Annotated in this window: 113 protein-coding genes and 1 riboswitch (1 of these 114 only partly in view); of the genes, 48 read left to right on the top strand and 65 right to left on the bottom strand. The window is 75.6% G+C overall.

Annotated elements, in window-relative coordinates; translation table 11 throughout:
- The 4 genes from Cpa01nite_RS00565 to Cpa01nite_RS00550 all read right to left on the bottom strand — a co-directional run.
- Window positions 1-199, bottom strand: the 5' portion of a protein-coding gene (locus Cpa01nite_RS00565; protein WP_203666782.1) for a DUF6221 family protein. Its footprint begins 155 nt before the window's first position; only the first 199 of its 354 coding nucleotides appear in the window; its start codon is at window positions 197-199; its stop codon lies off the left edge, out of view.
- Between the two features lie 46 nt (window positions 200-245).
- Window positions 246-638, bottom strand: a complete 393-nt coding sequence (locus Cpa01nite_RS00560; RefSeq protein ID WP_203666781.1) for a hypothetical protein — start codon at window positions 636-638, stop codon at window positions 246-248.
- A gap of 832 nt (window positions 639-1,470) precedes the next feature.
- The gene (locus Cpa01nite_RS00555; RefSeq protein ID WP_203666780.1) at window positions 1,471-1,653 is read right to left on the bottom strand and encodes an ANTAR domain-containing protein; all 183 of its coding nucleotides are present in this window, start codon (window positions 1,651-1,653) and stop codon (window positions 1,471-1,473) included.
- A gap of 44 nt (window positions 1,654-1,697) precedes the next feature.
- A complete protein-coding gene (locus Cpa01nite_RS00550; RefSeq protein ID WP_203666779.1) occupies window positions 1,698-2,126 on the bottom strand; it encodes a GAF domain-containing protein in 429 nt (142 codons plus the stop codon).
- A gap of 247 nt (window positions 2,127-2,373) precedes the next feature.
- On the opposite strand from Cpa01nite_RS00550, the gene Cpa01nite_RS00545 reads away from it, so the two are divergent.
- Entirely contained in the window at window positions 2,374-2,850 is a 477-nt protein-coding gene (locus tag Cpa01nite_RS00545) for an ATP-binding protein (protein ID WP_203666778.1), read from the top strand.
- Between the two features lie 86 nt (window positions 2,851-2,936).
- On the opposite strand, the gene Cpa01nite_RS00540 is transcribed toward Cpa01nite_RS00545, so the two are convergent.
- Both Cpa01nite_RS00540 and Cpa01nite_RS00535 read right to left on the bottom strand, forming a co-directional pair.
- The gene (locus tag Cpa01nite_RS00540; RefSeq protein ID WP_203666777.1) at window positions 2,937-3,185 is read right to left on the bottom strand and encodes an STAS domain-containing protein; all 249 of its coding nucleotides are present in this window, start codon (window positions 3,183-3,185) and stop codon (window positions 2,937-2,939) included.
- Window positions 3,186-3,723: 538 nt separating this feature from the next.
- Window positions 3,724-4,713: a substrate-binding domain-containing protein gene (locus Cpa01nite_RS00535; RefSeq protein ID WP_275406177.1), complete on the bottom strand. Its 990-nt coding sequence runs from the start codon at window positions 4,711-4,713 to the stop codon at window positions 3,724-3,726.
- Between the two features lie 241 nt (window positions 4,714-4,954).
- On the opposite strand from Cpa01nite_RS00535, the gene Cpa01nite_RS00530 reads away from it, so the two are divergent.
- From Cpa01nite_RS00530 to Cpa01nite_RS00510, 5 genes are all read left to right on the top strand, one after another.
- On the top strand, window positions 4,955-6,196 hold the full coding sequence (locus Cpa01nite_RS00530; RefSeq protein WP_203666775.1) for an MFS transporter: 1,242 nt from the start codon (window positions 4,955-4,957) through the stop codon (window positions 6,194-6,196).
- Window positions 6,197-6,254: 58 nt separating this feature from the next.
- Window positions 6,255-8,684, top strand: coding sequence for a glycoside hydrolase family 2 protein (locus Cpa01nite_RS00525; protein ID WP_203666774.1), 2,430 nt, complete (start codon window positions 6,255-6,257; stop codon window positions 8,682-8,684).
- Window positions 8,685-8,897: 213 nt separating this feature from the next.
- Window positions 8,898-9,326, top strand: coding sequence for a GbsR/MarR family transcriptional regulator (locus Cpa01nite_RS00520; protein ID WP_203666773.1), 429 nt, complete (start codon window positions 8,898-8,900; stop codon window positions 9,324-9,326).
- Between the two features lie 105 nt (window positions 9,327-9,431).
- Window positions 9,432-10,649, top strand: coding sequence for a family 1 glycosylhydrolase (locus Cpa01nite_RS00515; protein ID WP_203666772.1), 1,218 nt, complete (start codon window positions 9,432-9,434; stop codon window positions 10,647-10,649).
- A gap of 214 nt (window positions 10,650-10,863) precedes the next feature.
- Window positions 10,864-12,057: a LacI family DNA-binding transcriptional regulator gene (locus Cpa01nite_RS00510; protein ID WP_203666771.1), complete on the top strand. Its 1,194-nt coding sequence runs from the start codon at window positions 10,864-10,866 to the stop codon at window positions 12,055-12,057.
- 84 nt (window positions 12,058-12,141) lie between these two features.
- Here Cpa01nite_RS00510 and Cpa01nite_RS00505 read toward each other — a convergent pair whose 3' ends face one another.
- The 3 genes from Cpa01nite_RS00505 to Cpa01nite_RS00495 all read right to left on the bottom strand — a co-directional run bounded on the left by Cpa01nite_RS00505 (window position 12,142) and on the right by Cpa01nite_RS00495 (window position 13,794).
- Window positions 12,142-12,720: a hypothetical protein gene (locus tag Cpa01nite_RS00505; protein ID WP_203666770.1), complete on the bottom strand. Its 579-nt coding sequence runs from the start codon at window positions 12,718-12,720 to the stop codon at window positions 12,142-12,144.
- A 413-nt stretch (window positions 12,721-13,133) separates the two neighbouring features.
- Window positions 13,134-13,370 carry a hypothetical protein gene (locus tag Cpa01nite_RS00500; protein WP_203666769.1) on the bottom strand — a complete coding sequence of 79 codons (237 nt, stop codon included), beginning with the start codon at window positions 13,368-13,370 and terminating at the stop codon, window positions 13,134-13,136.
- A gap of 43 nt (window positions 13,371-13,413) precedes the next feature.
- Window positions 13,414-13,794: a winged helix-turn-helix transcriptional regulator gene (locus Cpa01nite_RS00495; RefSeq protein WP_239068417.1), complete on the bottom strand. Its 381-nt coding sequence runs from the start codon at window positions 13,792-13,794 to the stop codon at window positions 13,414-13,416.
- 78 nt (window positions 13,795-13,872) lie between these two features.
- Here Cpa01nite_RS00495 and Cpa01nite_RS00490 point away from each other — a divergent pair, with 78 nt between their 5' ends.
- Entirely contained in the window at window positions 13,873-14,277 is a 405-nt protein-coding gene (locus Cpa01nite_RS00490; protein WP_203666768.1) for a RidA family protein, read from the top strand.
- A gap of 28 nt (window positions 14,278-14,305) precedes the next feature.
- On the opposite strand, the gene Cpa01nite_RS00485 is transcribed toward Cpa01nite_RS00490, so the two are convergent.
- Window positions 14,306-15,283, bottom strand: coding sequence for a LysR family transcriptional regulator (locus tag Cpa01nite_RS00485; protein WP_203666767.1), 978 nt, complete (start codon window positions 15,281-15,283; stop codon window positions 14,306-14,308).
- Between the two features lie 81 nt (window positions 15,284-15,364).
- Between Cpa01nite_RS00485 and Cpa01nite_RS00480 the strand changes: the two genes are divergently transcribed.
- Window positions 15,365-16,441, top strand: coding sequence for an aminotransferase class V-fold PLP-dependent enzyme (locus tag Cpa01nite_RS00480; protein WP_239068416.1), 1,077 nt, complete (start codon window positions 15,365-15,367; stop codon window positions 16,439-16,441).
- A 108-nt stretch (window positions 16,442-16,549) separates the two neighbouring features.
- Here the strand turns inward: Cpa01nite_RS00480 and Cpa01nite_RS00475 are convergent, their stop codons facing one another.
- Window positions 16,550-17,914, bottom strand: a complete 1,365-nt coding sequence (locus Cpa01nite_RS00475) for a glycoside hydrolase family 30 protein (RefSeq protein ID WP_203666765.1) — start codon at window positions 17,912-17,914, stop codon at window positions 16,550-16,552.
- A 261-nt stretch (window positions 17,915-18,175) separates the two neighbouring features.
- Between Cpa01nite_RS00475 and Cpa01nite_RS00470 the strand changes: the two genes are divergently transcribed.
- Complete coding sequence (locus Cpa01nite_RS00470; RefSeq protein WP_203666764.1) at window positions 18,176-18,427, top strand: DUF1272 domain-containing protein; 252 nt, start codon at window positions 18,176-18,178, stop codon at window positions 18,425-18,427.
- On the opposite strand, the gene Cpa01nite_RS00465 is transcribed toward Cpa01nite_RS00470, so the two are convergent.
- Window positions 18,424-18,933 (bottom strand): MarR family winged helix-turn-helix transcriptional regulator, encoded by a 510-nt coding sequence (locus tag Cpa01nite_RS00465; protein WP_203666763.1) that lies wholly within the window; start codon window positions 18,931-18,933, stop codon window positions 18,424-18,426. The genes Cpa01nite_RS00470 and Cpa01nite_RS00465 overlap by 4 nt on opposite strands.
- 89 nt (window positions 18,934-19,022) lie before the next feature.
- Here Cpa01nite_RS00465 and Cpa01nite_RS00460 point away from each other — a divergent pair, with 89 nt between their 5' ends.
- Together Cpa01nite_RS00460 and Cpa01nite_RS00455 are read left to right on the top strand one after the other, a co-directional pair.
- Window positions 19,023-20,015 (top strand): SDR family oxidoreductase, encoded by a 993-nt coding sequence (locus Cpa01nite_RS00460; RefSeq protein WP_203666762.1) that lies wholly within the window; start codon window positions 19,023-19,025, stop codon window positions 20,013-20,015.
- 147 nt (window positions 20,016-20,162) lie between these two features.
- Entirely contained in the window at window positions 20,163-21,056 is an 894-nt protein-coding gene (locus Cpa01nite_RS00455; protein ID WP_203666761.1) for an aldo/keto reductase, read from the top strand.
- 68 nt (window positions 21,057-21,124) lie between these two features.
- Here the strand turns inward: Cpa01nite_RS00455 and Cpa01nite_RS00450 are convergent, their stop codons facing one another.
- Window positions 21,125-22,030, bottom strand: coding sequence for a DMT family transporter (locus Cpa01nite_RS00450; RefSeq protein ID WP_239068415.1), 906 nt, complete (start codon window positions 22,028-22,030; stop codon window positions 21,125-21,127).
- Window positions 22,031-22,069: 39 nt separating this feature from the next.
- Here Cpa01nite_RS00450 and Cpa01nite_RS00445 point away from each other — a divergent pair, with 39 nt between their 5' ends.
- From Cpa01nite_RS00445 to Cpa01nite_RS00425, 5 genes are all read left to right on the top strand, one after another.
- On the top strand, window positions 22,070-22,570 hold the full coding sequence (locus Cpa01nite_RS00445; RefSeq protein WP_203666760.1) for a MarR family winged helix-turn-helix transcriptional regulator: 501 nt from the start codon (window positions 22,070-22,072) through the stop codon (window positions 22,568-22,570).
- Window positions 22,571-22,653: 83 nt separating this feature from the next.
- On the top strand, window positions 22,654-23,211 hold the full coding sequence (locus tag Cpa01nite_RS00440; protein WP_203666759.1) for a hypothetical protein: 558 nt from the start codon (window positions 22,654-22,656) through the stop codon (window positions 23,209-23,211).
- Between the two features lies 1 nt (window position 23,212).
- Window positions 23,213-24,316 (top strand): amidoligase family protein, encoded by a 1,104-nt coding sequence (locus Cpa01nite_RS00435; protein ID WP_203666758.1) that lies wholly within the window; start codon window positions 23,213-23,215, stop codon window positions 24,314-24,316.
- A 14-nt stretch (window positions 24,317-24,330) separates the two neighbouring features.
- The gene (locus tag Cpa01nite_RS00430; protein ID WP_239068414.1) at window positions 24,331-24,906 is read left to right on the top strand and encodes an RNA polymerase sigma factor; all 576 of its coding nucleotides are present in this window, start codon (window positions 24,331-24,333) and stop codon (window positions 24,904-24,906) included.
- A complete protein-coding gene (locus tag Cpa01nite_RS00425) occupies window positions 24,903-25,634 on the top strand; it encodes a hypothetical protein (RefSeq protein ID WP_203666756.1) in 732 nt (243 codons plus the stop codon). The genes Cpa01nite_RS00430 and Cpa01nite_RS00425 overlap by 4 nt, the downstream gene beginning before the upstream one ends.
- 13 nt (window positions 25,635-25,647) lie before the next feature.
- Here Cpa01nite_RS00425 and Cpa01nite_RS00420 read toward each other — a convergent pair whose 3' ends face one another.
- Genes Cpa01nite_RS00420 through Cpa01nite_RS00410 form a run of 3 tightly spaced genes read right to left on the bottom strand, consistent with a single transcriptional unit; the run spans window position 25,648 to window position 28,762 of the window.
- Window positions 25,648-26,340: a glycosyltransferase gene (locus Cpa01nite_RS00420; RefSeq protein WP_239068413.1), complete on the bottom strand. Its 693-nt coding sequence runs from the start codon at window positions 26,338-26,340 to the stop codon at window positions 25,648-25,650.
- Window positions 26,337-27,695 carry a PIG-L family deacetylase gene (locus Cpa01nite_RS00415; RefSeq protein WP_203666755.1) on the bottom strand — a complete coding sequence of 453 codons (1,359 nt, stop codon included), beginning with the start codon at window positions 27,693-27,695 and terminating at the stop codon, window positions 26,337-26,339. Before Cpa01nite_RS00415 ends, Cpa01nite_RS00420 begins: the two co-directional genes overlap by 4 nt.
- Entirely contained in the window at window positions 27,689-28,762 is a 1,074-nt protein-coding gene (locus Cpa01nite_RS00410; protein ID WP_239068412.1) for an acyl-CoA dehydrogenase family protein, read from the bottom strand. Before Cpa01nite_RS00410 ends, Cpa01nite_RS00415 begins: the two co-directional genes overlap by 7 nt.
- A gap of 227 nt (window positions 28,763-28,989) precedes the next feature.
- Between Cpa01nite_RS00410 and Cpa01nite_RS00405 the strand changes: the two genes are divergently transcribed.
- A complete protein-coding gene (locus Cpa01nite_RS00405; protein WP_203666754.1) occupies window positions 28,990-29,469 on the top strand; it encodes a hypothetical protein in 480 nt (159 codons plus the stop codon).
- Between the two features lie 18 nt (window positions 29,470-29,487).
- On the opposite strand, the gene Cpa01nite_RS00400 is transcribed toward Cpa01nite_RS00405, so the two are convergent.
- Together Cpa01nite_RS00400 and Cpa01nite_RS00395 are read right to left on the bottom strand one after the other, a co-directional pair.
- Complete coding sequence (locus Cpa01nite_RS00400) at window positions 29,488-30,474, bottom strand: aldo/keto reductase (RefSeq protein ID WP_203666753.1); 987 nt, start codon at window positions 30,472-30,474, stop codon at window positions 29,488-29,490.
- A 61-nt stretch (window positions 30,475-30,535) separates the two neighbouring features.
- Window positions 30,536-31,435 (bottom strand): helix-turn-helix transcriptional regulator, encoded by a 900-nt coding sequence (locus tag Cpa01nite_RS00395; RefSeq protein ID WP_203666752.1) that lies wholly within the window; start codon window positions 31,433-31,435, stop codon window positions 30,536-30,538.
- A gap of 59 nt (window positions 31,436-31,494) precedes the next feature.
- Here Cpa01nite_RS00395 and Cpa01nite_RS00390 point away from each other — a divergent pair, with 59 nt between their 5' ends.
- Entirely contained in the window at window positions 31,495-31,758 is a 264-nt protein-coding gene (locus Cpa01nite_RS00390) for a cupin domain-containing protein (protein WP_203666751.1), read from the top strand.
- Between the two features lie 19 nt (window positions 31,759-31,777).
- On the opposite strand, the gene Cpa01nite_RS00385 is transcribed toward Cpa01nite_RS00390, so the two are convergent.
- On the bottom strand, window positions 31,778-32,170 hold the full coding sequence (locus Cpa01nite_RS00385) for a type II toxin-antitoxin system VapC family toxin (RefSeq protein ID WP_239068411.1): 393 nt from the start codon (window positions 32,168-32,170) through the stop codon (window positions 31,778-31,780).
- Window positions 32,167-32,400 (bottom strand): type II toxin-antitoxin system Phd/YefM family antitoxin, encoded by a 234-nt coding sequence (locus Cpa01nite_RS00380; RefSeq protein ID WP_203666749.1) that lies wholly within the window; start codon window positions 32,398-32,400, stop codon window positions 32,167-32,169. Before Cpa01nite_RS00380 ends, Cpa01nite_RS00385 begins: the two co-directional genes overlap by 4 nt.
- Before the next feature lie 114 nt (window positions 32,401-32,514).
- Between Cpa01nite_RS00380 and Cpa01nite_RS00375 the strand changes: the two genes are divergently transcribed.
- The 3 genes from Cpa01nite_RS00375 to Cpa01nite_RS00365 all read left to right on the top strand — a co-directional run bounded on the left by Cpa01nite_RS00375 (window position 32,515) and on the right by Cpa01nite_RS00365 (window position 35,202).
- Window positions 32,515-33,999 carry an amidase gene (locus Cpa01nite_RS00375; protein WP_203666748.1) on the top strand — a complete coding sequence of 495 codons (1,485 nt, stop codon included), beginning with the start codon at window positions 32,515-32,517 and terminating at the stop codon, window positions 33,997-33,999.
- A gap of 76 nt (window positions 34,000-34,075) precedes the next feature.
- Window positions 34,076-34,663 carry a sugar O-acetyltransferase gene (locus Cpa01nite_RS00370; RefSeq protein WP_203666747.1) on the top strand — a complete coding sequence of 196 codons (588 nt, stop codon included), beginning with the start codon at window positions 34,076-34,078 and terminating at the stop codon, window positions 34,661-34,663.
- Window positions 34,660-35,202, top strand: a complete 543-nt coding sequence (locus tag Cpa01nite_RS00365) for a TetR/AcrR family transcriptional regulator (protein WP_203666746.1) — start codon at window positions 34,660-34,662, stop codon at window positions 35,200-35,202. The genes Cpa01nite_RS00370 and Cpa01nite_RS00365 overlap by 4 nt, the downstream gene beginning before the upstream one ends.
- Window positions 35,203-35,248: 46 nt before the next feature.
- Here the strand turns inward: Cpa01nite_RS00365 and Cpa01nite_RS00360 are convergent, their stop codons facing one another.
- The 6 genes from Cpa01nite_RS00360 to Cpa01nite_RS00335 form a co-directional block, all read right to left on the bottom strand.
- Window positions 35,249-35,446, bottom strand: a complete 198-nt coding sequence (locus Cpa01nite_RS00360; protein WP_203666745.1) for a hypothetical protein — start codon at window positions 35,444-35,446, stop codon at window positions 35,249-35,251.
- Between the two features lie 57 nt (window positions 35,447-35,503).
- Window positions 35,504-35,983, bottom strand: coding sequence for an NUDIX hydrolase (locus Cpa01nite_RS00355; RefSeq protein ID WP_203666744.1), 480 nt, complete (start codon window positions 35,981-35,983; stop codon window positions 35,504-35,506).
- 19 nt (window positions 35,984-36,002) lie between these two features.
- Window positions 36,003-36,722 (bottom strand): hypothetical protein, encoded by a 720-nt coding sequence (locus Cpa01nite_RS00350; protein WP_203666743.1) that lies wholly within the window; start codon window positions 36,720-36,722, stop codon window positions 36,003-36,005.
- A 67-nt stretch (window positions 36,723-36,789) separates the two neighbouring features.
- Window positions 36,790-37,641, bottom strand: coding sequence for a PhzF family phenazine biosynthesis protein (locus Cpa01nite_RS00345; RefSeq protein ID WP_203666742.1), 852 nt, complete (start codon window positions 37,639-37,641; stop codon window positions 36,790-36,792).
- A gap of 106 nt (window positions 37,642-37,747) precedes the next feature.
- Complete coding sequence (locus Cpa01nite_RS00340; protein WP_203666741.1) at window positions 37,748-38,590, bottom strand: LppM family (lipo)protein; 843 nt, start codon at window positions 38,588-38,590, stop codon at window positions 37,748-37,750.
- A gap of 101 nt (window positions 38,591-38,691) precedes the next feature.
- Entirely contained in the window at window positions 38,692-39,513 is an 822-nt protein-coding gene (locus Cpa01nite_RS00335; protein ID WP_203666740.1) for an alpha/beta fold hydrolase, read from the bottom strand.
- Window positions 39,514-39,672: 159 nt separating this feature from the next.
- Here Cpa01nite_RS00335 and Cpa01nite_RS00330 point away from each other — a divergent pair, with 159 nt between their 5' ends.
- Both Cpa01nite_RS00330 and Cpa01nite_RS00325 read left to right on the top strand, forming a co-directional pair.
- Complete coding sequence (locus tag Cpa01nite_RS00330; RefSeq protein WP_203666739.1) at window positions 39,673-41,952, top strand: ATP-binding protein; 2,280 nt, start codon at window positions 39,673-39,675, stop codon at window positions 41,950-41,952.
- Between the two features lie 10 nt (window positions 41,953-41,962).
- Window positions 41,963-42,955 carry a Gfo/Idh/MocA family protein gene (locus tag Cpa01nite_RS00325; protein ID WP_203666738.1) on the top strand — a complete coding sequence of 331 codons (993 nt, stop codon included), beginning with the start codon at window positions 41,963-41,965 and terminating at the stop codon, window positions 42,953-42,955.
- 26 nt (window positions 42,956-42,981) lie between these two features.
- On the opposite strand, the gene Cpa01nite_RS00320 is transcribed toward Cpa01nite_RS00325, so the two are convergent.
- The 6 genes from Cpa01nite_RS00320 to Cpa01nite_RS00295 form a co-directional block, all read right to left on the bottom strand.
- Window positions 42,982-43,593: a DinB family protein gene (locus Cpa01nite_RS00320; protein ID WP_203666737.1), complete on the bottom strand. Its 612-nt coding sequence runs from the start codon at window positions 43,591-43,593 to the stop codon at window positions 42,982-42,984.
- A gap of 49 nt (window positions 43,594-43,642) precedes the next feature.
- Window positions 43,643-44,905, bottom strand: a complete 1,263-nt coding sequence (locus tag Cpa01nite_RS00315) for an APC family permease (protein WP_203666736.1) — start codon at window positions 44,903-44,905, stop codon at window positions 43,643-43,645.
- Window positions 44,906-45,080: 175 nt separating this feature from the next.
- Window positions 45,081-46,376, bottom strand: a complete 1,296-nt coding sequence (locus Cpa01nite_RS00310) for an MFS transporter (protein ID WP_203666735.1) — start codon at window positions 46,374-46,376, stop codon at window positions 45,081-45,083.
- 140 nt (window positions 46,377-46,516) lie between these two features.
- Complete coding sequence (locus Cpa01nite_RS00305) at window positions 46,517-47,455, bottom strand: cation efflux transmembrane domain-containing protein (RefSeq protein WP_203666734.1); 939 nt, start codon at window positions 47,453-47,455, stop codon at window positions 46,517-46,519.
- A gap of 27 nt (window positions 47,456-47,482) precedes the next feature.
- Window positions 47,483-48,862: a UTP--glucose-1-phosphate uridylyltransferase gene (locus Cpa01nite_RS00300; protein WP_203666733.1), complete on the bottom strand. Its 1,380-nt coding sequence runs from the start codon at window positions 48,860-48,862 to the stop codon at window positions 47,483-47,485.
- A gap of 180 nt (window positions 48,863-49,042) precedes the next feature.
- Window positions 49,043-49,633 (bottom strand): TetR/AcrR family transcriptional regulator, encoded by a 591-nt coding sequence (locus Cpa01nite_RS00295; RefSeq protein ID WP_203666732.1) that lies wholly within the window; start codon window positions 49,631-49,633, stop codon window positions 49,043-49,045.
- 144 nt (window positions 49,634-49,777) lie between these two features.
- On the opposite strand from Cpa01nite_RS00295, the gene Cpa01nite_RS00290 reads away from it, so the two are divergent.
- From Cpa01nite_RS00290 to nikE, 4 genes are read left to right on the top strand one after another with little or no spacing between them, the layout of a single operon-like run.
- On the top strand, window positions 49,778-51,430 hold the full coding sequence (locus tag Cpa01nite_RS00290; RefSeq protein WP_239068410.1) for an ABC transporter substrate-binding protein: 1,653 nt from the start codon (window positions 49,778-49,780) through the stop codon (window positions 51,428-51,430).
- Window positions 51,431-51,435: 5 nt separating this feature from the next.
- Entirely contained in the window at window positions 51,436-52,488 is a 1,053-nt protein-coding gene (locus tag Cpa01nite_RS00285; protein ID WP_239068409.1) for an ABC transporter permease, read from the top strand.
- Entirely contained in the window at window positions 52,485-53,384 is a 900-nt protein-coding gene (locus tag Cpa01nite_RS00280; RefSeq protein ID WP_203666730.1) for an ABC transporter permease, read from the top strand. The genes Cpa01nite_RS00285 and Cpa01nite_RS00280 overlap by 4 nt, the downstream gene beginning before the upstream one ends.
- Window positions 53,381-54,997 carry a nickel ABC transporter ATP-binding protein NikE gene (gene nikE / locus Cpa01nite_RS00275; protein WP_203666729.1) on the top strand — a complete coding sequence of 539 codons (1,617 nt, stop codon included), beginning with the start codon at window positions 53,381-53,383 and terminating at the stop codon, window positions 54,995-54,997. The genes Cpa01nite_RS00280 and nikE overlap by 4 nt, the downstream gene beginning before the upstream one ends.
- An 18-nt stretch (window positions 54,998-55,015) precedes the next feature.
- Here nikE and Cpa01nite_RS00270 read toward each other — a convergent pair whose 3' ends face one another.
- Window positions 55,016-55,939: an NADP-dependent oxidoreductase gene (locus Cpa01nite_RS00270; protein ID WP_203666728.1), complete on the bottom strand. Its 924-nt coding sequence runs from the start codon at window positions 55,937-55,939 to the stop codon at window positions 55,016-55,018.
- Window positions 55,940-56,108: 169 nt separating this feature from the next.
- On the opposite strand from Cpa01nite_RS00270, the gene Cpa01nite_RS18435 reads away from it, so the two are divergent.
- Window positions 56,109-56,555, top strand: a complete 447-nt coding sequence (locus Cpa01nite_RS18435) for an SHOCT domain-containing protein (protein WP_239068408.1) — start codon at window positions 56,109-56,111, stop codon at window positions 56,553-56,555.
- Between the two features lie 12 nt (window positions 56,556-56,567).
- On the opposite strand, the gene Cpa01nite_RS00260 is transcribed toward Cpa01nite_RS18435, so the two are convergent.
- The 3 genes from Cpa01nite_RS00260 to Cpa01nite_RS00250 form a co-directional block, all read right to left on the bottom strand.
- On the bottom strand, window positions 56,568-57,122 hold the full coding sequence (locus tag Cpa01nite_RS00260) for a potassium channel family protein (RefSeq protein ID WP_203666726.1): 555 nt from the start codon (window positions 57,120-57,122) through the stop codon (window positions 56,568-56,570).
- A gap of 83 nt (window positions 57,123-57,205) precedes the next feature.
- A complete protein-coding gene (locus Cpa01nite_RS00255) occupies window positions 57,206-57,619 on the bottom strand; it encodes an ATP-binding protein (protein WP_203666725.1) in 414 nt (137 codons plus the stop codon).
- 89 nt (window positions 57,620-57,708) lie between these two features.
- Entirely contained in the window at window positions 57,709-59,034 is a 1,326-nt protein-coding gene (locus Cpa01nite_RS00250; protein WP_203666724.1) for a hemolysin family protein, read from the bottom strand.
- A gap of 298 nt (window positions 59,035-59,332) precedes the next feature.
- Between Cpa01nite_RS00250 and Cpa01nite_RS00245 the strand changes: the two genes are divergently transcribed.
- Entirely contained in the window at window positions 59,333-61,300 is a 1,968-nt protein-coding gene (locus Cpa01nite_RS00245) for a penicillin-binding transpeptidase domain-containing protein (RefSeq protein ID WP_239068407.1), read from the top strand.
- Between the two features lie 209 nt (window positions 61,301-61,509).
- A riboswitch (cyclic di-GMP riboswitch) is annotated at window positions 61,510-61,585 on the top strand.
- Between the two features lie 13 nt (window positions 61,586-61,598).
- On the top strand, window positions 61,599-61,769 hold the full coding sequence (locus Cpa01nite_RS00240) for a hypothetical protein (RefSeq protein ID WP_203666723.1): 171 nt from the start codon (window positions 61,599-61,601) through the stop codon (window positions 61,767-61,769).
- Window positions 61,770-61,864: 95 nt separating this feature from the next.
- Here the strand turns inward: Cpa01nite_RS00240 and Cpa01nite_RS00235 are convergent, their stop codons facing one another.
- Complete coding sequence (locus Cpa01nite_RS00235; RefSeq protein ID WP_203666722.1) at window positions 61,865-64,399, bottom strand: flippase-like domain-containing protein; 2,535 nt, start codon at window positions 64,397-64,399, stop codon at window positions 61,865-61,867.
- 189 nt (window positions 64,400-64,588) lie between these two features.
- Between Cpa01nite_RS00235 and Cpa01nite_RS00230 the strand changes: the two genes are divergently transcribed.
- Window positions 64,589-65,236 (top strand): HdeD family acid-resistance protein, encoded by a 648-nt coding sequence (locus tag Cpa01nite_RS00230; RefSeq protein WP_239068406.1) that lies wholly within the window; start codon window positions 64,589-64,591, stop codon window positions 65,234-65,236.
- 12 nt (window positions 65,237-65,248) lie between these two features.
- Here the strand turns inward: Cpa01nite_RS00230 and Cpa01nite_RS00225 are convergent, their stop codons facing one another.
- The gene (locus tag Cpa01nite_RS00225; RefSeq protein WP_203666913.1) at window positions 65,249-66,073 is read right to left on the bottom strand and encodes a CPBP family intramembrane glutamic endopeptidase; all 825 of its coding nucleotides are present in this window, start codon (window positions 66,071-66,073) and stop codon (window positions 65,249-65,251) included.
- 256 nt (window positions 66,074-66,329) lie between these two features.
- On the opposite strand from Cpa01nite_RS00225, the gene Cpa01nite_RS00220 reads away from it, so the two are divergent.
- Together Cpa01nite_RS00220 and Cpa01nite_RS00215 are read left to right on the top strand one after the other, a co-directional pair.
- Window positions 66,330-67,289, top strand: coding sequence for an ABC transporter ATP-binding protein (locus Cpa01nite_RS00220; protein WP_203666721.1), 960 nt, complete (start codon window positions 66,330-66,332; stop codon window positions 67,287-67,289).
- The gene (locus tag Cpa01nite_RS00215; RefSeq protein WP_203666720.1) at window positions 67,286-68,086 is read left to right on the top strand and encodes an ABC transporter permease; all 801 of its coding nucleotides are present in this window, start codon (window positions 67,286-67,288) and stop codon (window positions 68,084-68,086) included. The genes Cpa01nite_RS00220 and Cpa01nite_RS00215 overlap by 4 nt, the downstream gene beginning before the upstream one ends.
- 127 nt (window positions 68,087-68,213) lie before the next feature.
- Here the strand turns inward: Cpa01nite_RS00215 and Cpa01nite_RS00210 are convergent, their stop codons facing one another.
- The 11 genes from Cpa01nite_RS00210 to Cpa01nite_RS00160 all read right to left on the bottom strand — a co-directional run bounded on the left by Cpa01nite_RS00210 (window position 68,214) and on the right by Cpa01nite_RS00160 (window position 78,984).
- Window positions 68,214-68,969, bottom strand: a complete 756-nt coding sequence (locus Cpa01nite_RS00210) for a copper homeostasis protein CutC (RefSeq protein ID WP_203666719.1) — start codon at window positions 68,967-68,969, stop codon at window positions 68,214-68,216.
- A gap of 92 nt (window positions 68,970-69,061) precedes the next feature.
- A complete protein-coding gene (locus tag Cpa01nite_RS00205; RefSeq protein WP_203666912.1) occupies window positions 69,062-71,593 on the bottom strand; it encodes a heavy metal translocating P-type ATPase in 2,532 nt (843 codons plus the stop codon).
- A gap of 74 nt (window positions 71,594-71,667) precedes the next feature.
- Complete coding sequence (locus Cpa01nite_RS00200) at window positions 71,668-71,901, bottom strand: heavy-metal-associated domain-containing protein (protein ID WP_203666718.1); 234 nt, start codon at window positions 71,899-71,901, stop codon at window positions 71,668-71,670.
- A 31-nt stretch (window positions 71,902-71,932) separates the two neighbouring features.
- Window positions 71,933-72,214, bottom strand: a complete 282-nt coding sequence (locus tag Cpa01nite_RS00195; RefSeq protein WP_203666717.1) for a metal-sensitive transcriptional regulator — start codon at window positions 72,212-72,214, stop codon at window positions 71,933-71,935.
- A 111-nt stretch (window positions 72,215-72,325) separates the two neighbouring features.
- Window positions 72,326-72,568, bottom strand: a complete 243-nt coding sequence (locus Cpa01nite_RS00190; protein WP_203666716.1) for a type II toxin-antitoxin system Phd/YefM family antitoxin — start codon at window positions 72,566-72,568, stop codon at window positions 72,326-72,328.
- Window positions 72,569-72,982: 414 nt separating this feature from the next.
- Window positions 72,983-74,146, bottom strand: a complete 1,164-nt coding sequence (gene fni, locus Cpa01nite_RS00185) for a type 2 isopentenyl-diphosphate Delta-isomerase (RefSeq protein WP_239068405.1) — start codon at window positions 74,144-74,146, stop codon at window positions 72,983-72,985.
- Entirely contained in the window at window positions 74,143-75,291 is a 1,149-nt protein-coding gene (locus Cpa01nite_RS00180; RefSeq protein WP_203666715.1) for a phosphomevalonate kinase, read from the bottom strand. Before Cpa01nite_RS00180 ends, fni begins: the two co-directional genes overlap by 4 nt.
- Window positions 75,288-76,283: a diphosphomevalonate decarboxylase gene (mvaD, locus tag Cpa01nite_RS00175; RefSeq protein ID WP_203666714.1), complete on the bottom strand. Its 996-nt coding sequence runs from the start codon at window positions 76,281-76,283 to the stop codon at window positions 75,288-75,290. The genes Cpa01nite_RS00180 and mvaD overlap by 4 nt, the downstream gene beginning before the upstream one ends.
- Complete coding sequence (mvk, locus tag Cpa01nite_RS00170; RefSeq protein WP_203666713.1) at window positions 76,280-77,302, bottom strand: mevalonate kinase; 1,023 nt, start codon at window positions 77,300-77,302, stop codon at window positions 76,280-76,282. The genes mvaD and mvk overlap by 4 nt, the downstream gene beginning before the upstream one ends.
- Complete coding sequence (locus Cpa01nite_RS00165; RefSeq protein WP_203666712.1) at window positions 77,299-78,651, bottom strand: tripartite tricarboxylate transporter permease; 1,353 nt, start codon at window positions 78,649-78,651, stop codon at window positions 77,299-77,301. Before Cpa01nite_RS00165 ends, mvk begins: the two co-directional genes overlap by 4 nt.
- 72 nt (window positions 78,652-78,723) lie before the next feature.
- Entirely contained in the window at window positions 78,724-78,984 is a 261-nt protein-coding gene (locus tag Cpa01nite_RS00160) for a hypothetical protein (protein WP_203666711.1), read from the bottom strand.
- Window positions 78,985-79,211: 227 nt separating this feature from the next.
- Between Cpa01nite_RS00160 and Cpa01nite_RS00155 the strand changes: the two genes are divergently transcribed.
- Window positions 79,212-80,105, top strand: a complete 894-nt coding sequence (locus tag Cpa01nite_RS00155; RefSeq protein ID WP_203666710.1) for an SDR family oxidoreductase — start codon at window positions 79,212-79,214, stop codon at window positions 80,103-80,105.
- 138 nt (window positions 80,106-80,243) lie between these two features.
- Here Cpa01nite_RS00155 and Cpa01nite_RS00150 read toward each other — a convergent pair whose 3' ends face one another.
- The 3 genes from Cpa01nite_RS00150 to Cpa01nite_RS00140 all read right to left on the bottom strand — a co-directional run bounded on the left by Cpa01nite_RS00150 (window position 80,244) and on the right by Cpa01nite_RS00140 (window position 82,407).
- Window positions 80,244-80,987 (bottom strand): uracil-DNA glycosylase, encoded by a 744-nt coding sequence (locus tag Cpa01nite_RS00150; protein ID WP_275406174.1) that lies wholly within the window; start codon window positions 80,985-80,987, stop codon window positions 80,244-80,246.
- A gap of 118 nt (window positions 80,988-81,105) precedes the next feature.
- Window positions 81,106-81,726 (bottom strand): L-threonylcarbamoyladenylate synthase, encoded by a 621-nt coding sequence (locus Cpa01nite_RS00145; RefSeq protein WP_203666709.1) that lies wholly within the window; start codon window positions 81,724-81,726, stop codon window positions 81,106-81,108.
- Window positions 81,727-81,942: 216 nt separating this feature from the next.
- Entirely contained in the window at window positions 81,943-82,407 is a 465-nt protein-coding gene (locus tag Cpa01nite_RS00140) for a DoxX family membrane protein (protein ID WP_203666708.1), read from the bottom strand.
- A 113-nt stretch (window positions 82,408-82,520) separates the two neighbouring features.
- Here Cpa01nite_RS00140 and Cpa01nite_RS00135 point away from each other — a divergent pair, with 113 nt between their 5' ends.
- Window positions 82,521-82,931, top strand: coding sequence for a MerR family transcriptional regulator (locus tag Cpa01nite_RS00135; RefSeq protein WP_203666707.1), 411 nt, complete (start codon window positions 82,521-82,523; stop codon window positions 82,929-82,931).
- A gap of 16 nt (window positions 82,932-82,947) precedes the next feature.
- On the opposite strand, the gene Cpa01nite_RS00130 is transcribed toward Cpa01nite_RS00135, so the two are convergent.
- The 3 genes from Cpa01nite_RS00130 to Cpa01nite_RS00120 form a co-directional block, all read right to left on the bottom strand.
- Complete coding sequence (locus Cpa01nite_RS00130) at window positions 82,948-85,029, bottom strand: elongation factor G (protein WP_203666706.1); 2,082 nt, start codon at window positions 85,027-85,029, stop codon at window positions 82,948-82,950.
- Window positions 85,030-85,164: 135 nt separating this feature from the next.
- A complete protein-coding gene (locus Cpa01nite_RS00125) occupies window positions 85,165-86,091 on the bottom strand; it encodes an FKBP-type peptidyl-prolyl cis-trans isomerase (protein WP_203666705.1) in 927 nt (308 codons plus the stop codon).
- Between the two features lie 88 nt (window positions 86,092-86,179).
- The gene (locus Cpa01nite_RS00120; RefSeq protein ID WP_203666704.1) at window positions 86,180-86,575 is read right to left on the bottom strand and encodes a winged helix-turn-helix transcriptional regulator; all 396 of its coding nucleotides are present in this window, start codon (window positions 86,573-86,575) and stop codon (window positions 86,180-86,182) included.
- Between the two features lie 120 nt (window positions 86,576-86,695).
- Between Cpa01nite_RS00120 and Cpa01nite_RS00115 the strand changes: the two genes are divergently transcribed.
- From Cpa01nite_RS00115 to Cpa01nite_RS00095, 5 genes are all read left to right on the top strand, one after another.
- On the top strand, window positions 86,696-87,559 hold the full coding sequence (locus Cpa01nite_RS00115) for an SDR family oxidoreductase (RefSeq protein WP_203666703.1): 864 nt from the start codon (window positions 86,696-86,698) through the stop codon (window positions 87,557-87,559).
- Between the two features lie 58 nt (window positions 87,560-87,617).
- Window positions 87,618-88,628 carry a TIGR03557 family F420-dependent LLM class oxidoreductase gene (locus Cpa01nite_RS00110; RefSeq protein WP_203666702.1) on the top strand — a complete coding sequence of 337 codons (1,011 nt, stop codon included), beginning with the start codon at window positions 87,618-87,620 and terminating at the stop codon, window positions 88,626-88,628.
- A 61-nt stretch (window positions 88,629-88,689) separates the two neighbouring features.
- Window positions 88,690-89,055: a hypothetical protein gene (locus Cpa01nite_RS00105; protein ID WP_203666701.1), complete on the top strand. Its 366-nt coding sequence runs from the start codon at window positions 88,690-88,692 to the stop codon at window positions 89,053-89,055.
- 160 nt (window positions 89,056-89,215) lie between these two features.
- Complete coding sequence (locus tag Cpa01nite_RS00100; RefSeq protein WP_203666700.1) at window positions 89,216-90,355, top strand: VIT1/CCC1 transporter family protein; 1,140 nt, start codon at window positions 89,216-89,218, stop codon at window positions 90,353-90,355.
- A 101-nt stretch (window positions 90,356-90,456) separates the two neighbouring features.
- Window positions 90,457-91,398 carry a siderophore-interacting protein gene (locus Cpa01nite_RS00095; RefSeq protein ID WP_203666699.1) on the top strand — a complete coding sequence of 314 codons (942 nt, stop codon included), beginning with the start codon at window positions 90,457-90,459 and terminating at the stop codon, window positions 91,396-91,398.
- Window positions 91,399-91,406: 8 nt separating this feature from the next.
- Here Cpa01nite_RS00095 and bsh read toward each other — a convergent pair whose 3' ends face one another.
- Together bsh and Cpa01nite_RS00085 are read right to left on the bottom strand one after the other, a co-directional pair.
- Entirely contained in the window at window positions 91,407-92,354 is a 948-nt protein-coding gene (gene bsh, locus Cpa01nite_RS00090; protein ID WP_203666698.1) for a choloylglycine hydrolase, read from the bottom strand.
- 180 nt (window positions 92,355-92,534) lie between these two features.
- Entirely contained in the window at window positions 92,535-93,638 is a 1,104-nt protein-coding gene (locus Cpa01nite_RS00085) for a DNA glycosylase AlkZ-like family protein (RefSeq protein ID WP_203666697.1), read from the bottom strand.
- A 195-nt stretch (window positions 93,639-93,833) separates the two neighbouring features.
- Between Cpa01nite_RS00085 and Cpa01nite_RS00080 the strand changes: the two genes are divergently transcribed.
- Together Cpa01nite_RS00080 and Cpa01nite_RS00075 are read left to right on the top strand one after the other, a co-directional pair.
- Window positions 93,834-95,315 (top strand): gluconokinase, encoded by a 1,482-nt coding sequence (locus tag Cpa01nite_RS00080; RefSeq protein ID WP_203666696.1) that lies wholly within the window; start codon window positions 93,834-93,836, stop codon window positions 95,313-95,315.
- 2 nt (window positions 95,316-95,317) lie between these two features.
- Window positions 95,318-95,881, top strand: coding sequence for a putative glycolipid-binding domain-containing protein (locus Cpa01nite_RS00075; RefSeq protein WP_203666695.1), 564 nt, complete (start codon window positions 95,318-95,320; stop codon window positions 95,879-95,881).
- A 13-nt stretch (window positions 95,882-95,894) separates the two neighbouring features.
- On the opposite strand, the gene Cpa01nite_RS00070 is transcribed toward Cpa01nite_RS00075, so the two are convergent.
- Complete coding sequence (locus Cpa01nite_RS00070) at window positions 95,895-96,320, bottom strand: pyridoxamine 5'-phosphate oxidase family protein (RefSeq protein ID WP_203666694.1); 426 nt, start codon at window positions 96,318-96,320, stop codon at window positions 95,895-95,897.
- A gap of 165 nt (window positions 96,321-96,485) precedes the next feature.
- On the opposite strand from Cpa01nite_RS00070, the gene Cpa01nite_RS00065 reads away from it, so the two are divergent.
- The 5 genes from Cpa01nite_RS00065 to Cpa01nite_RS00045 all read left to right on the top strand — a co-directional run bounded on the left by Cpa01nite_RS00065 (window position 96,486) and on the right by Cpa01nite_RS00045 (window position 100,867).
- Window positions 96,486-97,052 carry a pyridoxamine 5'-phosphate oxidase family protein gene (locus Cpa01nite_RS00065; protein ID WP_203666693.1) on the top strand — a complete coding sequence of 189 codons (567 nt, stop codon included), beginning with the start codon at window positions 96,486-96,488 and terminating at the stop codon, window positions 97,050-97,052.
- Between the two features lie 51 nt (window positions 97,053-97,103).
- Window positions 97,104-97,664 carry a dienelactone hydrolase family protein gene (locus tag Cpa01nite_RS00060; RefSeq protein ID WP_203666692.1) on the top strand — a complete coding sequence of 187 codons (561 nt, stop codon included), beginning with the start codon at window positions 97,104-97,106 and terminating at the stop codon, window positions 97,662-97,664.
- 34 nt (window positions 97,665-97,698) lie between these two features.
- Complete coding sequence (locus Cpa01nite_RS00055) at window positions 97,699-98,625, top strand: pseudouridine synthase (protein ID WP_203666691.1); 927 nt, start codon at window positions 97,699-97,701, stop codon at window positions 98,623-98,625.
- Between the two features lie 91 nt (window positions 98,626-98,716).
- Entirely contained in the window at window positions 98,717-99,082 is a 366-nt protein-coding gene (locus tag Cpa01nite_RS00050; protein ID WP_203666690.1) for a DUF3817 domain-containing protein, read from the top strand.
- 138 nt (window positions 99,083-99,220) lie between these two features.
- The gene (locus Cpa01nite_RS00045) at window positions 99,221-100,867 is read left to right on the top strand and encodes an ABC-F family ATP-binding cassette domain-containing protein (RefSeq protein ID WP_203666689.1); all 1,647 of its coding nucleotides are present in this window, start codon (window positions 99,221-99,223) and stop codon (window positions 100,865-100,867) included.
- Window positions 100,868-100,921: 54 nt separating this feature from the next.
- Here Cpa01nite_RS00045 and Cpa01nite_RS00040 read toward each other — a convergent pair whose 3' ends face one another.
- The 3 genes from Cpa01nite_RS00040 to Cpa01nite_RS00030 all read right to left on the bottom strand — a co-directional run bounded on the left by Cpa01nite_RS00040 (window position 100,922) and on the right by Cpa01nite_RS00030 (window position 104,751).
- Window positions 100,922-101,311: a hypothetical protein gene (locus Cpa01nite_RS00040; protein WP_203666688.1), complete on the bottom strand. Its 390-nt coding sequence runs from the start codon at window positions 101,309-101,311 to the stop codon at window positions 100,922-100,924.
- Between the two features lie 298 nt (window positions 101,312-101,609).
- Entirely contained in the window at window positions 101,610-104,072 is a 2,463-nt protein-coding gene (locus Cpa01nite_RS18795) for a glycosyl hydrolase 53 family protein (protein ID WP_203666687.1), read from the bottom strand.
- A 193-nt stretch (window positions 104,073-104,265) separates the two neighbouring features.
- Window positions 104,266-104,751 (bottom strand): ATP-binding protein, encoded by a 486-nt coding sequence (locus Cpa01nite_RS00030; RefSeq protein ID WP_203666686.1) that lies wholly within the window; start codon window positions 104,749-104,751, stop codon window positions 104,266-104,268.
- A 142-nt stretch (window positions 104,752-104,893) separates the two neighbouring features.
- Here Cpa01nite_RS00030 and Cpa01nite_RS18790 point away from each other — a divergent pair, with 142 nt between their 5' ends.
- The gene (locus Cpa01nite_RS18790; protein WP_203666685.1) at window positions 104,894-105,517 is read left to right on the top strand and encodes a sugar O-acetyltransferase; all 624 of its coding nucleotides are present in this window, start codon (window positions 104,894-104,896) and stop codon (window positions 105,515-105,517) included.
- Between the two features lie 82 nt (window positions 105,518-105,599).
- Here Cpa01nite_RS18790 and Cpa01nite_RS00020 read toward each other — a convergent pair whose 3' ends face one another.
- Genes Cpa01nite_RS00020 through Cpa01nite_RS00005 form a run of 4 tightly spaced genes read right to left on the bottom strand, consistent with a single transcriptional unit; the run spans window position 105,600 to window position 109,150 of the window.
- The gene (locus Cpa01nite_RS00020; RefSeq protein ID WP_203666684.1) at window positions 105,600-106,082 is read right to left on the bottom strand and encodes a GNAT family N-acetyltransferase; all 483 of its coding nucleotides are present in this window, start codon (window positions 106,080-106,082) and stop codon (window positions 105,600-105,602) included.
- A 36-nt stretch (window positions 106,083-106,118) separates the two neighbouring features.
- Window positions 106,119-106,937 (bottom strand): polyphosphate kinase 2, encoded by an 819-nt coding sequence (ppk2, locus tag Cpa01nite_RS00015; RefSeq protein WP_203666683.1) that lies wholly within the window; start codon window positions 106,935-106,937, stop codon window positions 106,119-106,121.
- A gap of 46 nt (window positions 106,938-106,983) precedes the next feature.
- Window positions 106,984-107,724 carry a nucleotidyltransferase domain-containing protein gene (locus Cpa01nite_RS00010; RefSeq protein WP_239068404.1) on the bottom strand — a complete coding sequence of 247 codons (741 nt, stop codon included), beginning with the start codon at window positions 107,722-107,724 and terminating at the stop codon, window positions 106,984-106,986.
- 31 nt (window positions 107,725-107,755) lie between these two features.
- A complete protein-coding gene (locus tag Cpa01nite_RS00005; RefSeq protein WP_203666682.1) occupies window positions 107,756-109,150 on the bottom strand; it encodes an APC family permease in 1,395 nt (464 codons plus the stop codon).
- Window positions 109,151-109,251 lie beyond the last annotated feature (101 nt).

The following is a 109,251-nucleotide window of genomic DNA, read 5'->3' as shown; positions in this document are numbered from 1 at the left end:
ACGCGAGGACGATCAGCTCCCGGCGGACGCGGCACTCGGCAAGGAGGCGCACCGGGTCCGCGGGATCCCTGCGGTAGACGGCGTCGTCCGCTCGCGCCGCCTGACCGTGCGGTCCGCCGTGGCCGCCGCCCGGCAGCTGACGACGGGCGGCAGCCTCGCTCTCGGCGATGCGCTCGAGGAGGAACGTGGCGAGCGTCATCGAAGGGCCGTCCTCGGATCGGGATCCCTCCGGCACCCGGTCGTCCTCATCCGCCTGCGCGTGCCCGTTCCTGCCAGGCGTCGCGCTGGCCGCCCGCGTGCCGCAGCGCCGCGATCAGCAGCTCCATTCGGCGCGGCCCGACGCGGGTCAAGTCGCCCAGCCGCACGGCCGGGGCCGCGTCGACATCGGACAGCGACGCGGCGAACAGCAGAACCCGCCGCTCGGGAGGCGACATCGGACCCACGTAGGCGGAGACGGCCGCGAAGTCGATCCACGCGACGCCCCGGCCGCCGGCGGGCTCTGGCGCCCGGCACACCCACGGGTGCGTCGGCCCGGCGAGGCCCGCCCGGATCAGCAGCTCCGTGGCGGCCTCGAGCGCACAGATCCCGCGTGCCCATGCGCGGAGCAGGTCGTGCAGCTGCCCGCCCTGCTCAGGCACCGATCCTGCAGGTCGGCGGTCCTCTCCAGATGGGACCGTGGTCACGAGAACGCGATCGCGTCAGCGAGGGGTCCGGCGCCGGCGGCGGGCGTGAGCCCCAGGCGCCGGTCCATGGTCGCGGGATGGGTGGGCAATGCGGACGGGACGGGCATGACGCCCTCCGAACGAACGATCCGGGACGAGGCGCACCAAGGGAGATGAGATCGCTGCCGGGCTGCTCCCCAGGCTACGCCTCAGACCGCCCGATCGACCCGCCCCCGGATGCGTACGGCTCCGGATCAGCCCGGGCCCGTGTCATCACGCGGCGTCGCGGGCCCCATCACGCCGTGAGCAGAACAGCTGCGAGGGCGCGACCGCTGGCTCGAGACCGGCGCTCTGGTCGAACGCACCCCGGCTCGCGTGCTTCACGTCTCGATCGTGAACCACCCGGTCTTGCCCTGCGCGCCCGGTCGTTCACCTCCGCGCTCGAGAACTTCCGCAGTGTGGTCGGCCGGACGCGACGATCGACGAGATCCGCCAGGCGCGAGCGCAGGTGGCTGACGCCGTGAACCGGCTCACCGAAGGCGCCGATGACGTGGCCGAGGACCGCGCCGACGCGGTGGACCAGGCATGGTCGGACCTGGACGCGGCGGTCGACGACCTCGACGGCGACGACACCGTGCCCGAGGCGGTCGACTCCCTGCGCGACGAGGCGTCGCAGGTCGCCACAGCGCGCGAGGGATTTCGTCGCAGACCTCGACTGCTGACCGGACGGCTCGCGGATCCGCGCTCCATGCTGGTGCGTCCATCGCTTCGCGTCGCGATGCGTTGCCGAAGTTCAGGGCGCAGACCGTCACACCGTCCCAGCGAGCGCCTGCGTGGCGGCCTCGTGGATGGTGATGTGGCGATGAAGGCAGTGCTCCACCAGGATGAGGAGCGCGTCGTCGACGTCGCACCCGCGTCGGGCCATGAGGCAGCCGATGGCCTGGTTGACGGTGGCGTGGCGTTCCATCTGCGCCTCGAGCAATACCCACATCTCCCGGTCGTCACCGCGGTCGTCTGCACCAGGGCCGGGTGTTGTCATCGTGTGCCCTGCTCGCGCAGCGCCGTCGCCAGTTCCTGGACGCACAGGTCGATCCGGATGACCTCGTCGCGCGTCCACGCGGCGGGCAGACCGCTGTAGGCGTTCAGCGCGACGGTCGTGATCTCGTCGACGAAGCCCGGCAGGGCGACGAACGAGCGGTAGCCGTGGCCCCGCGCCAGCCGGTTCCACCGGGGCCAGCGCGCGTCGACGTCGAGATCGTCCACGACCACGCTGCGCAGCTCGCGGATCGCCTCCAGGCAGGGGCCCGAGCCGTCGTCCACCTCGAGCTGATCGCACGCGGCGGCAGCCGGATCGCTGCTCGCCACCTGGTCGAACCGGCCACCGCTGCGGACGATGACGCTGCAGGCAGGCACTCCGGTCCGCGCGGGTGCGGCATCGGCGAACGCATCGAGAATCTTCTGCACGATCTCACCGGCTCTCGGGCGCTACCGGCGCCACGGCCGGCGAGGGAACGCCCTCGTGAGCGCCTGGTCGACTCCGACCTGGCCAGTGTGGCACGGCACGGCCCGAAACCGGTCACCTCCAGATCAGGACAGATCGGACGGGACGTGCCACTGTGGATGCGTACCGTCGTCAGCCTCGACGACTCCCGGCGGTCGCGCCTCGGTCCGGATCGGGCATCGCAGGGCGCGCCAACGCTAGGGGTCACCGTTGAGCAGCGACGCACACGAGGTGCACGTCCTACTGCAGGACCTCGACGGCGCACGCCCTCAGTGGTGGTGCGAGCGTTCCGGGGCCGGCCCGCCGAGGACGGTCCTGGAGCTGCACGTCCCCCCGGCCCGCGGTGCGGTCTGGATCGCCCGGCACTGGGCGAGCGACCGCGCGCGCGAGTCGGGGGTCCCTGAGGACAGCCTGCCCGACATCGAGTTGCTGACGAGCGAGCTCGCCGCCAACGCGGTCGTCCACGGTGCCGGCGGCGAGGTCGAGGTGCGGTTCTGGTACGACAGCGGCTGCGTCAGGGTCGAGGTCTCGGACACCAGCGCCGGCCGGCCGCGGGTCCGGCACCCGAACCCGGAGACGCCCGGTGGGCAAGGGCTGCGTCTGGTGTCGATGCTCGCGACCGAGTGGGGCCACGGGCGCCGATCCGGCGGGACCGGCAACACCGTGTGGTTCACCATCTCGATCTGACCACCGAGGGGTGGGCTCGCGCACCGGTCAGCCGTCGCTGGGCTGCAGGTCGAACAGAGGCGCGACCCCGGTCATCTGCAGAACCGCTAACGGGCTGCCTCCGGCCCCGCGCACCCGAAGGCGTCCGGGGGCAGGTGAGGGGCGATCGCGACCAGCACCGCCACCATCGCGGAGTCGACGAAAGTCGCCCGCGTGAGGTCCACTTCCCGCACGCCCGGTCTCGCCAGGGTGCGGCCGAGTTCCCAGTCGGCGACCCCGAGCTCGAGCGCGAGCTCCTGGGCGACGACGACGTCGACCTCGCCGTGAACGCGAAGCACGTCGCGGCGCCCCGGCATCCTGACCGCAGTCCGGACACGGTTGCCTGAGCAAGCGCGCGCTCCCGCAGCGTCCACACTCCTTGGGCGCGAACCCTGCTCAAGAACGCCGCGCTTCACCGGCCGCCGCATCGCTCCCACGGGTTGCCAGCCACGGTTGGCAAAGCAGGAGCCCACACGAGCGGTCTGACATCGGTCACAGCGAGAGCTTGCCAGTGGTGACCGACACGCCATCGTGGGTGACGCGCCCATCAGGGCCCTCGTTCGGGCTCTTCCAAGTCGCAGTGCCGCAGAACGAGCGCCCGATCCTCCACCTCGAAGCGACCCGTGTCACCTGCCGCACCACGAGGTGTGCGTCGACGCCTCGACGGCGTGCTGGAGGAACTCGAGGCGGTCATCCGGTGGTCTCTCCCGCTTGCAGGGTGCGTGATTTCTTCGATCTCGACGCGGGTGCCACTTGCCAGGAAGGCTGCGGCACGGTCCGCGAGGTCGAGGGCGAGCTCGGCCGGTAACCCACTGGACCACTGGCGTTGCCGTGACGGTGGCCGCCTGTCCGGAGCTAGGAGGTGCCGCCGCGTACCAGGGTGAGAATGGGTCCCGCCGCTGCGTTCACGGCGCTCGCGCCGGCACCGCGGAGGTCACCGAGCTCTGCGACAGCGTGGTCGACCACCTGGTTCATGTCGATGCTGATCGTCGACAACCGCGGTTCGACGAGTTGGCCGTACGGCGTGTGGTCGACCCCCACGATCGAGAGCTCGTCGGGGACCGCTCGGCCGAGTCGGCGCGCTGCGGCGAGCACCGCCAGTGCGACGACGTCGTTGTACGCGCACACCGCGAGCGGGGTGCTTGCCAGAAGCGGTGCGAGGGTCTGCGTGGCGGCATCCGACTCGGGTGGGACCGCCACGGCCACCGGGGGCTCTAGACCGCGCTGGGCGGTCGCCCGCGTGAGCGCCGCTAGACGCCGTGGGCTCCACGGGTCGGGCTGCTCGTCGAGCAGGGACGCGTAGACGACCTGACGTTGACCTCGACGGGTGGACTCCGCGACCTGCAACTCGGCGATGCCGTCCTCGATGTCTGCGGTGTCATCGGCGTCGCCGCGCGGGCGGGGCACGGTGGGCACGCCCTGGCGCTCGAGCCGATCATGCGTGGCCGGCGTCAGCGCCCCGAGGTCGACGACGGCCAACGGGCGGAGGCGCAGCACGGCGGTGGCGGTGCTGTCCGGGTCGCTGTCCGCGAAGCGGAGCACGGCGTTGGCACCGATGGCCGTCGCGTACCCCGTCAGCCGCTCCATCGCCCTCTGCTGGTTCTGGCCGATGGTCGACCGGGGCACGAGGAGCACGATCGTGTCTCCTCGGCCGCGCACGAGGTTGCGGCCGGCCGGAGAGGGGCGGTAGTCGAGGTCTTCCGCTGCCTGCAGGACGCGGGTACGCGTCTCCGGCAAGAAGTTCTCCTGCCGTCCGTTCAGGATGTGGCTCACCGTCGCGCGCGAGACGCCGGCTCTCGCCGCGACGTCTGCGGCTGTCGCGGGTCGCCTCGTCAATGCCGTCACTCGCTGATCGTGCCACGAGCGCGCAGCGCGTAGGTCACTTGCCACCGCGTTATCACGTGTGCATACTCCGTTATCACGTGCTAACGGACGCAGGTGTCCGAGCCCTCAACGACGGAGTTGCTTCATGTCCACCTCAGACGCCCCCGCGCCCTCGGTTGCGCCGGGCATGCCCGCGGCCGAGCAGGCTTCCGCTGCTGAGCTCGTGAGCGAGAACGCCGGGCACGACCGTGCGCGGCCGCCCATGACCCCGCTGAAGCCCGGTTACCTCGCGGTCCTGGTGCTGTCGTACTTCGCGCTCTACGTGGCATGGATCGCTCCCACCGCGTTCTCGCTCGCGGTCAGGGTCGAACAGCTCGACCCGGCCGGGAAGAACACCGCTGTGGCCCTGGCAGTCGGTCTGCCCTCTCTGCTGGCCCTGGTCTCCGGTCCCGTCGTCGGTGTGCTGAGCGACCGGACCACCCTGCGCCTCGGCAAGCGGCGCACCTGGATGCTGGCCGGGCTCCTGCTCGGCCTCGTCGGAGCGGCCGTCGTGGGTCTGGCAGGGAGCATCCCGGTGCTCGTGGCGGGATGGGTCGTGGCGTTCATCGGCTACACGACCACCGGCGGCATGTTCGTCACGCACCTGGGTGACCGGGTCCCGGACGAGCAGCAGGGTCGGGTCGCGGGCTTCACCGGTTCGGTCACGCAGATCGCCCCGATCCTCGGCGTCGCGATCGCGGGCGCGTTCAGTGCCAACGCCGTGCCGATGTTCGTGGTCCCCGCCGTGTTCGCGTTCGTCCTCGGCCTGGTCTTCGTCGTCGTCATGAAGGACACCCCCGCGGAGCGGGCGACGAGCCGCCTCAACTGGAAGGCGCTGCTGCAGGGGTACTGGTTCAACCCCCGTCGGCACCCGGACTTCGCGTGGGTGTGGATCAGCCGGTGCCTGATCTTCCTGGCGCTCTCCGTCATGTCGATCTACAACGTGTACCTCCTGCGCGACCGCCTGGACCTGGACACCTCGACCGTCGCCGCTCTGGTCTCCACCTCCGGCATGCTCGGCATCGTCGCGGCCGTCGCCGGCGCCATGGGCAGCGGCGCGCTGTCCGACCGGCTCGGCACGCGGAAGCCGTTCATCGTCGGAGCCGGGCTGCTGATGGCGGTCGGTCTCGTCATCACCGCGACGCTGCAGTCCATCCCGCAGTACTTCATCGGCTCGGTCGTGACGGTGTTCGGCGTCGGCATCTTCGGGGCGATCGACCAGGCCATCGGCCTGAACACGCTGCCCAAGGAGGAGGGCCAGAACGGGCGATTCATCGGCATCTTCAACCTCGCCAACCAGCTGGCGCAGGGCGTCGGCCCCTTCTTCGCCTCGCTCGTCGTGCTGCTCGCCGCGGGTGACTACGCCTGGGTGTACCTCGTGGCCGCGGCGCTGGCCGTCGTCGGCGCCCTCCTCATCCTGCCGGTCCGGGCCGGCCGCACCTCGGCCGCCGCGGTCGACGGCTGACGCGACCTGTTACCCGCGCGCCGGCCACGGCGCGCACGATTCCTTGGAGCACTCTGCGATGACCACGACGTCCTTCAACTCGGGCTGGACCGTCCGTCCCAAGACGAGCATCTTCGAGCAGATCGGGCAGGCGCCGTCGTCCGAGACGCGGGTGACCGTCCCGCACGACGCGCTGATCACCCAGGAGCGGGGGGAAGGTCACTCCGGCAAGACCGCGTACTTCCCGCCGACCGCCACGTTCGAGTACATCAAGTCGTTCCCCGTGCACAAGGAGATGCGGGACCGGGCGGTCTGGCTCGAGTTCCAGGGCGCGTACCGCGACGCCGTGGTCTACGTGAACGACGAGTTCGCGGGTCACCGACCGTACGGCTACTCGATCTTCCACATCCCGCTGCACGACCACCTGCGGTTCGGTCAGGACAACACCGTCCGTGTCGAGGTGCGGGGGCACGAGGACTCGCGCTGGTACACCGGCGTCGGTCTGCTGCGGGACGTGCTGCTGCACGACACCGACCCGCTGCACCTGGTGCCGTACGGCGTCCACGTCACGCATCCCGACGTCGACGAGGAGCGGGCTGTGCTCGAGGTGGCGGCCGCCGTGGTCAACGAGCGCCGGCATCGTGGCACGGTGCGCGTCCGCACAGAGGTCCGGGACGCAGACGGTGTGGTCGTCACGAGCCAGGAGAGCCCTGTGACGGTGCCGTCTGGCGAGGAGGCCGTCGCCAGGCAGCGGCTGTACCTCCCCGCGCCGCGTTTGTGGTCGGTCGACGACCCGTATCTGTACTCCGTCGAGGTCCAGCTCGTCGACGACGGGGTGGCCCTGGACTCGGTCACGGTGCCGCTGGGCATCAGGACGATCCGGCTCGACCCGCAGCACGGTCTGCGCATCAACGGTCACACGGTCAAGCTCCGGGGAGCGTGCGTTCACCACGACAACGGCGCGCTGGGCGGTGCGTCGGTGCCCGAGGCCGAAGAGCGCCGTGTACGGCTGCTCAAGGACGCCGGGTTCAACGCCATCCGAGCCGCGCACACCCCGCTCAGCATCGCCGCCCTCGACGCCTGCGACCGGCTCGGGATGCTTGTCATGGACGAGTCCTTCGACGTGTGGACCGTCGGCAAGTCTTCGTTCGACTACTCCCTCGACTTCCCGGAGTGGTGGGCGCGAGACATCGAGTCCATGGTGCTCAAGGACCGCAACCACCCGAGCGTGATCTTCTACTCCATCGGGAACGAGATCCCCGAGACGGGCAACCCCGGCGGGGCGGTGTGGAGCCGCCGGCTGGCGGACGAGGTGCGGCGGCATGACAGCACCCGTCTCGTGACGAACGGTGTCAACGGGTTCGTCGCGGCGCTCACCGACGTCATGGGCATGATGTCGCAGGCGACGTCCGCCGGGGAGTCGGGCGGCGTGAACGACGCCATGGGCAGCGCCGGCGACATGATGAACCAGATCAGCGCGTCCGAGCTGGTCACGGCCAAGACCGAGGAGGCTTTCGCCGCGCTGGACGTCGCCGGGGTCAACTACGGCGAGGCGCGATACGCCGTCGACCGCGAGCTCTTCCCGCACCGGCTCGTGGTTGGCACCGAGACGTTCCCCGGTCACATCGATGTGCTGTGGCCGCTGGTCGAGGCCAACCCGCACGTGCTCGGTGACTTCACGTGGGCGGGGTGGGACTACCTGGGAGAGGTCGGCGTCGGCCGCCCGCGCTACCTCGGCGAGGAGGACCAGCAGTTCGAAGCGCCGTATCCCTGGATCAGCGCCTGGGTGGGAGACCTGGACATGACGGGGTGGCGACGCGCGATCTCCTTCTACCGCGAGACGGTCTTCGGGCTCCGCCACGAGCCGTACGTCGCCGTCCACCGTCCGGCGACGTACGGCCGCACGCCCAGCTCCAGCGGTTGGGCCTGGCCGGACGCGATCGCGAGCTGGAGCTGGGACGTGAACGCCGGAACTCCTATCCGCGTCGACGTGTACAGCGACGCCGAGGAGGTCGAGCTGATCCTCAACGGGCGCAAGCTCGGCCGCGCACCGGTCGGCGCCAGCAAGGCATGCATCGCGGAGTTCGACCTGGCGTATGAGCCCGGAGAGCTCATCGCCGTCGCTTTGGTCGAGGGTGCCGAGCAGTCACGTACGACGTTGCTGACGTCTGGGGAGGCCCGGGCCATCGCCCTCGCGCCCGAGACGACGTCGCTCAAGGTCGACGGGGTCGCCTTCGTCGAGCTGAAGCTGGTCGACGAGGACGGGCGGACGGTGACGAACGGTGACCGCGCCGTCACCGCGTCCATCTCGGGGCCTGGAGAGCTCGTCGGGGTGGTGAGCGGCAGGCCGGACCCCGAGCACCCGTTCACCGACGCGACGTGCCGGACCTTCGACGGACGTGCGCTCGTCATCGTGCGCGCGACCGGGATCGGGCAGATCGCCGTCTCGGTCGACGCCGGTCCGATGAACGCGGAGACGGTGATCAGCGCCGGCTCGGCCAACGGCTGACCTCCCCGGCACGCGTCAGCCACGGCGTGATGACCGCGGTCGACTGCAGCATGCAGTCGACCGCGGCGTCCCCGAGCCACCGACAGTGCTGGGCCCCGCGCTCCGCAGGAGAGGTCGTACTGGCTCGAAGGACGAGGGGACGCGATGCCACCTGGCCAACGGAACCATCCGATCGGACCCCCGGGCGGAACCGATCCGACGGTGATCCGGCTCGTGGACCAGATCGGGAGTCTCTGGGCACAGCACGGCCGCCCTCGTCAGGTGGGTCGAGTCCTGGGGTACCTGCTGTTCTGCGGGCGCTCCGCCGTGTCCTCGGACGAGCTGAAGGAAGCGCTGCGAGCCAGCGCCGGCGGCGTGTCGGCCGCTGTGCGGAACCTGATGTCCATCGGCTACGTGCACGCCGTCGCCGGACCTGAGCGACGGAAGAACTACCACGCCGTGGTCGACGATCCCTGGACCGTCCAGCTCCGCGACGCCCGGACGCACGTCCTGGCATGGGTGGCCACGGCCGAGACGGCGCGGGATCAACTCGCTGACGTCTCGGCGGACGGGGCTCGCAGGGCGGAGCAGCTCCTCGCCCACGCCCGACTGATGGACGTGCTCTATCTCGTGTCTATCGACAGACGCGACCCCGAGCGGTGAGAGCACTGCGGGCGCGGCGTCGTGGGCCGGTCCGCCCGCTGCCGCCGAGGCCCCCACCGCCCTGATCGCCGCCTTCTCGACCCGAACCTCGAACAAGGAGAGACCGTGACCCAGTTCCCCTCGACCTTCCTGTGGGGCGCGTCCTCCGCCCCGCACCAGATCGAAGGCAACAACGTCGCCAGCGACTGGTGGCGGAACGAGAGCACGATGCCCGGCATGGAGGCCAGCGGGGACGCTCTGGACAGCTACCACCGCTTCCGCGAGGACATGCAGCTCCTCGCGGACGCCGGTCTCGACACCTACCGCTTCGGGGTCGAGTGGGCGCGCATCGAGCCGCGGCCGGGGCTCTTCTCCAACGCCCAGCTGGCGCACTACCGGCGCATGATCGACACCGCCCTCGAACTCGGCCTGACCCCCGTGATCACCCTGAACCACTTCACCGTTCCGGCGTGGTTCACCGACGAGGGCGGGTGGACCGGCGAGACCGCGATGGACCGCTGGACCGCTTACGTCCGGGCCGTTATCCCGATCCTTAGCGGCGTTGAGTGGATCGTCACGATCAACGAGCCGAACATGCTCGCGATGATGCTCAAGGCGTACCAGATGGCGCAGTCCGGCGAGCTGGGTGACTGGCAGAGCCCGACCATGGAGGACCAGCCCGACACCGGGCGCGTCGCCAAGCTTCCGGACCCGGACCTGGAGATCGGGTACCGGCTCGTCGAGATGCACCGCGCGGTCAGCGGCGAGCTGCGAGACCGCACCGGCGCCAAGGTCGGGTGGGCCATCGCCTGCCAGGCGTTCACCGCCACGCCGGGCAACGAGGACAAGCTCACCGAGGTGCGCTACCTCTGGGAGGACCTCTACTTGGAGGCGTCGCGTGACGACGACTTCGTCGGCGTGCAGTCGTACTCCTCGCAGGCCGTCGACGAGAACGGGGTCGTCGCGCACCCGCCGCACCCCGACAACACCATGACGGGTGCCGCCTATCGTCCTGACGCGCTCGAGCTCGCGGTGCGGCACGCCCGAGAGGTCGCGCAGGTGCCGGTCCTGGTCACCGAGAACGGCATCGCCACCGCCGACGACGCCCGCCGCATCGCCTTCACGACCGAGGCGCTCTCCGGTCTGGCCGCTGCGATGGAGGACGGCGTGGACGTGCGGGGGTACCTGCACTGGGCGCTGCTCGACAACTACGAGTGGGGCCACTGGGAGCCGACGTTCGGTCTGATCGCCGTTGATCGCCAGACCTTCATCCGGACCCCGAAGCCAAGCCTGGCCTGGCTCGGCGACGTCGCCCGGACCAACGGGGCATCGCTCGACGCGTAGCAGACCGGAGAGGCCGCACCTGGAGCGGGGCTGGTCGCGGGACACGCCGCGGCCGGTCCCGCTTCGTCGTACCAGGCCCTCTGGGCGAGCCTGCGCTTCACGCGGGGTTGCACCGGCCATGATGAGCCACCGGAACGGGCCGACGCAGGAGCGACAGCGCCGCCGTCTGATGGCGCGAGCGGCGTGGCCTCCGCCGACCACAGGAGGACCCCCGATGGTCGCGACCAGCGACGACGTCGCTAGGGCGGCTGGCGTGTCGCGAGCGACGGTCAGTCAGATCCTCAATGGCAAGGGCTCGCGGTTCGCAGCCCGCACCCGCGACCGGGTCTCGCGTGTCGCCGAGGAACTCGGGTACGCGCCGTCGATCGCGGGACGCACGCTCGCGAACGGGTCGAGTGACATCGTCATCGCATTGGTCCCGCAGGCTCGGCTGCTCCACGACCTGCACCGGCTCTACGAGCTGGCGACTCACGAGCTCGCCGTTCGCGGCCTGACCCTGATGCTCCGCGTGACGTCAGCCGATCCTCGTGAGCTGGAACGTGTGCTCGACACCGTGCGGCCTCGCGCGGTGGTGTCCTTCGTCGCCTTGAGCGCGCGCGAGCACGACCAGCTGGCCGCGCGAGGAGTCCTGTCGCTCGACCCGAGCACAGCCGGGGGGTGGCTGGAACCCGATCACGAGCTCGGGCGATTCCAGGCGGAGACCCTCGCGGACCGCGGGTACCGGCGACTGGCGTACGCCCTGCTCGACGACGCTCGCCAGGACGTGTTCGGGTCCGCCCGACGACGGGGCCTCGACGACGTCGCCGGCGCCTGCGGGCTGCCCCGACTCGAGACGCTCCGGCTCGGCATCGACCGAGGCGAGGCGAGCGCGTGCCTGAGGTCTCTCCCCGAGACGCACGTCGGGATCGCCTGCTACGACGACGAGGTGGCGACCGCGCTCCTGAGCGCAGCGGCCGACGTCGGACGTCGCGTTCCGGACGACCTCGGCATCATCGGGATGGGTGACACCCCGCTCGAACGCTCACCACCCCAGCGCTGTCGACGGTTCGGGTGGACGTCGAGATGGCGGCCCACCTCTCGGTCGCGCACATCCTCCGGGGCCTCGGCCTGGAAGACATGGACGACCCCGGTGCCCTCCCGCGGATCACCCTGGTCGACAGAGGGACGCTGCGCCCCCGCGCTGACCTCCCACACGGGCCGCAGCCACCGTTCCGTCGGCCCGCTGCAGATCGCGGTTCTCCCGTTCCAGCTCCGCGAGCCGCTGCGGTGCAGCCATAACTCTCATCCGTCGGGCGCGGTCACCCGGAGGTTTCGCAGTCGGCTCCCGCCTTGCGCGAGGCGGCATAGGCCGAGACGGACCACTCAATCCATTGCCCGAGCGGGCGCGAGCACACCGAACGCTCGGTGATGCTCTCGGCTTCTAGCCAATGCAGATCGCGTTTCTGGTCCAAGACGAGGACAAAACCGGTCTGCTCGCCCATAACGCGGCCGACTAGGGGCTCGTGCCCTTGAGATGAGATACGTTCAAGTCCTTGCCATGGCGAAGACACGGCGAGCAGGAGCAGAAATCCAGTGAACGTCGCCCAGAGCCAGGGGACCTCTTGCATCCATCTGGGGGGCGGTCGAGGGCCTCGCCTTCTACTTCCAGGAATTCGTGCGCCTCGGCGCCACCGATATTTTTGATCGTGGACGCCAACACCAGTCCTGCGCACAATCCGATGACCGCACCGAGCGTGATTACCGAAAACAGCGCGACGGATACGATCCCCCACACGGTCGCGGTTCGAAGTTGCGTCCACACGTCCGCGCCGCTCGTGTTCCCGGCGAGCATCCACCGGCGAGTCCTCGAGGAGACGAGTAGCAGCGGGCCGAGCGATCCGAAAACATACAGGACCGTCGAGAAAAGGATTGTTGTGCGGTCGGCAACCGAGAGGATCGTCAGTGCTGCGGGTGCATCGAATCCGGAAACAAAAAACACCCTTAGTCCAGCGAAGAGCACTACCGCGGCGGATGCGATGACCGCGAGATGGCGGTCTACGAAAGCTCGATCCACCCGGGCACGATCTTCCACGCGTTCAGGATGGCGGGTGGCACGCTGATTTGCCAGCCGCGACCGACGAGGCGCCGCGCCCGGCGTCAAGGCCGGACCCGTCTTTGTACAGGATGGGGTGCGCCCGGACGTGCCCGCGTATCTCCCACGCGGTGCGAAGTCGTCCCGACCCGTGACCGCAGGGCGGTGGTCCGGTCGCAAGGGGCTGCGTCGCCGACCGGTTGTACTTGGCGTGATCGTCTCAAGGCGGGCTCCGCTGGCTGGCGCCTCGACGCCACCGACCGGGGCCGTAGTTCGGACACAAACCGCAGCGGAAGCGTGGAACGCCCGCCGCAACGCTTCATGGAACGACGAGGTTCTCGCTGGCTGCGCGGATGAGCACCGCAGTGGCTAGGGAGGACCTACAAGCGGCGACGCTCGCACGGGCGTGCTGCTCAGGCGAGCGTGCCCGTCAGCCCCGCGACCAGCACACCCGCACCCGCGACGACGAGGAACGCCCCGCCCGCGGCCATGAGACCGGGGGACTGGGTACGGGGACCGACGCGCCCGCCGCGCCGTGCCCGCACCTCGCGGGCCGCCCGGGAGATGCGCTCGCGCTGCAGGACGAAGAAGACGCCGAACACGACGGCGAAGGAACCCCACACGACGGCCACGACCTGACCTGTTGTCATGCCGGACAGCATGGACGGGGCGCGGTGCTCCCGCGCGCCGGAGTCAGACGTCGTCGAGCCGGTCGAACGCGTCCCGCGCCGCCTCGACCGCGGCCATGTTGGCCGTCGTCCTCGCGAGCAGTGCGTCGACCGGCTCGCGCAGCGTCTTCCCGAGCGGCGTGATGCGGTACTCGACCGCGACCGGCCGCGTGCCCGTCACCACCCGCTCGACGATCCCGTTGCGCTCCAGCCGGCGCAGCGTGGCGGTGAGCGACTTGGCGGTGACCGCCGGGATGGCGCGCCGCAGCTCGTTGAACCGCGAGGGGCGCTCGCAGAGCTCCTCGAGAACCAGGAGCGACCAGGTGTCGAGCACCTGGTCGAGGAGCTCGCGGTGCGTCATGCCGACGCGCAGCGGGGTCGTCGGGGCCGGGGTGGTTGCCTGCACGACACCTAGTCTCGTTGAAGTGCCCTGCGCGCACCAGGTATCCACGAGCAACCACCCGTTCGACCCCGGAGGAACCCCATGGCCGTCCAGCTGCTCGACCCCGTCGGACTCGGCACCGAGGTGCCCTACCGCCACGTCGCCGTCAGTCGCGGCACGCGCCAGGTGCACGTGGCCGGCCAGATCGGCGCCGGCTCGCCCGAGGCGCCCGGCGACCTCGCCGACCAGGTGGCCGAGGCGCTCCGCAACGTCGGCCGCGGGCTCGCCGGCGCCGGGGCTACGTTCGCCGACGTCGTCCGCCTGACCTTCTACGTCACCGAGTGGGAGGGGTCGCACCAGCTCCCGGAGTTCCTGGCCGGGGTGGACCGCGTGCGCGCCGAGCTGGGGATCGCCGAGTCGCTCCCGCCGGCGTCGCTGATCGGCGTGCAGATCCTGTTCGAGCCGCACGTGCGCGTCGAGGTCGAGGCGACCGCCGTCCTCGACTGACCGGCTCGCCGCGGCTGCGGGCGGGCGGCTACCTGCCCGCAGCCGCGTCGCGCGCTGCCCGCCCCGCGCGCGGGACCGACCGGACGTGCGCGGCCGACAGCCGCTCCGCCGCGGCGCGCAGCGCGTCGAGCGCGGCCGACACGGCCGGCACGCGGGCGGTGCTCGGCCCGGTCACCGCCTCGACCAGCCGCGTCGCGCCGGGCCGCGTCGGGTGCGCGGTCACCCCGGGGTGCGGCACCGCCGCGAGCGCCAGACCCGGCAGCGCGGCGACGCCCAGCCCGGCGCGCACCAGGCCGAGCGCGGCGACGTAGTCGTCGGTCGCGAAGTCGACCCGCGGTGCGAACCCCGCCCGGGCGCAGGTCCCGACGAGCTGCTCACGGCACTGCGGGCAGCCCGCGATCCACGGCCGGTCCGCGAGCCCGCCGAGGTCGACGGGCCCGTCCGCCCGGCCGTCGGCGCCCGGCAGGACGACGACCACCTCGTCCTCGAGCAGCGGCACCCGCAGCCGCCGCGGCCCGTCGCCGTCGGGGTCGCCCGGCGCGGCGTCGCGGAACACGATGGCGAGGTCGACCCGCCCGGCGTCGACCTCGGCGAGCGCCTCCGGCGGCTCGGCCTCGGCGAACGTCGGCACGAGCCCCGGGTGCCGCACCCGCAGCGCGGCCAGCGCCGCCGGCAGCAGCGTCGCCGCGGCGGACGGGAACGCCGCGATCCGCACGCGGCCCGCCCGGAGGCTCGCCACGGCGGCCACCTCCTCCAGGGTCGCGTCGAGCGCCGACTGCACCGCCACGGCGTTGCGCGCCAGCACGAGGCCCGCCTCGGTCAACCGGACCCCGCGCCCGGCGCGGACGACGACCGCCGTGCCGACGGCGCGTTCGATGCCGCGCAGCTGCTGGCTCGCCGCGGGCTGGGTCAGGCCGAGCTCGCGCGCGGCGGCGGTGACGCTGCCGGTCTCGTGGACGGCGCGCACCAGCCGGAGGGCCGCGGCGTCGAGCGGTCGGGGGCTCATGGTCGCGAGCATAAGCAGCGCGCATGCGTCGGACCAGAAGTGCCCGTTGATCGTATGCCGGCGCGACCCGAGGCTGAAGAGGTGCTGACCTTCGACGCGCTCCGCGACCAGTTCCGCCCGGGCCCCGGGCACCTCGACGCCGCCACCGCGGGCGTGGCCCCGACGCGGATGCTGGCGGTGCTCCGCGACGACCTCGACCGCTGGGGCGGCGGCGGCCTGGACGTGGCCCGCTACGAGGACGCCGTGCGACGGTCCCGGGCCGGGTTCGCCTCGCTCGTCGGGGTGGACGCGTCGCGGGTGGCGATCGGCGCGCAGGTGTCCGCGATGGCCGGGACGGTCGCCGCCTCGCTGCCCGACGGCGCGGAGGTGCTGTGCGTGGAGGGCGACTTCTCCTCGGTGGTGTTCCCGTTCCTGGCGCAGGGCGACCGCCTCCGGGTGTGGCACGTCCCGGCGGACGACCTGGCGTCGGCGATCCGCCCCGGGACCGACTGGGTGGCGTTCTCGCTCGCGCAGTCGGCGACCGGGCACGTCCTCGACGGCGAGGCCGTGGCGACCGCCGCCGCGGCCGCCGGGGCCCGGACGCTCTGCGACCTGACCCAGGCGGCCGGGTGGCTGCGGGTCGACGCGGGCCGGTACGACGTGACGGTCACGGCCGCGTACAAGTGGCTGTGCGCGCCGCGCGGCACCGGCTTCCTGACCGTCCGCGCCGATGCCCAGGACCTGCTGCGGCCGGTGCACGCCGGGTGGTACGCGGGCGACGACCCGTGGGCGTCCTGCTACGGGCCGGAGATGTGGCTGGCGGCCGACGCGCGGCGGTTCGACGTGTCGCCGGCGTGGCAGGCCTGGCTGGGCGCGGCCGAGTCGGTCGGGCTGTTCGCGGCGGCCGACGCCGGGGCGGTCGAGCGGCACGCGCTCGGGCTGGCGGACGCGCTGCGGACCGGGCTCGGGCTGCCCGGCCCGACGCGGAGCGCGATCGTCACGCTGCCCGACCCCGACGGCGGGCGGCGTGCGGCGCTGGCGCGCGCCGGGTGCCGCGTCGCCGGGCGCGCCGGCCGGGTGCGGCTGGCGTTCCACGTGTGGAACGACCGCGCCGACGTCGACCGCGCGCTCGACGCGCTCGCGTCGTCGCGGGCTGCCGCCGTCGCCGAGACCCACTGATCCGGTCGAGACCGACGCGCGGGACGGTGGGTCTCGTGCGGATCAGTGGGTCTCGGCGCGCGGGCGGCGCGCCGGGAGCGCGGGCGGCGCGCCGGGCACCGGGCGGCGTCAGACCTCGATGACGAACGTGCTCAGCGAGTCGGCCGGCAGCACCGGCGTGACGACCTGGTCGCCGACCAGGATCGACACCGGCATCTTCTCCGAGGTGTCGTTCTGCATGACGACGACGAGCGAGCCGTCCGGGTTCCGGAACGCCAGCTGGTTCTCGTACCCGGCGTAGCTGAGCGTCGGCACCAGCCGGGCGCCCGGTCGCACGAAGTGGCTGACGTGCTTGAGCACGTGGTACTCGTGGGTGTACTCGAACGTGCCGGCCTCGGGGTCGACCACGACCAGCGAGTTCTGCGACCAGCCCCAGCGGCTGACGCCCCCGCGCTCGAGCGACAGGTTCCAGTACTGGTACGCGCTGGCGCCGTCGTTGAGGAAGTCGCGCATCAGACGCCACGCGTACCGGGCGTACCGCCAGTCGTTCCTGCCGTCGCCGCACTCCTGCTCGGTCTGGTAGACCCGCAGCTCCGGGTGGTCCTTCCGCAGGAACGGGACGATCGACTTGCCGTGCCACTGCACGCCGATGCCCGACACGGCCTCGGCGGCGGCCGGGTCGGCGAGCACCGCGTCGACCAGCGCCTCGTCCGGCCGCTCGACGGTGCCGAGGAAGACCTCGACGCCGCGCTCGCGCATCTGCGGGCCGAGGTGTCGCAGGAAGGCCGCGAGGCCGGCCGGGGTCCAGGTGCAGCTCGGGTACGGCTGGGCCGAGTTGAACTCGTTCTGCGGCATGACCATGCCGACCTCGATGCCGAGCTCGCGGTACGCGTCGACGAACTTGCCGAAGTACGCCGCGTACGTCGCGAGGTGGCGCTCGTCCTGGATGAACGAGTCGGAGCCCTCGGCCTGGACCTGGTCCGCCCGCAGGCCGTTCTCGACGCCGTTGATCCACGGCTGCGCGGACGCGTAGTGGCCGTTCGTCTTCATCCACTGGGGCGGGACCCACGGCGAAGCCCACAGGCGCAGCGCGCCCTGGTGCTCCAGGGCGGACCGGATGTAGGGCACGAGGGTCTCGTGGTCGTTCGCGATGCTGAAGTGCTCGAGGTCGAAGTCGCCCGGCACGTCCGCGTAGGAGTAGTAGTCGCGGGCGAAGTCGTTCGCGGCGATCGGCATCCGGCCGATCGTGAAGCTCCCCCCGACCCCCGGGGCGTACAGCTCGCGGAAGATCTCGGCGCGCTGGTCCGCCGTGAGGTGCGCCAGCGAGGTCCAGCCCAGCTCGTTGAACGTCGCGCCGAAGCCCTCGATCTCCTGCCGCTCGTCGTCGAGCCGGACGAACACGTCCGGGATCCGGTCGACCGCGCCGGGCTCCACGGCGCCGAGGTCGCGCCAGCGCTCGGTCTCGGTGGTGCTGGTCCAGCTGGTGATCCTCATCGAGCACTCCCACGTCGTCGTCAGGCCGGGGCGTCCTGCTACCTACCGATCACTAGGTAAGGCGCCGTCGGCAGGCTACCGCCGATCCCGACCATGTGGAAACCATCGCGGAGCCGGGTGCCGGCGGTCCCGGGCACATCCAGGCGTCGACCGCCGGATCCCCGCCACCGTGCCGCGCGGGTCTTCCGTCCCGGCGCCTGCGCCCGCCAGGGTGGCCGCGCGGCCGGCCCGCGGCCGGACCGACGACCCCGGAGGCCTGACGTGCTGGAGATCCGCCCCACCTGCGAGAGCTGCGACCGGGCCCTGCCGCCGGACGCGACCGACGCGCTGATCTGCAGCTTCGAGTGCACGTGGTGCGCCGACTGCGCCGCCGGGTTCGCGGGTGGGGCGTGCCCCAACTGCGGCGGCGGCCTGGAGCGGCGGCCCGTCCGGCCGGCGCACCTGCTCGCCGCGCACCCGGCGGGCGAGCGCCGGGTCGACGCGGGTGCCGGCGGGGCGGCCGAGGTCGGCTAGGCCCGGCCGCGCGCCTTCCGCCGCGGCGCCGCCGACCGTGGCGGGTTCGCCCGGAGGTGGTCCCGGACGGTGCCGAGGACGCGCGCGAGCGACTCGACGTCCGCCCGGTCCAGCGGGTCGACGAGGAGGTCGCGCACCACGCCGATGTGCCCGGGGAACACCCGGGCGAGCACGTCGCGCCCCGCGTCCGTGAGCGTCACGGTGACCCCGCGCTCGTCGTCGGGGGAGGGGGCGCGGGTGACGTACCCCGCCTTCTCGAGCAGCCCCGCCTGGTAGGTCAGCCCGCTGCGGCTGTAGACGACGCCGTCGGCGAGGTCGGTCATCCGCCGGCTGCCGTCCGGGGCGTCGCCGAGCGTCGCGAGCAGCTGGAACTGCACGTAGCTGAGGCCGCCGACCTCCTGCAGCTGCTGCTCGACGGTGTGCCGCAGCAGGCTGCTCACCTCGATCAGGGCGAAGTACGCGCCGAGCTCGACGGGGTCCAGGGACGGGGCGGCGTCGGTGGTCATCCCGACATCGTAGGTGCTGCGAAGTCGAACCAGCCCGCACGGTCATGGGCGACGCGCGGCTCGCCGCGCCCCGGGCTAGCGTGCGCGGCATGGCAGCACTGAAGCTCCTCGTCATCGGCGGCACCGGCGTCATCAGCTCGGCCGTCACCCGGCTCGCGGTCGAGCGGGGGCTCGACGTCACGGTCCTGAACCGCGGGTCGAGCGCCACCCGGCCTGTCCCGGGGGGCGCGGAGCTCGTCCAGGCCGACGTCCGCGACCCGGCGTCCGTCCGCGCGGCGCTCGGGGACCGGGAGTTCGACGCCGTCGTCGACTGGGTGGCGTTCACCCCGGAGCACGTGCAGACGGACGTCGACCTGTTCGCCGGTCGCACCGGGCAGTACGTGTTCATCTCGTCGGCGTCGGCCTACCAGACCCCGCCCGAGCGGCTGCCGGTCACCGAGTCGACGCCCCTGCGCAACCCGTTCTGGCAGTACTCCCGGGACAAGATCGCCTGCGAGGACCTGCTCGTGCGGGCGTACCGGGACCGCGGCTTCCCGGCCACGGTCATCCGCCCGTCGCACACCTACGACCGCACGCTCGTCCCGCTCGACGGCGGCTGGACGGCGATGGAGCGGATGCGCCGGGGTCGCGAGGTCGTCGTGCACGGCGACGGCACCTCGCTGTGGACGCTCACGCACCACGAGGACTTCGCCCGCGGCCTCGTCCCGCTGCTCGGCCACCCGCGCACGGTGGGCGAGGCGTTCCACATCACCTCGGACGACGTCCTGACCTGGGACCAGGTCGTGCGGGCGCTCGCGGCCGCCCTCGGCGTCGAGCCGCGGATCGTGCACGTGCCGTCGGACGCGATCGCGGCGGCCGACCCGGAGTGGGGTGCGGGGCTGCTCGGCGACAAGGCGCACTCGATGGTCTTCGACACCACCAAGCTCCGCCGGCTCGTCCCGGACTTCGCGGCGACGATCCCGTTCGAGCAGGGGGCGCGGGAGATCGTCGACTGGCACGACGCGGACCCGGCACGCCGGACGGTGGACGCGCGGCTCGACGGGCTGATGGACGACCTGGTGGCGCGGTTCCGCGTGGGGTGAGGCGGCGCGGGTGTCAGGATCCTGGCACCGCGGCAGGAATCTGACAGCCGCGGCCGCCCGATGGCCCGCTGCCGCCCGCGGCGCGATGCTGGACCCGGCCCCGCCGCAGCCCGCCGCGGGGAACCGCCACCCGCGTGAGGAGCACCCGTGCAGCAGCGCACCATCGGCCCGTACACCGTCTCCGCGATCGGCCTCGGCGCGATGCCGATGTCGATGAACAACGACAAGGTCTACCCCGAGCACGACGAGGCGATCGCGACGGTGCACGCCGCGCTCGACGCCGGCGTCACGCTGATCGACACCGCCGACATCTACGCGCCGTCCTGGGACCAGATGGGGCACAACGAGCGGATCGTCGCCGAGGCCGTCCGCACCTGGGGCGGCGACACCGACGGGCTGCTCATCACCACGAAGGGCGGCATCACCCGCAGCGAGGGCGAGCAGTGGGGCCGCGACGGCTCGCTCGAGTACCTGCGCTCCGCGGTCGAGAAGTCGCTGCGCGAGCTCCAGGTCGAGGCGATCGACCTCTACCAGTACCACCGACCCGACCGGTGGCTCGTGTACGGCGAGGTCATGGAGAACCTCGCGACGCTGAAGCGCGAGGGCAAGATCCGCGAGATCGGCATCTCCAACGCGAGCGTCGAGGAGATCGAGATCGCGCAGCAGGTGCTGGGCGAGGGCGGGCTGGTCAGCGTCCAGAACGAGTTCTCGCCGCGGCACCCCGGCAGCTACGACGAGCTGCGCTACTGCGAGCAGCACGGCATCGCGTTCCTGCCCTGGAGCCCGCTCGGCGGCACCGGCGGCGGCGGGCGGAGCGTGGGGGACCGGTTCTCGGTGTTCCGCGAGGTCGGCGACGCCCACGGGGTCAGCCCGCAGCAGGCGGTGCTCGCGTGGGAGCTCGCGCTGAGCGACGCGCTCGTCGCGATCCCCGGCGCGCGCCGGCCGGCGTCGATCACGGACTCCGCCGCCGCGGCGGACCTGACGCTGACCGCGGACGAGGTCGAGCGCTGCTCGCGGGCGGTGGGGATCGAGGTCGGCTGACGCGCCCGGCGCTCCGCCGGGCCCCGGGCGGGCCGCGTGATCGAGGGCTCCGACCGAGGTCGACGCTCCTAGCGTTCGATGTCGACCGGATCGTTCGATCCCGCGGCGAGCCCGGGCCGGCGACCCGCGCGCGTGGCCCCCAGCGCCATCGCGCCCAGCACCACCGCGATGCCCGCCGCCTGCCGCCACGTCAGCACCTCGGCCGCGAGCACCGTCCCGAGCAGCACCCCGGTGACCGGGTTGAGCAGCCCGACCAGCCCGACGGTCGACGGCCCGAGGTGCCGCAGCGCCGCGAACCACGCCACGTTCGCCACCGCCGTCGCGACCAGCGACACGTAGGCGAACCCGAGCAGCGCGGTGCCGTCCACCGCGGGCGGCGCGCCCTCGACCGCGACGGCCACCGGCAGCAGCACGAGCGCGCCCGCGACCAGCTGCCAGGCCGTGAGCGGGAGGACCTCGACCTCGCCCTGCCACCGGTTCGCCAGGACGTAGCCGACGGACGACATGAGCATCGCGGCCACCGACGCCAGGATCCCGCGCGGGTCGAGCCCGGCGCCCTCGCCGCCGCCGAGCAGCATGATCGCCACCCCGGCGACGCCCAGCACGCCGCCGACCACCGCGCGCACGCGGGGCCGCTGCCCGAGCAGCACCCATGCGGCGAGCATCATCGCGACGGGCCCGACCGCCATCACCGTGGACGCGATGCTGCTGGGCAGCGCCTGCGCCGCGACGTACACGAGGGCGAAGAACGCGCCGGTGGTGAGCGTGCCCAGCACGGCCGACCGCCACCACCACGACCCGCGCGGCAGCCGCCGCGCCAGCGCCAGCAGCACGAGGCCCGCCGGGAGCGCGCGCAGCACCCCGCCCCACAGCGGGCTGTCCGCGGGCAGGGCGTGGCGGGTGACGTAGTAGGTGCTGCCCCACAGGACCGGGGCGATCGCGGCGACCGGCAGCCACCGGCGGGTGTCTTCCACGGAAGGGACTATACCTTCCGCGGAAGATATGATCCCGGCATGACTCCGGACCACGTCGACCGCATCCAGCAGGAGTGGGCCCGCGCGCGGCCCGACGTCGACGTGCGGCCGCAGGGCGTCATCGGCCGGCTGCACCGCCTCGCCCTGGCGCTGGCCGCGGAGATCAGCGAGGTCTACCGCGCCCACGGGCTCGGCGAGGGCGAGTTCGACGTGCTCGCGGCGCTGCGCCGGGCGGGGGAGCCGTTCGAGCGGGCGCCGGGCGACCTCGCGGCGCACACGATGGTGACGACCGGGGCGATGACCAAGCGGGTCGACCGGCTGGTGGCCGCGGGACTGGTCACCCGGCGGCCGAGCGCGGAGGACGGCCGCGGGCGGGTCGTCGCGCTGACGCCCCGGGGCCGCGAGGTGATCGACGCGGCGTTCACCGACCACATGGCGAACGAGCGCCGGCTGCTGGACCTGCTCGGGCCGGAGGCCGACGCCGAGGCGCTGGAGGAGCTGCTGCGGCGCTGGCTGGCCGCGCTGGACCGCGGCGCCTGAACTCACCCCGCCCGCGACTCCACATCCGGGGCCCGGGGCGCGTCTTCAGGGGGCACGCACGTCCCACCCACCTGGAGGTCCTCGTGACCAGCAGCACCCGCCCCACCCGACCGCGGACGATCCGCCTCGTGACCATCGGCGTCGCCGCGTCCGGCCTGTGCCTCGCCGGCGCCGGCCTGGCCGCCGCCACCAACGCCTTCACCGTCGAGCCGCGCCCCGACCTGGTCGCGGAGTACGAGGCGACGACCGAGGGCAGCGACTTCAGCGAGATGCCCGCGGACTACACCGAGGAGCAGTACCGGGCGTTCTGGACCTCGGGCTACACGCTCGAGGACCTGGCCGCGCTGCAGGAGCTGTGGTCCGTGGACGAGATGGAGGCCAAGGCACGCGCCGGCCGGGCCGTCCTCGACGGGGCGGCGCTGCCGTTCGCCCCCGGCACCCACCAGTACGAGGAGCCGTCGGCCGAGACGGTCGCGGCGATCGACGCCGTGTTCGCCGCCGGGTACACCGGCGAGGACCTGGCGGAGCTGGCCGAGCTCTGGAGCACCGACGTCGTGGAGACCAAGGCGCGGGCCGGCCAGCTGCTCCTCGACGGGCAGACTGTGCCCGTCGCGCCGTCCGGGGCCCCGGCGGGCGCCTGACGTGACCCCGGCACCGCGGACGGCCCAGGAGACGACCATCGCCACGCTGACCCTGCGCACCGGGTTCGAGATCGAGCTGCTCGCGCCCACCGGCTCCGACCGGCGGGTGCTCGCGGACGACCTCGCTGACCGCTGCGGGGGGTCGGTGCGCCGGTCGTTCCACACGGACAGCGAGCCGTCGGCGGTGCCGGGCGTCGGGGTGTTCCGGCACCTGTCCCCGGCGTTCGAGGTCGTGGGACGCGACGGCGCACCCGTCGCCCGGCTGGTCGACGACATCACGATCGAGTCCGACGTGGCGGCGGCGCCGCGCACGCCGCCCGGGCACCGGGGCTGGTACCGGGTGCTGTGCGACGACGCCCGGCTGCTGCGGCTGGTCGAGCGGCACGTCGACCCCGACGCGGCCCTGCCGGACGTGCTGGAGCCGGTCGCCGCGCTGTTCGGCACCCGGGTCGAGCTGCTCGGCGCCTCCGCGCGCGTGAACGACCCGACCGGGGCGACGGTGGCCGTGGCGATGCCGCTGCCGGGCGGCCGGGAGCGCCCGTGCGAGGTCGTCACCCCGCCGCTCGCGCGGGACCACGGCGCGGCCCTCGACGCCCTGCTCGCCCCGGCCCGCGCGCTCGGGTTCACCGTGCCCGCCGAGGCCGCGGTGCACCTGCACGTCGACGGCGCGCCGTTCCGGCGGACGGCCGCGTTCGCCAACCTGGTCCGGCTGTTCGGGCGCTGGCGGGAGCCGCTGTGGGCCGCGCTCGGGACCAACCCCGCCTGTCGCCGCCTGGCGCCGCTGCCGGCCGATCTCGTGGCGCTCGTCGACCGCGACGCCGGCCTGCCGTGGCCGGACCTGGCCGCCGCTGCCCGGGGGGCCGGCCTCACCAAGTACGCCGACGTGAACCTCACGCAGCTGGTCGCGGCGCGTCCGCTCCGGGACACGGTCGAGGTGCGGATCCTGCCGGGGTCGCTCGACGCGGCGGAGGTGCTCGGGCGCGCGGCGCTCGTCGAGCGGCTGCTGCTCCGGTGCCTCGACGACCGGCCGCTGCCGGCGCCGGGCGCCGACGCCGCGGGCGACCCCGCCGGGGCGCTCGCCGCGCTCGCCGGGGGCGCCTCGTGACGGCGTTCCTCCCGGTGACCGGTCCCGAGAGCGTCCCGACGCCGCGGGTCGTGCCGTTGCCGACCCGTGCGGTCGACGGGGACGGCCCTGCCGCGTCGCTCGACGAGCTGGTCCGCGCCCACCTGCCCGGGCTGCTCCGGTACGCGACCGTCCTGGTCGGCGACCAGCACACCGCCGCCGACCTGGTGCAGGAGGTGCTGCTGCGCGCGCACGTGCGCTGGCACCGGATCGCGCTCGTCGACCGGCCCGACCTGTACCTGCGCCGCATGGTGACCAACGAGCACCTGTCCTGGCGGCGGCGCTGGCACGTCCGCACCATCCGCCCGGCCGCGGACGAGGTGCTCGCCGCGCACGCGGAGCGCGCCGGCGACCACGCGCACGGGCTCGCCGAGGAGGACGCCATGTGGCGCCGCCTCGCCGACCTGCCGCCCCGGCAGCGCACCGTCCTGGTGCTGCGCTACTACGAGGGGCTGCCGGACGCGGAGATCGCGACCGTCCTGGGCACCTCCGCCGCCACCGTCCGCTCCCACGCCTCCCGCGCCCTGGTCGCCCTGCGGCGCACCGACCCCACCACCTCGGAGCCGTCATGACCGAGCACCGTCCCACCGGGCCCACCACCGGGCCCGCCGCCGGGCCGTCCGCCGAGCGCGCCGCCGCGCCGGACGACGACCTCGCCGCCCGCGTCACCGCGGCCCTCCGCTCCCGCGAGCCCGCGCCCGCCGCGACCTCCGCCGCCGCCGACCGGATCGCCGCATGCGTCGCCGCCTCCGCCGCCGAGGACCGGCCCCGTGCCGTGGTCCGGGCGCTGCCCGCGTCCCGGGTCGGCCGGATCGCCGCCGCCGGCGTCGTCACGTCGACCCTCGCGGTCGTCGGAGCCGGTGCCGCGGCCGCGGCGAACCCGTACTCCGGCTTCGCCGTCGCGGTCGAGGGGGCCGCCCGCGCCGTCGGCGTCGACTGGTCGGCCATGCCCGCCGGCTACACCCGGGACCAGTACGAGACGTTCTGGGACGCCGGCTACACGACGGACGACGTCGCGGCGCTCGAGGACCTCTGGCAGACCGACGCGACGACGGCGAAGGCGCGCGCCGGGCAGCTCCTGCTCGACGGCGGCACCGTGCCGGTCGCGCCGGGCGAGGCCGGCCCGGGCGACGGCTCCGCACCGGACCCGTACACGGCGTTCTTCGACGCGGGGTTCGGCTACGCCGACGCGGAGCGGCTCGCGGAGCTGTGGCGGGTCGACCCCGCCGAGGCGAAGGCGCGCGCGGGTCAGCTCGTGATCGACGGGCAGCCGGTGCCGGGCGCGCCGAGCGAGGGGTGACGGCACGGCGCGGTCACGCCGGGAAGGCCTCGCGGAGGTAGCCGGCGTAGCCGCCGGGCGTGCGGCCGACCAGGCGGCCGGAGGTGACGACGTCGACCTCGTCGGACGCGCGGACGACGACGGCGGGGTCCGCGCGCAGCCGCGCCACGAGGTCGACGTCCTCGTGCTCGACCAGCCCTGCGAACCCGCCCGCGCGCAGGTAGGCGTCGGCGCGGACGCCCAGGTTGGCGCCGTGCACGTGCCCGTTGGGCCGCCCGGGCACCCGGGTCGCGCGCCAGGCGGCGAGCTGCCGCGGCGTCAGGTCGCGGGGGTCCGGGCGCACGGTCCCGACCACGACGTCGGCTCCGCCGTCGGCGAGCGCCCGGTGCCCGCGCAGCCAGTGCGCCGGGACCACGGTGTCCGCGTCGGTGCAGGCGAGCCACAGGGCGCGCGGGTCGTCGGCGTGGCGGGCGAGGCCGGCGGTGATCCCCGCGGCCCGGGCCGCACCGACCGCGCCGGCGCGCACCGCGACGGTCCGCACGCCGGCCGCGCGCGCGACCGCGGCCGAGCCGTCCCGGCAGTCGTCGAGCGCCACGAGGACGTCCACCGGCACGCCCGCGGCGGCCGCCGCGACGCCCACCGACGTCAGGCAGCCGGCGAGCAGCTCCTCCTCGTCGTGCACGGGCACGACGACCAGGACCCGCTCGATCGGCCGGCGGGCGGTCACGGCACCAGGCCCTCGCGCTGCGCCACGGACGACGGGTCCGCGCTCCACACGTCCAGCGCCACGTCGGCGTCGCGGTAGGTGGCGACCCGCGTCAGGTCCAGGGCGCGGTCGAGCGTCGCCTGCACGTCGTCGCCCGTCTGGGCGTGCTCGGGCACCGGGTGCCGCCAGTGGCAGGCCAGCACCGCCCCCCCGGGCGCGAGCTCCGCGCGGAGGCGCTCGACCAGCTCCAGCAGCTCGGGGCGGGTCAGGTAGTACGCGACCTCGGACAGCACCACCAGGTCGTACGGGCCCGCCGGCACGCCGGTGCGGGCGTCGTGCTGCCGGACCTGCACGTGCGGCTGGTCGGCGACCCGCTGCCGCGCCTGCTCGACCGCCGCGGCGACGACGTCGGTGGCGAGCACGCGGTCGGCCCGCCGGGCCAGCGCCGCCGTGAGCGTGCCGACGGAGCAGCCGACCTCGAGCACCGAGCCGTACCGCGCGGCGGGCAGCGCGGCGAGCGTGAGCGCGCGCTTGCGCTCCTCGTACCAGCGGGTGGCCAGCCGCCACGGGTCGTCGCGCCGCGCGTACTTGGCCTCGAAGTACTCCGGTGCGAGGCCCGGCGGCACCTCCTCCGGGACGACGAACGGCTCGACGTCCCGGTCGAAGTTCTTGAGGAACTCCGGGTGCAGCGGCGCGGCGTCCTCGGGCGCCGGCGACCACGGCTGCGTCTGCGTGACGTGCTGCGCGAGAGCGCGGCGCTTGGCGGTGAGGTCCCGGTCGTCGAGCGGCAGGGCGCGCAGGTGGTCCCACGGGACGTCCGCGTGCTCGGGGGTCGCCCAGTGCCAGAGCCACACCGGGTACTCCAGGAGCTGGGCGCCGCGCTCGGCGGCGAGCTCCGCGCACACCTCGCCGACGACGCGGTGGTCCCGGTGCCCGTCGCCGCGCCAGGGGGCGACCAGGACCGCGAGCGGCTCGTCGCCGACCGCCGCGCGCAGGGCCGCGGCCACCGCGTCCCGGTGCTCCCGCGTGCCGCCGTCCGGGAAGCCGAGGGTGGTCACGGCCGAGCCCGGCGACAGCACCGCCACGCCCGCCGCCACCTCACGGGCGCGCATGGCGACCAGGTCGTCGGGCCCGAGGGTGGCCGACCCCGCGTGCGACCCGGCGCCGTCGGTGACCACGACGACGCCCGCGGGACGGCCCGTCGCGGCCAGGCGGTGCAGCAGCCCGCCGGCGCCCAGGGTTTCGTCGTCCGGGTGCGCCGCGACCACGACGGTCCGTCCGGCGGGCAGCGCGAGGCCCGGCAGCGCCGCGAGCCGCGCGGAGGCCTGCCAGACGCCGGAGGGGGTGCCGGCGGCGCGGCCGTCGAAGATCACCACGGCGCCGGCCCCGCCGCGAGCAGGGCGCCCAGAGACGCGTCGTCGCGCTCCGCGTGCTGCTGCCGCACGTACACCTCCAGGTCCGCGACCCGTTTGGCGTGCTCGGGCTCCTGCGTCAGCGGTCCCGGGCCGAGGGCGTGCCCGGCGATGCGCAGGGCGTCCTCGCACGTGCGGGCGACCGTCGCGCGCACCCGCTTGGCGAGCAACCGGCCGGCCTCGCGGTCCTCCTCGGGCTCCGGGTCGAGCCCGGCGCGGGTCGCGGCGCCCGAGGCGTCGACCCGCGCGGCGGCGTCGGCGAGGGCGGCCCGCGCCGCGGAGAGCCGCTCGTCGAGCGCGCCGAGGTGCATCGCGAGCAGCCGGTCGTCGGGGCGGGCCGCGGCCTGGGCGTGCACCCGGCGGGCGATCCCGACGGCACCGCCGTACCAGCAGGCCGCGACGCCGAGCGCGCCCCACCAGAACCCCGGGCGGTCGAGGTACCAGGAGCCCTCGGCGACCAGGGTCGCGCGCGCGCCGTCGAACCGGACCGGCGTGCTCGGGATCTCGGCCAGCCCGCGGGCGGACCACGGGGCGTCGACCGGCTGCACCTCGGGGGCGCGCAGGTCGACGGCGACCAGGACGCGGCGGTCCTCGTCACCCGTGACGCGCGCGGTGACGAGCGCCGCGTCGAGCTGCCCGGCGAGCGAGCACCACGGCTTCGTGCCGTCGAGGACCCAGCCGTCGTCGCCGGCCGGGGTGGCGGTGAGCGCCGGGCCGGGGCCCTCGGCGGCGTACACGCCCCACGTGGCCGCGCCCGCGAGCGGGTCCGGCGTGCCGGACTGGTCGAGGATCGCGCGGGCGTCGAGGTGCGGCTCGACGGCGCGCGCCACCCCGAGGTCGTGCGCGGCCAGCGTGGCGAGGTGCTCCCACAGGGCCGCGGTCGAGCCGGCGCCGGGGCGCAGGGCGTCCGGCCACGCCGCCGCGGCGCGCAGGGCGTCGGGCACCGTGCCGGGCAGCGGTCCGCCGCCGAGCGGGTCCGGCGGAGCGCTCGCGCCCGGTGCGAGGCGGACGGGACGGGCGCCGTCGGACAAGGTGTCTCCTCGTGGCCTGGGGGGACGGGCCGGGTGCGGCCCGCGCCGATCCTGACCCGGCGCGTGTGGACCCGCCAGCCGGGGAAAGCGCTGACCTGGGGATTCGCCCGTTCGGGACGGACCGCTGGACGGGGTCGTCTCCGCCGCAGGAGGGATGTGGGCGGCGCGGACGCTGGTTAGCGTGGCGGGACGCCCGACGACCGTCGACCCTCGACCAGGAGGACCCCATGCCGAGCACCCCGCCCGTCTCCCGCGTGCTGTACGCCGCGGTGGGCGGACTGGCCACGACCGCCTACTACGCCACGCCGGACCTCATCCGGTCTCGGGCTGCACGCGGCTGGGCCAAGACGGCGCTGGCGGGCGTCGTGCTCGCGTCGTCCGCGCCCGACCTCAGGCGTGCCCGCGAGGAGTCTCGCGAGCGGAACCGGGCCGCCGCGCAGGAGCAGGGCCAGGACCAGGTCGACTGGCGGGTGACGTGGACCTCGATGAAGCCGCGCGGCCGGGCCACGCTCGTCGCCGGCGGCGCGACGGCGCTCGTGGCGTCCGTCGGCTCGGTCGTCCTGATCGAGCGGGCGGTGTTCCGCCGCGGGGAGCGCCGCCGCGCCGCGGGCGTGCGGTTCGCGCACACCCGCCCGGCGCTGGTGTGGGGCGTGCTCACGACGGCGATCGCCTTCCTGCCGGACGACGTCGGCGAGCCGACGGACTGACGGGGTGCGGCGGCCGGGTCAGCGGCCGACCATCGACATCCCCGTGTCGTCGTACCGGTCGCCCGCGACGCCCGCCGTCGCCGCGAGCGCGTCCAGCTCGGCTCGGTCGTCCGCCGACAGCGCCACCGTGGTCGCGTCGGCGTTCTCCTGGACCCGCGACAGCCGCCGGGTGCCGGGGATCGGCACGATCCACGGCTGCTGCGCGAGCAGCCAGGCGAGCGCGACCTGGCCCGGCGTCGCGCCGCGCGCCGCGGCCAGCTCCCGGACCCGCGCCACGAGGGCCGCGTTGGCGTCCCGGTTCTCGGCGGTGAAGCGGGGCACCCGGTGCCGGATGTCCCCCTCCGCGAACGTGGTCGAGGAGTCCACCGTGCCGGTCAGGAACCCCTTGCCGAGCGGGCTGAACGGGACGAACCCGATGCCCAGCTCCGCGCACGTCGGCAGCACCTCGGGCTCGGGGTCGCGGGTCCACAGCGAGTACTCGGACTGCACGGCGGTCACCGGGTGCACGGCGTGCGCGCGCCGGATCGTGCCCGCACCGGCCTCGGACAGCCCGAGGTGCCGGACCTTGCCCTCGGCGACGAGCTCGCCGACGGTCCCCGCGACGTCCTCGACCGGGACGTCCGGGTCGACCCGGTGCTGGTAGAAGAGGTCGATCGTCTCGACGCGGAGCCGGCGCAGCGACGCCTCGGCGACGGCGCGGATCTGCTCCGGCCGCGAGTCCAGCCCGACCATCCGGCCGTCCACGATGTCCCAGCCGAACTTGGTGGCGACCACGACCCGGTCCCGCAGCGGTGCGAGCGCCTCGCCGACCAGCTCCTCGTTGACGTACGGGCCGTACACCTCGGCGGTGTCGACGAACGTGACGCCGAGGTCCACCGCGCCGCGCAGCACGGCGATCATGTCCTCCCGGCTGCCCGGGTTGGGGCCGTAGGACTGGGACATGCCCATGGCGCCGAGGCCGACGGCCGAGACCTCGAGACCCTGTCCGAGCGTGCGGGTGTGCATGGCGGTGCCTTCCGGTCGGCGGGACCCCGGCGCGGCCGCCGGGGGCGGGGGTGCGGCCGCGTCAGCCGACGGCGGTCGTGGGGGTCGTCGGCGCCGCGGGCGCGTCGGCGCTCGCGGCCCAGCTCGCCAGCAGCCGCAGCGCGTCCGCGGACGGGGTGCCGGGCGCGGCGGTGTAGACGAGCATCGTCAGGCCGGGGGCCTGGGCGATCGGCAGCGTGTCGTACATGAGGTCGAGCCGGCCCACGACGGGGTGCTGGATGTGCTTGAGCCCGCCCCGGTGCAGGTGCACGTCGTGCCGGGCCCAGCGCTCGCGGAACTCCTCGCTGCGCGTCGACAGCTCGCCGACCAGGTCGTGCGTCGCCCGGTCGAGCGGGTTGCGCCCCGCGACGCCCCGCAGGATGCCGACCGTGTCCCGCGCCGCCTTCTCCCAGTCGACCCAGTAGTCGCGGGCGGCCGGGTCGAGGAACGCGAACCGGGCGTGGTTCGCCGGCCGGCCCTCGACGAAGGACGGCCCGGTCAGCAGGGGCGCGTACAGCGCCCGGCCGAGCGCGTTGCCGGCGAGGACGTCGAGCCGCTCGTTCCGGACCACGGCGGGGGCGCCGGTCATCGCGTCGAGCATCACCTGGACGCTGGCCGGGACGGGCGGGGTGGGTCGGCGGCGGGTGCGGGCGGTGCGGGGTCCCGCGGCGCGGGCCAGGTCGTGCAGGTGCAGGCGCTCGGCCTCGTCGAGCTGCAGCGCCCGGGCGATCGCCTCGAGCACCGACTCGGAGACGCCGGACAGGTTCCCGCGCTCCAGGCGGACGTAGTAGTCGGAGGACACCCCGGCCAGCATCGCGACCTCCTCGCGGCGCAGCCCGGCCACGCGGCGGTTCGACCCGTAGGCGGTCAGCCCGGCCTGGGCGGGCGTGATCCGCGCCCGGCGGGACGCCAGGAAGTCACGCACCTCGTCGCGGTTGTCCATGCGTCGACGGTACGTCCGGCCCCGCGGGCGAGGCAGGTCCTGGCAGTACCCGTCACGGCGTGCCCTCCCGCGGGGGCGGCGGCGGGTGTCTGCTGGGACGGTGCGCCGCGGTCCGCGCGGCGGTCGGCACCCGCGACGGCCGCGTCGTCGAGGCGCTCCCCGGCCAGACGGTGTGGTGCCCGCCGGGCGAGGAGCACTGGCACGGCGCCGGGCCCGACGTGTTCATGGAGCACCTGGCCATGTGGGAGACGACGGACGCCCGGGACGGGTCGGAGACCACCTGGGCCGAGCCGGTCACGGACGCGCAGTACGGGAGGTCGTGAGCGCCCGGCGGCGGAGGAGCTACGCGCGGAGCACTGCGACGCGCTCGTACCCCACGACGGCGGAGTCCCGCGTCACCAGCGTCGCGGGCTCGAGCACGGCCTGGGCGACCAGGAGGCGGTCGAACGGGTCCCGGTGCTCCCAGTGCAGGGAGCCCGCCAGCACGCCGTGCTCCCCGGTCACGGGGACCTCCCGGGCGCCGATGCTCGCGACCGCCCGACGCCACGCCGTCAGCACCGGCTGCCCGTCGAGCTTGCCGAGCCTGGTCTTGGTGGCGATCTCCATGCCCGAGGCCGCGGAGACCAGCAGGTCGTGTCGCGGGTCCTCCAGCGTCGACCGCACGTCGTCCGGGACGCGGGAGGGGTCGCTCAGGAGCCAGAGGAAGACGTGGGTGTCGAGCAGGTAGGTGCTCACCCGTCCCACTCCGCCAGGTCGTCGTCCGGCAGGGGGGCGTCGAAGTCGGAGGGGACGGACAGGCTCGGCATGGTCCCGAACGTGCGGCGCGGGGTCGCCGTGTCGATCCGGACCAGCCTGACCGCAGGCTTGTGGGCGCGACCGATCACCACGTCCTCACCGGCCTCGGCCCGCGCGATCAGCTGGGAGAGGTGCGCCTTGGCGTCCTGCACGTTCACCACCTCGGTCATGGTGGCCAGCGTACGTCCGCGTGGTGCCGCCGGACCAGACCGCCTGGACCAACCGAGCCTCGCGGGCCGGCCGGACGGCGTCGCGCGGGAGCCGCGCGTGCCTAGGGTGGCGTGGTGACCGAGCTGCACGAGATGACCGCCGTCGCCCTCGCCGACCTGCTCCGCTCCGGTGAGGTGACACCCGTCGACCTCGCCGAGCACTACCTCGCCCGCATCGCGGACCGCGACCCGGCGCTCGGCGCGTTCGCGACGGTCACGCCCGACCTGGCCCGCGGGCGCGCGGCCGCCCTGCGCCGCGACACCCGGCCCGGCCCCGACGCCCCGCTGTGGGGCCTGCCGACCGCCGACAAGGACCTGACCGACCGGGCCGGCGTGCCGACGGGCTTCGGCTCGCGGGCGTTCGCGGGCCCGTACCGGTACGTGCCGGAGGTCAGCAGCGACGTCACCCGGGTGCTCGACGCCGCGGGGATCGTGTCGCTCGGCAAGACCGCGGCGCCCGAGCTCGGCTTCCCGTCGTACACGGAGACGCTGGTCGGCCCGCCGGCGCGGAACCCCTGGGACCCGTCCCGGGGGTCGGGCGGGTCGAGCGGCGGGGCCGCGGTGGCCGTCGCCGCGGGGCTGCTCCCCGTCGCGCCCGGGTCGGACGGCGGCGGGTCCGTGCGGATCCCCGCGGCCGCGTGCGGCCTCGTCGGGCTCAAGACCACCCGGGGGCTGCTGCCGGCGGGCGGCGGGGTGGAGTCGCTGGGCGGCCTGGTCGTGCACGGGCCGATCGCCCGCACCACCCCAGACGCGGCCCTGCTCCTGGAGGGGATGCTGCCGCGGCGCGCGGACGGGTCGGTGGACCACCCGCGCACCCTGCGGACCGCGGCGGGTCCGCGTGGGTCGTACCTCGACGCCGCCCAGCGGGGCCGGACGCCGGACGGGCGGTCCGCGTTCCGGGTCGGGGTGAGCACGTTCAGCGCCTGGGAAGAGGCCTACGACGTCGTCCTCGGCCCGGAGGCGCGCACCGCGCTCGACGCCGGCGCCGCGGCGCTCGGTGCGCTCGGGCACGCCGTGGTCGACGCCGGGACCTGGGAGCCGGACCCCGCGTACGCGCCGGCCTTCCGGACGCTGTGGATGGCCGGGGCCGCCGCCGTGCCGATCGACGACCCCGAGCGGCTGGCGCTGCTGGAGCCGCTGACGCAGTGGCTGGTCGAGCGCGGCCGGGCCGTCCCCGCGCGGCAGCTCGTCGAGGCGGTCGGGGCGCTCGCGGCCTTCGAGCGGACGATGGTCGCCCGCGTCGAGCAGTACGACGCGGTGCTGCTCCCGGCGATGGCGCTCACGCCGCGCCCGATCGGCTGGTACGACGCCGCCGACCCGGAGCGGAACTTCGCCCAGCAGTGCGAGTACACGCCGTACACGTCGATGCTCAACGTGTGCGGGCTGCCCGCGATCACCGTGCCGACGCACTGGACCGAGCCCGACGAGGCCGCGCCCGCCGGGCTGCCCATGGGCGTGCAGCTGGTCGGGCGGCCCGGCGGCGAGCACGTGCTGCTGGCGCTCGCGGCGCAGCTCGAGGAGCGGCTGCGGTGGCCGGACCGGCGGCCGCCCGTCTGGTGAGCAGCCGCCGGCCCGGTCGGGGTGGCCGACCGGCCGTTGTGTACGACCGTACGCATGTGTGCGTACGATCGTCCGCATGACGACCGACTACTTCGCGGGCGACCCGCGCACCAACCTCGAGCGCATGCTCGCGGGCGACGACTACATCGCCGACCAGGAGATCGAGGACCTGACCCGCCGGTCCGCGCGACTGGCCGAGGCGTACGGCCGCGTGGCGCTGCTCGACGACGAGGCGGCGCGGGCGATCCTCGCCGACCTGCTCGGCACGCTGGGGGAGGGCTCCGGCATCCGCCCGCCGCTGCACGTCGACTACGGCAAGCACATCCACGTGGGGGCGCGGACGTTCGTCAACTTCAACCTCACCGCGCTCGACGTCGCCACGATCCACATCGGCGACGACTGCATGATCGGCCCGAACGTCCAGCTGCTCACGCCGACGCACCCCGTCGAGCCGCAGAGGCGAAAGGACAAGGTCGAGGGCGCGAAGCCGATCGTCATCGGCGACAACGTGTGGCTGGGCGGCGGCGTCGTCGTGTGCCCCGGCGTCACGATCGGCGAGAACTCCGTCATCGGCGCCGGCTCGGTGGTCACGCGCGACATCCCGGCCAACGTGGTCGCCGTCGGCAACCCCGCGCGGGTGGTCCGGGAGAACATCGACCGATGACCCGGCGCCACGACCCGGGCCGGCGCGACCGGATCGTCGACGCGTGCCTGGACGTCCTCGCGACCGAGGGTGTGGCCGGGACCTCGCACCGCCGGGTCGCTGCTGCGGCGGACGTGCCGCTCGGGTCGATGACGTACCACTTCGCCGGGATCGACGACCTGCTGCGGGCGGCGTTCGACCGGTTCGCCCGCGGGTTCGGCGAGCGGTTCGACGCCCTGATGGCGTCCGTCCCGGACCGCGCGGCGGCGGTGGACGCGCTCGTCGGGTACGTCCGGGGCGAGGTGATGACCGACCCGCGGGACCTGGTGCTCAGCCACGAGCTCTACACGCTCGCGGCCCGGGACCCGGCCTACCGGGACCTCACCACCGCGTGGATGGCGCGCAGCCGGGCGTCGCTGGAGCGGTGGTTCGACCCGACGACCGCGCGGGCGCTGGACGCGCTGGTCGAGGGGCTCGGCATCCACCGGGCGCTGGACGCGGGCGCGGGCGACGACGCCGCGGTGGAGGCGGGGGTCCGGCGGGTCGCCGCGGCGGGCTGACCCGTCGGCTGGCCGGGTCGTCCCGGCCGGTCGCCGGGCGGACCCGTCAGCTCGCCGGGCGGAGCCGCGCGTACGTCGCCGACATGTGCACGAACTCGGCGCGGGTCAGGCCCATCGCCTCGATCAGCTCGTCCTCGAGCCGGTCGTAGGCGTCCTGCTCCGCCGCCGTGCGCGGCGGCGGCGTCGCCGAGAACCGCGCGCTGATCTCCCGGAGTCGCTCGTGGTCGATGGGCCGCCTGCTCATGACCCGAACGGTACGACCGACCACTGACACGCCCCTGTGCGCCGGCCGTGGCCGGGCTCAGCCGCCCGCGAGGTGCGCGAGGAGCCGGTCCAGGAGCTCGGCCTGCGCCGTGACAACGAGCCCGCGCGCCTCCTCCACCGGGACCCAGCGCAGGTCCTTCAGCTCGGGGAACGTCCGGGAGCGCCCGCTGCGCGGCGGCCACTCGACCGTCACCTCGCTGACCGGCCCGCGGGGCGCGCCGAGGTCGAGCGTGGCGGCGCGCGCCCACACCCGGACGACCTTGCCGGCACGCTGCCGCACCTCGCCGAGGTCGACGTCGGGGCCGTCCGGCGCGGGCACCCCCACCTCCTCGGCGAACTCCCGCAGCGCGGTGGCGTGCGGGTCCTCGCCGTCGAGCGGCTCGCCCTTCGGCACGGTCCAGGCGTGCGGCTTCCGCGCCCAGAACGGCCCGCCCATGCGGCCGATCAGCACCTCGGTCCCGTCGGGTCCGGCGCGGTGCAGCAGGAGGCCCGCGCTCGTGCGGGCGGCGGCGGTCATGCCGCCCATGATGGCCCCGTCAGCAGCCGGCCGAGTCGTAGGCGCACAGCAGCCCCCACGCCTCCTGGGCCGTCGCGGTCACCGTGTCCCGGGCCGCGCCGACGCTGCTCTCGCCGCCCTCGAACCCGACGAGCGTGACCGCCGGCCCGCGCCGCGTGAGGACGAGGTAGCTGCCGATGGCGTCGTCCAGGGACCCCTCCGCGGACGCGCCGTAGTAGTCCGTCGCGAACCCGAGGCCCTGGGCCCCGACGTCGCGCTGCTCGACGACGTAGGTCGTCGCGCTGTCGGAGCCGTACCGGGTGCAGGCGGTCAGCGCGGCGGTCAGGCGGTCGACCTCGGCCACCGCGGCGTCGGCGTCGGGCAGCAGGACGACCTGCTGCAGCCCGATCGGTGTCTCCGTCTCGCCCGCGCCCTGCGCGACGGTGCGCATCGCGACGGCCTCCGTCGGCGAGCCGGCGTCGCACGACTCGGGCAGCCGCCAGTCGACGACGCCCGCGGACTCCTCGCGCGGCCCCTCGGGGCCGAGGCCCTGCCAGGACGTCTCGGGGAGCACGACCTCGGGCGGGACGTCGGTCGCGGCGGGCGCGGCCGGCGTCGCGGACGGGGACGGGTCGGAGGCGCTCGGGGCCGGGTCCGCCGCCGTCGTGCTCGGGTCCGGCGTGCCCGGTCCCGCCGACCGGCACGCCGCGAGCGCCAGCGCGCACGCGGCGACGGTCAGGGTCCGGGTCGTGGTCCGCATGCCGTCCAGCCAAGCAGCGATGCCCCAGGCCCGCGCGGCGGGGCGTGGCGGGTGCCACGTCCTGTGCTCAGTCCCGGACGGTGCCCTCGATGCAGGTCACGGTCGCGCCGCCGACCCACACCGTGCCGTCCGCGTCCCGCTCGACGTGCACCCGGCCGGCCCGGCCGAGCGCCGTCCCCTGCGCGGCCACGTACCGCTCCGGCGCCCGGCCGGTGCCGATCAGCCACTGCCCGATCGAGGCGTTGAGGCTGCCGGTGACCGGGTCCTCGGTGAGGCCCATCCCGGGGGCGAAGCCGCGCACCTCGAAGGCCGCCTCGCCGCCGGCCGGGTGCGGCCCGACCACGCCGACGTCGACGCCCTCGATCGCGGCCCAGTCCGGACGCAGCGACAGCACGCGCTCCGCCGAGTCGAGCAGCAGCACGTGCCAGCGCGGCCCGTTGTCGAGCAGCCGGTGGCCCATGACGGCCTCCGGGGGAAGCCCGAGGGCCGGGAGCAGGCGGTCGAGCGTCGCCGCGTCCACCGGGGCGTCCTCGCGCGGCTCCGGTGCCGCGAACCGCAGCCCGTGCTCGCCACGGCGCAGTACGACCGGCCCGACGCCGCACTCCTGGACGATCTCGTCGCCGCGCGCGGGTCGTCCGCCCGCGGCCAGCCACGCGTGGCACGACCCGAGCGTCGGGTGCCCGGCGAACGGCAGCTCGCCGCCCGGCGTGAAGATGCGCAGCCGGTAGTCGGCGGCCGGGTCGGTCGGCCGGAGCAGGAACGTCGTCTCGGACAGGTTGGTCCACCGCGCGAACGCGGCCATCTGCGCGTCGGTCAGCCCGTCGGCGTCGTGCACCACCGCGACGGGGTTGCCGCGGTACGGCTCGTCGGTGAAGACGTCGACCTGGGAGAACGGGCGCGAGGTGCCGAGGCCGGTCATGGCACCACCGTAGGGGGGGCGGTTCCGTTCGAGTGTCCGGAAACCGTGGCGGTGTGTCCGGGTACGTCCTCGAGGTTCTGGACACTCGACGCGTGCGGCGGCGCGGTCAGGTCCCGTAGGGCGGGAGGCCCGGCGGGGGCTGCCGGGGGACCGCGCCCGGCGGCAGGCCGGCGGGCGGGTCCGGCTGCCACGCGTGCTGGGTCCGGACGCCCGGCTCGGTGGGCCACCCCGCCGAGACCGGTGCGGGCTGCACGGACCAGGCCGCAGCGGCCTGCGCGGCGGCCCGGCGCCGCCGGCGCACCAGGACGAGGACGAGCGCCAGCACGCCGCCGCCGACGAGCAGCCCGGCGCCGCCCACGGCCCCGAGGGCGAGCCACGGCGGGCCCGGCTCCGTGGCGACGGCGTGCAGCTCGACCGGCTGCTTGCCGTCGCTGGTCCAGCGCACCGTCCGCGGGTCGCCGGGGTCGACCTCGCCGTTCGTGTCGACGACGTCGCCCGGGAACGTGATCGCGAACCGGACCTCGCCGCCCGACGCGGGCGCCTCGTCGGCCGTCTCCTCGTCCAGCACCACCGGGATCGTGCCGGACAGCTCCCACCCGGTGCCGGTGCGGGACAGCGCCGTGTCGTCGCCGTTGAACACGTCGAACGGCACGTCCTCGAAGGAGTACCGGGTGCCGACGAGGTCGCCGTCCACGTACCGCTCCTGGTCCGTCGTGAGTCCGGCGTCCGGGTCGAACGGGCCGCCCGTCTCGGGAGCCTCGGTGGCGAGGAACTCCTCGACCTCGGCCTCGGTCAGCCCCATCGCCCGGCCGTCGATCGCGATGACGTAGCTTCCCGACACCGTGTCGTCCTCCCCGACGACCACCTGCATGTCGTAGCGGAAGCAGCCGGACAGCACCGCGACCGCGAGCAGGGCGACGGCGAGGGCACGGACCGGGCGGGTCGTCATGGGTGACCCATCGGCCGGCCGCGGCGACGCCTTGACGCCCGTCGCCCGATCGGCGCACGACGGGCGCGCGCGGACCGGGCGACGGGCGTCGAGGGTGCGGATCAGTCGGCGATGAACGCCAGGACGTCCTTGATCAGCTCCTCCTGGTACGAGCCGGAGATGCCGTGCGGGGCGCCCGGGTACACCTTGAGCGTGCCGAGCTTGACCAGGTCGATGGACTTGTAGGCCGCAGCGGCGATCGGGACGATCTGGTCGTCGTCGCCGTGCGCGATGAGGATCGGCACGTCGAGGGCCTTGAGGTCCTCGGTGAAGTCGGTCTCGGAGAACACGGCGACGCAGTCGTACGCGGCCTGGAGCTCGGCCAGCATGCCCTGCCGCCAGAAGTCGTCGCGCAGGCCCTGGCTGATCGTCGAGCCCTCGCGGTTGGCGCCGAAGAACGTCTCGGACAGGTCCTGGTAGAACTGCGAGCGGTCGCGCAGCACACCCTCGCGGATGCCGTCGAACACCTCGATCGGGGTGCCCTCGGGGTTGGACGCCGACTTGACCATCACCGGCGGGACGGCGCCGACGGTGACGACCTTGGTGACGCGCCCCTTGCCGTGCTGGGCGGCGTAGCGGACGACCTCGCCACCACCGGTGGAGTGGCCGACCACCGTCAGGTCGGTGAGGTCGAGCTGCTCGACCAGCGACGCCAGGTCGCGGGCGTACGTGTCCATGTCGTTGCCGCCGCTGGTGCGCGACGAGCGGCCGTGGCCCCGGCGGTCGTGGGCGATGGCGCGGTAGCCGGCGTCGGCGAGCACCTTGAGCTCGTAGGCCCACGCCTCGGAGCTCAGCGGCCAGCCGTGGCTGAGCAGCACCGGCTTCCCCTGGCCGTAGTCCTGGTAGAAGATCTCGGCGCCGTCGGGCGTGCTGACGTAGGGCATGGTTCCTCCTCGTGGACGGGGCTCGGACCGACCGGCCGCGGGCACTTGCCCGGGGCGTCCGGCCCCGGTCACGATTGGACCGCGCAGCGCCGCGCGCGGACCAGGAAGAAGTCCGGCAGAACTCGGGGGAGCTCGGCCGGCGCGCGAGGACGGGCGGGCATGGGCGAGGACGAGCTGGGAGCGCTCCTGCGTCGGCACCGGCAGGACGCGGACCTGACGATCGAGGACCTCGCCGCCGCCTCCGGGGTGAGCGACCGCGGGATCGGCGACATCGAGCGCGGCGTGAGCCGGGGCCCGCAGCACCGCACCGTGCAGGCGCTCGCGGACGCGCTCGGGCTGGGCGCGGACGACCGGGCGGTCCTGGTGCGGGCCGCGCGCGCGGGGCGCCGGCGCACCGCCCCGTCGCCGGCCGGGGCGCACGCCCTGCCCCTCCCGCGCGCCGTGGCGGACTTCACCGGCCGCGAGGTGGAGCGCGCCGCGCTCGCGGGAGCCCTGACCGCGGACCCACCGGCCGCGCCGGTCGCCCTGGTGACGGGCCCGCCCGGGTTCGGCAAGACGACGCTCGCCGCGCAGGTGGCGCGCGACCTGCGCGGGCAGTTCGACGACGTGCTGTTCCTCGACCTGCGGGGCGTCGACGCGGAGCCGGTGACGCCGGACGCGGCGGTCCGCCGGGTCGCCGAGGCGCTCGCGGCGGGCACGGTCCCCCCGGAGCCGGACGAGGCCGTCGACCACCTGCGCGGGCTGCTCGCCCGGCGTCGGGTCCTGCTCGTGCTGGACAACGCGGCCTCGGAGGACCAGATCCGGCCGCTGCTCCCCGCGGACGGCCCGGCGGCCGTGCTCGTGACCAGCCGCCGGGCGCTCGCGGGTCTGAGCGGGTTGGGGCGCACCGTCCTCGGCCGCCTGGACCCGGCGGACTCGGTGGCGCTCCTGGCGCGGCTGGCGCCCGGGGCGCCCGACGAGCTGCGGCGGCTCGCGTCCCTGTGCGACGACGTCCCGCTGGCCCTGCGGATCGCCGGGAACCGGCTCGCGACGCACGCGGGGTGGTCGATCGGCGGCCTCGTGCGGCGGATGTCCGTCGAGGAGCGGCGGCTCGACTCGCTGACGGCCGGCGACCTGCAGGTGCGCGCGGCGTTCGCGTCGTCCTACGAGCAGCTCGGTCCGGGAGCGCAGCGGCTGTTCCGCCGGCTGGCGCTCGTGGACGCCCCGCACGCGGGCGCGGGCCTCGCCGCCGCCCTCGTCGGCGAGACGCTCTGGCGGACGGAGGACCTGCTGGACGAGCTGACCGACCTCAGCCTCGTGCAGCACCTCCCCGGCGACCGCTACCAGCTGCACGACCTGCTGCGCCTGTTCGCGCGCGGCGAGCTCGACCACCAGGAGGATCCGGCCGCCCACGACGCGACGCGCGCCGCGGCCGACGACTGGCTGCTCACGACCGCGGTCCGTGCGGGACGGCGGTTCGAGCCCGAGCACGAGCGCGACCCGGACGCCGGCCTGCCGGTGCCGCGGGGCGGTGACGTGGACCTGCACGACGCCGACGCCGCGCAGGCCTGGCTGCGCGCGGAATCGGGGAACTGGCTGGCGGCCCTGCGGCGCGCGTCGGACGCGGGGATCCACCGGCGCGTGGTCGAGGTCGCGGACGCCCTGCACTGGTTCTCGGACCTGTGGGTGACCTGGGGTGCGTGGCCGGAGGTGTACGACCGGTCGGCCGACGCCGCGACGGCGCTGGGCGACGACCGGCTCATCGCGGTGCACGAGGGCTACCGGTCGTGGGCGCAGGCGGTGTGCCGGCGGGACCGGGAGGCGGCGGCCGCCGCGGCGACCCGGTCGCTCGAGGCGGCACGGCGGGCGGGGGACACGACGCAGGAGGGCTGGGCCCTCAACTACCGGTCGTTCATCGCGACGCACCAGGGCGACCTGGTCGCGGCGCGCGCCGACGCGGAGGCCGCGGTCGCGCTGATGCTGGCGGCCGAGGACCGCGAGGGCGCTCCGCAGGCGATGCTCGGGCTGTCGCGCGTGCTGTCCCGCCTCGGGCTGCTCGACGAGGCGATCGCGATCATCCGCGACACCGTCGCCCTCGTCGCCGACGCACGCACCCGGCCCCGGGCCCAGGTCGCGGCCTTCACCGAGGCCAACGCCCGGTCGCACCTCGCGGGAGCGCTCGTCAGGGCGGGACGCTGGCCGGAGGTGATCGAGGCGGCGACCGAGGCGATCCGGCTCGCCGAGCCGCTCGGGGTGCCGAACATCCTGGCGGCGTCCTACCTCGACCGCGGCCGGGCCTCGGTGGCGCTCGGCCGGCCCGAGGAGGCCCTGGGCGACCTGGAGGCGGCGGTGGAGCTGCGCCGGGAGCTCGGCAACGCGGCGCTGCTCGCGACCGCCACGGAGGAGCTGGACCGTGCCCGGGCCGAGATCGCCGCGCCGGCCGGCCGGCTCCCGGGCTAGGGTTCCGGGCATGTCGACGGTGCGTCTCGGGGTCCTCGGTGCTGCTCGCATCCTGCACGACGCGGTGGCCGCGCCCGCCGCGTCCGTCCCGGAGGTCGAGGTGACGGCGATCGCCGCCCGCGACCGGTCCCGGGCGGAGGAGATGGCGGAGGCCGAGGGCATCGCCCGCGTGCTGGACGACTACGACGCGCTGCTGGCGGACCCCGAGATCGACGCGGTCTACGTCCCGACGCCGGCCGCCCTGCACGGCGTGTGGATGCTGCGGGCGATCGACGCGGGCAAGCACGTGCTGTGCGAGAAGCCGTTCACCGCGAACGCCGCGGAGGCCGAGGACGTCGAGGCGCGTGCCGCCGGCACCGGGCTCGTCGTGATGGAGGCGTTCCACTCGCAGCACCACCCGTCGTGGGCGCGGCTGCGCGAGCTGGTCGCGGAGGGCGCGATCGGGACGGTGACGTCCGCGGAGGCGGACTTCTGCGTCGAGATCGCCGACCGCGGCGACATCCGCTGGCAGGAGTCGATGGGCGGCGGCGCGCTGATGGACCTGGGCGTCTACCCGCTGCGGTTCCTCACGCACGTGCTCGGCGCCCCGACGGTGCGGTCGGCCGAGGCGGTGGAGGTCGACGGCGTCGACGCGTCGATCGTCGTGCACCTGGACCTGCCCGGCGGGGTCGACGGCACCGTGCGGGCCAGCATGGTGGCGACCGAGGACCAGAGCGTCCGGGCCCGGATCGTGGGCACGACCGGGACGATCACCGTGCACAGCCCGTACGGGCCGCAGAACGGCGGGCGCATCGTGGTCGAGCACGCCGACGGCCGGACCGAGGAGGAGCCGGTCGACCCGACGGCGTCGTACGTCTGGATGCTGCGGTCGTTCGCGGACGCGGTGCTCCGCGGCGGCGACCCGGTGTCGGGGACGGCGCAGGCGGTGGCGGCGATGCGGCTGGTGGACGACGCGTACCGCGCCGCCGGCATGGCGCCGCGCGAGCCGGCGCCGCTGGGCTGACCGGCGCGGCGACGCCCGCCGGCGCGCTAGTCCCGGCGTTCCGGCAGCGGGTACAGCGCCGGCGCCCCCGGAGGGTCCTCCCCGACGAGGCCGTCCACCGACTCCCGCACCAGGTCCGCGTGACCGGTGTGCCGGGCGTACTCCTCGATCAGGTCGACGAGCACGCGGCGGACCGTCGGGTGGGCGCCGGGGTCGTCGGACCAGGCGATCGGCCGGTCGAGCCCGCCGTCGGCGATCGCGTCGGCCAGCGAGGCGCGCGCCCGGAGCACCGCGTCGCGCCAGAGCGCGTAGAGGTCCTCGGGGTCGTCCGCGGCGGCGGAGGTCCAGGGCCAGTCCGGGGTCGCGTCCCAGTCGACGCCCTCCCACGGGTCGCCCGGGCGTCGCCCGTTCACGCGGGTGCACAGGTGGAACACCTCGACGAACGCCAGGTGCTTCACGAGGCCGCCCAGGGTGATCGCCGACGGCCCGAGGGTGGCGGACAGCCCGCCCCGGTCGAGCCCGCCGACCTTCCAGGCGAACGTCGCCCGCTGCCGCTCCAGCGACCCGACGAGCGACGCCACCTCGTCGCCGGCGACCGGAGGCCCCCACCAGCCGCCCGGGTCGGTCCCGCCCGCTGCGTCCTGCGCCTGGTCGCTCATGGTGCCTCCCTCGTCGGGGTGCCCGGCCGGTCCGCCGGCGCTCCGCACGCTACGCGCGACCACCCACACGTCGGGCGCGGAGCACGACCGCCCGCCAGGCGACCCCGGCGAGCACCACGGCCGCCCCGCCGAGGACCGAGGCCGGGGGCAGCGTCACCGCGAGGGCGACGCACCCGACCACGCCGACGACCTGGAGCGCCCGCGGGAACCGCCGGTGCGCCCGGTCCTGGGTGAGCGCCGCCAGGTTCGCGACCAGGTAGTAGAGCAGCACCCCGAACGACGAGAACCCGATCGCGCCGCGCAGGTCGACGGTGAGCACCAGGACCACGACCACGAGGCCGAGCGCGATCTCCGCCCGGTGCGGCACCCGGTACCGCTCGTGCACGGCGGCGAGCGGCCGCGGCAGGTCGCCCTCGCGCGCCATCGCCAGCGTGGTCCGGCTGACGCCGGCGACCAGCGCGAGCAGCGCACCGAGCGACGCCGCGGCGGCGCCCACCCGGACGACCGGGTCGACCCAGCCCCAGCCGGTCGTCGCGGCGGCGTCGGCCAGCGGCGCGGCGCTGGCCGCCAGCGCGTCCGGGCCCAGCACCGCGAGCAGCGTCACCGCGACCACCGCGTACACGACGACCGCGAGGCCGAGGGCGAGCTGGATCGCCCGCGGGATGGTCCGGGCGGGGTCGCGCACCTCCTCGCCCATCGTGGCTATCCGCGCGTACCCGGCGAACGCGAAGAACAGCAGGCCCGCCGACCCGAGCACCCCGGACCACGTCGCGTCGGCGCCGATCGCGACGCGGCCCCACGACGGGTCGCCGCCCGCGAGCCCGGCCAGGACCACCGTGCCGAGCGCCCCGAGCGCGACCGCCACGACCACCCGGGTCAGCCGCGCCGTCCGGGTGATCCCCCGCAGGTTCACGGCCGTCAGGGCCAGGACCGCGCCCGCCGCCACGGGCCGCTGCCACGCGGGCGGCACGGCGTAGGCGGCGAACGTCAGCGCCATCGCCGCGCAGCTCGCGGTCTTGCCGACCACGAAGCACCAGCCCGCGAGGAAGCCCCACCACGGGCCCAGGCGCTCGCGGCCGTAGACGTACGTGCCGCCCGACGCGGGGTACTGCGCGGCCAGCTGCGCGGAGGCGGTCGCGTTGGCGTAGGCGACGACGGCGGCGAGCGCCAGGCCGACGAGCAGCGCGGAGCCGGCCGCCTCGGCGGCGGGGGCGAACGCCGCGAACACCCCGGCGCCGACCATGGAGCCGAGCCCGATCACGACGGCGTCGCCCAGCCCGAGGCGCCGGGCCAGGCCCGTGCTGCCGCTCATGCCGTGCCGCCTCCCGGGTGCCGCCCTCGCGGCGCGGTGCCCGGCCGTCGCGGCCCAGTGTGGCCGACGCAGGTGTCCGGCCGGTGTACGCCGGGGGCGCGCGCCGAGGCCCCGGATCGGACGTGGTGTCCGGCCCGGGGCCTCGGCGGGGTGCCGCGGAGCGCGCCGCGTCAGGTCAGCGGACCGACCTGATGCGCGTGATGAAGAACGCGCCGAGCAGCGCCGCCGCGATCGACACCGGGAACACCAGCCCGTAGCCGCCGGTCGCCACGACCAGGGCCGAGGTGATGAGCGGGCCGACGGTCTGGCCGGCGGTGGTCGACAGGTTGAGGATGCCGAGGTCCTTGCCGGCCTCCTCCTCGTTCGGGAGCACGTCGACGTTCAGCGCCTGGTCGACCGACGTGTAGACGCCGTAGCCGAAGCCCGCGATGCCGGCGAACAGGAACATGCCTGCGGGGGTCGGCCAGATCCACGGCATCGCGATGCCGACCGCGAACAGGACGCTCGAGACGACCACGGGCAGCTTGCGGCGGCCGATCAGGTCGGAGACGGGGCCCGAGACGACCGAGCCGACGAGCGACACGACCAGCAGGATCACGGACATCGTGGCGATGGTCCTCGCGGAGTCCTCGACGGACTGCCCGACGTGGTCCTGCACGATGTAGAGCTGGTACGCCATGACCATCTGGTACGAGACCAGCATGAACAGGCGGCCGGCGAACGCGAGGTAGAAGTCGGGCGCCTTGCGCGGCGGGCGGAACGACCTGAGCAGCTCGCCGAGCCCGGCGGCGGCCGGCGGCAGGTCCGCGGCCGACCTCTCGCGCGGCCACACGACGAGCGCGATGACGGCCGACAGCGCCATGAGCGCGCCGCCGAGCACGAAGCCCGGGAACGAGTTCACGATGAACAGGGCGCCGACGAGCGAGCCGATCGGGGCGCCGCCGGCGAGGCCGCCGCCGTAGAACGCGGACATCGTGCCGCGGAGCCTGCCCGGGACGCGGTCGGCGAGGACCGCGACGGCCGGCGCCAGCATCATGTTGAGGCCGACCATGCACAGGCAGTAGACGAGCGTGATCGCCGCCGAGCTGGTGAGGACGCCGATCGCGAACAGCGAGACGCCGCCCAGGACGCCGCCGCCGAGGATCCACGGCGCGCGGCGCCCGAACCGGCCGCGGGTGCGGTCGGACAGGTTGCCGAACACGAGGTTCGACACCAGGGACACGACCGCCGTGATCGCGCTGATCGAGCCGAGCAGCGTCTCGGGCGAGGCCACGCCGATGTCGCGCAGGCGCTGGGGGAGCAGCACCGCGGCGACGATCTGCAGGCCGACGATCCACAGCAGGCCGAACAGGAAGAACCCGACGCCGAACTGCAGCGTGCGGGCGCGGGTGAACGGGGTACCGGTGTCGGGGGCGATGTCGTCGCGCGTCGAGGGCGTGCCCTCGGCGGCGACCGTTGCCTGCGCGTCCATGTGAACCTTCTTCGGCAGCATGGGAGTCGGACGGCTCCACGTCGAGACGTCGTGGCGCGAGCGTCGTCGGCACCACCACTACCTACCGCGCGGTAGGTAGTGGAGAAATTACGACCGGGTGGTCGGCATGTCAACCGCGCCTACGCGGCGAGGTCCGGGTCCGCGGTCAGCTCGACGGTCGCCCAGACGTCGAACGGCAGGTCACGGAGCCGGACGGCGACGGCGCGCCGCACCTCGTCCTCGGTGTCGACGTCCCACCGCCCGCGGTCGACCACGAAGTCCACCTCGACGTACAGCCGCCGGCCGAGCTTGGTCGCGCGCACGAGCGGCTCCGGCAGGTCGAACGCGGCACGCGCGGCGTCGACCGCCGCGCGGACCCGGGCCCCGACCTCCGGCGGCGGTGCGCCCTCCAGCAGCTCGTGCATGCCGTCGCGCAGCAGCCGCACCGGCAGCCTCCCCACCAGCACGACGACGACCAGCAGCAGCACCGGGTCGACGAACCCGGCGGCGGTGTCCCGGCCGGTCCGGGCCAGCACGAGGGCGACCACGCCGCCGAGCCCCACGGCCAGGCTGATCGCGGCGCCGGCCCACCAGGACACGACCTCGGCGTCGACCAGGGCGGAGTCGGCCGCGCGCCGCCGCAGCCGCCAGGCCACCACGGCGCTCACCGCCGCGGAGGCGCCGCCGTAGACGAGCATCGTCACGGCGCCGGCGTCCGAGCCGCCGGCGATCAGCGTGCCCACCGCGTCCGCCGCGCCGTAGAGCAGGGTCGCGACGAGGGCCGCCCCCTGGACCACCACGGCGAGCGGCGTGGCCGCGTGCCGGCCGAACGGGTAACGGCCGCTCGGTCGGGACGCCGCCGCCCGCGACGCGAGGGCGGACACGCCGACCAGCGCGATGCCGGCCAGGGTGTAGATCCCGTCGAAGAGGACGACGCCGGACCGCGACACCAGGCCCGCGACGACGGCCGCAGTGCCGAGCAGCGCCGCGGCGACAGCGGACTCCAGCAGCGCGGACCGCTCGCGGTGTTCGGAGGCACCCGGCCCGGGGCCGGTGACGGGTCGTCCCGGGTCGGGCACGGGCGCCTCCTGGGTCGTGCGGCGGGGTCAGCCGCCGATCGTCGTGCCGGCCGCGACGGTGCCGGGGGCGCCGTCGGCGTCGACCACGGCGTCGCCGGTGGCGACGACCCCGGGCTCGAAGGTCCAGTCGCCCTGGACCGTGAACGAGGACGCGCCGCGCAGCGACGGCGCCGCGGGGAACCGCTGCTGGAACTTCGCGACGGTCTTGTAGACCTTGCTGTCCAGGTCGACCAGCGGCGCCTTCTCGACCGCGAGGCGCAGGGTCGAGTCCTCGCCCAGGTCGTACGCGTCCGACCGGAGCAGCAGCAGGTCGTTGGTCGTCTTGACCGGCAGGAACCGCTCGCGGCCGACGGCGATCGCGGTCGCGCCCTCGAACACCTCGATCGCGGCGCCCATCGCGGTCTCGATCTGGAACACCTCGGGGGAGGAGGAGTCGGTGGGGTCGACCGTCTTCACGTTGCGGATCAGCGGCAGGCCGAGCACGGCGCCCCGGGCCTCGAGCGCCGCGGCGATCTGCTCCAGGTCGAACCACAGGTTGTTCGTGTGGAAGTACGGGTGCCGGTGCTCGTCGGTGAAGTAGTCCATCTCGTCCGCCGGGGTCTGCGCGGTGTCGCGCAGGATGAGGCGGCCGTCGGACTTCCGGACGGCCAGGTGGCCGCCCTTGCGGTCGGCGGCGGTCCGGCGGCACAGCTCGGCGGCGTACGGCGCGCCCGAGGCGGCGAACCAGCCGGCGATCGTCGGGTTCGGGGCCGCGCCCAGGTTGTCCGAGTTCGACACCGACGCGTACCGGAAGCCCGCGTCGAGCAGCTGCTGCAGCACGCCGGACGCCAGCAGCGCGGTGTACAGGTCGCCGTGGCCCGGGGGGCACCACTCGAGCGTCGGGTCCGCCTCCCAGGTCACCGGCGTGAGGTCCGAGGTCAGGAGCTTCGGCTCCTGGTTCTGCAGGAAGTCCAGCGGCAGGCCGTCGACGGCCAGGTCGTCGTGCCGGGCGAGCGCCGCGAGGGAGTCGGCCTGGGTGCGGAACGAGTTCATGAGGATGAGGGGCAGGCGGGCGCCGGTCTCGGCGCGGGCGTGCTGCACCTGCTCGACGATGAGGTCGAGGAACGACTTGCCGTCCCGCACGGGCAGGAGGGACTTCGCCTTGTCCATGCCCATCGAGGTGCCGAGACCGCCGTTGAGCTTGATGATCGCCGTCTTCGCGAACGCCTCGCGCGCCGCCTCGGGGTCGATATCGACGTCCGCGAGCTGCGGGGGGTCGAGCAGCGGGTCGATGGTGTCCTCGGGGATGAGGCCCGTGGCCCCCGCCTCGAGCTCCCGGTAGTAGTGGGTGAAGACGTCGATCGCGGTCGGGGCCACCCCGGCCGCCGCCATCTTGTCCTGGGCCTGCCGCAGTCCGGTGTCGCTCATGGGGTGATCCTAGGAACACCGGGTGAGACGCGGCCACATCCAGGGCGCCCGGGGCGCGGCGCGCCGGTGAACGGCGGGCGACCTGACGTGATCGTGTCAGCGGGCGACGAGCCTGCCGTACCGCTGCCGCGCAGCCTCGCCCGAGGTGCCGACCAGCTCGCGCGGATGTTCCGCGCGGTCTCAGCCCAGCGCGCCCCGGACGGGCGCCAGCGCGCGGTCCAGCAGGTCCGGCAGCCGCGTTCGGTCCGCGCCGGCGAGCGCCCACGCCTCGACCGCCGCCACCAGCGCCCCGGCCCAGGCCGCGCCGGCGACGCGCGCGTGCAGCGGGTCCACCCCCCGACCGGCCGCGTACGCCGCGATGGTCGCGCCCAGGTCGGCGGCGCGGCGGGCGGTCGCCAGGCGGAGGTCCTCGCCGAGGCCCATCGTGTCCGCCTGGGTGAACGCCAGCGCCACGTGGTCGGCGGGCAGCCGGGCGGCGAGGTCGCGCAGGGCGGCCTCGACGACCGTGCCGGGCGTCGCGTCGGCCGGCCCCGCCGCCAGCGCGGCGCGCAGCACCTCGGCCCGCTCGTCGAACGCCGCCCACAGCAGGTCCGACTTCGCGGTGAAGTAGTTGAAGAACGTGCTCCGCGAGACGCCCGCGCGTTGCGTGATGTCCGCGACCGAGGTCGTCGCGTACCCGCGCTCGAGGAACAGCTCGCCCGCCGCCTCCTCGAGCATCGCCCGGGACGCGGCGCGCGGGCGCCCGGAGCGGCGGGCGGTCGGGTCGGGCACGCGCCCATGCTAGGCGGGCCGTGGGACGGGGATCACAGCCGGTCCGGGGGATGCCGGCGTCCGACGTGCCTATTGTTGGACGCAGTGCAACAAACCGGTCGCCGGACGAGCCGCGGCCGGACCCCCGACGCCCGAGGTGGACCCGTGCCGCACGCCCTCCGTCCCGCCCGCGCCCGCACCGGCGCCGCGATCGCCGCCGTCGCCGCCCTGGCGCTGGCCGCCTGCAGCTCCGGCGGCGACGCCTCGGACGACGCCGCCACCCCGCAGGACGGCGGCACGCTCGTCTACGCGACGGGCGACGCCGAGCCCACCTGCCTCGACCCGCACGTCGGCGGCAACTACCCGCAGGCGCTCATCAGCACCCAGTACCTCGAGCCGCTGGTCGGCCGGGACGCGGACGGGACGATCCTGCCGTGGCTCGCCACGGAGTGGTCGGTCAGCGACGACCAGCTCACGTGGGACTTCACCCTGGTCGACGACGTGACGTTCACCGACGGCACGCCGTTCGGCGCCGAGGCGGTCAAGGCCAACGTCGAGCACCTGCAGGACCCGGACACCGGCTCCTCGACCGGCTACCTCGCGGTGCAGAAGGTCGAGTCCGTCGAGGTCGTCGACGCGACGCACGCGCGGTTCCACCTGACCGAGCCCGACGCGGCGTTGCTCGAGTCGATGAGCCAGCAGTGGACCGCCATGCAGTCGCCGGCCGGCATCGCCCGCGGCCAGCAGGACAACTGCGCGGCGCCCGTCGGCACGGGGCCGTTCATCGTGCAGGAGTGGGTCCCGCAGCAGCAGGTCACCCTCGTCCGCAACGACGAGTACGTGCCGCACGACCCGCAGGCCGAGCACGACGGCCCGGCGCACCTGGACGAGATCGTCTGGCGGTTCATCCCCGACGCGGCGACCCGGTACGCGGCGCTCCGCTCCGGCGAGGTGCAGGTGATCGACAACCCGCAGCCCGACGCCATCGCGGCGGCCGACGCCGGCGGCGACATCACGCACGTCGACGCCCCGCGGCCGGGGTCGTCCAACCGCATCGAGCTGAACAGCGCGCAGCCGCCGTTCGACGACGTGCGGGTGCGCGAGGCGTTCGTCCGCGCCGCCGACCCGGAGCCCGGCATCGAGACGCTGTTCGCCGGCACCGCGACCCGGTCGTACTCCCCGCTGTCGAGCGTCGAGCCCACGGCGTACGGCGACGAGGAGCTGTTCGGGACGGACGTCGACCGCGCGGAGGAGCTGCTGGACGAGGCGGGCTGGACCGCCACGGACGACGAGGGCTACCGGACCAAGGACGGGCAGCGCCTCACCGTGCGGTTCCCGGTGAGCACGAACCAGTCGGTCGCGGCCGAGCAGTCGCTGTTCGAGCAGATCCAGGCGAACGCCAAGGCCGTCGGGTTCGAGGTCGTGCTGACGCCGACCGACCTGTCCGCCTGGTACGCCGCGCTCGGCGCCAACGAGTACGAGGCCGTGTCCGCGCCGTACACGAAGGTCGGCCCCGACGTGCTGCGGATCCTCTACCACTCGGACGGCACCGTGCCCGCGCCGAGCGGCTACTTCGCGAACCACGCGCAGGTGCGGGACCCCGAGCTGGACGACCTGCTCGACCGCGCCGCCGCGACGACCGACGACGCCGAGCGCGCGGACCTGTACGAGCAGGCGCAGCGGATCGTGCTCGAGGGGTACTTCATCCTCCCGCTGTACGACCAGCAGAACCACTTCCTCACCCGCGGCGTCACCGGCGTGCGGACGCTCGACACCGTCGCGACGCCGACGTTCGTCGACGCCCGGCTCGGGTCCTGACGACCGTGCGCGCCGCAGCCACCGTCGCCCGGGCGGTCCGCCGCCCCTGGCTGCGGTGGCTGCTGGCGCGCCTCGGCGCGGCGGTCCTCGTGGCCTGGGTGGTCGCGACCGTCGTCTTCTTCGCGCTGCGCGCCGCCGGCGGCGACCCCACCGAGGCGATCCTCGGCGGCCCGGGCTCGCAGGCGGGACCGGAGGCGGTCGCGGCGGCGCGCGCGCAGTACGGGCTCGACCAGCCGCTGGTCGTGCAGTATCTGGTGCAGCTGTGGCGGGTGCTGACGTTCGACCTCGGCGACTCGTACGCCCGCCGGGTGCCGGTGTCCGAGCTGCTCGCCGAGCAGCTGCCCGGGACGATGCTGCTCGCGGTGCTCGCGCTCGCCCTCGCCTGGGTGCTGGCGCTCGCGGTCGCGACGCTCGCCGTCCGGGCCACCGGGCCGTTCGGCCGGGCGTGCGCGGCGGCGCTGCGCGGGGCCGAGGTCGTGGCGGCCGTGCTGCCGCACTTCTGGCTCGGGGCCGTGTTGATCGTGGTGTTCTCCTCCACGCTCGGCTGGTTCCCGGCGACCAGCAGCGGCACCGACCCGGTGGGCCTCGTGCTGCCGACGGTGACGCTCGCGGTGCCGGTCGCGGGCTTCCTCGGGCAGGTCATGCGCGACTCGCTGGAGGAGGCCGCCGCGGCGCCGTTCGCGACCAGCGCGCGGGCCCGCGGCGCGTCGCCGGTGCGGGTGCTGTGGCGGCACACGCTGCGGCACGGCGTGCTGCCCGCGGTGTCGCTGTCGGGCTGGGCGTTCGGGTCGCTGCTCAGCGGGGCCGTCGTCGTGGAGACGCTGTTCGGCCGGCCCGGGCTCGGGCGGCTGCTGCTCGACGCGACGATGCAGCGGGACGTGCCCGTCGTCGTGGGGGCGGTCGTGCTGGTGGCGCTCGCGTACGTGGTCGTGATGCTGCTGGTCGACGTGGCGGAACGGCTGCTCGACCCGAGGCTGCGCGGCGCCGTCGCGGTGCCGGGCGCGCCGGGCGGGTCGGCGCCGGCGGCGCGCGCCGGGGAGCCGGCGGTGCTGGGATGACGGCCGTGGTGGCGGAGCGCCGCGGGGCGCCGGACGGCGGCGCGGGCCGCGCGCCCGGGTCGGCGGGCGCCCGAGCGGCGGCGCGCGCCGGGCGCGTGCTGCGCGGGCTCGGGGTGCCCGGCGTGCTGGCGGCGCTCGCGGTGCTGTGGATGGCCGTGGCCGTGCTCCGGCCGGACCTCCTCGCGCCGGGCGACCCGAACGCGATCGACGCGCGCGCGGCGTTCACGCCGCCGGGTGCGGACCACTGGTTCGGCACCGACGAGTCCGGCCGCGACGTCTACACCCGGGTGGTGCACGGCGCCGCCGCGTCGCTCGGCATCGGGGCCGCCGCCACCGCCATCGGCGTCGGCGCCGGGCTGGTGCTCGGGTTCGCCGCCGGGCTGGGACCGCGGTGGCTGGACGCCGGGATCGGCCGGGTGCTCGAGGTGCTGTTCGCGCTGCCGACCCTGGTGCTCGCGCTGCTGCTGGTCGCCGTGCTCGGCGCGGGCGTCGAGGCGTCCGTGCTGGCGGTCGGCGCCGCGACCGCCCCCGGCTACGCCCGGATGCTGCGGGCCCGCGTGCGGTCGGTCGCGACCAGCGGGTACGTCGAGGCGGCACGGCTGGAGGGCCACGGCCGCCTGACGGTGCTGCGCCGGCACGTGGTGCCGAACACGCTGTGGCCGCTGGTGTCGGTGGCCACGCTCGGCATCGGGCAGGCGGTGGTCTGGGTGTGCGCGCTGAGCTTCCTCGGGCTGGGCACGCTGCCGCCGTCGCCGGAGTGGGGGGCGATGCTCAACGCCGGGCGGGTGTACATCGACACGGCGTGGTGGCTGACGGTGTTCCCGGGCCTGGCGATCACGGCCACGGCCGCTTCGCTCACCGTCCTCGGCCGGCGCATCGGGGCGGTGGCGTCGTGACCGGGGCAGCAGCGGCGGGGCCCGGCGCCGGGCCGGTGCTCGAGGTCGCCGGTCTGCGGGTCGCGTTCCCGCGCGGCGGCGAGGTGCTGCACGGCGTCGACCTGCGGGTGGCGGCGGGCGAGTGCGTCGCCGTGGTCGGCGGGTCGGGCGCGGGCAAGTCCGTGCTGGCGCGGACGCTCGTCGGGCTCGCGGGCGAGGGGGCGCGCGCCGACGTGCGCGCCGACCGGCTGGCGCTGCTCGGCCGCGACGCGCTGCGGTTCTCCGGGCGGGACTGGCGCGCGGCGCGCGGCCGGGACGTCGGGCTGGTGCTGCAGGACGCGCTGGGCTCGCTCGACCCGCTCCGGACGGTCGGCGCCGAGGTGGGGGAGGCGCTCGCGGTGCGCCGGCCGGGCGCCGGGCCCGCCGCGCCGCGGGTCGACCGCGCCGAGCGGGTGCTCGCCGCCCTGGACGAGGCGGGGCTCCCCGACCCCGCGGTGCGCGCGCGGCAGCGCCCGGGCGAGCTCTCCGGCGGCATGCGGCAGCGCGCGCTGATCGCGTCCGCGGTCGTCGCGCGGCCGCCGCTGCTGGTGGCGGACGAGCCGACGACCGCCCTGGACGCGACGGTCGCCGCGCGGGTGCTCGACCTGCTGGCCGGCCTGCGGGACTCCGGTACGGCCGTCGTCCTGGTCACGCACGACCTCGGGGCGGTGGCCCGGGTCGCCGACCGCGTCCTGGTGCTCCAGGACGGCCGGGTGGTCGAGGAGGGCCCCACGGCCGCCGTGCTCGGCGCGCCGCGGGAGGCGTACACGCGGGAGCTGGTCGCGGCCGCGCGGCTCGGCGACGGGCCGGGGGACGTCGCGGCGCCCGGTGCCGCGGTGCTCGAGGGGCGCGGGCTGCGCCGGGTGTTCCCGCTGCCGGGCGGCGGGTCGCTCACCGCGGTCGACGGGGTCGACGTCGCGGTGCGCGCGGGCGAGGCGGTCGGCCTGGTGGGGGAGTCGGGCTCGGGCAAGACCACGCTCGCCCGGCTGCTGCTCGCCGCCGACGCCCCGGACGCGGGCGAGGTGCTGCTCGACGGCCGGCCGTGGTCCGCGCTGCCCGAGCGGGACCGGCGCGCGCTCCGGTCCGGGATCCGGCTGGTGCCGCAGGACCCGCTGGGCACGGTCGACCCGCGCCTCACCGTGCGAGCGGTGCTGCGGGCCGCGCTGGCCACCGCGCCGCACCCGTCGGCGCGCCGCGACCGGGACGCCGCGGCGGCCGCGCTGCTGGCGCGCGTGCACCTGCCGGCCGAGGTCCTGGACCGGCGGCCGCGGACGCTGTCCGGGGGCCAGCGCCAGCGCGTGGCGATCGCCCGCGCGCTGGCGTCGGAGCCGCGGGTGCTGCTGCTCGACGAGCCGGTGTCCGCGCTGGACGTCCAGGTGCAGGCGGCGGTCCTGGACCTGCTGGTGGAGCTGCGCCGGGACACCGGGGTGGCGATGGTGCTGGTGTCGCACGACCTCGGCGTCGTCCGGCGGGTGTGCGACCGGGTGCTCGTGATGAGCGGGGGGCGGGTCGTCGAGCAGGGCCCGGTGCCCGAGGTGTTCGGCGCCCCGGCGCACCCGGTGACCCGCGACCTGCTGGCCGCGCGGGTCGTCTGACCCGCGCGGCCGGCCGGGTCAGGGCGTGACGACGATCTTGCCGCGGGTGTGGCCCGTCTCCAGGGCGCGGTAGGCGTCGGCGGCCTGGTCGAGCGGGAACGTCTGCGACACCTCGACGCGGATCACCCCGCGCGCCGCGAGGTCGGCCAGGTGCGCCAGGTCGGCGGTGTCCGGCCGGACCCACACGTACTGCCCGCCGAGCTCGTCCCGGGCGCGCGCGTCGGTGATCGACGCGATCGTGCCGCCCGCGCGCAGCAGGGCCGGCGCGGTCTCGATCGCCTGGCCGCCGACGTAGTCGAGGACCACGTCGAAGCCCTCCGGGGCCAGGGCGCGCGCGGCGTCGAGCAGCCCGTCGCCGTACGCCACCGGCTCGGCGCCGAGCGCGCGCAGGTAGTCGTGGTTGCGCTCGGACGCCGTGCCGACGACGCGGGCGCCGGCGTGCACGGCCAGCTGCACGGCGATCGACCCGACGCCGCCCGCCGCGGCGTGCACCAGCACGGTGTCGCCCTCGGCCAGGCCGGACCGGCGGATGCTCTGCAGCGCGGTCAGGCCGGCGAGCGGCAGCCCGGCCGCCTGGTCGAACGGCAGGCCGGCGGGCTTCTTGGCGGCGGTGCGCACCGGGACGGCGACGTACTCGGCCAGCGTGCCGTCCTGCACGACGTCCTTGCGGGCGTAGGCGATGATCTCGTCGCCGACCTGGAACTCGGGGGTGTCGAGGCCGACCTTCACGACGGTCCCGGCGACGTCCCAGCCCGGCACCGCGGGGAAGTGGGTGTCCATCAGGCCCTGCAGCCCGCCGGCGCGCAGGTAGGCGTCCACCGGGTTCAGGGCCGCCGCGGCGACCCGGACGACCACGGTGTCCGCGCCGATGTGCGGCTCCGGACGGTCCACGACCCGGAGCACGTCGGCCCCGCCGAACTCCTCGTACACGACAGCTCTCATACCGGTGCGAACCCCGCTGCGGCGCCCCGCATTCCGGCGGGCCGGTCATCCCGACCGGGTGGTCCGCGCTGCGACCGGTGGTCCTAGCGTGAGGACGCGGGCGCGGCGGCCGCCGCGCGGCGCACCGGCGGGAGCCGCCCGCCGGCCTCACACGGGGAGCGTGGTCGCGGTGGAGTTCTGGACCGACTTCTGGGACATCATCTGGTGGTTCGTCTGGGCGTTCGTGTTCATCGCCTACCTGTTCGCGCTGTTCTCGATCATCACGGACCTGTTCCGAGACCGGGACCTCAGCGGCTGGTGGAAGGCCGTCTGGCTGGTCTGCCTGCTCGTCGTGCCGTTCCTGACCGCGCTGGTCTACCTGATCGCGCGCGGGCGGGGCATGGCGGAGCGCAGTGCGCGGGCCGCGGTGTCCGCGCGGAAGGCGAGCGACGCGTACATCCGGGACGTCGCCGGGTCGTCGTCGCCGGGGCAGCAGATCGCCCAGGCCAAGGCGCTCCTCGACGAGGGCGCCATCAGCCCGGACGAGTTCGCGTCGCTCAAGGCGCACGCCCTGCGCCAGGCCGGCGGTGTGCCGGTCACGGCCGACGGGAACGGGGCGCACCGGGCGCCGGCCTGACGCGCGCGGTGCTCAGGACGGGCCGCCCGCCGGGCCGCCGTCCCGCGCCCCGTCGCCGTCCTGCGCGCGCCGCACCGCGGCGAGGAACTCGCGCCCGACCAGCGCCGCGAACGCGAAGCCGCACGCCATCTGCAGCGTGACCACGGCCCGCGCGGCGCCGGTCACGGGCGCGATGTCGCCGAACCCGACGGTGGCCAGCACCGTCATGGTGAAGTACAGCGCGTCCACCCGACCCACGGGCTCGGTGAACGCGGCCGGGTCGGCGTCGGACAGCGACGTGTACCCGGCCGCGAACAGCACGAGGAACAGCACCGTCGCCGTCACGAACGCCTCGATCGCCCGGAGCACCGGGTACGGCGACCGCACCACGCTGCGCACCTGCCAGCCGAGCAGCAGCACGAGCACCACGAGCCCCGCGACCAGCAGGGCGATCGTGGCCGGTGTCGCCCGGTCCAGCGGCCGCCCCAGGTAGAGCGCGACCAGCAGCGCCGCGCTGCCGACCGTGCGCAGCGCGGTGCGCAGCCGCGCGCGGCGGCCGGGCGGGGTGCGGGCCGGCGACGCCTCCATCCGGCCATCGTGGCCGCGCGTGCGGGGCGCGGCATCGCCCGCGGCGGGCGGTGTCGCCCACCGCGGGCGGTGTCGCCGGAGCGTCAGGCGGTGAGCGCGTGCCCCCGCGCGGCCACCGGCATCTCGAACCAGACCGTCTTGCCGACGCCCGGGTGCAGGTCGATGCCCCACGCGCTCGCGAGCGCGTCGACGAGCCGCATCCCGTGCCCGCCGATCCGCCGGGCGTTGCCGGGCCTCACGAGCGGGAGCGTCGGGTCGGGGTCGGTCACCTCGACCCGGACGCAGTCGTGGTGGCACTCCGCGGTGAGCGCGATGTGCCGGTGCGCGCGGGTGTGCACGACGGCGTTGGTCAGAATCTCGCTGGTCAGCAGCTCGACCGTACGGGCGGCCTCGTCGCTGGCGTGCGCGAGCACGGCCTCGTGCGCCGCCCAGCGGCGGCCCGTGGCGACGGAGCCGGGCTCCGGGTCGAGGACGAGGCGGTGCGGTCGACGAACCACGCGCGCCCTCCCTCCTGTCGGTGCCTCTTCCCGGCGGGTGCCACAAGGGTGGGGCAGGGCGCGCGACGGCGCATCCCGGGGGAGCCGGATCACCCGGTCTCGCCGGCGGGCCGGGCCGCGGGCGCACCCGGCTCCTCCGGCGGCGGCACCACGCGGACCCGGGCGATGCGCCGCCCGTCGACCGCGGTGATCTCGACCCGGTGCCCGTCGACCTCGACCGCGTCGCCGACCTGACCGAGCCGGCCCAGCCGCGCGATGACGAACCCGGCGACCGTCTCGTACGGCCCGTCCGCGAGCGGCACCCCGGTCAGCTCGGTGAACTCCTCGATGGTGATGCCCGCGTCGTACGACCCGGCGACGCCCTCGCGGGCCTCGGCGCCGGACGACCCGGGCATGTCGTACTCGTCGCGGATGTCCCCGACGAGCTCCTCGACCAGGTCCTCCAGCGTGACGATCCCGTCGGTGCCGCCGTACTCGTCGACGACCACGGCGATGTGCACGCCCTCGCGGCGCATCGACGACAGCGACGGCAGCAGCTTGTTGGTGCCGGGCAGGACGACGATCTCCCGCATGCAGTCCCGGACCCGCACGGTGTCCCGGTCGGGGTGCTCGAGCAGCTCGCGGATGTGCAGGAAGCCGAGGACGTCGTCGAAGTCCTCGCCGATGACCGGGTACCGCGACCACGGCTGCTCCCGGACGCGGTCGTGCGCCTCGGCCAGCGTGAGGTCGGCCTCGAGGAAGTGCACCTCGCCGCGCGGCCGCATCACCTCGGCGACGGAGCGGTCGGTGGCCTCGAAGACGTCGCCGAGGATGCGGCGCTCGTCCTCGGGCAGACCCTGGTGCGCGATGACGAGGTCGCGGAGCTCCGCCTCGGACATCTCCTCGCTCGTGGCGTGCGGGTCGCCGCCGAACAGCCGGACCAGCAGGTTGGTCGACGTCGAGAGCAGCCAGATGACCGGGCGCATGAGCGTGGCGAACCGGTCGAGCGGCGGCGCGACGGCGACGGCGACCCTGGCCGACTGCTGCAGCGCGATGCGCTTGGGCACCAGCTCGCCGAGCACCAGCGACAGGTAGGCGATGACGAGCGTCAGGACGATCAGCGCGATCGTGCCCGCGAGGCCCTCGGACACCCCGAGCGCCTCGATCGCCGGGGCGAAGTCGGGCGCGATCGTCGAGGCGCCGTACGCCGCGGAGAAGAAGCCGGCGACCGTGACGCCGATCTGCACGGCCGCGAGGAACCGGTTCGGGTCGCGGGCGACCGACGCCACCCGCGCGCCGCGGGCGCTCTGCCGCTCGAGCCGGTTGATCTGGCTCTCCCGCAGCGAGACGAGCGCGATCTCCGTCCCGGCGAACACGCCGCCGATCAGGATGAAGAGCAGGACGAGGCCGATGTTGCCCCAGGTCTCGGCGTCCATCAGCGGCGGCCCCCCGTCCGTCCGGCGCGGGCGGCGTGGCCGGAGCGCGGGCGGGTGCGGGCTCGCCGCACGGGACTACAGGGGTGGTCGGGAGGCGACATCGCTCCATTCCAGAGGCGGTCCGGGCTGGCGTCAACCGCTGGCGGCGGCGGACGGGCGCGCACACCGCGCGCACAGCACGTCCGCGGACCCGACCCTCGGAACCGCCCGTCCGTGCTGCTCAGGGTCCCTAGGCTGACCCTGCCCGCGGCACGCGGGCACCGCAGCGGGACGACGAGGTGAGGCGAGGGTGGGGACCGTGGTCGCAGGGGGCATCCGGGAGGCGCGCGTGCGAGGACGGGCGGGCGCCCGGGTGCGGCGACCGCTCGCCGGGGCGGTCGCGCTGGCGCTCGTCGGCGTGCTCGCCGCGTGCACCGGCGGCGGGGACGACGGCCAGGACGCCGCCGACGCGCTGGCCGCCGCGATCGCGTCCGGTGACTTCGCGGACGTGCCGCTGGAGGGCGCCACCGCGGCGGAGGCGGGGGACGCGCGCACCGCGGCCTACGAGGGCCTGGACCCGTGGGCTCCCGAGGTCGCGGCGGGCGACGTGGTCGCCGCCGAGGGCGACGACGCCGCCGCCTCCGTCGAGCTGAGCTTCACCTGGGACGTCGGCAGCAGCACGACCGCGTGGACGTACACGACGCACGCGAACCTGGCGCGGGTGGACGACGAGTGGCGCGCCCGGTGGTCGCCGATGGTGCTCGCCCCCGACCTGGCCGCCGGCGAGGCGCTGCAGGTGCGGCGGGTGCAGGCGGAGCGCGCGCAGGTGCTGGGGCAGGGCGACGCGGTGATCGTGGAGTCCCGGCCGGTGTCCCGGGTCGGCATCGACAAGACCCGGGTCGCGACGGCGGAGGCGGACGCGGCGGCGCGCGGCCTCGCGACCGCGCTCCGGATCGACCCCGAGGCGTACGCCGCCCAGGTGGCCGCGGCGGGGGAGAAGGCGTTCGTCGAGGCGATCGTCGTCCGCGAGGGCGACCCGGTCTACGACGTGGCGGCGCTGTCCGCGCTGCCCGGCGTCAACGCGGTGAGCGCGACGCTGCCCCTCGCGCCGACCCGCGCGTTCGCGCGCCCGGTGCTGGGCACGGTCGGGCAGGCGACCGCGGAGATCGTCGAGGAGTCCGACGGCGCCGTCGTCGGTGGTGACCTCACCGGGCTGAGCGGCCTGCAGGCGCAGTTCGACGCGCAGCTGCGTGGCGAGCCCGGCCTGACGGTCGTCGCCACCGCGGGCGGCGCCCAGGAGCGCGAGCTGTTCCACGTGGAACCGCTCGTGGGGCAGCCGCTGCGCACGACGCTCGACCCGGCGGTGCAGCAGGCGGCCGAGGACGTCGTCGCGACCCAGCCGGACGTCGCGAGCGCGGTCGTGGCGATCCGGCCGTCCACCGGCGACGTCCTCGCGGTGGCGAGCGGCGCGGGCGGCGGCGGCATGTCGACGGCGACCCTGGGCCTGTACGCGCCGGGGTCGACGTTCAAGGTGGCGTCCTCGCTGGCGCTGCTGCGCGCCGGGCTCACTCCGGACAGCACCGTGACCTGCCCGGAGACCGCGACGGTCGAGGGGCGCACCTTCCAGAACTACCCGGGCTACCCGGCGGAGGCGCTCGGCGACATCCCGCTGCGGACGGCGCTGGCCGAGTCGTGCAACACCGCGTTCCTCACGGCGGCCGGCCAGGCGCCGCAGGAGCAGCTCGCGGCGGCCGCGGCGGCCCTCGGGCTCGTGCCGGGCGCCGACCTCGGCTTCGCCGCGACGCTCGGCGAGGTGCCGGCGGAGGCCACGGGCGGCACGGACCACGCCGCGTCGATGATCGGCCAGGGCCGGGTGCAGGCCACGCCCCTGGGCATGGCGACGGTCGCCGCGTCGGTGGCGCACGGCGCACGGGTCACCCCGCGGCTCGTGCTCGGCGCCGACGAGGCGACCGCGGCCCCGTCGGCGGCGGCGGACGCCGCGCCGCTCACCGCGCCCGAGGCCGAGGCGCTCCGGGCGATGATGCGGGCCGTGGTGACGGAGGGCGGCGGCGACTTCCTGCAGGACGTGCCGGGCGCCGAGGTGATCGCGAAGTCCGGCACCGCGCAGTACGGGTCCGGCGAGGAGCTCGCGAACCACGCGTGGATGATCGCCGCGCAGGGCGACCTGGCGGTCGCGGTGTTCGTCGAGACCGGCGAGTTCGGGTCGACGACCTCGGGCCCGCTCCTGGAGCAGCTCCTGCGGGCGGTCGCGGTCCCGGCCGCCTGACCGCGGGTGCCGGGGGTCCGACGGCGGCCCCGGGCCCGGTCGCGGGCCGGCCGCGGCCTGACCTGCGCGTTCGCGCCCGAGCGGCGGGTCGCGCGCGGCGGGCGCGATATGTCCGCTTTAGCCAGAGTGGGTGAATTGCGCGATCTGTGCCGAAGTTTCCTGTGCGACCCCTTCCGCTCGGCCCGGCCGCGGGCCTACAGTCGCCGTGTCAGCGACAAGGGCAAACCCTCCGCGAGGAGGGGACGCAAAGCCACGGGACCCCCGCAGGTCAGCCGGGCTGCCGAACGAAGGATCTGCCATGGAACAGCGCGGCTTCTACGAGCCTGCCGAGCGTGAGGGCTCCGACCTCCGCTCCGACGTGACGGGGCGCACCGCGACCCGCCTGTCCTCCTGGTCCCGCATCGCGGCGACCCTCGCGACGCACGGGGCGCTGGTCCCCGCGCAGCGCGAGTGCACCTCCGCCTCCTGATCGCACGCCTCCCGGGCGCCCGCGCCGCTGCGCGCAGGGCGCCCGTCGGCGTGCCCGCGGGTCCGCGCCCGGGCGCGCGGGGGGGTCGGCGCGGGTCAGAGCTCGCCGACGCGCTGCAGGTAGCGCATCGACGCCCAGCCGACGGGGATCCGCAGCCAGTACGTCAGCACCCGGAACAGCACGGCGACGGACGTCGCGACGCCGGGGTTCACCCCGACGACCGTGAGCGCGCCCGCCAGCGCGATCTCGGTCGTGCCGATGCCGCCGGGGGTGGGGGCGATCGACCCGGCGGTGTTGCCGGCCAGGTAGACGATCGCCACCTGCACCAGCGACAGGTCCTGGCCGAACGCGCGCAGGCACACCTCGAACGCGAGCACGTACCCGAACGTCGTCAGCACGTTGCCGGCCAGGCCGAGGGCCAGCCGCCACGGCTGGCCGACCACCTCGATGAGCCGCGGCCAGGTCTGCTGCAGCGTCGGCAGGGTCTTGGCCGACACCCACTGCCGCACCTTCGGGACCAGCATCGCGGCGCCCGCGATCGCCGCGAGCACGCCGACCACGATCACCACGGTCGGGGACACGGTGAACCGCTCGAGCTGGTTGGTGCCCGACGCCACCGACAGCACCAGGAGCAGCAGCAGCGTCACGATGAACTGGGCGACCTGCACCAGCGCGACCGTCGCGGTCGCGAGCGAGCCGGAGGTGCCGCGGCGGGTGAGCAGGCGCAGGTTGAGCGCGGCCGGCCCGATGCCCGCGGGGGCGGCCAGGGCCACGAACGTCGCCGCCGACTGGGCGACCGACGCCCGCCAGAGCGAGAGCTTCACCGGGGAGAACGCCACCAGCGACAGCGCCGCCCCGAACAGCGTCGCCATGCCGAGCAGGAACGCGAGCACGCTGAGGCGCCAGTCCGTGGTCTGCAGCGCGTCGAGGATGGTCTGCAGGTTGATCGACGTCAGCAGGATGATGACGGCGGCGGTGGTCAGCAGGATGGTGAGCACCGTGCGCGCGCCGAACCGGATGAGCTGCTCGGGCTGGACGTCGGCCTCGGGCAGCCGGGCGACCAGCGCGGACCGGAGCTCGGCCAGCACCTCCTTGTGCTTGCGCAGCTCCTCGCGGGTGCGGCGGGGGAGGGTGATCGTCTGCAGCAGCGGGCCGATCGCCGCGATGTCGGCCTCGGGCAGCACCGCGACCGCGGACTCCAGCGCCCGCGCCGGGCCGACCCGGAGCGCGAGCAGGGCGACCATCTGGGTGCGGTCCATGCGCTGCGCGAGGTCGGAGGAGGCGACGTCGCCCTGCTCCCAGCCGACCAGCCAGACCGTCGGGTCGTCCGGGCCGTCGGCGACCAGGATCACGTCGCTGGTCAGCGCCCGGTGCGCGAGCCCGGCCTCGTGCGCGCAGCCCAGCTGCGCCCAGATCGCGCGCAGCACGTCGTCGGAGATGTCGTCGGCCTCGAGGTCGGCGAGCGGGGTCGCCGCCGGGACCGGGTCCTGGACCAGGATCATCGACGAGTCGGCCTCGGCGATGCCCCGGATGGCGGGGGTCCGGACGCCCGCGGCGGTCGCCGTGTAGGACAGCAGGGCGGCGCGCTCGGCGGCCTGGCGCAGCGACACCACCGACCGGCCGTCCAGGCCGCGCAGCCGGAGCGAGCGCCACAGCCGGCTGAGGAAGCCGATCACCTGCCGGTCGCCGTCGAGCACCAGGACGTCGAGGGTGCGGCCGTCCTCGGTGGTCATGCCGTACGCGCGGTGGTCGGCGTACCGGACGGCGGCGCGGGCGCCGGCGCTGCCCAGGGTGCGGGTCGGCGCGGGGCGGCCCTCCGCGGCATCCTCGTCCGGGACCCGCACGAGGACCCCCGGGTGCCAGCCGGCGCGGCGCACGCCCGCGACGAGGCTCGCGCCGTACGCCCGCTCGGAGCGGACGCCGGACAGGTACCGCACGGCCAGGCCGGTGGCGCGGCCGATGAGCAGCGCCACCGCGACGCCCGGCAGCGAGACGCTGGTGGTGATGACCATGACGCCGACCGCGACCCACACGAGGTTCCAGGACCACGCGACGGTCCGGCGCCGGGTCCGCGGGCCGGTCGCGGTCAGCAGCCCCGCGATCAGGGCGATGTACGGCGGGATGGTGAGGGTGAGCTCGCCGCCGAGCCGGACCGACAGGCCGCTGACCAGCTGGTCGGAGCCCAGGTGCTCGATCAGCCACCCGACGCTCGACGCCGTGAGGACCGCGGCGATCGCCGCGATCGACGCCTCGACCATCTGCCGGCCGAGCCGGCGCACGGCCAGCTCGACGAGCACGGCCACGGGCACCAGGAAGGTGACGACCGTCTCCAGCAGGGCGACCGGGACGACCAGCAGCTGACGGAGCAGGGAGGCGAAGCCCTGCACGTCCTCGGCGACGCCGGTCGTCGTGTTGTGCGCGTACGTCGCCAGCACCATGACCGCGACCGCGCCGAGCAGGCTGAGCACGACGCCGAGCAGGTCGCTCGGGTGGTGCACCCGCACCTCGGGGGTGTCGACGACCTGCGGACGCAGCAGGCCGTCCGACGGGGGCGCCGCGGTGCGCCCGGCCGCGGCGGGCCCGTCGGGTCGACCGGGCGCCGCCGGCGCGCTGGTCGAGGCGTCGGGCATGGTGGCGAGTCTAGGCAGCGCGAGTCGCTCGGGAAGGCCCCTGCGTGCTCCGTCGCGCGGATTCCGTCCCCGAGGATGACGCCCCGCGGGCGGCGTCTCCGTCGCGAGGATGACGCCCGCGGTCTAGCGTGACCGGCAGGGACGCCGCCGGACGGCTGCGGCCGCTGCTCGAGGACCGGGGAGGCGCGCGTGGCGCAGGACGTGCAGGGACGGGTCGCGGCGGCGCTGCGCTCGGTGTGGTGGCTGCCGGTGCTCCGCGGCGTGCTGATGATCGTGCTCGGCCTCCTGCTGCTGGTCGAGCCGCTCGGCACGCTCGTGGCGCTCGTGTGGGTGTTCGGCGTGTTCGCCGTCGTCGACGGGGCGGTCGTGCTGCTCCAGGCGCTGCTGGCGCGCGGCCGGCCCGGGTTCGGCTGGCTGGTGGCCGAGGGCCTGGTGAGCATCGGGTTCGGCGCGCTCATCATGCTGTGGCCCGACGTCACCGCGCTGACCCTGTTCTACCTGCTCGCGCTCTGGGTGCTCGTGCTCGGCGTCACGGCCGTGATCGTCGCGGTGACGCAGTACCGGGCCCGCGACCTGGCCTGGTCCGCGACGCTGGTGTTCGGCCTCGTCGGGTTCCTGTTCGGGCTGCTGCTCGCCATCAAGCCCCAGGGCACCGTCGAGGTGATCCTCACCGTGTACGGGCTGTTCGCGTTCGTCGCCGGCGTCGTCATGCTGGTGGGCGGGTTCGCGACGCGGTCGCTGAGCCGGCAGCTCGCCGCGGACGGGCGGGCCGGGGGCCCGCGCCCGGCGGGGTCGGGGCCGGCGGCGTCCGGACCGGCGGCGTCGACCGGGGTCTGACCCGGGCCGCGGTCAGCGGATGCCGAGCGCCTCGCGCCACGCCGCGGGGATCAGCGCGTACCCGACGAACGCCACGACGTCGAGCACCGTGTGCGCGACGACGAGCGGCATCGTGCGCCGCCGCCGGCGGTAGTACTCGGCGAACACCAGGCCCATGACGACGTTCCCGACGAACGGCCCGATGCCCTGGTACAGGTGGTACGAGCCGCGCAGCACCGCGCTGGTCACGAGGATCGCCGGGGTCCGCCAGCGCAGCTCGCGCAGCCGCTCCATGAGGTAGCCGACCACGATCACCTCCTCGAGCAGCGCGTTCTGCAGCGCCGACAGGACCAGCACCGGCACGGTCCACCACGCGGCGTTCAGCGCGGCGGCCTGGACCTCGACGGTGATCCCGACCGCCCGGCCCACCGCGTACAGGGCGAGGCCGGGCAGCCCGATGAGCGCGGCCAGGCCGAACCCGACCCCGAGGTCCCGGCCGGGGCGCGACCCGTCGAGGCCGATGCGGCGGGCGGCGCTGCGCCCGTTCGCGGACAGCAGGAACAGCGCGAGGGCGACCGGCACCAGCGCGAACCCGATCGACAGCAGCTGGTAGGTCAGGTCGAGGTAGGGCCGGGCGGACCGGCTGGCGTTGAGCGTGGCGCTCTGCGAGGCGAGCGGGGTGCCCGCCGTCAGCCGGGCGGCGATGTTGACCACCGCGTACACGGCGGACTGCCCGAGCGACAGGCCGAGGACGATCCAGATCTCCGCGGTCAGCCGGCGCCGGCGGGCGCGCTCGGAGACGGGCGGCGCACCGCCCGGCGTCGGGCCGGCGACCTCGACGCCGGCCGGCGGGGGCACTCCGGGTGTCGCGGGTGCGGGCGCGTCGGGGGTCGCGGCGGTCGCGGGTCGGCTCGGGTCGCGGGCGGTCACGCCCGGCAGCGTAGGCCCGGCGGCTGACCGTCGCCTGGACGCCGGCTGTGGCGCCGGACTTGTGCGGGGGAGCCCGGCTGGTCCAGGTTGTCAGGGCGGCCGCGCGCGCGGCTCGCCGCGTGCACCGACCGAGGAGCCCCATGTCCCGCAGCACCGCCCCCGCCGAGCCACGTGGGCGAGCCCGGTGACCGCCCCGGTCGTCGAGCTGGACCGCGTCACCCGCCGGTACGGCGAGGTCGTCGCCCTGGACGACGTGTCGCTGTCCGTCGGGGAGGGCGAGCTGGTCGGGCTGCTCGGGCCGAACGGCGCCGGCAAGTCGACGCTGCTGTCGCTCGTGAACGGGGTGCGGCGGCCGGACGCCGGCACGGTGCGGCTGATGGGCCGCGACCCGCGCGAGCCCGCGGCGCGCGCGGGCCTCGGCACCACGCCGCAGGAGACCGGGCTGCCGGCGACGCTGCGGGTCGGCGAGGTGGTCGACCTGGTCGCCGGGCACTACGCCGACCCGATGCCGCGGGGCGAGGTGCTCGAGCGGTTCGGGCTCGGCGACCTCGCGCGGCGGCAGACCGGCGGGCTCTCGGGCGGGCAGCGGCGCCGGCTCGCGGTGGCGCTGTCCCTGGTCGGCCGGCCGCGGGTCGTGCTGCTCGACGAGCCGACCACCGGCCTGGACGTCGACGCCCGGCACACCCTGTGGGACGCGCTGCGCGACTACCAGTCCGGCGGCGCGACCGTGATCGTCACGAGCCACTACCTCGAGGAGATCGAGGCGCTCGCCCGCCGGGTGGTCGTGGTCGGCTCCGGCCGGGTGCTCGCCGACGACGACCTGCCCGCCGTCCTGGCGATGGCGGCCGCGCGGCGGGTGCTGGTCGAGGTGCCGGAGAGCGAGGAGGCCCGCCTGCACGCGCTGCCCGGGGTGCTGGACGTCCGGCGGGAGGGGCGGCGCACGGTGCTGCTCGCCCCGGACGCCGACGCGGTGGTCCGCGCGCTGGTGCGCGACGACGTGCCGTTCCGCGACCTGGAGGTGCGCGGCGCCTCGCTCGAGGAGGCGTTCCTCGCGCTCACGTCCGGGACGCCGGGCGCGCCCGCCGCGTCCGGCGCTCCCGGCGCCGCGCCCACGCCCGCCACGACCGACGGGGAGCCCCGATGACCGCTGCCACCCCCTCCGCGCCCGCGACCCGCGCCGCCGGGACGCGGTCCTGGCTGGCGCTGGCCCTGCTGCACACCCGGTTCCAGCTCCTGGAGTCGGTGCGCGTGCCGATCGCGGTGATCGGCAACCTGCTGTTCCCGTCGCTGGCGCTGCTGTTCTTCGTCGTGCCGCAGCCCGCGGTCGCGGAGCACCCGCTGGCGTCGGTGGCGGCGGTCGCCCAGCTCGGCACGTTCGCGGTGATGTCGGCGTGCCTGTTCACGCTCGGCGCGGGCGTCTCCGAGGACCGGCAGCTCGCGTTCGACCCGTACGTCCGCACCCTGCCCGCCGGGGCGGGACCGCGGCTCGCCGGGCGGGTGGTGAACGCGATCGTGTTCTGCCTCGGCGCTCAGGTGCCGGTGGTCCTGATCGCCGTGCTGCTCACCGCGGCGTCGACCAGCCCCGCGCGGTTCCTCGGCGGGATCGCGATGGTGCCGGTCGTGGCTGTGCCGTTCACCCTGCTCGGCCTGGCGATCGGGTACGCGATGTCGGCGAAGGCCGCGATCGCGGTCGTGCAGGCGGTGCTGTTCCCGCTGGCGTTCGCGGGCGGGCTGTTCCTGCCGCCCGAGGCCTTCCCGTCCTGGCTCGACGCCCTCTCGCAGGCGCTGCCGTCCCGGGCCGCGCGCGACCTGGTCGTGCAGGTGACGACCGGGATCGAGGGGTCGGCGTGGGCGCTGCCGGTGCTGCTCGCGTGGACGGCGCTGTTCGCGGCGCTCGCGGTGCTGGCCTACCGCCGCGACGAGGGCCGCCGGTTCCGCTGAGGCGCGGCCGCCGCGCCCGCCGCGCCCGCCGCGCCCGCCGCGTCGAGGTCCGGGGTTCCGCCCGAGGTCGTCGGTTCCGCCGGGGTCGCGGTGGCCGCGACCGACGACCTCGCGGCGCGACCCGCCGTCAGGCCCGGGTCAGGGCGGCCGCCGCCTCCGCCACCAGGTCCGGGTCCGTGACCGTGTGGCCGCCCGCCGAGCCGCCGCCGCCCGGGCCACCGTCGCCGGCGACCGCGCGGCTCGCGGACAGGTGCACCGCGTCGACGCCGGCCGCCACGAGGGCGCCGACGTCGACCGGCCGCACGCCGCCGCCGGCCATGACCTGCACGGCGCCCGCCGTGTGCTGCACCATCGCCGCGAGCCGCGGGACGCCGTCGATGCTGCGCGCCGCCCCGCCGGAGGTCAGCACGCGGGTCACCCCGGCCGCCGCCAGGGCGTCCAGCACGGCGAGCGGGTCCGCCACCGCGTCGACCGCGCGGTGGAACGTGACCTCGCGCCCGTCCGCCGCGGCGACGAGGGCGGCGAGCGCCGGCTCGTCCACGCGCCCGTCCGCGGTCAGCGGGCCGACCACGACGCCGTCGACGCCTTGCGCCACGGCCGCCCGGACGTCCCGGACCTGCACGTCGAGCTCGTCGGCGTCGTAGACGAACGACCCGGGCCTCGGCCGCACGAGCACGTGGATCCCGGTCGGGGCGGCGCCGTCGGCCGCGCGGGCCTCGCGCTCCGCGACCAGCGCCGCCAGCAGGCCGGCGCCCGGGGTCAGGCCGCCCGTCGCGGCGAGCGCGGCGCACACCTCGGTGCGTGCGGCGCCGGCGTCGGCGGCGACCCGGTAGCCCGCCAGGTCCTGCACGGCGATCTCGAGGACGGGACGGGACGCGGGCACGGGCTGCTCCTTCGCGGCGGAGGGGACGACGGACGCCCCGACGCTAGCGCGCCGGGGCGTCCGTCCTGCGGTGCGGCGGGCGGACCCGCCGGTCAGGCGAACCGGCGCAGGCGGAGCGAGTTCGCCACGACCAGCACCGACGAGAAGGCCATCGCCGCGCCCGCGATCATCGGGTTCAGCAGGCCGAGCGCCGCGAGCGGGATCGCCGCGACGTTGTAGGCGAACGCCCAGAACAGGTTCTGCTGGATGACCCGGAGCGTGCGCCGGGACAGCCGGACCGCCTGGGGCGCCGACCCCAGGTCGCCCCGGACCAGCGTCACGTCGGCGGCCTCGATGGCCACGTCGGTGCCGGTGCCCATCGCGAGCCCGAGGTCCGCGGTGGCCAGCGCCGCAGCGTCGTTCACGCCGTCGCCGACCATCGCGACCCGCCGGCCCTCGGACTGCAGCCGCCGGACGACGTCCACCTTGTCGGCGGGCAGCACCTCGGCCACGACGTCCTCCTCGGCGATGCCGACCGCCCGGGCGACCGCGCGCGCCGCACCGGCGTTGTCACCGGTCAGCAGCACGGGCCGCAGGCCGAGGGCCCGCAGCTCCTCGACCGCCCGGCGCGAGCCGTCCTTGACCGGGTCGCGCAGCACGAGCACGCCGCGGGCGGCGCCGTCCCACGCGACCAGCACGGCGGTGGCGCCGTCGGCCTCGGCGGCGGCGAACCGCACGGCGAGGTCGTCGTCCGCGGGCACGCCCTGCTCGGCGAGCCAGGCCGGGCGGCCGACGAGCACGCGGCGCGCCAGCCCCACCCCGGCGTGCGCCGCGCGGACCACGCCGCTGACGCCACGGCCGGCCTCGGCCCGGAACTCGTGCACCTGGTCGGTGCCGATCCCGACGCCGTCCCCGCCGACGCCCGCCGCCTCCGGGGCGAGCCCCGCGGCGGCCTCGGCGACCGCGCGGGCGATCGGGTGCTCGGCGAGCGCCTCGACGGCGCCGGCGTACCGCAGCACCTCGCGCTGCGCGGCGGTGCGGGCCGGGTCCTCGCCGTCCGCCGCGGCCCCGGCGGCGTCCGCCTCGCCCGGGACGAGCACGCCGACGAGCGCCATCCGGCCCTCGGTCACCGTGCCGGTCTTGTCGAGCACGACGGAGTCGACGGTGCGGGTCTGCTCGAGGATCTCCGGGCCCTTGATCAGGACGCCGAGCTGGGCGCCGCGGCCGGTGCCGACGAGCAGCGCCGTCGGGGTGGCCAGGCCGAGGGCGCAGGGGCAGGCGATGATCAGCACCGCGACCGCGGCGGTGAACGCCGCCTGCGCCGAGCCGCCGGTCAGCAGCCAGACCGCGAGCGTGCCCACGGCCAGCACCAGCACGACCGGGACGAACACGGCCGAGATCCGGTCGGCGAGCCGCTGCACGGGGGCCTTGCCGGTCTGCGCGGCGGCGACCAGCCGGCCGATCTGGGCCAGCCGGGTGTCGTCGCCGACGCGGGTCGCGCGGACGACCAGGTGGCCGCCCGTGTTGATCGTCGCACCGGTGACCTCGTCGCCCGGGCCGACGTCGACGGGCACGGGCTCGCCGGTCAGCAGGCTGGTGTCGACGGCGCTGGTGCCGGAGAGGACGACGCCGTCTGTGGCGACCTTCTCGCCCGGGCGCACGGAGAACTCGTCGCCGGCACGCAGCCGGTCGACGGGCACGCGCTGCTCGGCGCGACGGCCGTCGGGGCCCGTGACCAGCAGCGCCACGTCCTTCGCGCCCAGGTCGAGCAGCGCCCGCAGGGCGTCGCCCGCGCGCCGGCGCGAGCGGTGCTCGGCGTACCGACCGGCGAGCAGGAAGGTCGTGACGACGGCCGCGACCTCGAAGTACAGCTCGGGCATGTGCGTGCCCATGCCGTCGTCGGCCGCCGGCCAGAGCGTCGGCTCCATCGTCATGCCGAGCGCGCCGGCGCCGCCGAGCAGCAGCGCCCACAGCGACCAGCCGGTCGCCGCGACGATGCCGATCGACACGAGGGTGTCCATGGTGGACGCGCCGTGCCGGGCCGCGCGGACGGCCGCGCGGTGGAACGGCCACGCGGCCCAGGTGGCCACGGGCAGCGCGAGCGCCGCCACCAGCCACTGCCAGCCGCGGAACTGCCACGCGGGCACCATCGAGAGCAGCAGCACCGGCACCGTGAGGACGGCCGCGACCCGCAGCCGGCGCCGCAGGTCGGCACCGCGCGCGTCGGTCGGCGCGGAGGTGTCCTCGTCCGGGTCCATCTCGTGCCCCGGCGCCATGCTGTGGCCGGACAGCGCGTGCTCGGTCGGGTCCGTGCCGGGCATCCCGTGCCCGGCGTGGTCGAGCGCGGTCCGCGCCCCGGTGCTGTGCGCGGCGCCGGCGTGCCCCGGGCGCTCGCCCGGCTCGGAGGGCGCCACGGGTGCCGACGACGCGACGGGCTCGGCGAGGTCGCGCCGGCCGGTGACCGTCGCGTCGTAGCCGGCCGCGCGCACGGCGGCGACCAGTGCGTCGACGTCCGGCGTGCTGCCGTCCTCGGCGGGGACGACCTCGACGTGCGCGCTCTCGAGCGCCAGGTTCACGGTCGCGCGGGCACCCGGGACGCGGTTCAGCCGCTTCTCCACGCGGGCGACGCAGGAGGCGCAGGTCATGCCCTCGACGGCCAGGTCGACCGTGCCGACCGGCGCGACGGGCAGGGCGGCGGTGGTGCGCGGGTCGTCGGCTGTCACAGCAGCGACTTCCGGGGCGTGACGGCGTAGCCGGCCTCGTCGACCGCCGCGCTGATCGCGTCGTCGGCGAGCGGGCCGTCGGAGGTGACGGTGACGGGCGACGAGCCGCCGGCGACCAGGTCGACGCGGACGTCGGTGACGCCGGGCAGCGCGGTGAGCTCCTCGGTGACGTGGCGGACGCAGTTGCCGCAGGTCATGCCGTCGACGGAGAAGGTGGTGGTCTGGCTCACGGCGGTGTTCCTCTCGCGGTGCGGGTGGTGGTCAGGAGCGGACGAGCCGGGCGATCGCCTCGGAGGCCTCGCGGACCTTCTCGGCGCCGGCCTCCGGCGACTGCCGGGCGGCGTCCACGACGCAGTGGCCGAGGTGGTCCTCGACGAGCCCGATGCTCACGGCCTGCAGCGCCTTGGTGACCGCGGCGACCTGGGTGAGCACGTCGATGCAGTACACGTCCTCGTCCACCATGCGCGCGATGCCGCGCACCTGCCCCTCGATGCGCTTGAGGCGCTTGAGGTAGTCGTCCTTGTCGCCGCTGTAGCCGTGCACGTCTGCTCCCTCCGGGCGAGGCACGAACGTGCCCCGTCACCCGCACAACGCTATACCCCCTGGGGGTATTCCGACGTGGGACGGAGATCCCGGGTCTGCGCGCGTACCCCGCTACGGCTCGGGGTGCGAGCGGATCCGGGCGGCCCACTCGTCGAGCGTCTCGACCTCGCGGGCGCCGGGGTCCTGCTCGAGCCTGCGGAGCAGCCGGAAGTCGTCGACGCCGATCAGCACCGCGACGAGCTCGTTGTACCGCCACAGCCCCACGCGGCCGCCGCCGAACGCCACCTCGTTGACCATCGAGGCGAGGCCGGACCGGAACTCCCGCGCGGTCACTTCCTTCGTGATCGTCTCCATGCCCTCGACGCTAGGCCGCCGCGAGGGCGGATCGACCGTCGTCCCCAGGTCGGGTTCGCGGGCGGGCGCACGACCGCGCGCTGCACGACGCTCCCGGCGTCCCCGGCGTCCCCTGCCTCCTCGGCGTCTCCAAGCAGGGCCGACGTGTACACCGTGTCACTCAGCGGGGCACGAGTTCTTCCTGGGCATGCGTACACCGAGTACCCCAGGGACGCGGCGTACGCATGCTCGGACGGAAGTCCTCCCATCGCCGAGGGACACGGTGTACACGTGCTGGAGAAGAACTCCCGGTCCGCCGAGGTACGCGGTGTCCACGTGCTCGAGAAGAACTCCGGGTCCGCCGAGGGACACGGTGTCCATGTTCTCGAGAAGAGCTCCGGGTACGCCGAGGACGCGGTGGCGGGAGCCGGGTGCCTACAGGCCGCTGCGGCGGGCGAAGGACGCCGCGTCGACGCCCCGCAGCTCGCAGAACTCCCGGACGGGCCCGGTGACCAGCAGGTCGACCCGGCGCAGGTCGGTCACCGTGCGGGCACCGAGCAGGGTCATGATGTCCCCGACCTGGGTCAGCCACGACTCGATGCGGGCGACCAGGGCGGCCTCGCCGTCGGTGAGCAGCGTGCGCAGGAAGCCGCCCGCGACGCCGACCGCGGTGGCACCCAGCGCCAGCGCCCGCACCACGTCGAGCGGGTTCCGGACGCCGCCGGACGCGAGCAGGTCGACGCCGTCGACCGACGACGCGTCCAGCAGGCCCTCGACGGCCGACTGGCCCCACGACGCCAGGTAGTCCATGCCGCCGTCGGTGCGGCGGGCGGACTCGATCGCGGTGAAGTCGGTGCCGCCGCGGCCGGACACGTCGACGGCCGCCACGCCGAGGTCGCGCAGGCGCTCGACGGTGCCGCGGCTCATGCCCGCGCCGACCTCCTTGACGACGACAGGAACGCCGGCGCCGTCGACGATCGCGGCGATGTTGTCCGCCCAGCGCGTGAAGTCGCGGTCGCCCTCCGGCATGACGATCTCCTGCGCCGGGTTCACGTGCACCTGCAGGGCGTCCGCGCCGAGGATCTCGACCGACCTGCGCGCCTGGGCGGGCGTGAGGTTGGCGTTGACGTTCGCCAGCACGAAGCCGTCCGGGTTGAGGTCGCGCAGCACCCGGAACGACGGGATCGCCGCCGGCTCGCGGTGCAGGATGCCGGTCGACCCCGAGCCGATCGGCACGCCGGTCTCGCGGGCGGCCAGCGCCAGCGCGCGGTTGATCGTCGCCGTGTGGGCGGTGCCGCCGGTCATGCCGTTGATGTAGAGCGGCACGGTCCAGTCGAGCACCCGGCCCGTCGTGCGCAGCGACACCTGCGACCGGTCGCCCGCGGCGAGCGGGTGGTTCATCGGCCGGACGTGGTCGAAGTCGCTCGGGCCGGGCTCGGCGTGCTGCGCGACGGCCAGGCGGACGTGGTCGTCCTTGCGGCGCGCGTCCTGCTCGGCCGGCGTCGTCGGGTCGGTGCCCGCCGCCTCGGAGGCGGCCGCGGCCGCGCCGGGCCCGACCGGCTGGTCCTGCGCCGACAGGGGCGCGTCGCCGGCGGTCACGAGGCGTCCCCGGCGTCGCACGGCTGCTGCACCCGGAGCGACAGGTGCCGCACGTCGGACAGCGCCCAGTCCCGCAGCATCGGCTCGAGGTCGGTGTCGGCGTCGACGAGCACGATGCCGCAGTCGCCGCCGCCCGCGCCGGACGACTTGGCCGCGGCCCCGACGCTCTCGGCCGTCTCGCACAGCGCGCGCAGCGCGGGCGTCTCGATGTCGACGCCGGCGGCGCGCGCCAGCGAGGTCAGCAGGCCGCGCGCGCGGTGGATCTGCGCCTTCGCCGCGGCGGCGTCGTCGCGCTCGATCGCGTCGGCCAGCGCGTCCACGCACTCCCGGGACGCGGCGAGGAAGTCGGGGTAGTGCGCCTCGGCGGCACCCTTGCGCGACTGCATGCGCTCGACCAGCCGGGTGGTCGACGCCGGCACCCCGGTCCAGCCGACGACCAGCCGCATGGTGCCCGGGGTCGGCAGCCGGCGGACGGACAGCCCCGGCCAGTCGGCCTCGAGCAGCGCGGTGAGCGGGCGCACGGCCCCGGACGCCTGCGCGGCGGCCTGCGCCGAGCGGAGCCACTCGCGGTCCAGCGCGGCGTACCGGATCCACCCGCCGTACAGGCTCGCCGCGACGTCGCCGCCGGAGCCCATCGGGTTCACCGCGACGGTCGCCAGCAGCGCCAGGCGCAGCAGCCGCTCGGTGGGCAGGTCGAGCGCGTAGAACCGGTCGAGCGCGCGGACGGTCGCGGCGGTCACCGCGGCCGACGAGCCCAGGCCGAACTTCCGGCCGGACTGGTCGTCGAGCTCGGAGGTGATCGTGATGTCGTAGAAGCCGAGCTCGCGGCCCTGCTCGGCGGCGAACCGCTCCACGACGTCGATGGCGGCGAGCACGTAGTCGAACGGGCGGCTGTCGTGGTCGAGCACGACCCGGCCGCCGTCGCGGCGCCAGACGACCGGCAGCCGGCCGTACTGGTCGGACGCGATCGAGCCGGCGCCCTCGGCGCGCGCCAGCCGCACGGTGACGTGCCGGTCGACGGCGACGAGCACGGCGGGGTACCCGGCCTCGACGACGGCGTACTCGCCGGCGACGAACAGCTTGCCGGGGGCGCTGACCTCGATCGGGGCCGCGGGGGGCGCGACGGGCCCGGCAGCGGCGGTCATGCGGCACCCCCGGCGGTCACGCGCAGGTCCGGCCCGGGTCGCGCCGTCACGACGCGGCGGGTGCCGCCCTCGGAGAGCGCCTCGGCGACGGCGGGCAGGTCGCGCCCCGCGCACAGCACCTTGACGTTCGGGCCGGCGTCGATCGTCGCCCAGCAGGGCAGGCCGTCCGCCCGCAGCGCCTGCACCTGGTCCAGCACGCCGACCGTGTGCGCGGTCCAGTACCGGACCGGCGGGCGGGCGCCGAGCATCGTGGCGTGCATCCGCAGGGCGTTCGACTCGGCGAGCGCCCCGAGCGTCGGCAGGTCGCCGGCGCGCACGGCGTCGAGCATCAGGGCGACGTCGACCTCCGTCGACTCCGTCCAGGACGGGAAGAACGGCGACGTCTCGACGGTGCGGCGCATGGCCTCGCGGGACGAGATCGACTTGGGGCCGGCGTCCAGCACGACCACGGCCATCGCGGGGTCGAGCGGGCCGCCCGCCTCGCCGCCGGGCACGGGCTCCGCGAACGACGAGGCGTCGTCGGTGCCGGCGTGCCAGACGACCAGGCCGCCGAACACCGAGCGAGCCGCGGAGCCGGAGCCGCGGCGGGCCAGCCGGGACAGCGCGCGCGGGTCGAGGTCCAGGCCGTAGGCGGCGGCCGCGGCCCCGGCCAGCGCGGCGAACCCGCTCGCGGACGACGCCAGTCCCGCGCCGGTCGGCACGGTGGACACCGAGTCGACGGACGCGTGCAGCGACGACCCGGCCAGCGACCGCACCAGGTCGAGGAACCGGCGGACGCGCACGACCTCGCCGTCGGACATCGGGCGGCCGTCGAGCGTCCCCGTGTCCTCGCCGGCGTCGGGGTCGGGCGTCACGGTCGTGGTGGCGTGGAACGCGTCGAGCGTGAGCGACAGGCTGGACGTCGCGGGCAGCGCCAGCGCCTCGTCCCGCTTGCCCCAGTACTTGGCGAGCGCGATGTTCGCGTGCGCGACGGCGGTCGCGGAGTCAGTCATGCGAGGGGCACCTGGGCGGAGGGGGCGGCGGGGCGCCGCGCGTCGGTCCGGTGCAGCCACGTGCGCGCCGCTCCCGCGCGGCGCAGGGCAGCGGCGATCGTACCAGCGGAGGCCGCGTCGGCCGCGAGGGCGAGCATGCATCCGCCCTGGCCACCGCCCGTGAGCTTGGCGCCGAGCGCGCCCGCCGCGAGGGCCGCGCCGACCAGCCGGTCGAGCTCCGGGGACGAGACGCCGAGCTCCGCGAGGGCTCCGTGCGCGCGGGTCATCCGCGCCCCGAGCTCCGCGGGACGGTCGAGCGCCAGGTCGTCGACCACGTCCCGGGTGATCGCGCCGAGCTCCGCGATCAGCTCCGTGCCGCGCGCCGGGTGCCGGTCCCGGAACGAGCGGACGTCGGCGACCGCGACGCGGGTCCGCCCGTGCACGCCGGTGTCGGCGACCACGAGGTGCGCGCGCAGGGCGAGGTCGAGCGGCCGGATCTCGCCGGCCTGGAACCACACCGGCTCGGTCGAGGCGGTGGTGCGGGCGTCCAGGCCGCTCGGGTTGCCGTGCGCGACCCGCTCGCCGACCTGGACGAGGTCGAAGTGCTCCTGGGCCGTGAGGGTGCGCCCGGCGAGGTCGGCCAGCGCGAGCGCGAGCGCCCCGGCGGTGGCGGCGCTCGACCCGAGGCCGCGGGCGGCGGGGATGGTCGACTCGGTCGAGAGCACGACGTCGCGGTGCGGCAGCCCGAGGTGGTCGAGCGTCGCCTCGACGGCGGCGACCGGGGCGGCGAGCTGCTCGGGGGCGTCGGACAGCGCGCCGGAGTACAGCACGGACTCGAGCGTCAGCGGGCCCTCCTCGCGGCGGGCGACGGCGCGCATCGGCAGGCTCGCGAGCGGCAGCGCGATCGCGGGCTCGCCGTACACGACGGCGTGCTCGCCGACCAGGATCGCCTTCGCGCGGGTGTGCCCCGTCCCGGTGGCGCGCGGGGCGCCCGGGCCGGTGCTGCGCGGGTTCGAGCTCGAGATGGTCCGACTCCTCACATCAGGTGCGCCACGAACCACGGGGCCGCGTACAGCGACATGAACTGCACCCCGAAGTTGACGCCCAACCGGTTCAGCGTGCCGCAGGTCAGCCCGACCAGCAGCACGGCGAAGACGTTGACGAGCCCCGCGTCCAGGTAGGCGAGGAGCAGGACGAACACGACGAACAGCGCCAGCACGGCCTCGTGCGGCACGTAGCGGGTGACCAGCGCGGTGAGCCGGAACGAGTACCGGACCGCCAGCACGTACGACAGCACGAGCGCGAGCGCCCCGCCGACGACCACCGCGACCACGAACTGCGTCGTCGACAGCATGTGGTGCAGGTTGTCGTCGAGGGTGAGCACGGGCGGCGCGTTGAACAGCGCGTTGGCGGGGCCGACGGCGACGGGCGACAGCGGCAGCCCGACCGCCAGCAGCGGGATGATGACGCCCGCCAGGTAGGTCGAGTGCGCGAGCGCGGCCATCGACGTGACCGCCCGGGACGACCGCTGCACCGGCTCCTGCGCGCGGGCGCCGGACGCCTCGCCCATGAGGAGCGTGAGCGCGACGGGGCTGAGGAAGAACAGCGGCGTGGACGCGGCCGACACGGTGGCCGAGGTGCCGAGCTCGGCGCGGGTCAGCAGCCGGCGCGGGTTCAGCGGCGCGCCCCGCAGCTCCGACCGCGTGATGACGATCGGGGTGCGCCCGGCGCGCGGGAGCGCGGCGCGCAGCGTCGGGTTGAGCAGCGTCGCCAGGCTGAGCAGCAGCGGGCCGGCCGTGATCGACAGGAAGAACGACACCGTGATCGTGCCGTCCTCGGGCAGCACGCCGGTCTGCCGGTACAGCGCCTGCACGCCCTGGAACAGCAGGCCGAGCGGGATGATCGCCAGCAGCGAGAGCAGCTTGTTCTTCCCGATGAGCGCCAGGACGACCGCGCCGCCGACGAACAGCAGCGACCCGTACTCCCGGAGCTGGTCGGCGAACGGCGTGATCGCGCTCGCGATCAGCAGCGCCAGCGGCACCGAGACCAGCGTGCCGACCACCGAGCCCGCCGCCATCTTGCGGATCGTCTCCGCCGCGAGACCCTCCCGCTTGAGCAGCAGGGCGTGGTCGATCATCGGCGCGGACAGCACGCCGCCGGGCAGGCCGACCAGCGCGGTCGGGATCGAGTTCGTCAGGTTGAGCGTGACGACGGCGGCGATGAAGAACGCCAGCACGACCTGCGGGTCGGTGCCCGCGAGGACGAGCGCGAGCGTCACGGGCAGCAGCACCGACGTCTCGTCGGTGCCCGGGATGAACCCGATCAGCGTGTACAGCGCGACGGCCGCGAGGGCGGCGGCGACCATCGGCAGCAGCAGGGAGAGGTCCACGGAGGTCTTTCGGTGCGGGGCGCCCGTCCGGATGGGGGCGTCGTGGCGGCTGGCGCGGGGGGACGGGCGGCGTCAGGCCGGTGGCGGCCCCGCCTCGGTGTCCTCGTCGGCGACGATCCGCACGTCCCGCTTCGGCCGGACGAGCGCCATCGAGGCGCCGAAGCCGACCACGGCCCCGCCGAGGCCCCAGAAGAACTCCGAGGACCCGAGCGCGCGCCCGACGACGACCGCGGCGACCGTGGCCGCCGCCGTGACCGCGAGCGCGAGGACGAGGTCGCGCATCGACACGCGGTCGCCCCAGATCTCGACGTACTGCTCGTCGGCTTGGCTCACGTTCCTCCTCAGGTCCGGACCGCCACCCTAGGACCTCCCCTGCGGGGGGCCTGTGCGGCGGTTGTGCGCGCGACGTGGACGTGCGGGTCGGAGCGCGGGTGGCCGACGGCCACTGTGGGGTGACCGGCCCCGACGGGGCAACTCGGGACGACTCGCCGGGGGCCGACACGCCGACGGTTCACCCGCTCCGGTGGCGGTCGGCCGAACGGTGCGGACGATGGATGAGCATGAGCGACCAGACCACGCCCCAGGACCCGCAGACCCAGCACCCCGAGCCGGAGCAGCCGGCCCAGAACATCCCGCACCCCGGCCTCACGGACGACATGCGGCAGCAGCCCGACCACGGCGAGGAGTCGTACGTCGGTTCCGGCCGGCTTGAGGGCAAGCGCGCCCTCATCACCGGCGGCGACTCCGGCATCGGCCGCGCGGTCGCCCTCGCGTTCGCCCGGGAGGGCGCCGACGTCGCGATCGTCTACCTCCCCGACGAGGAGGAGGACGCGCAGGAGACGGTCCGGCTCGTCGAGGCCGCCGGCCGCCGCGCGCTCACCCTGCCCGGCGACATCCGGGACGAGGCGTTCTGCGCGCAGCTCGTCGAGCGCACCGTGTCCGAGCTCGGCGGTCTCGACGTGCTCGTGAACAACGCGGCGTACCAGATGGCCCAGGACGGCGGCCTGCTCGACCTCACGACCGAGCAGCTCGACCGCACGTTCAAGACGAACCTGTACGCGATGTTCTGGATCACCAAGGCCGCGCTGCCGCACCTCCAGCCGGGGTCGAGCATCATCAACACCACGTCGGTGCAGGCGTACGAGCCCAGCCCGCAGCTCATCGACTACGCGACGACCAAGGCCGGCATCCTCAACTTCACGAAGGCGTTGGCGCAGCAGGTCGCCGAGCAGGGGATCCGGGTCAACGCCGTGGCGCCCGGGCCGATCTGGACCCCGCTGATCCCCGCGACGATGCCGGAGGAGAAGGTGAAGGAGTTCGGCGCGGACACTCCGCTGGGCCGCGCGGGCCAGCCGGCCGAGCTCGCCCCGGCGTACGTCTTCTTCGCGAGCCAGGAGAGCAGCTACATCACGGGCGAGCGCATCGGCGTGACGGGCGGCCGCACGCTCGCCTGACCCCGGTCCGCCCGGCCCGACCGCGCGCCCGCCCGGCCGAGGTCGAGCGTTCCCGTCGAGGTCGAGGGTCTCCGACCGGCTCGCGCCGGGAAACCCTCGACCTCGGCGGCAGGCGGCAGGCGGCAGGCGGCGCCGGCGTCAGGCGGCGAGGGCGCGGGCGCGGAGCAGGACCGCGTCGAGCATGTCCGGGGTCAGGCGGCGGGTGAAGGTGTTCTGCTGGCTGACGTGGAAGCAGCCCAGCAGGGTCAGGCGCTCGCCCGTGCCCGGGCGGTCCAGCACGACCTCGGCGCCGTGGCCGAACCGCGGGCGCGGGCGCGGCACCGCCCAGCCCTGCTCGCCGAGCGTGCGGAGCAGCGCGTCCCAGCCGAACGCCCCGAGCACGAGCGCGACCCGCGGGCGCACGATCTCGAGCTCGCGCGCGAGCCACGGCCCGCAGCGGTGCCGCTCCTCGGGCAGCGGCTTGTTGTCCGGCGGCGCGCAGTGCACCGGCGCGGTGATCCGCACCCCGGTGAGCGTGAGCCCGTCGCCGGCGTGCACGGACGTCGGCTGCGACGCCATGCCGACGCGGTGCATCGCCGCGAACAGGAAGTCGCCGGAACGGTCGCCGGTGAACATCCGGCCCGTCCGGTTCGCGCCGTGCGCCGCGGGGGCCAGGCCGACGACCAGGACGCGCGCCTCGGGGTCGCCGAAGCCGGGCGCGGGCCGCGCCCAGTACTCCTGGTCCCGGTAGGCGGCGCGTTTCACCGTCGCGACGTGCTCCCGCCAGGCGACGAGCCGCGGGCAGGCGCGGCACTCGACGACGGCGCCGTCGAGCTCGGCCAGGTCCCGCGCGCCGGGCGCGGTGGCGGCGGGGAAGCCGGGGTCGTCGGGGAGTGCGGTCAACGTCAGTGCTCGCCGCGCGTCTCGGCGAGTAGCTGGTCGACCCGGCTTCCTGCGATCGGTTCCCCGGCGCCGTGCTCGGGCCACGGGACGACTGCGGAGGCCGGCCTTTCCTCGAGCATCAGGAGAACCGGTCCGGGTCGCCGGCGCCCTCGCGGACCACCTCGGGGTAGCCCTCCGACCAGTCGACGACCGTCGTGGGTGCGGCGGAGACCTCGCCGGCCTCGATCACGGCGTCGACCACGTGGTCGAGCTCCTCCTTGACCGTCCAGCCGTCGGTCTGCGGCTCGGTGTCGCCCGGCAGGATCAGCGTCGAGGACAGCAGCGGCTCGCCGAGCTCGTGCAGGATCGCCTGCACCACCCGGCTGTCGGGGATGCGCACGCCGACGGTCTTCTTCTTCGGGTGGGCGAGCCGCCGCGGCACCTCCTTGGTCGCCGGGAGGATGAACGTGTACGGCCCGGGCGTCGCGGCCTTGATCGCGCGGAACGGCGCGTTGTCGAGCCGCACGAGCTGCCCGAGCTGCGCGAAGTCCGTGCACATCAGCGTGAAGTGGTGCTTGTCGGTCAGGTGCCGGATCGCGCGGATCCGGTCGGCGCCGGTGTGGCTCTCCATCCGGCAGCCGAGGGCGTACCCGGAGTCGGTCGGGTAGGCGATCAGCGCGTCGTCGCGCAGCAGCTGCACGACCTGGCCGATCGACCGGGCCTGCGGGTCGTGGGGGTGGACGTCGAAGAACCGGGCCATGCGGTCGAGGGTGGCACGGCGCCCGCGCCCCGACCACCCCGGGATCGCGGGCGGTCCGGTCAGCCCAGCACCGCCACCAGGACGTCCGCGTCGGGGCCGAGCGGCCGCAGGTCGCAGGTCGCGCGGGTCGGCCGACGCACCGCGGTCGTCTCGGGGCGGCGGACGACGGGGCGGCCCCGAGCCCGGGCCCGGGGTCGCCGTCGTCGTCCGGGACCGTCAGCGGTGGACGGCGCCCTTGGCCTTCTTCGCCGCCTTCACGCCGGCCTTCTTCGCCGAGGACGTCAGCGTGTCGATGAGGTACGACGCCGCGGCGCCGAGGATCACGACGTCCTTGGCGATCCCGATGCCGTTCGGGTTGGGCCGCGGGTCGCCCTCGCCGCGGTGCAGCGCGGGGGTGCGGAAGTACATCCCGACGAGCGCCGCGGAGAACGCGGTGAACCCGGTCGCGACGGCGACGCGGGGGAAGACCGGGACGAGCAGCGCGGTGCCCAGCCCGACCTCGGTCACCGCGAGCGCCTTCGTGAACGTCTTCGGGTCCACGTCCGCGAGGAACGGGTACGCCCCGGCGGCGGTGCCGTGCAGGCCCTTCGCGGTGTCCTCGTCGGCGCCGAGCTTGTCCAGGCCGGAGTTCAGGATGTAGGCGCCGGCGCCCAGGCGCAGGGGCAGGTGACGGAGCTTCACGCGTCCTCCTCGAAGGTGGGGATGTCGCCTCGACGCTACGGCGGGCGGGGCCGGCGCGCAGGGCGACCGGCGCGGGCGGGTCCCCGGGCCGCCGACAGGAGCATGCTGAGAGCGTGACCCAGGACAGCCGCACCCGCACCATCGCCGAGGCCGCCGCGGCGACCGGGCTGACGCCCCACACGCTCCGCTACTACGAGCGCGACGGCCTGCTGCTCGAGGCCGTCGAGCGGGCGTCGTCCGGGCACCGCCGGTACACCGAGCGCGACCTCGCCTGGATCCACCTGCTGACCCGGCTGCGGGCCACCGGCATGCCGATCCGGGAGATCCGGGAGTACGCCGAGCTCGTGCGGGAGGGCGACGGCACGGAGCCGCGGCGGCTGGCGCTGCTGGAGGCGCACCGGGACGCCGTGCGGGCGCACCTCGCCGAGGTCCAGGAGCACCTGGCGACGATCGAGCGGAAGATCGACGTCTACGCCGATCGGCTCGGGTCGGGCGCGCCGGTGCCCGAGGCGGCGGCGGGCTGAGCCGGCCGGGCCGCGGTCACACCCGCGTCAGGTGGCCCGGCCGGACCTCGTAGCCGCCCGGCTCGAGCAGCACCTCGCCCCGTCCGCCGGTGAGCGCCCGCAGGTCGAGGGCGTACCGCACGACCTCGGCCTCGGGGACCACGGCCTCGATCCGCACCCGGCCGTCGTCCGTGGTGCTGCTCGCGGAGATCCGGCCGCGCCGCCCCGACAGGTCGCCGAGCACGTCGCCCTGCGCGTCGGGCGGCACGACGACGGTGACGCCCAGGGTCGGCTCGAGCAGCACGGTGCCGGCAGAGGCGAGCGCGGCGCGGACGCCCGCCGCGGCGGCGGTGCGGAACGCCATGTCGGAGGAGTCGACCGCGTGCGCCTTGCCGTCGTGGACCTCGACCTGCACGTCGACGACGGGGTGCCCCAGTGGACCGCCGGCGGCGAGCGCCTCGGCCGCGCCGCGCTCGACGGCTGGCAGGTAGGACCGGGGGACGGCGCCGCCGACGACGGAGTCGACGAACGCGAACCCGGACCCGGGCGGCAGCGGGGTGAGCCGGAGCTGCACGACCGCGAACTGCCCGTGCCCGCCGGACTGCTTCTTGAGCCGGCCCTCCGCCTCGGCGGGCCGGGCGAGGGTCTCCCGGTAGGCGATCCGCACGGGCTCGGTGGTGACGTGCACGCCGAACACCCGGGCCAGCCGTTCGACCGCCACGGCCAGGTGCGCGTCGCCGAGCCCGCGCAGCACCGCCTGGTGCGCGGTGCGCTCGACCACGAGGGTCGGGTCCTCGGCGGCGAGCCGGGTGAGCGCGGCGGACAGCTTGTCGTCGTCGGCCTGGCTGACCGGCACCAGCGCGACGCCGATCACGGGGGGCCGGGCGGGCAGGGTCGCGGGGCGGACCGGCTGCGCGCGGGCTGCGAGCAGCGTGCCGGTGGGCGCGGAGCCGAGCTTGGCCACCGCCGCGATGCCGCCCGCGGGGACCGCGTCGACCGGCAGGTGCTCGCGCCCGCGCAGCCGGAACAGGCCGTGCAGCCGCTCCTCGGTGCCGGCGGCGGTCGTCAGGCGGTCGCCCGACCGCACCGTCCCCGACAGCACCTTGAAGACCGACACCTGGCCGACGAACGGGTCGGCGACGGTCCGGAACACGTGCAGCACGGGCTCGCCGGCCGGGTCGGCGGGCAGCTCGGTGGTCGCGCCGTCGTCCGGTCCGCCGCCGCCGACCCGGAGCCGCGCGGGCCGGTCCGCCGGGGAGGGGCCGATCTCGCACACGAGGTCGGCGAGCCGGTCGATCCCGACGCCGGTCGCCGCGGACGCCACGAGCACGGGCACCGCGCCGCAGGACGCGACCTCGCGCGCCAGCGTCCGCTCCAGGTCGGCCGGGCCGGGCTCGTCCCCGGACAGGTAGCGCTCCAGCTGGTCGTCGTCGTGCGCGACGATCTCCTCCGTCACCTCGCCGTGCAACCGGTGCTCCTCGTCCGCGACGTCCGCGGGCAGCTCGCAGTCGCGGTGCCGGCCGTCCGCGCCGTAGTCCAGCCCGCGGTCCGACAGCACGTCGGCGACCCCGTGCAGCGCCTGCTCCTCACCGAGCGGCAGCTCCAGGGGCAGCACCGCGGCGGGGTCGTGGCCGGTCCGCGCGGCCAGGTCGCGCACCTGGTCCAGCACGCGGTGGAAGTCGGCGCGGGCGCGGTTCTCCTGCGAGACGACGACGAGGCGGGGGATCCCCGCCTCGTCGCACCGCCGCCACGCCGCCTCCGTCCCGGACTGGACCCCGTCGACGGCGCTCACCACCAGCACCGCGAGGTCGGCGACGCCGAGGGCCGCGTCCACCGCCCCCGCGAAGTCGGGCGACCCCGGCGTGTCCAGGAGGGTGACGCGGTGGGTGCTGCCCTGGCTGCACGTCCAGTCGAGGTCGGCCACGCCGAGCGCCACGGAGGAGCCGCGCGCCACCTCCTCGGGCTCGTGGTCGCAGACCGTCGAGCCGTCCTCGACCCGCCCGGCGCGCGGGACGGCCCCGGCGCGCAGGAGCAGGGCCTCGGCGAGTGTCGTCTTGCCCGATCCGCCGTGGCCGACGAGCGCCACGTTGCGGACCGTCGGCGTCGTTGCCGCGTCCATCGCACGTCCTTCGAGGAGCCGGTGCCAAGACGGCCAGGCTAACCACGCGGGTCGCGGGACGACAGGGACCTCGGCCGCTGGTGCGACCGAGGTCCCTGTGCGTGCGGTGCGGCGCGCTGCCGGCGCCGGGGTGGGTCAGGACGCGGCGAGGATGTCCACGACGAAGACCAGCGTCGAGCCGCCGGGGATGTCCCCGGAGTCCTCGTCGCCGTAGCCGAGGTCCGGCGGGACGACGAGCAGCACCTGGCTGCCGACCGGCTGGCCGGCGATGCCCTGCTGCCAGCCCTGGATGAGGTTCGTCAGCGGGAAGGTCGCGGGCGCGCCGCGCTCCCAGGACGAGTCGAACTGCGTGCCGTCCCAGAGCCAGCCCGTGTACTGGATCGTGACGGTCGCCCCGGCCTCGACCGCGGCGCCCGTGCCCTGGATCAGCGGCTGGACGACCAGCTCGGTCGGCGGCTCGGCGTCGACGGGCTCGATGGACGGCGCGCCGTCCTCGTCCAGGGTGACCGTCGGCAGGCCCTCGGGCAGGTCGGTGACCGCGGTGCCCTCGGCGCGCGTCGGCACGGCCTCGGTGCTCACGATCTCGAAGGCCCAGATGAGCGTGAGGTCGGACGACGGCTCGGCGTACAGGACGCGCGCGCCGACCTGCTGGCCGACGAGCTCGGCGAGCATGACCTCGGGCAGCGCCGTGGCGTCCGCGAGGTACTGCTGCGGCTCGGCGCCGTAGGTCGAGCCCTGGCTGCTGCCGTCCTCGCCGCTCACCGCGGTGAGGTTCACGGTCACCAGGTCGCCCTCGGCGATCGTGTCGCCCTCCCCGGGGCTCGCGACGCGCGCGACCGGGGCGGAGACGGTGAACGGCTGCTCGAACTCGAAGGACGGCTCCTGGCCGGGCTCACCGGTCAGGGTCACGCCCTCGAGCGCGGCGACGTCCTCGGCGGACGCCGTGGCGGCGGCCGAGGCGGTCTCGCTCGGGGAGGCGGAGTCGTCCGCACCACCCCCGTCGCCGCACGCGGCGAGCAGCAGGAGGGAGGCGGCGAGGAGGGAGGCGGCCGTACGGCGCACGTGCTCGTCCTTCGGTCGGTGACGGGGTGCGGGGGTCAAGGGTAGGCGCCCCCGCTGTGGACCGCCGCGGGCGGGCCGGCGACGCTGGTCAGCCGCGCGCGACCATCGCGTCCGCGTGCCGCACGACCCAGCCCATGAGCGGCAGCAGGTGGTCCGCGAGGTCGCGGCCCAGCGGGGTGAGCGAGTAGTCGACCCGCGGCGGGATCGACGGGGTGGCCTCGCGGAGGACGAGGCCGTCGGCCTCGAGCGTGCGCAGGGTCGAGGCGAGCATCTTCTCGCTGATGCCCTCGACCAGGCGGCGGAGCTCGCCCCAGCGCAGCGTCCGCTCGGACAGCGCGACCAGGACGAGGACGCCCCACTTGCTGGTGACGTGGTCGAGCACGACCCGGCTCGGGCACGCGGACGACAGCACGCCGTCGGTGAGCAGGTCGCTCAGCGCGAACCCGGGGGTGGTCGGGGTCGTGGCCACGATGCTTACCGCCATGCCAGTACCTTACCCGGAAGTGGGTACCGGCGACCGGGAAGGGTGGACCCTCGCGGGCCGTTGGGGCGGGTGCCGGACGCGTCAGGCGGCCGGGCACGCCCTACCTCCAGGAGTCTTCCCATGTCGATCGTCGTCACCGGCGCCACCGGCCACCTCGGCCGCCTCGTCGTCACCCACCTGCTCGCCGACGGCGTCCCGGCCGGCAGCATCGTCGCGGCCGGCCGCCGCACCGAGGCGCTCGCGGACCTCGCGGAGCGCGGCGTCCGGGTCGCGCGGCTCGACTACGGGCAGCCCGAGACGGTCGCCGCCGCGCTGGAGGGGGCCGAGACGGTCCTGCTGATCTCCGGCAGCGAGGTCGGGCAGCGCGTCGAGCAGCACCGCGCGGTCATCGAGGCCGCCAAGGGCGCGGGGGTCCGCCGCCTCGTCTACACGTCCGCGCCGCAGGCCGACACGTCGCCGCTGGTGCTGGCGCCGGAGCACAGGGCCACCGAGGAGATCCTGCGCGGGTCCGGCCTCGTCTTCACGATCCTGCGCAACGGCTGGTACACCGAGAACTACCTCGGCGACGTGCAGCGGGCCGGCGAGACCGGCGAGATCGTCGGCGCGTACGGCGACGGCCGGGTGGCCTCCGCGCCGCGCGACGACTTCGCCGCGGCCGCCGCCGTGGTGCTGCGGACCGAGGGCCACGACGACGCCGTGTACGAGCTGTCCGGCGACGAGGCGTGGGGCTTCGACGAGCTCGCCGCGGCCGCCTCCGAGCTCCTGGGCCGGCCGGTGGCCTACCGCGCGGTGTCGTCCGCGCAGCGCGCCGCCGACCTGGCCGCCGCCGGGCTCGACGAGGGCACCGTCGGGTTCGTCGTCGCCCTGGAGGAGAACACCCGCGACGGGCTGCTCGCCGCGACGCCGGGCGACCTGGCGCGCCTCCTCGGCCGACCCACCACCCCGCTCGTCGACGCCCTGCGCGCCGCCCTCGCGCAGGCCTGACCGCCGGGCCGGCCGCCCCGGGATGCCGGGGCGGCCGGTCGGTGTGAGGCTCGGATGCATGACGCGATTCGGGTACACCCTCATGACCGAGCAGTCCGGGCCGAAGCAGCTCGTGGGGTACGCGGCGGACGCCGAGAAGACCGGCTTCGACTTCCTCGTCTCCTCCGACCACTACTTCCCGTGGGTCGACGAGCAGGGCCACGCGCCGTACGCGTGGTCGCTGCTCGGCGCCGTCTCCCAGGTGACGTCCCGCGTCGACCTGATGACGTACGTGACCTGCCCGATCGTCCGGTACCACCCGGCGGTCGTCGCGCAGAAGGCCGCCACGCTCGGCGTGCTGTCGGACGGCCGGTTCACGCTCGGCCTCGGCGCCGGCGAGAACCTCAACGAGCACGTGGTCGGAGAGCGCTGGCCGGCCGTCGGCGAGCGGCACGACATGATGGAGGAGGCCGTCGAGATCATCCGGTCGCTCCTCGACGGCGAGCGCCTGACGTTCGACGGCGTGCACTTCCGCACCGACTCGGCGAAGCTCTGGGACCTCCCGGACGCCCCGGTCGAGATCGGCATCGCCGTGTCGGGCGCGCAGTCGGTGTCCCGGTTCGCGCCGCTGGCCGACCACCTGATCGCGACCGACCCGGAGGCCGAGCTGCTGTCCTCCTGGGACGAGGCGCGCACCGAGGTCGCGCAGTCGATCGGCGGCGAGACCCCGCCGCCGTCCCGCAAGATCGGCCAGATCCCGATCTCGTGGGATCCTGATCTCGAGACCGCGAAGCAGCGCGCGCACGAGCAGTTCCGCTGGTTCGCCGGCGGGTGGAGCGTGAACGCCGACCTGCCGACGACCGAGGCGTTCGCCGCCGCGAGCCAGTACGTGCGGCCGGACGACGTCGCGGAGACCATCCCGTGCGGGCCGGACCTGGACGCGATCGTCGAGAAGATCCAGCCGTACTGGGAGGCCGGGTTCACCGACATCGCCCTGGTGCAGGTGGGCGACGCCGCGCAGCAGCAGTTCCTCGACGAGGTCGCCGAGCCGCTGCTGCAGAAGCTCCGGGACGCCGCCCCGTCGTCCTGAACCCCGCGGCTGCGCAACCGCGGGGTTGCGCAGCCGCCGCGTTGCCGAGGAGGTGCGGCCGATGGCCGTGACCGCGTTCCAGGACCTGCCGCTGGCCGACCGCGACCGCGCGTGGGACGGGGCGTCCGCCGAGAAGCGCGTGCGCGCGTGGGCGGACGCCGAGGACGAGCCGAACGAGAAGTACCGCGACGCGCACGTCTGGTACGACGCCGACGCCAAGCAGAACTTCACCGCATACAAGCTGCTGATCGCCGACGTGGTGGGCGGGAGGCTCGTCGCCGTCCCGCGCGGCGTGTTCGCGGCGGCGGCCGTGGTGCAGGGCTCGCGCGGCGGGGTCGACCTGCCGGCGAAGGACGTCGACCGGGTGAAGAGCCACCTCGCGAAGTACTACGCGAAGCTGGACGAGACGCCGCCCTGGGAGGACTGAGCCCGGCCGGCCGTCCGGCGGGCGCCGGACCGCCTCGCCGCACGACCTCGCGGGGGCGCCCCGGGTGCTCGGCGCGGGCCGTGCGGACCGCCCGATTCGGGCGCCCGAATCGGCGCGGATCGCGTGACTCCGGGCTCCGGTGCGCCCACCATGGAGCACCGTGCCACCCATCGACCAGGCCCCCGGGGCCCCCGCCGTCGCGCCCACGCGGCGCCAGATCCGCCGCTGGCGCCGCTACCTCGCCGACGAGCGCGCCGAGGCCGCCGCCTACCGCGACCTCGCCTCCCGCCGCACCGGCGAGGAGCGCGCGATCCTGCTCGCGCTCGCCGACGCGGAGAAGCGCCACGAGCAGCACTGGCTCGACCTGCTCGGCGACCAGGTCGGCCGCCCGCTGCCCGGCGACGTCCGGTCGCGCGTGCTCGGCGCGCTGGCCCGGCGGTTCGGCGGCGTGTTCGTCCTCGCGCTCGCCCAGCGCGCCGAGGCGCGGTCCACCTACGGCGAGGACGTCGACGCCACGCCGACCATGGCGGCGGACGAGCGGATCCACGAGGAGGTCGTGCGCAGCCTCGCGATGCGCGGGCGCAGCCGGATGTCCGGGACGTTCCGCGCGGCGGTGTTCGGCGCCAACGACGGCCTGGTCAGCAACCTCGCGCTGGTGCTCGGCATCGGCGCGAGCGGCGTCGCGACGTCGACCGTGCTGCTGACGGGCCTCGCCGGCCTGCTCGCCGGCGCGCTGTCCATGGGCGCGGGCGAGTACGTCTCGGTGCGCTCGCAGCGCGAGCTGCTCGAGGCCTCCCGCCCGAGCCCGCAGGCGCGCGACGCGCTGCCGCACCTCGACCTGGACGCGAACGAGCTCGCGCTGGTCTACCGGGCGCGGGGGATGGGCGCCGAGGAGGCGCAGGCCCGTGCCGCCGGGGTGCTCGCGGACCTGTCGGTGCTCGGCGGCGGCGCGGTGGTGCTGCCCGCGGACGACGCGGCCGCCGCGGGCGCGGGCACCGAGGAGGTCGACGAGCACGAGACCGTCGGCAGCGCGCTGGGCGCCGCGCTGGCGAGCTTCTGCTTCTTCGCGGGCGGCGCGATCGTCCCGGTGCTGCCGTACCTGCTGGGCATGGAGGGCTGGGCCGCGGTCGCGCTCGCCTCGGGGCTGGTCGGTGTCGCGCTGCTCGGCACCGGCGCCACGGTCGGCGTCCTGTCGGGGTCGTCGCCGGCCAAGCGGGCGCTGCGACAGCTCGCGATCGGCTTCGGCGCCGCCGCGGCGACGTACCTGCTGGGGCTGGCGTTCGGGACGTCGGTGGCGTGACGGCCGGGCGCTCCGGCCTCGGCCGGCCCCGCGGTGTCCACCCTGTGGGATGTGTCACATGGGGGGTGAGGTAAGCCTTGCCTTCGGGTTACGGTGGCGGCATGACAGCGTCCACCGCCGCGCCGGCCGTCACCACGCCGTTCCGGTTCTTCGACGTCCGGGTGTCGCGGATCGTGGACCTCAGCCCGTCGTTCCGCCGGTTCACGTTCACCGGCGCGGACCTCGACCAGTTCGCCGACAACGGGTTCGACCAGCGCATCAAGCTGCTGCTCCCGCTGCCGTGCGGCTACGACGCCGTCCCCACCGGCGACTCCTGGTACCTGCAGTGGCGCGAGCTGCCGGACGAGCTCCGGCACCCGATCCGCACCTACACGGCCCGGACCGCCCGCAACGACGTCCGCGAGCTCGACGTCGACATGGTGCTGCACGGCGACGGCGGCCCGGCGTCCGCCTGGGCCGGCTGCGCCCAGGTCGGTGACTCGCTCGTCATCCTCGGCCCGAACCGCGAGCACGCGGGCCCGTCGGGCGGCATCGACTTCGTCCCGCCCGCGCACGCCGACCGCCTGCTGCTGGCCGGTGACGAGACCGCCGCGCCCGCCATCGCCGGCATCCTCGAGCGGCTGCCCCGCGACGCCCGCGGCGAGGCGCTCATCGAGGTCCCGGTGACCGGCGACGCGATCCCCGTCGACGCCCCGGCCGGCGTGACGGTCCGCTGGCTGCCGCGCGACGGCGCCCACCACGGCTCGCTGCTCGTCCCCGCGGTCCAGGCCGCGTGCAAGCGGCTCATGCCGCACGACGCCCCGCTGCCCGAGGGCATGGAGCTCGACGACGTCGACATCGACGACGGCATCCTGTGGGAGGTCCCCGTCGACCACGCCACCGGTGAGCCGCTGCGCCAGTCCGCCGCGCTGTACGCGTGGCTCGCGGGGGAGGCCGGGGCGATCAAGACGCTGCGGCGGCACCTCGTCGGGACGTGCGGCGTGGACCGGAAGGCCGTGGCGTTCATGGGGTATTGGCGCGAGGGACGGGCCGAGGGGGCCTGAGGGTCCCGCTACGCCAGGATCGGCTCCGTCCCGTCGAGCGCCTGGTCGGCGAGCGCGACGCTGCGCACCGCCGGGTCCTCGTAGGTGTTCCAGTAGTACGTCGAGGTCCGCGACGAGAACAGGCCGGTGTAGATCGTCCTCTCGAACTCGCCGGAGGCCATGGCCGCGCAGCCGTCGACCATCGCGACCTGCTGCAGGGTGTGGAAGGCGCGGCTGACGTTCTCCTCCTCGGAGGCCTGCTCCGGGTAGTGCGCGTGCACGTAGGCCGCGCGCACGAACCGCGACGGGGAGGAGTAGTCCCCGGGGACCCCGCGCATGTGCGACCCCGAGCCGAACGGGGCCAGCTTCGCCCGCCCGAGCACCGTCTCCTCGGGGAACTCCGGCGAGACGTTGAGGTAGTTCCGCAGGTTCTCGTGGTGCCAGCCGAAGCCGGGTTGATTCGCGAGGACGTCGACGTCGTCGTCGTGCACGTGCAGGCCGTCGGCGGTCTGCTCCAGGACGATCGCGCGGTCCGCGTCCCCGATGATCCAGTGCAGCAGCGAGCTGGGGTAGCGCTCGTCGACCGGGCGGTCGACGACCACGACGTCGCGGAGCGCCGCCTCCACCTCGTCCACCGTGGAGAACCGCGCGGCCACCCAGAACGGGAGCTCGTACGCGGCGACGTTCGTCGCGCCGTCGACGGGTCCTGGCGCGTACCGGGCGTACCCGGGGAAGTTGAGGCCGGCGACGGCCAGGCCGGCGTCGTTGCCGCAGTCGAAGTACAGCGGCGTGCCGTCCTCGACGATCCCCATGCCGATGACCGCATGCCGGACCTCGGGCACGGCGCCGAACGGCGACCGCGGGCGGTACCCCGTCGGCGTCACGACGACGCGCTCGCCGTAGCCGCTGGTCCAGTCGAGGTTGCGGGCGAGGTAGAGATGACCCTGGCCGTCCGAGAACCGGATTCCTGTGCACATGTCGAAGCCCCCTGGCGGAGCGGCGCCTCGACCGGGACGTGTCGCAGCCGCGGTCGGGCTCGCTCGTCGTCGGCGCCCGGGCCCCCTGCGTACCGCCCCGACGCGCACGTCGAGCGTCCTCCTGGTGGGTGCCCTCGGCATCTGGGCCGGCCGGGGCCGACGGGCCACCCGCCCGTCGCCTCAGCCCGGCCCGACCCGGAGGTCGAGCGCGCGCCCGAGCAGCGTGCCCAGCCGGTCGGCCTCGGCGTCCAGCGCGTCCTCCGGCGGCGACCCCGCCTCGGCGAACCAGGTGACGTCGAGCGCACCGCCGGGCCCGGCCGCCCACGTCCCCGCCACGACCCCGCCGCGCAGCACCAGCGCCGCCCCGCGGGTCACCCCGGCCCGGCGCGCCGCCGGCACCACGCGCTCGTCCGCCGTCCCCGGGCCGAGCACCCACTGGTCGTGCGCCGCCAGCAGCGTCACCGCGTCGGTGGGCTCCGCGGCCTCGACCTCGGCGACGTGCTCGCGCAGCAGCAGCGCCGGCTCACCGTCGACCGCCACCTCGGTCGCGGCGTCGCGCAGCACCTCGTCCGTCCACCGCTCGACCCGTCTCCGGCCCGCGCTCAAGCCCTCCGCCAGCCAGTAGTGCAGGTTGGCCCGCGTCGCCGGGCCGTACGCGCCGAGGTAGGCGACGACCGCCCGGCGGCCCGCCTCGTCCAGGTCCGGCAGCCCGCGCCACCGTGGGCTCGCGGACGGTGACGCGAACGTCGGCCGCCCGTCCGGCGACGGGCCGAAGCAGAGCTCGCCGTGCCACGCGATCGGCTTGAGCAGCGTCATGCTCGGGTGCAGCAGCGCGTCGCCGAGGTGGGCGAACCGCGGGACGGCGGTCACCGCGGCGGCGAACGCCTCCCGGTCCAGCGGCCCGTCGGCCAGCGCCCCGCGCACGGCGTCGAGCAGCGCCGGCCAGTCGTCCGGCCGCAGGTCGTAGTGCTCCTGCCAGCTCCGCAGGGCCCACTGCCGGCTCGCGGTCCGGACGGCGAGGTAGGCGCCGGCCTCGTCGGCCGCCATCAGGTGGGACGAACCGCGGAACGCGAACGTGCGGATGAGGTCGCCGGCGGCGACGGCCGCCGCGACCGCGCCCGGGGCCGGGTCGGCCAGCCGACGGCGCACCGCGAGGTCGGCGTCGCCGGACCACGCCGGCACGGCGCCCAGCCGGCGCACGACCTCGTGGGCGGTCGCCGCGCCGGACAGCAGGTGCTGCCGGCCGAGCCGCCACGCCAGCGCCTGCGCCGACGAGATCGTCATGCCCCGCAGAGTAGGGCCGGCCCCCGACACGGCGAGGTCGTCACAACCGGCCGAGGTCGTCAGGAACGCATGACGACCTCGCCGAGATATGACGACCTCGAGGGGAGGGCCGGGGGGTCGGCGCGAGGGCGGCCCGCGCGCCCCGCCGCTAGGGTCGGTCGGGACCCGCGCCGCCGACGACGAGGACGCACCACGATGGCCCGGACCACGGACGACGTCTCCCTGGACGTCGCGCTCGACCCGCTGGTGGTCGCGCTCGACATCGGGTCCACCGCGACCCGCGGCGGCGTGCACGACGCCGCCGGCCGCCCGGTGCACGGGTTGCAGCACAAGGTGCCGCACGCGTTCACCGTCGCGCCCGACGGGATGTCGGTCATCGACCCGGACCAGGTGACCGCCGAGGTCGAGCAGGTGCTGGACGCCGTGACCGCCGAGCGCCGGCTGGGGACGCGGATCGCGGGGGTCGCGCTCGACACGTTCGCCGCGTCGCTGATCGGCGTGGACGCCAGGGGTCGCCCGCTGACGCCGTGCCTCACCTACGCCGACGCGCGCAGCGCCGCGGCGGTCGCCGAGCTGCGCGAGGAGCTGGACGAGCGCGCCGTCCAGCAGCGCACCGGCACCCGGATCCACACGAGCTACCACGCGCCCCGGCTGCGCTGGCTGGCCGGCGCCGACCCGGGGGTCGTCGCGGCCGCCGCCGCGTGGTGGTCGCTCGGCGAGTACGTGTACGCGCGGCTGGTCGGCGAGCCGTTGGCGGGCACGTCGACGGTCGCCTGGACCGGCCTGCTCGACCGGCGCACCGGCGCGCTGGACGCCGAGCTGCTGGCCGCCGCCGGCACCGGGCCGGACCGGTTCTCCCCGCCGCGGGACACCACCGACCCCGCGACGCCCGCCGCCCCGGTGCGGTGGCCCGCGCTCGCCCGCGCCGCCTGGTTCCCGGTGATCACGGACGGCTACGCCAGCAACGTCGGCTCCGGTGCCACGGACGCGACGGTGATGGCCGCGTCGACGGCGACCTCCGGCGCGCTCCGGGTCCTGGTCGACGGTCCGGCCGACCCGCTGCCGTTCGGGCTGTGGAACTACCGCGTCGAGGCGGGCCGGACGCTGCTCGGCGGGGCGATCAACGACGTGGGGCGGGCGGTGAGCTGGGCGCAGGCCACGCTGCGCCTGGGCGACGACCTCGGCCCCGTGCTCGCCGCCGCGCCTGCGGACGGGACGCCGCTCGTGCTGCCGTACCTCACGGGGGAGCGGGCGCCGGGCTGGGCCGGTGGAGCCCGCGCCGCGCTCACGGGCGTCTCGGCGGCCACGACCCCCGACGTGCTGTACCGCGGCATCGTCGAGGGGGTCGCCCTCACCTACGCGCGTGTGGCCGACGAGCTGCGCCCCGCCGCGCCGGACGTGGTCGAGGTCGCGGCGTCCGGGCGGGTCAGCGGCGAGGAGCCGGAGTGGCTGCAGGTCCTCGCGGACGTGCTCGGGCGGCCGGTCACGCACGTGACCCGGAAGCGGGCGACCCAGCGCGGCACGGCGCTGCTCGCGCTGGGCGTCCTCGCGCCGGACGTCGAGCGGGCGCCGCGCGCGACCGGCGCGACGTACGAGCCGCGCGCCGAGCACGCCGGGTACTACGCCGACCGCGCAGCGCGGTTCGGCGCGGCGTACGACGCGCTGGTCGGAGGCTGAGGGTGCCCGCGCGGTTCGCGGCGTTCCCGGCGTGGGCCGCCTGGCGGTTCGTCGACGCGGTCGACGGGTTCGAGGTCGTCCACCCGACGCCGGGGCGGTTGCGCGGGCACACGTCCGCGCTGGAGGACGGCCGGACCTACGCCGTCCGGTACGAGATCACGCTGGACGACGCGTGGCGGACGCGCGAGGCCCGGGTGTGGTCCGACACCGTCGACGGACCGCGGTCGACGGTGGTCCGCTCCGACGGCCGCGGCACCTGGACCGTCGACGGAGAACCGGCGCCGCACCTGGACGGTCTCGGGGACGTCGACCTGGAGGCCTCGGCCTGCACGAACACGCTCCCGGTGCACCGGCTGGACCTCCCGGTCGGCGAGGTCGTCGCCGCGCCGGCCGTCTACGTGCAGGCGCAGGACCTCGCCGTCGTCCGCCTGGAGCAGACCTACTCCCGCCGGCCGGACGGGCGGTTCGACTACACGTCGCAGGGCGGCGCGTTCCGGGCGGTCCTCACCTACGACGACGCGGGGCTGATCCTCGACTACCCGGGCATCGCGGTCCGGGCGGGCTGAACCCGCGCCCGGCTCAGTACACGAGCCGCCGGACGTCGTCGGGATGCAGCACGATCCGGATCTGCTCGTCGCGCAGCACGCCGGCCAGGTCCTCCTGCCGGGCCGGGTCGTCGAGGTCCCAGTACCGGTGCGCCAGCCGCTCGGCGAGCTCGTGCGCGCCCTCCTCCTCGATCGTGACCCGGCCGGCGATCGCGACCCAGTGCTCACGCTCGCCCACCGGCGCGGCGACCACGATCGACGCCCGCGGGTCGCGGCGCAGGCGCCTCACCTTGAGCGCGTCGGCCTCGCTGAACAGCTGGATCGTGCCGTCCTCCGTGACCTCGAACCACACCGGCCGCGGCTGCGGCGGGGTGGCGCCCTCGGCGACGGTGAAGAACCCGTGCAGCGGCCGCCGCAGCAGCTCGAGGTCCTCGGCGGTCAGGGTGGCGTCGGTGCTCATCACGGCCTCTCGGGCTGGGGGCTGCGGGTCCTCCCATCCCACCGGCGCCGGTGCGCCCGCGCAACCGCCGCGCGCCACCGCCGCCGCACCGCCGCGACCCGCCCGCCGCGCGCCGGCGCGGCCCCGCGCGCGATGCTGGGCTCACCCCGACCCCGAGGAGCCCCCGTGGCCACGACCCCCGACGCCGCCCTGGCCTCCGTCCGGGACGCGCTCGCCGCCGCGACGACCCGGCGCACCCCGTTCACGCTCGCGTCCCTCGCGACGGCGTCCGCCGACGGCGCCCCGCGGTCCCGCTCGGTGATCCTCCGCGCCTGGGACGTCGACCGCGCCGTGCTCGGGATCGCCACCGACGCCCGCTCCGCGAAGGTCCGCGAGATCCGGGCCGACCCGCGGGTGGCGCTCGTGGTGTGGGACGACGACACGCAGGTTCAGGTGCGGCTCGAGGGTCGCGCGGCCGTCCTGGAGGACGCCGACGAGCGCCGGCGTCGCTGGGACGCCCTCGGCACGCGCTCGCGCCGCGGCTACGCGACGCTCGCGGCCCCGGGCACGCCCGTCGACCCGGGCGGGACCCCGGCGCAGGACGACGACGAGGCGGCGTGGTTCGGGCGGTTCGCCTGGGTGGAGGTCGCCGTGGACCGGGTCGACCGGCTCGACCTGTCGACCGACCCGCACGACCGGGTGGTGGCCGAGCGGGACGGCGCGGGCTGGCGCGCCCGGCGCGTCGCCCCGTGACACGCCGCGACCCCTGTCGGCCGGTGACGCCCCGCGCGTAGCCTCGCCCGCATGGCCGACGTCGTCCTGTTCCACCACTCCGGCGGGCTGACCGCCGGCGTCCACGCCTTCGCCGAGGTGCTCCGCGAGCAGGGGCACACGGTGCACACGCCCGACCTCTTCGAGGGGCGCACCTTCGCCGACGTCGCCGACGGCGTCGCGTTCGTGGAGTCCGTCGGCGAGGACGTGTTCGCGGGGCGCGCCGCCGACGCCGTCGCGGACCTGCCGGTCGAGGTCGTCCACGGCGGGATGTCGTTCGGCGCGGCTCGCGCGGGCGAGCAGGCCCTGGCCCGGCCCGGAGCCCGCGGGGCGTTCTTCCTGTACGGCGCGGTCGCCCCGTCCTGGTGGGGCGCCACCTGGCCGGACGCGGTGCCGGCGCAGGCGCACGTCGCCGAGGGCGACCCGTGGCGCGAGCCCGAGGCCGAGGACGAGCTGGTCGGTTTCGGCGGCGAGCTGTTCGTCTACCCGTGCGCCGGCCACCTGTTCGCCGAGGTCGGCCACCCGGACCACGACCCCGCGTGCGCGGAGCTCGCGACGGAGCGCGTGCTGACGTTCCTCGACGGCCTGGACTGATCGCCGGCGGGCGCCGCGCTCGTACCATCGCCCGGTGCCCCCTCGCTCCCCGCTGCCGCCGCGCCACGGCCTGGCCGCCGCGTGGCTGCGCACCCCGGACCGGGACCGCACGCGCCCGGTGCCCTGGACGACGATGGGTGCCTGGCTCCGCGACCGGCTGCCGGAGCAGGTGGACGTGGCGGCGATGCTGGCCGACGGGCGGTTCGTCGACGAGGACGGGCGCGCGGTCCGCGCGGACGACCCGTACGGCCCGCACCGGTTCGTCTGGTTCCACCGGGACCTGCGCGAGGAGCCCCCGGTGCCCGGCGCGATCCACGTCGTGCACCGGGACGAGCGGCTCGTCGTGGTCGACAAGCCGCCGTTCCTGTCGTCGATCCCGCGCGGCCGGCACGTGCTGCAGAGCGTGGTCGTCCGGCTGCGCGCCGAGCTGGGGCTGCCGGAGCTGTCGCCGCTGCACCGCCTCGACCGGGTCACCTCCGGGCTGCTCCTGCTCGCGACCGAGCAGCGGTGGCGCGCGGCGTACCAGACGGCGTTCGAGCGCCGGGAGGTGCGCAAGACGTACCGCGCGCTCGCGCCCGTGCGGGACGACCTGGCGCTGCCGGTCGACGTGCGTGACCACATCCGCAAGGAGCGCGGCGTCTGGCAGGCCGTGGTGGTGCCGGGCGCGCCGGTCAACGCCGAGACGCGGGTCGAGCTCGAGGCGACGACGGCCGACGGGCTCGGGGTCTACCGGCTGAGCCCGCGCACCGGGCAGACGCACCAGCTCCGGCTGCACCTGCTCGGCCTCGGCATCCCGATCATCGGCGACCCGCTGTACCCCGTGGTGCGCGACGTGGCGGTGGACGACTTCTCGACCCCGCTGCAGCTCCTCGCGGCCGAGGTGGCGTTCGCGGACCCGGTCGACGGCGCGGAGCGGCGGTTCGCGAGCGTGCGGCGGCTGCCGCTGGCCCCGGAGGCCTGAGCGACCCTCGGGTCCACCCGGCACCCCGCCCCGCGCGCCGTCCGGGTTACCGTCGTGCGGTCCCGTCGCCGCACCCAGGAGCACACCCCGCATGAAGCGAGTCACCAACCCGGACGCCCAGGCGTTCCGGATCGCCGCGTTCCTCGAGGCCGCGACGTGGGCGGGCCTGCTCGTCGGCATGTTCCTCAAGTACGTCACGAAGACCACCGAGGTCGGCGTGCAGGTGTTCGGGCAGGCGCACGGGCTCGTGTTCCTCGCGTACGCGGCGCTCACGGTCGTCGCCGGCATCCGGCTGCGCTGGGGCTGGTGGCCGACCCTGGTGGCGCTCGCGGCCTCGGTGCCGCCGATGTTCACGCTGCTCGCCGAGCGCTGGCTGCACCGCACCGGGCGCCTGGACGTGCCGGCGGGCCGCGCGGCCGCCGAGCCCGCGCCGGGGGGCGAGCCCGTCGAGCGCTGAGCCGGGCGTCCACCGGGCACCGGACGCGTCGAGTGGGCATCCCCTGGCTGCCCACTCGACGTGTCGGATGCCCGCTCGGCGCCGGCGGCGCCACGGAATGCGCGTGAGCGCACCCCGGCGAGGCCCGACAATGGAGCCATGAGCGCGACCGTGCAGGCCAAGGGCGTGGGGGCCGCGTTCGGCGACCGCGAGCTGTTCTCCGGCGTCGACCTGGTGGTCGCGCCCGGCGACGTCGTCGGGCTGGTCGGGCCGAACGGCGCGGGCAAGTCGACGCTGCTGCGGATCCTCGCGGGGACCCGCGCGCCCGACGACGGCGCGGTCTCCGTGTCGCCGCCGACCGCGCAGCTCGGCCACCTCGCGCAGGAGATCGAGCGCCGCGCGGACGAGTCGGTGCGCGCCCACCTGGAGCGGCGCACCGGCGTCGGCCCCGCGCAGGCGGCGATGGACGCTGCGGCCGAGCGGCTCGGCGCCGGCGAGCCCGGCGCGGACGACGAGTTCGGCGAGGCGCTGGAGCGGTGGATGGGCCTCGGTGGCGCGGACCTGGAGGCCCGCACGGGCTCGGTGCTCGCCGACCTGGGCCTCGACGTGGCCCCCGAGCTGCCGATGACCGCGCTGTCCGGCGGCCAGGCGGCGCGGGTCGGCCTCGCCGCGCTGCTGCTGTCCCGGTACGACCTGTACCTGCTCGACGAGCCGACCAACGACCTCGACCTGGAGGGGCTGGCGCTGCTGGAGGACTTCGTCGACCGGTCGACCGCGCCGGTGGTGGTCGTCAGCCACGACCGCGAGTTCCTCAGCCGGACGGTGACGTCGGTCGTCGAGATCGACCGCAGCCTGCAGCGGGTGGCCGTCTACGGCGGCTCGTACGACGCGTACCTGGAGGAGCGGTCGACCGCCCGCCGCCAGGCCCGCGAGGCGTACGAGGACTACGCCGGCCGCCGCGACGCGCTCGCGGCGCGCGCCCGGATGCAGCGGGCGTGGATGGACAAGGGCGTGAAGAACGCCCGCCGCAAGGCGTCCGACAACGACAAGATCGGCCGGAAGTTCCGGGCCGACGCGTCGGAGAAGCAGGCCGCGAAGGCCCGGCAGACCGAGCGGATGATGGAGCGGCTCGAGGTCGTCGCGGAGCCGCGCAAGGAGTGGCAGCTGCAGATGAGCATCGCCGCCGCGCCCCGGTCCGGCGCCGTCGTCGCCGCCGCGCGGGCCGCCGTCGTCCGCCGGGGCGGCTTCACGCTGGGGCCCGTCGACGTGCAGCTCGACTGGCAGGACCGGGTGGCCGTCACCGGCCCGAACGGCGCCGGGAAGACGACGCTGCTCGCGCTCCTGCTCGGGCGGCTCGCGCCGGACGCCGGGCGGGTGGACCTCGGGTCGGGCGTGCTGGTCGGCGAGGTCGACCAGGCGCGCGCCGCGTTCGAGGGCGACGCGCCCCTGGTCGACGCGTTCTCGCGCGAGGTGCCGGACTGGACGACCGCCGACGTCCGGACGCTGCTCGCGAAGTTCGGGCTCGGCGGCCACCACGTGAACCGGGCGGCGTCCTCGCTGTCGCCGGGGGAGCGGACCCGCGCCGCGCTCGCGCTGCTGCAGGCGCGCGGGGTCAACCTGCTCGTGCTCGACGAGCCGACGAACCACCTGGACCTGCCGGCGATCGAGCAGCTGGAGCAGGCGCTCGAGACGTTCGACGGCACGGTGCTCCTGGTCACGCACGACCGCCGGATGCTCGACAGCGTGCGGCTCACGCGGCGGTGGCACGTCGAGGACGGCCGGGTCGCGGAGGTCACGGCGGACTGACGCCCGGCGGGCCCCAGCGCACCCTGGCCGGCTCGGGCGCGGCCCTCGGCGGCGTCAGGTCGTCGCGGACGAGTCGGTCGTCCCGGCGTCGGCGCTGCCCGGGTCGGCGTCGGTGCCGGTGTCGCCGGAGCCCGGGTCGGACCCGCTGCCCGAGCGGCCGGAGGGCGGCTGCGGCATCTCGCCGTCCCCGCCGCCACCCGGGAGCCGGCCGCCAGGACCGTCGCCGCGTTCGAAGGCGGGGAACGCCGGGCCCGGCGCCGTGGCGCGGCCGATCGCGAAGCCGCCGGCACCGCCGACGAGCAGCACGCCCACGAGCACGAGCGCGGTGACGGCGCGGCGACCGAGGCGGAACCGGCGCCTCGGGGCCGACGGGGTCCCCGCCGGGTCGTGCATCCCGAGGGCGGGTGCGTCGCTCGCGGCGGCGCGGCCCTCGGCGGCGGACACGGCGGGCGGGGTGGGCTGGGGCGCGGCCGGCGCGGATCTGGTGGGCGGGGTGCGCTCTGGCGCGGGTGGGGCAGGAGCAGCGGCGCCGGCAGCGCCGGGGCCGGTGGCGTTCGGACGCGTGGTGTCGGGGTTCTCGGTCATGGCGCCGACTCTCGCGCTCGTCCCCGTGGCCGCCCCCGGTGCCCGCTGTGCGCTGCCTGGGGAGGAGGCGACGCCGCCGCTCGGCGAGACCCACTGATCCGTCCGAGACCGCCCCGCGAGGGCGTGGGTCTCGGACGGATCAGTGGGTCTGGTGGTGTCAGGCGCGGGCCCGGCGGGCGCGAGCGGCGTGCGCGCCGCGGGTCGCGACCAGGGCCGCGCCCGCCGCGACGAGGAGCGCCGCCAGGAGCGTCGGCGCCGCCGGGGACGCGCCGGTGACCGCCAGCGCGCCGTCGTCGCCGAGCACGACGACCCGCACCTGCGCGAGCACCGCGCCGTCGAGCGACCGGACCTGGACGTGGTGCACGCCCGGGATCAGGTCGGTCGGCAGCGTGACCGTCGCGGTGACCGTGCCGTCCGAGACAGCGGCGCGCGCCAGGGGCCGGTAGGTCGACGCGACGCCGATCTCGACCTCGTCGACCGCGAGGCCGCGGGCCGTCACCGTGACGGGCTCGCCGGGGCGGAGGGTGCGGTCGCTGACCTCGACGGTCGGGACGGACGGGGCGGGGGCCGGCGTGCCGGGGCCGACGGGGGTGCCGGGGCCGACGGGCGTGCCCGGGTCGGTCGGGGTGCCGGGGTCCACCGGGGTCCCCGGGTCGACCGGCGGCGTCCCGGGACCACCGGGCTGCACCGCGTCGCGCACCAGCCGCACCTCGTCGACCGTGCCCCACGCGCCCGCCGACAGCGTCGCGGTGACGGACACGGTCGCGACCCCGTCCGCCCCGACGGTCACCGGCACGGACGGCGTCGACCACGCCTTCCACCCGCTGAGCGTGAACGGCGCCGAGGCCGCACCCGCGGCGGTCGTCGCCCCCAGCAGCAGGGTGTCGCCCGCGGTCGTCCCGCCGCCCTGCGCGATCGCCGTGAGGGTGTACGCGCCGGGCTCGAGCCCGGTCACCTGCTGCGACAGCCCGAACGCGTAGGGGGCGTCCGCCCAGAACGAGAGCGCCCGCGCGCCCGCGGCGGCGTCGCCGGTCGCGGTGAGCTGCGCGCCGGACCCGGTCAGCGTCCACATCGACGTGTCGGCGTCCTCGAACCCGGGGTTCCGGACGAGGTTCACGGCCTCGACCACGACGGTCGCGGTCGCGGCGACCCCCGCCGCCGTGGTGCCGGGCACCGGGTACGTCCCGGGGCCGCCGACCGCGGCCAGCGCCGCGGCGTCCCAGGTCACCGGCTGCGCCTCGACCGAGCCGTCGTTGTAGGTGACCTGCACCGTCGCGGGCAGCGTCACGGGCGCGCCGTCCGTGACCGTGACCCGCACCTGCTCGACCGAGGACACCGCGCGCGGCGCCGTGGCCCCCGTGCGGACGTACGAGAACACCCGCAGGGACTCCAGGGCGGTGCCGTCGTCGGCGAACATCGCCTGGTTGTCCCACGCGGAGCCGCCGAAGTGCTGCCCGGCGTCGACGGGGTCGTACTCCCCGGCGTACGAGGAGGCCCAGCCCGAGCCGTCGCGCTCCCACAGCGCCCGGTTCGCCTCGAGGGCGGACGGCGGGCCGACCGGCACCCACGCCGGCTCCCAGTAGAAGACGCCGACGCCGGCGTCGCCCACCGCCGCGACCGCCGCGACGACGTCGCGCACCGCCGTGGCCTGGCCCTGCACCGAGATCGGGTACTGGTGGGTGGTGGTGTCGGCGGTGATGACGTTCTCGTGGCCGTCGCCGTCCTCGAGCGTCCGCGCCCAGGACGTCTCGGCGACCATGACCTGCTTGCCGTGCTCGTCCGCGACCTGGCGCAGCACCGAGGTCAGGTTGTCGAGCGTGCCGTGCCAGTAGGGGTAGTACGAGCTCGCGAACACGTCGTAGTCGACGCCGCGGGCCTCGAGCGCGGCCGCGGCGGTGGCGTACCGGCCGGCCGTCTCGGGGTTCGTGAAGTGCACCGCGACCTTCGCGTCGGGCAGCACGTCGCGGACGGCGGCGCTGCCGGCGGAGAACAGCTGCGCCATCCCGTCCCAGCCCGTCACGCCGGCGACGGCGTTGTTGGTCTCGTTGCCGACCTGGACCATGCCGACGTCCACGCCGGCGTCGCGGAACTCGGTCAGCGCGGCGGCGGTGTAGTCGCGCACCGCGGCGGCCTTGTCGGCGACGGGCAGCCCCGTCCAGGCCTTCGGCTCGTGCTGCTTGGCCGGGTCGGCCCAGAAGTCGGAGTAGTGGAAGTCGACCAGCACGCGCATGCCGTGGGCGGTCGCCCGCTCGCCGATCTCGACGGCGCGGGCCACGTCGACGGTGCCGCCGCCGTAGCCGCGGCCCTGGCTGTCGTACGGGTCGTTCCAGACCCGCACCCGCACGTAGTTCACGCCGGAGTCGGCGAGCACCTCGAACAGGTCCGCGGGGTCGCCGGCCGCGTCGCGGTACACGACGCCGCTGGCCTCCTGGGACAGCACCGACGACACGTCGACGCCGGTGATGAAGTCGTCGGCCACGCCGTCGACCTTCGCCACGACGATGCCGGCGTCGACCGGCCCGTCGTCGGCGGCGGCGGCGGGCAGCGCGGTGGCGGTGGTGAGCAGCGCGGCGGCCGTGGCGACTGCCAGCCGTCCGGAGCCTCGGGGGAGTGCGTGCACGGGGGTCCCTCTCCGTGATCGTCGTCGTTCGCGGGGTGCGGCGACTGTAAACGCTCACAGGGGTGAGAGACCAGGACTGTGCCGGAAGTGAGGCCGAGGCTGTGCCATTCCGGCGAACCAGGCTGTGACCGTGCACAGCCACGGGTCGACGAGAGCCCCGCCCCACCGCGGCGGGACGGGGCTCTCGCGTGCGTCAGCGCTGGGCGGGGAAGGTCGCCCAGACGTGCTTGGTCTCGTCGGTCGTGTACCAGCCGACCTCCTGCGACAGCCGGTGCGCGATGAGCAGGCCGAACCCGCCCGCGCCGGACGGTCGCTCGCCGGCCAGCACCGGCGTGGTCTCCAGGTCGGTGTCGCAGACGTCCAGCAGGTAGTCCAGGTCGTCGGCCGACAGCGACAGCACCGTCGGCGGCAGGCCGTGCTGCAGCGCGTTCGTCGCGAGCTCGGAGGCCACGAGCACCATGTTCTCCGGCACGCGGCCGAGCGACTCCTGCGGCTCCGCGTGCGGGGCCGTGATCTCGGCCAGCAGCTCCCGGCGGACGCGGGCGAGGTCCGTGACCGAGTCGAGCTGCCAGGACCGGACCGGCCGGAAGCGCTCCGGGGGTCGCGACGACGGGATCCCCGCGTCGGTCTGAGGCCGCGGGGCCACCTCGTCTGATGACTGCACCACGGTGTCCTCCATGGTCGATGCGTCGGGGGCCGGACTCGACGGTAGGTGGCGCTCGGGGCCCCCGCCACTCGGAAAGCGGGGTTCCGGGCGGCGGCACGGCAGGATGGTGCGGGTGCCCGGAGACCGGGCGACGTGAGGCGACGAAGGGGTGCCGATGGACGACCGCGAGCGCGAGGTGCGCCGCCGCATGGCCGAGCACGAGCTCTACACCGACTACGGGCCGGGCCTGGCGGCGCTGGAGGAGGAGCGCGTCCGCGGCAAGGAGCTGGTGCACGAGCTCAACGCCTCCCACCCGCGGGACGCCGAGGGCCGGGAGAAGATCCTGCGGGAGCTGCTCGGCTCGGTGGGCGAGCGGGTGTGGGTCGAGCCGCCGCTGCGGGTCATGTACGGCAACCGCGTGCACCTGGGCGACGACGTGTACGTCAACGTCGGCCTGACGCTGGTGGACGACGTCGAGGTGCACGTCGGCAGCCGCGTGATGCTGGCGCCGAACGTCACGGTCATCACGACCGGCCACCCCGTGCACCCGGAGCTGCGCCGGGACGGGTCGCAGTTCTCGGCGCCGGTGCGGATCGAGGACGACGTGTGGGTCGGCGCCGGCGCGACGATCCTGCCGGGCGTGACGATCGGCGCCGGGTCGGTCGTCGGCGCGGGCGCCGTGGTGACCGGGAACGTGCCGCCCGGCGTGGTGGTCGCGGGGGTGCCGGCGCGGGTGATCCGGGAGATCACCGACGCGGACCGCGAGTTCCGCTACCGCCCGCCGCGCGACCTGCGCTGAGCGCCCGTCGGTCGAGATCGCCGGTTCCGCCGCGGCACGCGGTGCGACGCGCCGCCCTCGCGCGCGGAACCGGCGAACGCGCTCAGCGTCCGGCGGCGAGGTCCAGCGTCATGAAGGTCGACGCGTCGCTCGGCGCGTAGGAGGCGAACGGTGGGCACTCCACGAAGCCCGCGCGGGCGTAGAGGGCGCGGGCCGCGGCGAAGTGGTCGTCGCTGCCCGTCTCCAGGCTGACGCGGGCGTACCCCCGGTCGACCGCGAGGCCCACCAGGTGCGCGAGCAGCGACCCGGCGACCCCCCGGCGCCGGGCCGCCTCGGCGGTGTGCATCGACTTGATCTCGCCGTGCCCGGGCGCGATCTCCGCGAGCGCCCCGACGCCGAGCAGCGTCCCCTCGGAGCCGTCGCGCGCGCTCACGAACGTGAGGTGCGGCGCCGTGAGCGCGTCCACGTCCAGGGCGTGCACGTCCTCGGGGTCGCTCTGCGCGTGCATGAGCTCCAGGTGCCGGGTCAGCAGCGCGCGCACGTCGGGGGCACGGGGGTCGTCGAGGGCGATCGTCGGCGTGGTCATCGGGCGGGACGGTACCCCGCCCGTGTGACGCCGGGATCACGCATCCGCCTCCCGGTCGCCGACGAGCCGTGCGGCGTGGTCGGGGACGGACGTGAACAGCTCGCGCGGCGGGCGCTCGTAGTCGTCGGCCGGCGGACGCTTGGGGAGCTTGACCTTCGGCTGCGCCACCTCGCGGTAGGGGATGGTCGACAGCAGGTGGGCGATCATGTTGAGCCGCGCGTTCCGCTTGATGTCGGACTCGACGACGAACCAGGGGCTGTCCGGCGTGTCGGTGTGCGCGAACATCTCGTCCTTCGCGCGCGAGTAGTCCTCCCAGCGCGCGATCGACTCGAGGTCCATCGGGCTCAGCTTCCACCGCCGGACCGGGTCGTCCAGCCGGGACCGGAACCGCCGGAGCTGCTCGGAGTCCGACACGGAGAACCAGTACTTGCGCAGCAGGACCCCGTCGTCGATCAGCATCCGCTCGAACACCGGCGCCTGGCGCAGGAACCGGGCGTGCTCCTCGGGCGTGCAGAAGCCCATCACCTTCTCGACGCCGGCGCGGTTGTACCAGGACCGGTCGAACAGCACGATCTCCCCGCCCGCGGGCAGGTGCGCCGTGTAGCGCTGGAAGTACCACTCGGAGCGCTCGCGCTCGGTGGGCGCCGGCAGCGCGGCGATCCGCGCGACGCGGGGGCTCAGGTACTCGGAGATCCGCTTGATCGTGCCGCCCTTGCCGGCCGCGTCCCGGCCCTCGAAGACCACGGCCACCCGGGTCCCGGTGGCGCGCACCCACTCCTGCAGCGTCACGAGCTCGGCCTGCAGGCGGAACAGCTCGGCCTCGTACACGTCCTTGGGCACCTTCGGCGTCGTCATCCCCGGACGGTACGCCCGTGACCAGGCCGAGCGGGAGACCCCGTGGTCACCCGCGCCCGAGCGCCCGCGCCGCCGCCACCGCGGCGAGCAGCGCCTCCGGCTCCGCCGCCAGCCCGAGCACGAGGTCGTCGGCCGCCCGCAGACCCGCCCGGTCGAGCAGCCGCTTCTCGTTGGTCACCCACTCGCCGCGCCCGGCCAGCACGGCGTGCGCCCGCTGCGTCACCGCGACGGCGATCTGCCCGGCGCACTGCGCGACCCGCCCGGCCCGCGCGTGCTGCTCGGCCCCGTCGAGCGTCCAGTCGGCCCGCGCGCCCCAGACCTCGGGCGCGGAGCGGCGGAGCGCCCCCGGGAACGCCGGCCGGGGCAGCGACCCGCGCAGCACCCGGTGCCCCGCGAGCTCGGCGACGACGACGTACGTCGGGAACCCCGCGAGGTGGAACAGCAGCGGCTCGATGTCGAACTCCCCGCGCCCCGCCCGCTCGACCTCCCGCTCCACCACGTCGAGGTCCCGGTAGTGCACGTCGACCCGCCGGCCCTCGACGGTCAGCCAGCCGCCGCCGTTGAACACCCCGCCGCCCCAGCCGCCGACCTCGAACACGTGGCCCTCCCAGCCGACGTCCCGCAGGTGCTGCGGGTCGAAGGCGCCGCGGTAGTAGATCGCGAGGTCCCAGTCGCTGTCGGGCCGGTGCGTGCCGGCGGCGCGGGAGCCGCCGAGGGTGACGGCCTCGACCGCGGGCAGCGCCGCCAGGGTGTCGGCGACGCGGTCGAGGAAGTCGTCGTCGGGCACGGGGGCTCCCAGGTCTCGGGCGGTCGGGGCCTCAGCCCACCAGCGCGTCGTCGCCCGTGTCCACCCTCCCCGACACCAGCCGGTTCACCACGTACAGCACCACGCCGATCGCCAGCAGCACCGCGGCCCGCAGGTACACCGACCCCTCGCGCCCGGTGAGCGGCGACGCCAGCACCAGCGACACCACCGCGCCGAGCACCGGCGCCCACGTCGGCGCCCGGAACGAGCGCTCGGCGTCGCCCTCGACCCGCTCCGGCACGTCGTCGCCGGTGTCGGGCCGGCGCCGCAGCACCAGCACCGCGACGTTGACCACGGCGAACACCAGCAGCAGGAGCAGCACGGTGGTGTCGGCCAGGTCGCCGAGGTCGCCGGTGGCGGTGAGCGTGAGCGCGAGCACCACGGTGAACGCGATCGCGACCACGGGCGTCCGGCGCCGGGCGTGCACCCGCCCGAACAGCGCGGGGATGATCCGCTCCCGCGCCATCCCGTAGACCAGGCGCGACGCCATCATCATGTTGATCAGCGCCGTGTTCATGACCGCGAGCAGCGCGATGAGCGCGAACAGCCACGCGGGGAACACCAGCCCGGCGACCTTGACCACCTCGAGCAGCGGGCCGGTCGACCCGACGAGCACGTCCGTCTCCACCAGCATCGACGTCGTGAACGCGACGGCCAGGTAGATGACGCCGGCGATCGCCAGCCCGCCGAACAGCGCGCGGGGGAAGTCCCGCCGGGGGTGCTGCGCCTCCTCCGCGAGGTTCACCGAGTCCTCGAACCCGAGCAGCGCGTAGAACGCCAGCGCCGCGCCGCCGAGCACGCCCATCCACGCGGCGCCCTCCGTGCTCAGCTCCAGCGCCCGGCCCGGGTCGCCCTCGCCCCGCACGAGTGCGACCACGCCGATCCCGATGATGACCAGCAGACCGGTCGCCTCGATCAGCGTGAGCACCACGTTGACGCGCACCGACTCGGACACCCCGAGGACGTTGACCAGCGTGATCAGCCCGAGGAACACCCACGCGGCGACGACGGTCGGCACGCCGAACGGCAGCAGCTCGGCGAGGTAGTCCCCGCCGAACGCGCGCGCGGCGGCCGACGCGCTGGTGATGCCGGACATCATGACGGCGAACGCCACGAGGAACGTGAGGAACGGCCGGCGGAAGGCGCGGTTGGCGTACAGCGCCGCGCCGGCCGCCTGCGGGTACCGGGCGACGAGCTCGGCGTACGCCGTCGCGGTGAGCGCCGCCAGCACGAACGCGACCAGGAACGGCAGCCAGATCGCCCCGCCGACCTCGGCCGCGACCGTGCCGGTCAGCGCGTAGATGCCCGCCCCGAGGATGTCCCCGACCACGAACAGCAGCAGCACCGTCCGGCCGATCGACCGCTTGAGCGCGGGCTGCTCGCCCTGCACCTGCGTGGACTGCGCCATGTCGCCCACCCCCTCCGGGGGCCACTGTGCTCCCCGCGGACCCGCCGCGCGCGGCGAACGGGCCGGTGACCTGCGGCGGGCCCGGCCGGCGGGCCGGGCCC

The sequence above is a fragment of the Cellulomonas pakistanensis genome (assembly GCF_016862755.1).
Lineage (GTDB): Bacteria > Actinomycetota > Actinomycetes > Actinomycetales > Cellulomonadaceae > Cellulomonas > Cellulomonas pakistanensis.
This window is presented reverse-complemented; position numbering and strand designations above follow the sequence as displayed.

Excerpts from the sequence above, each read along its gene's own strand:
- Cpa01nite_RS18790 (WP_203666685.1), top strand. The coding sequence starts at position 104,894 with ATGGACGACCGCGAGCGCGAGGTGCGCCGCCGCATGGCCGAGCACGAG.
- Cpa01nite_RS00105 (WP_203666701.1), top strand. The coding sequence starts at position 88,690 with ATGGCCGTGACCGCGTTCCAGGACCTGCCGCTGGCCGACCGCGACCGC.
- Cpa01nite_RS00060 (WP_203666692.1), top strand. The coding sequence starts at position 97,104 with ATGGCCGACGTCGTCCTGTTCCACCACTCCGGCGGGCTGACCGCCGGC.
- Cpa01nite_RS00070 (WP_203666694.1), bottom strand. The coding sequence starts at position 96,320 with ATGAGCACCGACGCCACCCTGACCGCCGAGGACCTCGAGCTGCTGCGG.
- Cpa01nite_RS00490 (WP_203666768.1), top strand. The coding sequence starts at position 13,873 with ATGGCCGTCCAGCTGCTCGACCCCGTCGGACTCGGCACCGAGGTGCCC.
- Cpa01nite_RS00115 (WP_203666703.1), top strand. The coding sequence starts at position 86,696 with ATGTCGATCGTCGTCACCGGCGCCACCGGCCACCTCGGCCGCCTCGTC.
- Cpa01nite_RS00095 (WP_203666699.1), top strand. The coding sequence starts at position 90,457 with ATGACAGCGTCCACCGCCGCGCCGGCCGTCACCACGCCGTTCCGGTTC.
- Cpa01nite_RS00500 (WP_203666769.1), bottom strand. The coding sequence starts at position 13,370 with ATGACAACAGGTCAGGTCGTGGCCGTCGTGTGGGGTTCCTTCGCCGTC.
- Cpa01nite_RS00540 (WP_203666777.1), bottom strand. The coding sequence starts at position 3,185 with ATGCCGGGGCGCCGCGACGTGCTTCGCGTTCACGGCGAGGTCGACGTC.
- Cpa01nite_RS00215 (WP_203666720.1), top strand. The coding sequence starts at position 67,286 with ATGACCGCTGCCACCCCCTCCGCGCCCGCGACCCGCGCCGCCGGGACG.
- Cpa01nite_RS00110 (WP_203666702.1), top strand. The coding sequence starts at position 87,618 with ATGACGCGATTCGGGTACACCCTCATGACCGAGCAGTCCGGGCCGAAG.
- Cpa01nite_RS00485 (WP_203666767.1), bottom strand. The coding sequence starts at position 15,283 with ATGAGCCCCCGACCGCTCGACGCCGCGGCCCTCCGGCTGGTGCGCGCC.
- Cpa01nite_RS00315 (WP_203666736.1), bottom strand. The coding sequence starts at position 44,905 with ATGAGCGGCAGCACGGGCCTGGCCCGGCGCCTCGGGCTGGGCGACGCC.
- Cpa01nite_RS00240 (WP_203666723.1), top strand. The coding sequence starts at position 61,599 with ATGGAACAGCGCGGCTTCTACGAGCCTGCCGAGCGTGAGGGCTCCGAC.
- Cpa01nite_RS00050 (WP_203666690.1), top strand. The coding sequence starts at position 98,717 with ATGAAGCGAGTCACCAACCCGGACGCCCAGGCGTTCCGGATCGCCGCG.
- Cpa01nite_RS00530 (WP_203666775.1), top strand. The coding sequence starts at position 4,955 with ATGACCCCGCTGAAGCCCGGTTACCTCGCGGTCCTGGTGCTGTCGTAC.
- ppk2 (WP_203666683.1), bottom strand. The coding sequence starts at position 106,937 with ATGACGACGCCGAAGGTGCCCAAGGACGTGTACGAGGCCGAGCTGTTC.
- Cpa01nite_RS00155 (WP_203666710.1), top strand. The coding sequence starts at position 79,212 with ATGAGCGACCAGACCACGCCCCAGGACCCGCAGACCCAGCACCCCGAG.
- Cpa01nite_RS00510 (WP_203666771.1), top strand. The coding sequence starts at position 10,864 with ATGGTCGCGACCAGCGACGACGTCGCTAGGGCGGCTGGCGTGTCGCGA.
- Cpa01nite_RS00005 (WP_203666682.1), bottom strand. The coding sequence starts at position 109,150 with ATGGCGCAGTCCACGCAGGTGCAGGGCGAGCAGCCCGCGCTCAAGCGG.
- Cpa01nite_RS00130 (WP_203666706.1), bottom strand. The coding sequence starts at position 85,029 with ATGGACGCGGCAACGACGCCGACGGTCCGCAACGTGGCGCTCGTCGGC.
- Cpa01nite_RS00250 (WP_203666724.1), bottom strand. The coding sequence starts at position 59,034 with ATGGACGCCGAGACCTGGGGCAACATCGGCCTCGTCCTGCTCTTCATC.
- Cpa01nite_RS00345 (WP_203666742.1), bottom strand. The coding sequence starts at position 37,641 with ATGACCGGCCTCGGCACCTCGCGCCCGTTCTCCCAGGTCGACGTCTTC.
- Cpa01nite_RS00445 (WP_203666760.1), top strand. The coding sequence starts at position 22,070 with ATGACTCCGGACCACGTCGACCGCATCCAGCAGGAGTGGGCCCGCGCG.
- Cpa01nite_RS00180 (WP_203666715.1), bottom strand. The coding sequence starts at position 75,291 with ATGACCGCCGCTGCCGGGCCCGTCGCGCCCCCCGCGGCCCCGATCGAG.
- Cpa01nite_RS00330 (WP_203666739.1), top strand. The coding sequence starts at position 39,673 with ATGGGCGAGGACGAGCTGGGAGCGCTCCTGCGTCGGCACCGGCAGGAC.
- Cpa01nite_RS00475 (WP_203666765.1), bottom strand. The coding sequence starts at position 17,914 with ATGAGGATCACCAGCTGGACCAGCACCACCGAGACCGAGCGCTGGCGC.
- Cpa01nite_RS00525 (WP_203666774.1), top strand. The coding sequence starts at position 6,255 with ATGACCACGACGTCCTTCAACTCGGGCTGGACCGTCCGTCCCAAGACG.
- Cpa01nite_RS00370 (WP_203666747.1), top strand. The coding sequence starts at position 34,076 with ATGACGACCGACTACTTCGCGGGCGACCCGCGCACCAACCTCGAGCGC.
- Cpa01nite_RS00340 (WP_203666741.1), bottom strand. The coding sequence starts at position 38,590 with ATGACGACCCGCCCGGTCCGTGCCCTCGCCGTCGCCCTGCTCGCGGTC.
- Cpa01nite_RS00020 (WP_203666684.1), bottom strand. The coding sequence starts at position 106,082 with ATGACCACGCCGACGATCGCCCTCGACGACCCCCGTGCCCCCGACGTG.
- Cpa01nite_RS00425 (WP_203666756.1), top strand. The coding sequence starts at position 24,903 with ATGACCGAGCACCGTCCCACCGGGCCCACCACCGGGCCCGCCGCCGGG.
- Cpa01nite_RS00280 (WP_203666730.1), top strand. The coding sequence starts at position 52,485 with ATGACGGCCGTGGTGGCGGAGCGCCGCGGGGCGCCGGACGGCGGCGCG.
- bsh (WP_203666698.1), bottom strand. The coding sequence starts at position 92,354 with ATGTGCACAGGAATCCGGTTCTCGGACGGCCAGGGTCATCTCTACCTC.
- Cpa01nite_RS00355 (WP_203666744.1), bottom strand. The coding sequence starts at position 35,983 with ATGACCGCCGCCGCCCGCACGAGCGCGGGCCTCCTGCTGCACCGCGCC.
- Cpa01nite_RS00235 (WP_203666722.1), bottom strand. The coding sequence starts at position 64,399 with ATGCCCGACGCCTCGACCAGCGCGCCGGCGGCGCCCGGTCGACCCGAC.
- Cpa01nite_RS00310 (WP_203666735.1), bottom strand. The coding sequence starts at position 46,376 with ATGGACGCGCAGGCAACGGTCGCCGCCGAGGGCACGCCCTCGACGCGC.
- Cpa01nite_RS00085 (WP_203666697.1), bottom strand. The coding sequence starts at position 93,638 with ATGACGATCTCGTCGGCGCAGGCGCTGGCGTGGCGGCTCGGCCGGCAG.
- Cpa01nite_RS00335 (WP_203666740.1), bottom strand. The coding sequence starts at position 39,513 with ATGCCCTACGTCAGCACGCCCGACGGCGCCGAGATCTTCTACCAGGAC.
- Cpa01nite_RS00350 (WP_203666743.1), bottom strand. The coding sequence starts at position 36,722 with ATGCGGACCACGACCCGGACCCTGACCGTCGCCGCGTGCGCGCTGGCG.
- Cpa01nite_RS00380 (WP_203666749.1), bottom strand. The coding sequence starts at position 32,400 with ATGACCGAGGTGGTGAACGTGCAGGACGCCAAGGCGCACCTCTCCCAG.
- Cpa01nite_RS00145 (WP_203666709.1), bottom strand. The coding sequence starts at position 81,726 with ATGGCCCGGTTCTTCGACGTCCACCCCCACGACCCGCAGGCCCGGTCG.
- Cpa01nite_RS00555 (WP_203666780.1), bottom strand. The coding sequence starts at position 1,653 with ATGTGGGTATTGCTCGAGGCGCAGATGGAACGCCACGCCACCGTCAAC.
- Cpa01nite_RS00270 (WP_203666728.1), bottom strand. The coding sequence starts at position 55,939 with ATGAGAGCTGTCGTGTACGAGGAGTTCGGCGGGGCCGACGTGCTCCGG.
- Cpa01nite_RS00405 (WP_203666754.1), top strand. The coding sequence starts at position 28,990 with ATGCCGAGCACCCCGCCCGTCTCCCGCGTGCTGTACGCCGCGGTGGGC.
- Cpa01nite_RS00320 (WP_203666737.1), bottom strand. The coding sequence starts at position 43,593 with ATGAGCGACCAGGCGCAGGACGCAGCGGGCGGGACCGACCCGGGCGGC.
- Cpa01nite_RS00120 (WP_203666704.1), bottom strand. The coding sequence starts at position 86,575 with ATGGCGGTAAGCATCGTGGCCACGACCCCGACCACCCCCGGGTTCGCG.
- Cpa01nite_RS00365 (WP_203666746.1), top strand. The coding sequence starts at position 34,660 with ATGACCCGGCGCCACGACCCGGGCCGGCGCGACCGGATCGTCGACGCG.
- Cpa01nite_RS00400 (WP_203666753.1), bottom strand. The coding sequence starts at position 30,474 with ATGCACACCCGCACGCTCGGACAGGGTCTCGAGGTCTCGGCCGTCGGC.
- Cpa01nite_RS00325 (WP_203666738.1), top strand. The coding sequence starts at position 41,963 with ATGTCGACGGTGCGTCTCGGGGTCCTCGGTGCTGCTCGCATCCTGCAC.
- mvaD (WP_203666714.1), bottom strand. The coding sequence starts at position 76,283 with ATGACTGACTCCGCGACCGCCGTCGCGCACGCGAACATCGCGCTCGCC.
- Cpa01nite_RS00190 (WP_203666716.1), bottom strand. The coding sequence starts at position 72,568 with ATGGAGACGATCACGAAGGAAGTGACCGCGCGGGAGTTCCGGTCCGGC.
- Cpa01nite_RS00465 (WP_203666763.1), bottom strand. The coding sequence starts at position 18,933 with ATGACCACCGACGCCGCCCCGTCCCTGGACCCCGTCGAGCTCGGCGCG.
- Cpa01nite_RS00030 (WP_203666686.1), bottom strand. The coding sequence starts at position 104,751 with ATGGAGGACACCGTGGTGCAGTCATCAGACGAGGTGGCCCCGCGGCCT.
- Cpa01nite_RS00460 (WP_203666762.1), top strand. The coding sequence starts at position 19,023 with ATGGCAGCACTGAAGCTCCTCGTCATCGGCGGCACCGGCGTCATCAGC.
- Cpa01nite_RS00300 (WP_203666733.1), bottom strand. The coding sequence starts at position 48,862 with ATGAGCGACACCGGACTGCGGCAGGCCCAGGACAAGATGGCGGCGGCC.
- Cpa01nite_RS00080 (WP_203666696.1), top strand. The coding sequence starts at position 93,834 with ATGGCCCGGACCACGGACGACGTCTCCCTGGACGTCGCGCTCGACCCG.
- Cpa01nite_RS00205 (WP_203666912.1), bottom strand. The coding sequence starts at position 71,593 with ATGACCTGCGCCTCCTGCGTCGCCCGCGTGGAGAAGCGGCTGAACCGC.
- Cpa01nite_RS00395 (WP_203666752.1), bottom strand. The coding sequence starts at position 31,435 with ATGGACAACCGCGACGAGGTGCGTGACTTCCTGGCGTCCCGCCGGGCG.
- Cpa01nite_RS00360 (WP_203666745.1), bottom strand. The coding sequence starts at position 35,446 with ATGAGCAGGCGGCCCATCGACCACGAGCGACTCCGGGAGATCAGCGCG.
- Cpa01nite_RS00045 (WP_203666689.1), top strand. The coding sequence starts at position 99,221 with ATGAGCGCGACCGTGCAGGCCAAGGGCGTGGGGGCCGCGTTCGGCGAC.
- Cpa01nite_RS00260 (WP_203666726.1), bottom strand. The coding sequence starts at position 57,122 with ATGGAGGCGTCGCCGGCCCGCACCCCGCCCGGCCGCCGCGCGCGGCTG.